Source organism: Chryseobacterium gambrini (assembly GCF_900156825.1).
Classification (GTDB): Bacteria; Bacteroidota; Bacteroidia; order Flavobacteriales; family Weeksellaceae; genus Chryseobacterium; species Chryseobacterium gambrini.
In genome coordinates, this window is the sequence record NZ_FTOV01000001.1 from 1 (window position 1) to 115,343 (window position 115,343).

At 36.3% G+C, this 115,343-nt stretch carries 97 protein-coding genes, 3 tRNA genes, 1 pseudogene and 1 riboswitch (1 of these 102 running past the window's edge); of the genes and pseudogenes, 63 read left to right on the forward strand and 38 right to left on the reverse strand.

The window, feature by feature from the left end; all coding sequences use genetic code 11:
- The 3 genes from BW951_RS00005 to BW951_RS00015 form a co-directional block, all read right to left on the reverse strand.
- Window positions 1-2,300: DUF6443 domain-containing protein (locus tag BW951_RS00005; protein ID WP_228427444.1), on the reverse strand; the 2,300-nt coding region annotated here is incomplete at its 3' end.
- 7 nt (window positions 2,301-2,307) lie between these two features.
- On the reverse strand, window positions 2,308-5,712 hold the full coding sequence (locus tag BW951_RS00010) for an RHS repeat domain-containing protein (RefSeq protein ID WP_076389821.1): 3,405 nt from the start codon (window positions 5,710-5,712) through the stop codon (window positions 2,308-2,310).
- A gap of 5 nt (window positions 5,713-5,717) precedes the next feature.
- On the reverse strand, window positions 5,718-7,409 hold the full coding sequence (locus BW951_RS00015) for a T9SS type A sorting domain-containing protein (protein ID WP_076389823.1): 1,692 nt from the start codon (window positions 7,407-7,409) through the stop codon (window positions 5,718-5,720).
- A 765-nt stretch (window positions 7,410-8,174) separates the two neighbouring features.
- Here BW951_RS00015 and BW951_RS00025 point away from each other — a divergent pair.
- The 9 genes from BW951_RS00025 to BW951_RS00065 all read left to right on the forward strand — a co-directional run bounded on the left by BW951_RS00025 (window position 8,175) and on the right by BW951_RS00065 (window position 21,579).
- A complete protein-coding gene (locus tag BW951_RS00025) occupies window positions 8,175-8,816 on the forward strand; it encodes a DUF6266 family protein (protein ID WP_076390518.1) in 642 nt (213 codons plus the stop codon).
- A gap of 301 nt (window positions 8,817-9,117) precedes the next feature.
- Window positions 9,118-12,177 (forward strand): type I restriction endonuclease, encoded by a 3,060-nt coding sequence (locus tag BW951_RS00030; protein WP_228427446.1) that lies wholly within the window; start codon window positions 9,118-9,120, stop codon window positions 12,175-12,177.
- Between the two features lie 8 nt (window positions 12,178-12,185).
- Window positions 12,186-13,805 (forward strand): HsdM family class I SAM-dependent methyltransferase, encoded by a 1,620-nt coding sequence (locus tag BW951_RS00035; RefSeq protein WP_076389829.1) that lies wholly within the window; start codon window positions 12,186-12,188, stop codon window positions 13,803-13,805.
- A complete protein-coding gene (locus BW951_RS00040) occupies window positions 13,793-15,739 on the forward strand; it encodes a restriction endonuclease subunit S (RefSeq protein ID WP_076389831.1) in 1,947 nt (648 codons plus the stop codon). Before BW951_RS00035 ends, BW951_RS00040 begins: the two co-directional genes overlap by 13 nt.
- 68 nt (window positions 15,740-15,807) lie before the next feature.
- Window positions 15,808-17,817 (forward strand): AAA family ATPase, encoded by a 2,010-nt coding sequence (locus BW951_RS00045; RefSeq protein WP_076389833.1) that lies wholly within the window; start codon window positions 15,808-15,810, stop codon window positions 17,815-17,817.
- Window positions 17,818-17,819: 2 nt separating this feature from the next.
- Window positions 17,820-19,274, forward strand: a complete 1,455-nt coding sequence (locus tag BW951_RS00050; RefSeq protein ID WP_084196317.1) for a 5-methylcytosine restriction system specificity protein McrC — start codon at window positions 17,820-17,822, stop codon at window positions 19,272-19,274.
- Window positions 19,275-19,277: 3 nt separating this feature from the next.
- Window positions 19,278-20,039 (forward strand): LytR/AlgR family response regulator transcription factor, encoded by a 762-nt coding sequence (locus BW951_RS00055; protein ID WP_076389835.1) that lies wholly within the window; start codon window positions 19,278-19,280, stop codon window positions 20,037-20,039.
- A gap of 131 nt (window positions 20,040-20,170) precedes the next feature.
- Window positions 20,171-21,046, forward strand: coding sequence for a viperin family antiviral radical SAM protein (locus BW951_RS00060; protein WP_175608764.1), 876 nt, complete (start codon window positions 20,171-20,173; stop codon window positions 21,044-21,046).
- A gap of 14 nt (window positions 21,047-21,060) precedes the next feature.
- Window positions 21,061-21,579, forward strand: coding sequence for a cytidylate kinase family protein (locus tag BW951_RS00065; protein WP_076390521.1), 519 nt, complete (start codon window positions 21,061-21,063; stop codon window positions 21,577-21,579).
- 85 nt (window positions 21,580-21,664) lie between these two features.
- Here the strand turns inward: BW951_RS00065 and BW951_RS00070 are convergent, their stop codons facing one another.
- Window positions 21,665-22,021, reverse strand: a complete 357-nt coding sequence (locus BW951_RS00070; protein WP_076389837.1) for a hypothetical protein — start codon at window positions 22,019-22,021, stop codon at window positions 21,665-21,667.
- Window positions 22,022-22,192: 171 nt separating this feature from the next.
- Here BW951_RS00070 and BW951_RS00075 point away from each other — a divergent pair, with 171 nt between their 5' ends.
- From BW951_RS00075 to BW951_RS00085, 3 genes are all read left to right on the forward strand, one after another.
- Window positions 22,193-22,399, forward strand: a complete 207-nt coding sequence (locus BW951_RS00075) for a bacteriocin-like protein (protein WP_076389839.1) — start codon at window positions 22,193-22,195, stop codon at window positions 22,397-22,399.
- A 52-nt stretch (window positions 22,400-22,451) separates the two neighbouring features.
- Window positions 22,452-22,709 carry a DUF1294 domain-containing protein gene (locus BW951_RS00080; protein WP_076389841.1) on the forward strand — a complete coding sequence of 86 codons (258 nt, stop codon included), beginning with the start codon at window positions 22,452-22,454 and terminating at the stop codon, window positions 22,707-22,709.
- A 371-nt stretch (window positions 22,710-23,080) separates the two neighbouring features.
- Window positions 23,081-24,607, forward strand: a complete 1,527-nt coding sequence (locus tag BW951_RS00085) for a subtype B tannase (RefSeq protein ID WP_076389843.1) — start codon at window positions 23,081-23,083, stop codon at window positions 24,605-24,607.
- Window positions 24,608-24,814: 207 nt separating this feature from the next.
- Here the strand turns inward: BW951_RS00085 and BW951_RS00090 are convergent, their stop codons facing one another.
- Entirely contained in the window at window positions 24,815-25,165 is a 351-nt protein-coding gene (locus BW951_RS00090) for a winged helix-turn-helix transcriptional regulator (RefSeq protein WP_076389845.1), read from the reverse strand.
- A 161-nt stretch (window positions 25,166-25,326) separates the two neighbouring features.
- On the opposite strand from BW951_RS00090, the gene BW951_RS00095 reads away from it, so the two are divergent.
- From BW951_RS00095 to ychF, 14 genes are all read left to right on the forward strand, one after another.
- Entirely contained in the window at window positions 25,327-25,950 is a 624-nt protein-coding gene (locus BW951_RS00095) for an SRPBCC family protein (protein ID WP_206608143.1), read from the forward strand.
- Between the two features lie 208 nt (window positions 25,951-26,158).
- Entirely contained in the window at window positions 26,159-27,964 is a 1,806-nt protein-coding gene (gene typA / locus BW951_RS00100) for a translational GTPase TypA (RefSeq protein WP_076389847.1), read from the forward strand.
- A gap of 88 nt (window positions 27,965-28,052) precedes the next feature.
- Window positions 28,053-28,238 (forward strand): hypothetical protein, encoded by a 186-nt coding sequence (locus BW951_RS00105; protein WP_076389849.1) that lies wholly within the window; start codon window positions 28,053-28,055, stop codon window positions 28,236-28,238.
- A complete protein-coding gene (locus tag BW951_RS00110) occupies window positions 28,226-28,522 on the forward strand; it encodes a type II toxin-antitoxin system RelE/ParE family toxin (protein WP_076389851.1) in 297 nt (98 codons plus the stop codon). Before BW951_RS00105 ends, BW951_RS00110 begins: the two co-directional genes overlap by 13 nt.
- 510 nt (window positions 28,523-29,032) lie before the next feature.
- Window positions 29,033-30,631, forward strand: a complete 1,599-nt coding sequence (locus BW951_RS00115) for a glycoside hydrolase family 10-like protein (RefSeq protein ID WP_338076368.1) — start codon at window positions 29,033-29,035, stop codon at window positions 30,629-30,631.
- Between the two features lie 1,190 nt (window positions 30,632-31,821).
- Entirely contained in the window at window positions 31,822-32,391 is a 570-nt protein-coding gene (locus BW951_RS00120; protein ID WP_084196320.1) for a helix-turn-helix domain-containing protein, read from the forward strand.
- Between the two features lie 363 nt (window positions 32,392-32,754).
- The gene (locus tag BW951_RS00125; protein ID WP_076389857.1) at window positions 32,755-35,580 is read left to right on the forward strand and encodes a TonB-dependent receptor; all 2,826 of its coding nucleotides are present in this window, start codon (window positions 32,755-32,757) and stop codon (window positions 35,578-35,580) included.
- Window positions 35,581-35,590: 10 nt separating this feature from the next.
- Complete coding sequence (locus BW951_RS00130) at window positions 35,591-36,892, forward strand: DUF5690 family protein (RefSeq protein ID WP_076389859.1); 1,302 nt, start codon at window positions 35,591-35,593, stop codon at window positions 36,890-36,892.
- Window positions 36,893-36,904: 12 nt separating this feature from the next.
- Window positions 36,905-38,059, forward strand: coding sequence for a TIGR03364 family FAD-dependent oxidoreductase (locus tag BW951_RS00135; RefSeq protein WP_076389861.1), 1,155 nt, complete (start codon window positions 36,905-36,907; stop codon window positions 38,057-38,059).
- A gap of 6 nt (window positions 38,060-38,065) precedes the next feature.
- Window positions 38,066-38,737 (forward strand): phosphonatase-like hydrolase, encoded by a 672-nt coding sequence (locus tag BW951_RS00140; protein ID WP_076389863.1) that lies wholly within the window; start codon window positions 38,066-38,068, stop codon window positions 38,735-38,737.
- Window positions 38,738-39,146: 409 nt separating this feature from the next.
- Complete coding sequence (locus tag BW951_RS00145) at window positions 39,147-41,000, forward strand: alkaline phosphatase family protein (protein ID WP_076389865.1); 1,854 nt, start codon at window positions 39,147-39,149, stop codon at window positions 40,998-41,000.
- Window positions 41,001-41,221: 221 nt separating this feature from the next.
- The gene (locus BW951_RS00150; RefSeq protein WP_076389867.1) at window positions 41,222-41,773 is read left to right on the forward strand and encodes a ferritin; all 552 of its coding nucleotides are present in this window, start codon (window positions 41,222-41,224) and stop codon (window positions 41,771-41,773) included.
- 147 nt (window positions 41,774-41,920) lie between these two features.
- Window positions 41,921-42,121 (forward strand): bacteriocin-like protein, encoded by a 201-nt coding sequence (locus BW951_RS00155; RefSeq protein WP_076389869.1) that lies wholly within the window; start codon window positions 41,921-41,923, stop codon window positions 42,119-42,121.
- Between the two features lie 249 nt (window positions 42,122-42,370).
- Entirely contained in the window at window positions 42,371-43,462 is a 1,092-nt protein-coding gene (gene ychF, locus BW951_RS00160) for a redox-regulated ATPase YchF (protein ID WP_076389871.1), read from the forward strand.
- A 78-nt stretch (window positions 43,463-43,540) separates the two neighbouring features.
- On the opposite strand, the gene BW951_RS22480 is transcribed toward ychF, so the two are convergent.
- Window positions 43,541-43,699, reverse strand: coding sequence for a bacteriocin (locus BW951_RS22480; protein ID WP_123956693.1), 159 nt, complete (start codon window positions 43,697-43,699; stop codon window positions 43,541-43,543).
- A gap of 18 nt (window positions 43,700-43,717) precedes the next feature.
- On the reverse strand, window positions 43,718-43,882 hold the full coding sequence (locus tag BW951_RS22485; protein WP_116098569.1) for a grasp-with-spasm system A modified peptide: 165 nt from the start codon (window positions 43,880-43,882) through the stop codon (window positions 43,718-43,720).
- 142 nt (window positions 43,883-44,024) lie between these two features.
- Between BW951_RS22485 and BW951_RS00165 the strand changes: the two genes are divergently transcribed.
- A complete protein-coding gene (locus BW951_RS00165; RefSeq protein ID WP_420866221.1) occupies window positions 44,025-44,963 on the forward strand; it encodes a helix-turn-helix domain-containing protein in 939 nt (312 codons plus the stop codon).
- 90 nt (window positions 44,964-45,053) lie between these two features.
- Window positions 45,054-45,818 (forward strand): SDR family NAD(P)-dependent oxidoreductase, encoded by a 765-nt coding sequence (locus tag BW951_RS00170; RefSeq protein ID WP_076389875.1) that lies wholly within the window; start codon window positions 45,054-45,056, stop codon window positions 45,816-45,818.
- A 320-nt stretch (window positions 45,819-46,138) separates the two neighbouring features.
- Here the strand turns inward: BW951_RS00170 and BW951_RS00175 are convergent, their stop codons facing one another.
- The 4 genes from BW951_RS00175 to BW951_RS00190 all read right to left on the reverse strand — a co-directional run bounded on the left by BW951_RS00175 (window position 46,139) and on the right by BW951_RS00190 (window position 51,277).
- Window positions 46,139-47,287 (reverse strand): methionine aminotransferase, encoded by a 1,149-nt coding sequence (locus tag BW951_RS00175; protein WP_076390523.1) that lies wholly within the window; start codon window positions 47,285-47,287, stop codon window positions 46,139-46,141.
- Window positions 47,288-47,484: 197 nt separating this feature from the next.
- Window positions 47,485-48,753, reverse strand: a complete 1,269-nt coding sequence (locus BW951_RS00180; RefSeq protein WP_076389877.1) for a T9SS type A sorting domain-containing protein — start codon at window positions 48,751-48,753, stop codon at window positions 47,485-47,487.
- A gap of 29 nt (window positions 48,754-48,782) precedes the next feature.
- Complete coding sequence (locus tag BW951_RS00185) at window positions 48,783-50,000, reverse strand: T9SS type A sorting domain-containing protein (protein ID WP_076389879.1); 1,218 nt, start codon at window positions 49,998-50,000, stop codon at window positions 48,783-48,785.
- Between the two features lie 560 nt (window positions 50,001-50,560).
- Window positions 50,561-51,277 carry a LytR/AlgR family response regulator transcription factor gene (locus BW951_RS00190; protein ID WP_076389881.1) on the reverse strand — a complete coding sequence of 239 codons (717 nt, stop codon included), beginning with the start codon at window positions 51,275-51,277 and terminating at the stop codon, window positions 50,561-50,563.
- Between the two features lie 284 nt (window positions 51,278-51,561).
- Between BW951_RS00190 and BW951_RS00200 the strand changes: the two genes are divergently transcribed.
- Genes BW951_RS00200 through BW951_RS00215 form a run of 4 tightly spaced genes read left to right on the forward strand, consistent with a single transcriptional unit; the run spans window position 51,562 to window position 57,236 of the window.
- On the forward strand, window positions 51,562-53,451 hold the full coding sequence (locus BW951_RS00200; protein WP_076389885.1) for a DNA topoisomerase IV subunit B: 1,890 nt from the start codon (window positions 51,562-51,564) through the stop codon (window positions 53,449-53,451).
- Between the two features lie 49 nt (window positions 53,452-53,500).
- Complete coding sequence (locus tag BW951_RS00205) at window positions 53,501-53,977, forward strand: hypothetical protein (protein WP_076389887.1); 477 nt, start codon at window positions 53,501-53,503, stop codon at window positions 53,975-53,977.
- Between the two features lie 11 nt (window positions 53,978-53,988).
- Window positions 53,989-56,571, forward strand: coding sequence for a DNA gyrase/topoisomerase IV subunit A (locus BW951_RS00210; RefSeq protein WP_076389889.1), 2,583 nt, complete (start codon window positions 53,989-53,991; stop codon window positions 56,569-56,571).
- A gap of 11 nt (window positions 56,572-56,582) precedes the next feature.
- On the forward strand, window positions 56,583-57,236 hold the full coding sequence (locus BW951_RS00215; RefSeq protein ID WP_076389891.1) for a rhomboid family intramembrane serine protease: 654 nt from the start codon (window positions 56,583-56,585) through the stop codon (window positions 57,234-57,236).
- Window positions 57,237-57,466: 230 nt separating this feature from the next.
- Here BW951_RS00215 and prmC read toward each other — a convergent pair whose 3' ends face one another.
- Genes prmC through BW951_RS00240 form a run of 5 tightly spaced genes read right to left on the reverse strand, consistent with a single transcriptional unit; the run spans window position 57,467 to window position 61,611 of the window.
- Window positions 57,467-58,318: a peptide chain release factor N(5)-glutamine methyltransferase gene (gene prmC, locus BW951_RS00220; protein ID WP_076389893.1), complete on the reverse strand. Its 852-nt coding sequence runs from the start codon at window positions 58,316-58,318 to the stop codon at window positions 57,467-57,469.
- A gap of 10 nt (window positions 58,319-58,328) precedes the next feature.
- A complete protein-coding gene (locus BW951_RS00225) occupies window positions 58,329-59,471 on the reverse strand; it encodes an aspartyl protease family protein (RefSeq protein ID WP_076389895.1) in 1,143 nt (380 codons plus the stop codon).
- Window positions 59,472-59,482: 11 nt separating this feature from the next.
- The gene (gene yaaA / locus BW951_RS00230; RefSeq protein ID WP_076389897.1) at window positions 59,483-60,241 is read right to left on the reverse strand and encodes a peroxide stress protein YaaA; all 759 of its coding nucleotides are present in this window, start codon (window positions 60,239-60,241) and stop codon (window positions 59,483-59,485) included.
- 4 nt (window positions 60,242-60,245) lie between these two features.
- Complete coding sequence (locus tag BW951_RS00235) at window positions 60,246-60,947, reverse strand: CPBP family intramembrane glutamic endopeptidase (protein ID WP_076389899.1); 702 nt, start codon at window positions 60,945-60,947, stop codon at window positions 60,246-60,248.
- Between the two features lie 52 nt (window positions 60,948-60,999).
- On the reverse strand, window positions 61,000-61,611 hold the full coding sequence (locus BW951_RS00240; protein ID WP_076389901.1) for an L-threonylcarbamoyladenylate synthase: 612 nt from the start codon (window positions 61,609-61,611) through the stop codon (window positions 61,000-61,002).
- A gap of 101 nt (window positions 61,612-61,712) precedes the next feature.
- On the opposite strand from BW951_RS00240, the gene BW951_RS00245 reads away from it, so the two are divergent.
- The 4 genes from BW951_RS00245 (at window position 61,713) to BW951_RS00260 (ending at window position 62,543) form a co-directional block, all read left to right on the forward strand.
- Window positions 61,713-61,785: transfer RNA gene (locus tag BW951_RS00245), tRNA-Met, on the forward strand.
- 38 nt (window positions 61,786-61,823) lie between these two features.
- Window positions 61,824-61,896: transfer RNA gene (locus BW951_RS00250), tRNA-Met, on the forward strand.
- Between the two features lie 39 nt (window positions 61,897-61,935).
- Window positions 61,936-62,008 (forward strand) — tRNA-Met (locus tag BW951_RS00255).
- 124 nt (window positions 62,009-62,132) lie between these two features.
- Complete coding sequence (locus tag BW951_RS00260; RefSeq protein WP_076389903.1) at window positions 62,133-62,543, forward strand: hypothetical protein; 411 nt, start codon at window positions 62,133-62,135, stop codon at window positions 62,541-62,543.
- Between the two features lie 73 nt (window positions 62,544-62,616).
- Here the strand turns inward: BW951_RS00260 and BW951_RS00265 are convergent, their stop codons facing one another.
- Entirely contained in the window at window positions 62,617-62,823 is a 207-nt protein-coding gene (locus tag BW951_RS00265; RefSeq protein ID WP_076389905.1) for a hypervirulence associated TUDOR domain-containing protein, read from the reverse strand.
- 430 nt (window positions 62,824-63,253) lie between these two features.
- The gene (locus BW951_RS00270) at window positions 63,254-63,835 is read right to left on the reverse strand and encodes a hypothetical protein (protein WP_076389907.1); all 582 of its coding nucleotides are present in this window, start codon (window positions 63,833-63,835) and stop codon (window positions 63,254-63,256) included.
- 233 nt (window positions 63,836-64,068) lie between these two features.
- On the opposite strand from BW951_RS00270, the gene BW951_RS00275 reads away from it, so the two are divergent.
- From BW951_RS00275 to BW951_RS00315, 9 genes are all read left to right on the forward strand, one after another.
- Window positions 64,069-65,493 carry a TolC family protein gene (locus BW951_RS00275; RefSeq protein WP_084196322.1) on the forward strand — a complete coding sequence of 475 codons (1,425 nt, stop codon included), beginning with the start codon at window positions 64,069-64,071 and terminating at the stop codon, window positions 65,491-65,493.
- 5 nt (window positions 65,494-65,498) lie between these two features.
- On the forward strand, window positions 65,499-66,497 hold the full coding sequence (locus tag BW951_RS00280; RefSeq protein WP_076389909.1) for an HlyD family secretion protein: 999 nt from the start codon (window positions 65,499-65,501) through the stop codon (window positions 66,495-66,497).
- Between the two features lie 20 nt (window positions 66,498-66,517).
- Window positions 66,518-67,684 (forward strand): ABC transporter permease, encoded by a 1,167-nt coding sequence (locus tag BW951_RS00285; RefSeq protein WP_076389911.1) that lies wholly within the window; start codon window positions 66,518-66,520, stop codon window positions 67,682-67,684.
- On the forward strand, window positions 67,681-68,847 hold the full coding sequence (locus BW951_RS00290; protein ID WP_076389913.1) for an ABC transporter permease: 1,167 nt from the start codon (window positions 67,681-67,683) through the stop codon (window positions 68,845-68,847). Before BW951_RS00285 ends, BW951_RS00290 begins: the two co-directional genes overlap by 4 nt.
- Window positions 68,848-69,095: 248 nt before the next feature.
- A complete protein-coding gene (locus tag BW951_RS00295; protein ID WP_076389915.1) occupies window positions 69,096-69,461 on the forward strand; it encodes a BlaI/MecI/CopY family transcriptional regulator in 366 nt (121 codons plus the stop codon).
- A 2-nt stretch (window positions 69,462-69,463) separates the two neighbouring features.
- Entirely contained in the window at window positions 69,464-71,329 is a 1,866-nt protein-coding gene (locus BW951_RS00300; protein WP_076389917.1) for a M56 family metallopeptidase, read from the forward strand.
- Window positions 71,330-71,399: 70 nt separating this feature from the next.
- Complete coding sequence (locus BW951_RS00305) at window positions 71,400-72,302, forward strand: GLPGLI family protein (RefSeq protein WP_076390525.1); 903 nt, start codon at window positions 71,400-71,402, stop codon at window positions 72,300-72,302.
- Window positions 72,303-72,387: 85 nt separating this feature from the next.
- Window positions 72,388-72,948: a sugar O-acetyltransferase gene (locus BW951_RS00310; protein ID WP_076389919.1), complete on the forward strand. Its 561-nt coding sequence runs from the start codon at window positions 72,388-72,390 to the stop codon at window positions 72,946-72,948.
- A 26-nt stretch (window positions 72,949-72,974) separates the two neighbouring features.
- Window positions 72,975-73,817 (forward strand): GLPGLI family protein, encoded by an 843-nt coding sequence (locus BW951_RS00315; RefSeq protein WP_076389921.1) that lies wholly within the window; start codon window positions 72,975-72,977, stop codon window positions 73,815-73,817.
- 65 nt (window positions 73,818-73,882) lie between these two features.
- Here BW951_RS00315 and fsa read toward each other — a convergent pair whose 3' ends face one another.
- Window positions 73,883-74,536, reverse strand: a complete 654-nt coding sequence (fsa, locus tag BW951_RS00320) for a fructose-6-phosphate aldolase (protein WP_076389923.1) — start codon at window positions 74,534-74,536, stop codon at window positions 73,883-73,885.
- Between the two features lie 42 nt (window positions 74,537-74,578).
- Between fsa and BW951_RS22595 the strand changes: the two genes are divergently transcribed.
- On the forward strand, window positions 74,579-74,734 hold the full coding sequence (locus BW951_RS22595) for a hypothetical protein (protein WP_175608765.1): 156 nt from the start codon (window positions 74,579-74,581) through the stop codon (window positions 74,732-74,734).
- Window positions 74,735-74,768: 34 nt separating this feature from the next.
- Window positions 74,769-75,251, forward strand: a complete 483-nt coding sequence (locus BW951_RS00330; protein WP_076389927.1) for a YdeI/OmpD-associated family protein — start codon at window positions 74,769-74,771, stop codon at window positions 75,249-75,251.
- A 46-nt stretch (window positions 75,252-75,297) separates the two neighbouring features.
- Here the strand turns inward: BW951_RS00330 and BW951_RS00335 are convergent, their stop codons facing one another.
- On the reverse strand, window positions 75,298-75,861 hold the full coding sequence (locus BW951_RS00335; protein WP_076389929.1) for a hypothetical protein: 564 nt from the start codon (window positions 75,859-75,861) through the stop codon (window positions 75,298-75,300).
- Between the two features lie 184 nt (window positions 75,862-76,045).
- Between BW951_RS00335 and pepE the strand changes: the two genes are divergently transcribed.
- From pepE to BW951_RS00350, 3 genes are all read left to right on the forward strand, one after another.
- Window positions 76,046-76,738, forward strand: a complete 693-nt coding sequence (pepE, locus tag BW951_RS00340; RefSeq protein WP_076389931.1) for a dipeptidase PepE — start codon at window positions 76,046-76,048, stop codon at window positions 76,736-76,738.
- A gap of 371 nt (window positions 76,739-77,109) precedes the next feature.
- The gene (gene dacB, locus BW951_RS00345; RefSeq protein WP_076389933.1) at window positions 77,110-78,480 is read left to right on the forward strand and encodes a D-alanyl-D-alanine carboxypeptidase/D-alanyl-D-alanine endopeptidase; all 1,371 of its coding nucleotides are present in this window, start codon (window positions 77,110-77,112) and stop codon (window positions 78,478-78,480) included.
- A gap of 7 nt (window positions 78,481-78,487) precedes the next feature.
- Window positions 78,488-79,642 carry a sensor histidine kinase gene (locus BW951_RS00350; protein ID WP_228427448.1) on the forward strand — a complete coding sequence of 385 codons (1,155 nt, stop codon included), beginning with the start codon at window positions 78,488-78,490 and terminating at the stop codon, window positions 79,640-79,642.
- 452 nt (window positions 79,643-80,094) lie between these two features.
- On the opposite strand, the gene BW951_RS00355 is transcribed toward BW951_RS00350, so the two are convergent.
- The 5 genes from BW951_RS00355 to BW951_RS00375 form a co-directional block, all read right to left on the reverse strand.
- The gene (locus tag BW951_RS00355) at window positions 80,095-81,951 is read right to left on the reverse strand and encodes a M61 family metallopeptidase (RefSeq protein WP_076389937.1); all 1,857 of its coding nucleotides are present in this window, start codon (window positions 81,949-81,951) and stop codon (window positions 80,095-80,097) included.
- A 167-nt stretch (window positions 81,952-82,118) separates the two neighbouring features.
- A complete protein-coding gene (locus tag BW951_RS00360; RefSeq protein WP_076389939.1) occupies window positions 82,119-83,747 on the reverse strand; it encodes a M1 family metallopeptidase in 1,629 nt (542 codons plus the stop codon).
- A gap of 448 nt (window positions 83,748-84,195) precedes the next feature.
- Window positions 84,196-85,023 carry a twin-arginine translocase subunit TatC gene (gene tatC / locus BW951_RS00365; protein ID WP_175608766.1) on the reverse strand — a complete coding sequence of 276 codons (828 nt, stop codon included), beginning with the start codon at window positions 85,021-85,023 and terminating at the stop codon, window positions 84,196-84,198.
- A gap of 76 nt (window positions 85,024-85,099) precedes the next feature.
- Window positions 85,100-85,585 (reverse strand): hypothetical protein, encoded by a 486-nt coding sequence (locus BW951_RS00370; protein ID WP_076389942.1) that lies wholly within the window; start codon window positions 85,583-85,585, stop codon window positions 85,100-85,102.
- Window positions 85,586-85,593: 8 nt separating this feature from the next.
- Window positions 85,594-86,553, reverse strand: a complete 960-nt coding sequence (locus BW951_RS00375; RefSeq protein WP_076389944.1) for a KpsF/GutQ family sugar-phosphate isomerase — start codon at window positions 86,551-86,553, stop codon at window positions 85,594-85,596.
- Window positions 86,554-86,712: 159 nt separating this feature from the next.
- Here BW951_RS00375 and recQ point away from each other — a divergent pair, with 159 nt between their 5' ends.
- From recQ to BW951_RS00410, 7 genes are all read left to right on the forward strand, one after another.
- Window positions 86,713-88,917: a DNA helicase RecQ gene (gene recQ / locus BW951_RS00380; RefSeq protein ID WP_076389946.1), complete on the forward strand. Its 2,205-nt coding sequence runs from the start codon at window positions 86,713-86,715 to the stop codon at window positions 88,915-88,917.
- Window positions 88,918-89,508: 591 nt separating this feature from the next.
- On the forward strand, window positions 89,509-90,588 hold the full coding sequence (locus BW951_RS00385; RefSeq protein WP_076389948.1) for a glycosyltransferase: 1,080 nt from the start codon (window positions 89,509-89,511) through the stop codon (window positions 90,586-90,588).
- Window positions 90,589-90,652: 64 nt separating this feature from the next.
- Window positions 90,653-91,003, forward strand: coding sequence for a hypothetical protein (locus BW951_RS00390; RefSeq protein WP_076389950.1), 351 nt, complete (start codon window positions 90,653-90,655; stop codon window positions 91,001-91,003).
- Window positions 91,004-91,230: 227 nt separating this feature from the next.
- Complete coding sequence (gene lpdA, locus BW951_RS00395) at window positions 91,231-92,634, forward strand: dihydrolipoyl dehydrogenase (protein ID WP_076389952.1); 1,404 nt, start codon at window positions 91,231-91,233, stop codon at window positions 92,632-92,634.
- A gap of 93 nt (window positions 92,635-92,727) precedes the next feature.
- Window positions 92,728-93,594, forward strand: coding sequence for a proline and serine-rich protein 1 family protein (locus BW951_RS00400; RefSeq protein WP_076390527.1), 867 nt, complete (start codon window positions 92,728-92,730; stop codon window positions 93,592-93,594).
- A gap of 80 nt (window positions 93,595-93,674) precedes the next feature.
- On the forward strand, window positions 93,675-94,160 hold the full coding sequence (locus tag BW951_RS00405; RefSeq protein WP_076389954.1) for a hypothetical protein: 486 nt from the start codon (window positions 93,675-93,677) through the stop codon (window positions 94,158-94,160).
- Window positions 94,161-94,207: 47 nt separating this feature from the next.
- Entirely contained in the window at window positions 94,208-95,032 is an 825-nt protein-coding gene (locus BW951_RS00410) for a CvfB family protein (RefSeq protein WP_076389956.1), read from the forward strand.
- 90 nt (window positions 95,033-95,122) lie between these two features.
- Here BW951_RS00410 and BW951_RS00415 read toward each other — a convergent pair whose 3' ends face one another.
- Window positions 95,123-98,359, reverse strand: a complete 3,237-nt coding sequence (locus BW951_RS00415; protein ID WP_084196324.1) for a T9SS type B sorting domain-containing protein — start codon at window positions 98,357-98,359, stop codon at window positions 95,123-95,125.
- A gap of 181 nt (window positions 98,360-98,540) precedes the next feature.
- Between BW951_RS00415 and BW951_RS00420 the strand changes: the two genes are divergently transcribed.
- From BW951_RS00420 to BW951_RS00435, 4 genes are all read left to right on the forward strand, one after another.
- The gene (locus BW951_RS00420) at window positions 98,541-99,134 is read left to right on the forward strand and encodes a TetR/AcrR family transcriptional regulator (RefSeq protein ID WP_076389960.1); all 594 of its coding nucleotides are present in this window, start codon (window positions 98,541-98,543) and stop codon (window positions 99,132-99,134) included.
- An 89-nt stretch (window positions 99,135-99,223) separates the two neighbouring features.
- Window positions 99,224-100,576, forward strand: coding sequence for a TolC family protein (locus tag BW951_RS00425; protein WP_084196325.1), 1,353 nt, complete (start codon window positions 99,224-99,226; stop codon window positions 100,574-100,576).
- A gap of 6 nt (window positions 100,577-100,582) precedes the next feature.
- On the forward strand, window positions 100,583-101,644 hold the full coding sequence (locus BW951_RS00430; protein ID WP_076389962.1) for an efflux RND transporter periplasmic adaptor subunit: 1,062 nt from the start codon (window positions 100,583-100,585) through the stop codon (window positions 101,642-101,644).
- A 7-nt stretch (window positions 101,645-101,651) separates the two neighbouring features.
- Window positions 101,652-104,837 (forward strand): efflux RND transporter permease subunit, encoded by a 3,186-nt coding sequence (locus BW951_RS00435; protein WP_076389964.1) that lies wholly within the window; start codon window positions 101,652-101,654, stop codon window positions 104,835-104,837.
- 453 nt (window positions 104,838-105,290) lie between these two features.
- Here BW951_RS00435 and BW951_RS00440 read toward each other — a convergent pair whose 3' ends face one another.
- The 12 genes and pseudogenes from BW951_RS00440 to BW951_RS00495 all read right to left on the reverse strand — a co-directional run bounded on the left by BW951_RS00440 (window position 105,291) and on the right by BW951_RS00495 (window position 114,762).
- Window positions 105,291-105,737: a KTSC domain-containing protein gene (locus tag BW951_RS00440; protein ID WP_076389966.1), complete on the reverse strand. Its 447-nt coding sequence runs from the start codon at window positions 105,735-105,737 to the stop codon at window positions 105,291-105,293.
- A gap of 77 nt (window positions 105,738-105,814) precedes the next feature.
- Window positions 105,815-106,600: a hypothetical protein gene (locus BW951_RS00445; protein ID WP_076389968.1), complete on the reverse strand. Its 786-nt coding sequence runs from the start codon at window positions 106,598-106,600 to the stop codon at window positions 105,815-105,817.
- A 19-nt stretch (window positions 106,601-106,619) separates the two neighbouring features.
- On the reverse strand, window positions 106,620-106,949 hold the full coding sequence (locus tag BW951_RS00450; protein WP_076389970.1) for a hypothetical protein: 330 nt from the start codon (window positions 106,947-106,949) through the stop codon (window positions 106,620-106,622).
- A 3-nt stretch (window positions 106,950-106,952) separates the two neighbouring features.
- The gene (locus tag BW951_RS00455; RefSeq protein ID WP_076389973.1) at window positions 106,953-107,444 is read right to left on the reverse strand and encodes a hypothetical protein; all 492 of its coding nucleotides are present in this window, start codon (window positions 107,442-107,444) and stop codon (window positions 106,953-106,955) included.
- A 96-nt stretch (window positions 107,445-107,540) separates the two neighbouring features.
- A pseudogene (metE, locus tag BW951_RS00460) lies at window positions 107,541-109,856 on the reverse strand (5-methyltetrahydropteroyltriglutamate--homocysteine S-methyltransferase).
- 386 nt (window positions 109,857-110,242) lie between these two features.
- Window positions 110,243-110,427, reverse strand: a riboswitch (cobalamin riboswitch).
- Between the two features lie 111 nt (window positions 110,428-110,538).
- Window positions 110,539-110,925, reverse strand: coding sequence for a VOC family protein (locus tag BW951_RS00465; protein WP_076389975.1), 387 nt, complete (start codon window positions 110,923-110,925; stop codon window positions 110,539-110,541).
- Window positions 110,926-110,941: 16 nt separating this feature from the next.
- Window positions 110,942-111,706, reverse strand: a complete 765-nt coding sequence (locus BW951_RS00470) for a hypothetical protein (RefSeq protein WP_076389977.1) — start codon at window positions 111,704-111,706, stop codon at window positions 110,942-110,944.
- 13 nt (window positions 111,707-111,719) lie between these two features.
- Window positions 111,720-112,286, reverse strand: coding sequence for a hypothetical protein (locus BW951_RS00475; RefSeq protein WP_076389979.1), 567 nt, complete (start codon window positions 112,284-112,286; stop codon window positions 111,720-111,722).
- 5 nt (window positions 112,287-112,291) lie between these two features.
- Entirely contained in the window at window positions 112,292-112,870 is a 579-nt protein-coding gene (locus tag BW951_RS00480; RefSeq protein ID WP_139326067.1) for a hypothetical protein, read from the reverse strand.
- A gap of 22 nt (window positions 112,871-112,892) precedes the next feature.
- On the reverse strand, window positions 112,893-113,795 hold the full coding sequence (locus BW951_RS00485) for a TIGR01777 family oxidoreductase (protein ID WP_076389983.1): 903 nt from the start codon (window positions 113,793-113,795) through the stop codon (window positions 112,893-112,895).
- 20 nt (window positions 113,796-113,815) lie between these two features.
- Window positions 113,816-114,160, reverse strand: a complete 345-nt coding sequence (locus BW951_RS00490; protein WP_076389985.1) for a hypothetical protein — start codon at window positions 114,158-114,160, stop codon at window positions 113,816-113,818.
- On the reverse strand, window positions 114,157-114,762 hold the full coding sequence (locus BW951_RS00495; RefSeq protein WP_076389987.1) for an HPP family protein: 606 nt from the start codon (window positions 114,760-114,762) through the stop codon (window positions 114,157-114,159). The genes BW951_RS00490 and BW951_RS00495 overlap by 4 nt, the downstream gene beginning before the upstream one ends.
- Before the next feature lie 163 nt (window positions 114,763-114,925).
- On the opposite strand from BW951_RS00495, the gene BW951_RS00500 reads away from it, so the two are divergent.
- Entirely contained in the window at window positions 114,926-115,258 is a 333-nt protein-coding gene (locus tag BW951_RS00500) for a single-stranded DNA-binding protein (RefSeq protein ID WP_076390529.1), read from the forward strand.
- Between the two features lie 17 nt (window positions 115,259-115,275).
- A protein-coding gene (locus BW951_RS00505; RefSeq protein ID WP_076389989.1) for an HRDC domain-containing protein crosses the window boundary here: on the forward strand, window positions 115,276-115,343 show its 5' end (the start). 388 nt of this gene lie beyond the right edge of the window; only the first 68 of its 456 coding nucleotides appear in the window; the start codon lies at window positions 115,276-115,278; the stop codon falls past the right edge of the window.

Genomic DNA, 115,343 nt, shown 5'->3' on the forward strand with positions numbered 1-115,343 from the left:
TGATGGGGAAGGTTTAAATGATTGTATTTGATCACACTGATTCCCTTATCCGGCATACTGATCATGTTTCCGTTCACATCATATCCGATGGTTTGCCCGCCGCCTTCGTATCCTGTTGCATTTTGTGCATAATCATTGATGTTGGTAAGCCTGTTGCCGGTATTGCCGGAAGCATAGATGTATTGCAGATTATCAATCATGGTCGGCGTTGTATTCCCATATTCCAGAACCGAGGTTCTGTACAGACTGGTGATATTTCCGTTCAGATCATACGCTAAAGATTCCGTATTCTCTTTACTGTTCGGGTTTTGGGGATTCTGGTAAAATCCTGCTGTAAGCCTGTTAATTTTATCATAGGCATACCCGTATCTTTTCGGTGTTGTCGATGGATTTGCCCCAATAGATTCTACGGCTCTCCAGTCTACTTCGGCAATATTCCCGTTGTATTTCGGGACAACATTCTTTCCTGAAAACTGAGCTGTATCCGGATTTTCGATCCCCTCGCGACTGGTATATTTTATCTTGTAGGAAAACAGTTTTCCGCCAAGATCCGTTGCCGCCATCTGGTTTTTGTTGATCTCCGTCATCCATCCGCGGATGTTGTAATCGTAATCGATGCTTTGCAGGGGCGCAGAACCCGATGTAGAGCCTACTTTCTTGTTCACAAGCTGGGACAGGTCGTTGTAGGTGTTTTCGGCAAGCAGTTCTTCAGGATTATTGTCTACCTGATGGTAATGTTTTACCAGCCTGTTCTGAGAATCGTACTCAAATCTTTCCTGTACCGTTACCCCGACTTCGCCCTGCTTTCTGAGGTGATAGGTATTGGTTTTTACAGGAACCCCCGCAAAATCAAGTTCAGTTTCGGTGTTGGTGTATCCTCCGAGATGGTTGGTGCTTTTGGTCGCAATGGCTCTTCCCATCGAATCGTAATAGCTATAGGTTTTCGTCCAGTTGTTGTCTTCGATGTTTTTAACGTAGGCAGCGGTTAAAATTCCCATTGTGGAAGCATCTTCACTGCTTCCCAGCGTCTGTTTCATCGTATGCTGCCCCAGAACCGTTGCAGGAACCGCCGGAGCTTCGGGAGGGTAGGTATCGTAATAATTAACCGAAAGCAGGGTCATGCTTCCCGTAGGAAATGCCTGTTTGTCGTAGTACACCTCCAGCCCCTGCAGATTAAAGGAAGTGGAGGATCTTCTTTCCGTATTGTAGGCATTGGCAGTCATGCTGTTCAGGGCATTCTGCATTACCTGTCTCGATGCGGTGTTGGAGAAGAAACCGGTATACGCCACTCTTCCGAACTCATCATATTTGGTAAAAAGCCAGCCTTTGCTTCCGAAGCTGTTGTTTACTGTTCTCAGGATGGCATCCTGCGTGAGCACCACACGGTCCTGTTTGTCGTAGACCATCAGTTCCCATTCTTTTCCGGGCAGTCTTTTTTCAACCAGACGGTCTCTTCCGTCGTACCGGTACTGGTAGCAGAGCTCGTTTAAAATAGCATCCGTAATCAGGTTACTGTTATCTGAAATCTGTTTTACCGCTTTCGGGGAAAGGACGAAAGCCAGCTGGCTGTACTCGTTGTACACGTAATATGTGTCCACATTCTGTGCCCCGTCATTTCTGCGCACTAGAATTGTCTGTCCCTGTCCGTTTTTAAATTCCGTTACAGGATTTCCGTCCTCATCGGTAACGGTGTTTTTGTACAGTGTTGCGGCAGGATAATATCCTGAATTATCTGAAGAAACCGAAAGCGTGGAAACCGTGGTGGAAACATTGTTCACGGTACTGGTGGTTGTACTGGTGACAAATTTCTTCACCTCCGTTCCCAGGTTGGTTTCGTACTTCAGCTTCTGGGTGTGTCCCGAGCTCATCTTCCATGGCTCTCCGGGGCTTGCCTGCTGCAATACCCTGTCCAGCGGGGAGTTTTCCATTTCTTTTTCAGAATATGCATTGGAAACCCCGTAATAGGAGTTGGCAGCGGTTTCATCGGTAATTCCGGTGTGGATGGAGGAGTTCTGGGTGGCGGCAGGCACGGGAAGGATGTTTTTCACCTGTCTTCCGAAGCCGTCATAGGTAACGGGTGTTACCAGGTCTTTTCCGCCGGGTGCCGCTTTTACACTGATGATCTGCTTGGGTCTTCCCAGACCGTCAAAGTAAGTGATGGTCTCGGATTTCCGGCTGCAGTCGTCATTCAGACAGCTCTGGGACTGTATGTAGTTCTCGTTCTGGGACTGTGCGAAGGACATCGCGGCAATGCTCAGCCCCAACAGGGAGAATGCTTTGGTTGTACTGTATTTTCTCATGTTTGTGTTATGGTTTGTAGTTGTACTTGTTTTCAGACACTTTTTTGTTGATATAGCTTCCTGCGCTGTTTTTACTTCTTACTCCTGTTTCTTTCAGCCTGTTTGCCGAATCGTAGGTGTAAGTCTGTCTTACCCCGGACGGAGGCGTGATGCTGGTTACCCCGATCAGCGGATCGTAGGTGTAGGTGGAGATCAGCTTTCCTGAAAGCGCCGACTGTTTTCTGAAGCTGTTCAGGGCATCCAGAAGAAGGCTTTCCTGTGCAGGATCTGCAGCATCGTTATCGGAAGCCGTTACAATCCCTGAAACCGGAACTGTGGAAGTCAGCTGGTCGTAAGTGATTCCCTCCACCTTGGCAATGGGTTGGGTTTTGTTATATCCCCAGACAATGGCTACCGGAATTCCGTCCTTGGTGGTGTACTGAAGGATGTTTCCTCTTTCATCGTATTTGTCGTAGGTAACATCAGTGGATGAAGTACCGCTGAGTTTATCATACGATTTCTGGGACAACGGAAGCACGAGATTTCCTGCCTGAGCTGTAGGAAGGGAAGCCGGGTACACCGTTTCTGTTTTGCCCAGAGTTTTGGTAACACCGCCAACGGTTTGCGTAACGGTGGTTTCCAATGGAATGCCGATCATGTTTTTACTGATCAATAACTGGTTGTTTTTTTCGTGGGCGTACTGGTAATTTGTCTCTGTGATGCTGTTCTCAGGGGTTGTGAGGGTTTGTTTGGTAACCTGGCTGTGCATTGAAGAGTAGTCATAATTTTTTGTGGTAATCAGTTTACGGTAGTTAGGGTTGAGATAATCATCATAGGATGGGTCAGAAAGGGAGGTCTCTAAAGGCATATAATCTATATACTCTACAACCTCCTCTTTGCGAAGCTTAGCATCTATCGTGTAATGATTGTATAAACCCAAATGATAATTAGAAATTCTTTGAACATCTCCATAGCTGCAAAGCGCCAACGTGCTTTCATCATACATTTTAAACACAATGAGATTAGGCTGTGCTTTTAAAATCTGATAGTTATAGGAATAATTGGTTTGTCTGTTTCTGAAAATATTATTGCCTACCTTTACAAAATCTCTGGTTCTCAATACATTACCACTGAACGTCAAACGATTGGATTTTGCACTGAAAAATGTGCTTGTAATAACGTTCTGTATAAAAGCACTATAGTTAAGTCCTGTAGATACACTTGAAGACCAATATCCGGGTCCCGGATCAATTGTTAAAACCTGATTAGGCTCGTTATAATCTTTTCTGAACATTTTTTCGTAACCACCGTTCTCAAAATGGTCTCCGCCCACGCTGGTCGTTACAAACTCATAACGCTCCTGAAGACTGCTGTTGTACATATCACTTGTATTATTTGAGCTATGCAAAGCATACGTTATGGCAGGACCGGCAGCATGATGATCTCCTATAGAAACAGTGCTTATCTGAGGAATTGTTTTTAAAACAGGTAAATTTTGATGATCGTAAATTTCGGCAGGATTATAATATAATCTTTTATAGCTTTTCACCACTCCCTGATCGGTATCTTTTATAGATTTTACTCTTATTCCATAGCCGTCTACAGAATTGTCAGAAAGTTGGGTGTAGCTTAATGCAACGTTGGCCATAACATAACTGTTTACAGATATAGGAGGATTATTGGCTCCTGCCTGTGCAATCAGCTTATAACGTTTATTGGGTAAAAATTGAAATATTTGGGTTTGTATCTGGCTGGTGTATCCTAATATACGGCCGCCGGTTAATAGTGTCTGTCCCGTGTCAAGATCAATTAATTTCCATGAAAACCGTTGGGTATGATTCCCGTTATAATTATCAGAACCCATTGAATAATTAATATTAACTGTTTGAGGCTGATAAATATTTTCTATGATCCACTCACCATATAAACGGTCAGGCTCCATAACATTATTATTGAAGAGCAGATTTACCCCTCCGTTTACCTGCTGCAGATCTCTCATAGGAGGAGCTTCATATTCAATGGTGGTTTTACCTCCTGTAGGATAATTCACTTCAGTTAACAGACCTTTGGAAGCATAGAAAAAATCTGGTGTTCTTTCTCCGAAAGAATTTAAAACAGCAGGGGTATATGCCGGTGAAAGCGGCAGCATATAATTATGAAAAGAAGCAATCAAAGACTGATTCAAGGTTTTGTTATTATAATAGCCATACATATCCTGTTCGTAAGAAATTCTCTTGGGGAGTTCTAAAGGATCATTGTAAGAAAAATTATATTTTTTTTCAAAGACATTATTTTTATACAGCTGAACAGAGGTAAGAAAGAAACGTTGGGATCTGTTATTATTTTTGGCACCGTCAAAAACATAATTAAATAGTATCTTCTCTTTTTCCGTATTATTTTCTTTCAGTTCAATGGACGATAAATATGTTTTGAATTCAGAATTGATCTTCGTATCATAATTGAACTTTATCATCCGATTGCTTTCGGTTGAAGTAATCTGGCTGATTCTTTTTTTGTTTAATACATATAATGTCTGAAAAGATTTTCTTATCTCCGGTGAAAGAACAGAAACAGAAATAGGATTACTGTAAGGTCCAAAAAGATCTCCTCCTGAAAATAAATAGCAGATATCATTTTCGAAAACCGTATGGGTTTCAAAATCGGAGTTTTGATATGTGAAAGAGATTTTTTCATTATTAGGATGGATAATTTCCTTTAAGAAATAAGAAGTATCGGCATAATTGCTTATTCCGCCGGGAGCAGGCATCATCTTAGACCCTGTCATTTCTCTGTAATCCAGTGAACCTCCGAAAATGTATCTTATCCCGTTTGCATCCGTCATTTCAAACCCTGTAAAGCTTCTGTTTCCTAAGTTGGGATCAGCGTTAATTGTTTTAATCTTTACATCAGAATCATTCTTCATAAAGTAAGGGTTAAAGTTTTCGTCCAAATAAAATGATGCAGAAATATTATGTACTTTGACGTTAAAAACATCTCTTTCAGAATCTATTGCCGTAGGCTGATAGCAGACTTTTCTTAAGATATCATCTGCTGCGCAGTCAGAAGCTGCATTCTGAGTAATTTCATTATAATTTTTAGTTAATCTATCAGTGTTTTCATCGGGAAGTCCATTTACGGTGCGGCTTATAATTCCTCCGGCATTTACAATCCACGTCATTCCTGTATCATTGGGAAGATCATCTACCTTAACCCCGGCACCAAAATATTGTAATGATAGAGCTGTTGAAATTTTATTGCCATTTAAGCTGAGCAGCGGAATATTTATATTTAATTTTCCGGTATGCTCATCTTCAGAGACACTTTTTTCTCTTGTAAACTGAAAAGACTGTGGAGAACTTGGAATAAAACTTAACTCCTGTCCTGAAATAAGTATTACAGGACAAAAGACAATTCCTATTAAATATTTCTTCATTTGTATTATTTTTTAATCATTTTGGCATTCGCCGTTTTATTATTGGTTTTCACCACCACCAGATACGCCCCCTGAATCAAAGGCTGGGTATTGATCTTAGTGATCTTTTTTTTTGTTTTTACCGTTTCAAGCTTTCTTCCGCCCATATCATACACTGCAATTTCAGCCTCAAACGCTCCCTCTCTCAAGCCCTCAAACCCAAGCTCCACATACACATAATCCGTTACCGGGTTCGGGTAGATCCTGATATCCTGCTTTTCGATCAGCTGGTCAACCTGTCTGTCGCCCAGCTTCACGATCTTCCAGTTTTCTTTTCCCAGTTCCTCTGCGCTTGTTCCTGCGAGTACAATCGATCCGTCACGGTTCAGCTTAATATCAGATAACCGTTCCTCTTTTTTTCGGGATTCTCCCTTTACGTGCTTTCTCCACTGCTCATTTCCGTTCTGGTCGAGATACAGCATCCAGAAAGTTTCATCATCATTTTCAATTCTGCCTTCCGCCTGCGTATAACCGCCTAAAAGAATCCCTTTGGACTTCCCGCTTCCATCTTCCTGCTTCCCGGCAATCACACTCATCCCCATCAGAACATCCCTATTTTTAAAGCTGTAAGATTTCTGCCAGATTTCTTCGCCTCTTTCATCAATGGAGATTAACCAGAGGTCTGTACCCTCTTCAATACCCACCGATTTATTTCCCGATCTTTCCGATCTGGATTCTCCACCGATCAGATAGCCTGTTGAAGTCAGGGCAAGTGTTCTTACATGATCGTCTCCTTTTCCTCCGAAATTCTTTTCCCATTCTACTTTTCCGTCTTTCGAAAGCTTAACGATCCAGTAATCGCCTTCACCAAAATTGTTGCTTGTTTTTGGTTGATAGTTGATGGTTTTACTACTTCCAGCCTCCGTCTTCCCGCTTCCTGCCAAAGCTGCGCTTCTCGAATAGATCCCTAATAAAGCTCCGCCGTCTTTGGTGGGAATCATCTTTTCCACTTCATCCAGACCTTTCCCGCCTAATACCAATTGGGATAATTCCTTCCCGTTTTTATCCAGTCGTACCACCAGAACATCTTTGGAGCCGTAGCCCTTCATTTTCGGATCCTGAGCCTGTTTACCCTGAGCGGAGTCGAAGGGAAGGGTTGTATTCCCCGCAACAAAAAATCCAAAATCCGTCGTCTGAATCACCGCTCTTGCTTCTTCATCCGAAGTTCCGCCAATTGTTTTCTGCCATAATTCATCGCCAAATTCGTTGATTCTGATCAGCCAAAAATCGCTGCCGCCTTTGGAATCGTCCTTTTTATCTAGCCCTTTTCCTGAATAGCTGGAACCCGCCAGAAGAAACCCGCCTTCCTGCGTGTTAACCGTTGCCGATAAAAAATCGTGGTTTTTCCCTGAGAAATATTTTTCCCAGACCTCTTCGCCCTGCTGGTTGAGCTTAACCAGATGGAAATCGTAACCATTATTCTGCTGCGAGGTGGCAGAAGGCAGACCGTAGGTTGCAGGAGAACTGCTGCCTGTGATCTTTTGGCTGTTAACCCGAATGCTGCTTCCGGTAATTAAATACTGCTGATCGATGGTCGTGGTGACCTGTGAAAGAAAGTCCTGCGTAGAAGACCGGATATCTTTCTGCCAGACCACTTCCTGAGCGGAAACGCCCAGAATGCAGCACAGAGTGAGCATGCTCATGCCGAGTTTTTTCATACTTAGTGTAATTTTAACGTTATTGTAAAGGTGAAGTTAAGAAAGGGAATGCTTAGAAAAATAAGGAAACCCGCATTCTTAAAGAATTGATATTAAATTTGACAGAACCTGTCCGAAATTTATTTGTTTTAATCATGGTTTTTTAGTTTTTTATGAGCTTTTAGCAGCTTGTCTTTATTAATTTTTGTTCAGAATGGTAAAAAGAAAATCTCATCCTTTTTACTTTTCTGCAAAATTACAAAGCATTAACGACAAAACATGTCGTTTTATTTTAAAGGATGCAATTTTTTTCAAAAAGGTTGGAAATCATGGTGAAAAAAATTTTTATGGGTGTGTTTTAATGTGCCTTCGGCTCCGCTCAGCGTACTGCTTGGTGGATTTGGTTGCAATGATCTGTTTAAAATGGAATCTTATTGATGTGCGCTTCGGCTCCGCTCAGCGCACGGTGGCGGGTTTTATTTACAATGATTTGTTTAAAATGGAATGACATGAAGTACGCTGAGCGGAGCCGAAGCGTACAATTAAAGAAATACGGTAATCAAAATTCTCCCGAAATCCTTCGACTGTTGTTCAGTCTTTCTTCGGAAAAAATCCCATTTTTCCGAAGCCGATCCGAAGAAGACCCGAACATGATCCGAAGAAATGGGTTTTCAAACCGGTCAAAACCGGTCAAAAGCAGTCAAAACCGGTCATCTTTTTCACAGGTGTCTGAAATTGGAAAATTCTGTAATACCTTCGTTCTGTTAACCAATAAAAATGCACAAAATGGCACGAATAACAAAAGGAATCCTTGGAGGATTTTCAGGAAAAGTGGGAACAATTGTAGGCGCAAACTGGCGCGGACAGGACATTATCAGAAGCATTCCCAAACCAAGCTCGAAACAGCCCACCGATAAACAGCTTCTTCAGCAGACCAGGTTCAGCATGGTGATCAGCTTTCTGCAGCCGCTTAAAAACATCCAGACGAAGTATTTCGGATCGGGGAGCGGCTCAAAATCAAGGGTGAACATGGCGGTTTCCTACACGATCAGTGAAGCATTACAGATGAATGGTGATGTTCCCGAACTGGTATACAATAAGGTACTGATCACGAAAGGTGATCTGGCAGGTTTCCAGAACGTCACTGCTGCTCCGCAAACCGGAAATACCATTGCCCTGAGCTGGGAGAACAATTCCGCACAGGGAAATGCAGATACCGCCGACAAAGCCAATGCGGTGTGTTATTGCGAAGAACTGGGAACTTTTGAAATTTTCGAATCCGTTGCCGAAAGAGGAGCACTGACTGCTGATGTCACAATGCCTGCTTCCTACACAGGAAAGGAAATTCAGGTCTGGGTGTTTTTCAGGAATGCGAAAGAAACGCTTGCATGTAACAGCGCGTATCTTGGGGCTTATACTTTAGTTTAATCTGAATCTCCATCCGAAAGGGTGGGGATTTTTTGTGGTGGCTTCGGCTCCGCTCAGCCACCGTGTTTTTTTTGATGGTTTTTTTGGGGGGCGGTGTGTTGTTTTTCTGTAGTGGTGGCTGAGCGGAGCCGAAGCCACCGGGTTTTATTATTTTTGCTCTGCAGACTGTGATAACAGAGCGAAGCAAAAGTCATCATAGTATTTATTTTTCCCTTAACAAAGAAATTATTTTAAGTATATTTGAAGAGCAATTGGAAGGAGGTAATATTCAATTTATGAGATTATTTATAAAAAACTAATAATGTTCAACGAAGATTCGAGAGTAAAAATTCCGGCAATTCTGCATTTGTGCAGATTAGGATATACCTATATCCCAAAGAGTTATCAGGAAAGGCTGGAAGACAACAATATATTTCCTGATATCTTTAAACGTTCTGTTTCTAAGATTAATCCTCAAATCTCTGAGGATGAAATTCAGCGTTTATTAACTGAGGTTTGCCTGAAGCTGAATGATGATGATTTGGGAAGAGAATTTTTTCGGACTCTAATCAATAGTTCCGGAACGAAATTAATTGATTTTGAGAATTTTAATAATAATGAGTTCCATGTTACTACAGAACTTACCTGTAAGAAGGGAGATGAGGAATTCCGACCAGACATCACCCTTTTAATCAATGGAATGCCTTTGGTTTTTATTGAGGTGAAAAAGCCGAATAACAGAGAAGGTGTTATTGCAGAACGAAAAAGAATTAATAAAAGGTTTGCATTAAAAGACTTTAAAGCTTTTACCAACATTACACAATTGATGTTGTTTTCCAACAATATGGAGTATGAAGACGGAGTGGTAGAACCGGTAATGGGTGCTTATTACGCCACGCCTTCTAAAGACGGGGTACTATTTAATTATTTCCGTGAAGAAGAGTTGCTGAATTACACGCATCTTCTGAAGCCCGAAAATGAAGAGCTTGAAAATCTGGTATTGAAAGACAATAACATTGCGGCCATTAAATATACCGATGAGTTTAAACTCAATAAAAACTACGAAACACCTACCAACAGAATTATAACTTCTTTGCTTTCCAGAGAGCGGCTGGCTTTCTTTTTACAGTTCGGCATTACCTATGTGGAAAGAACCAACAGAGAAGGAAAAATTGTGATTGAGAAACATATTATGCGTTATCCGCAGTTTTTTGCTTCTAAAGCTATTACTCACAAATTAGATGAAGGAATTAAAAAGGGGATTATCTGGCATACACAAGGAAGCGGAAAAACAGCATTGGCATACTACAATGTAAAATACCTTTCTCATTATTATCAAAAGAAAAATACCATTGCAAAATTCTATTTTATTGTAGATCGAATAGATTTGGCGATACAGGCACAGACCGAATTTCGTTCCAGAGGTTTGTCGGTTAAAATGGTCAGTTCCAGAACAGAATTTATTCAGGATATTAAAAAAGCGAGTGCTATACTCAACAGTTCAGGAGAGCAGGAAATAACGGTCGTAAACATCCAGAAATTTTCGGATGACAGTACGGTTTTAGAATCTTTTGATTATGATTTGAATATCCAGAGAGTTTATTTCATAGACGAAGCGCACAGAAGCTATAATCCTAAAGGGAATTATCTGGTTAATCTTTTGCGTTCGGATCAAGATGCCGTAAAAATAGCTTTAACAGGAACGCCGCTTTTACGGGAAGTTGCCAAAGATTATGATTCTAAAACGCTTTTTGGAGAATATATTCACAAATATTATTATAACCGCTCTATAGCAGATGGTTATACGCTCAGATTGATCAGGGAAGGAATTGCCACCACGTACAAGATGCAGATGCAGGACGTTATGGAGCAGATTAAAATTCTGAAAGGTGAAATTTCTAAAAGTGAGATCTTTGCCCATCCCAAGTTTGCAGAACCTATGCTGGAATATATTCTGAATGATCTAAAAGATTTCAGGAAAAAAGATGAAACCATAGGCGGAATGGTGGTTTGCGACACTTCTGAACAGGCAAAAGAACTCTTTGAACAATTTGAAAAAATCTATGGCAAACAGGAGTTTGATTATACCTTGGTGCGCGAAGAAAGAGCAAAGTACGGTAACAATACGCCATTGAAAGCCAGCCTGATTCTGCACGACGTCAATTCTAAAAAAATTAGAGAAGACGAAATTAAAGCCTTTAAAAATGGTGATATAGATCTCTTATTTGTCTATAATATGTTATTGACAGGTTTTGATGCACCCCGTCTCAAAAAATTGTATCTGGCAAGGGTAGTGAAGAACCACAATCTTCTACAGACATTAACGCGAGTAAACCGCCCCTATAAAAAACACCGTTTCGGTTTTGTAGTAGATTTTGCAGATATTACCAAAGAATTTAAAGAGACCAATGAAAACTATTTTCAGGAGTTGCAGCAGGAGTTGGGCGATGAAATGCAGAATTACAGCAACCTCTTCAAAACCAGAGAAGAAATAGATCAGGATGTTTTAGAAATCAAGGAAAAGCTTTTCCGGTATGATATAAAAAATGCTGAAAACTTTCGTCTGCAAATGGATGACATTAAGGACAGAAATGAATTAACAGAACTCATTAAAGTTTTGCAGAATGCCAGAGAACTTAAAAACATCATCCGTTTACAGGGAGAAGATGAATTGCTGGGTTTACTGGATTTCTATAAACTCAATCTGTTGCTGAAAGAAGTCCAGAGAAGATTAGATACCCTCAATTTGGTGGACAGCATCAACAATGAAAACGATAACACCAACCTTATCAATACAGCGTTAGAAGATATTTTCTTCCGGTTTACCAAAGTTTCGGAGGAAGAAATGATTTTGGCAGACCAGCTCAGAAATCAGCTCAGACAAACCCGGGAAGAGCTTCTGCGCAATATAGATCCGGCAGATCCGGAATTTGTAACTTTAAAAGAGGAACTGGAGCGTATTTTCAAAAATAAAAATCTGGACGAGGTAAGCCAGGAAGATATGCGCGACAATATCCATGTCCTGAGCAGGATTTATGATGAAGTACGGGAACTGAACCGTAAAAATGCCCTTTTCAGAGCCAAATATGAGAATGATGAAAAATATGTGAGAATCCATAAAAGACTGATTGACAATCCTACTATTAATGCTAAAGAAATACAGATTTATGAAGCATTGCTGGGAACTAAAAATGTAATAGACGATATTTGTCTGCACAATGTGGAACTGGTAAAAAATGAAACCTACTTTAATCAGGAAGTGATGAGTATTGTAATACAACAATTCATTGACTCCCAGAAAATGGATCTGGATTTCAACACCACCAGAAATATTAATGACCTTATTGTAAAAGAATACAAAAAACAATATACTTACAGCTAAAGAAAAAAATGACGGAGATACAGTTTATCGCACAGACCAAAACCTTAATAGACGGACTAAAAAGTGTTTGCGCGAACTACGGATTAGGAAATGACGCCAGCGAATTTAATATTATTTCGCAGGTTTTTTTATATAAATACCTTAACGATAAGTTTATACACGAAGCAAAAAAAATAGAGCCGGAATTGTCTCAGGCAGAAGATTTTCAGCCTGCTTATGAAAACCTTTCGGAGGATAAGAAACAATTTCTTCTCGCAAGAATAGGAAATAAGGCAGCGAAGCTAAAGCCGGACCAATTAATTACCTATTTGTTCAACAACTCCAATAAGCCCAATTTTGGGGAAATTATTTTTGATGGTACGCTTAGAAGCATCAGTGCTGAAAATATCGATATTTATTCGGTGAGTTCTGCAACGGGGGTAAAAGACAAAATGTTTGATGACATCAGTTTTTTCATCAGGGATGCTTCTCAGCGTGATGCTTTTTGCCGTGCTTTGCTCAATAAACTGGTGAATGTAAGTTTCGAGAAGATGTTCACCGAGAAATACGATTTCTTTGCCACCATTTTTGAATATCTGATTAAAGACTACAACAGCGACAGCGGCGGTAAATATGCCGAATATTATACCCCGCACGCAGTGGCAAGAATAATGGCGGCGATTTTGGTGAATGAAAACGTAAAAAGTGCCAAAGTATATGATCCGAGTGCAGGTTCGGGAACGCTATTGATGAATATTGCACACGCCATTGGCGAAAAAAACTGCACCATTTATTCTGAAGATATTTCTCAGAAGTCAGCCAATATGCTGAGACTGAATCTTATTCTGAATAACCTGCAGCATTCTATCCCCAATATTATTAAGGGAAACACCATTTTGCAGCCGGCGCATCTCGACAGAAAGTTCGATTATATTGTTTCTAATCCGCCGTTTAAATTGGATTTTTCCGATTATCAGGCAGACCTTACCAAAGACAGTTTTAAAGAACGGTTTTTTGCAGGTGTTCCCAATATCCCGAAAACCAAAAAAGAATCGATGGCGATTTACCTGTTGTTTATCCAGCATATTATGTACAGTCTGGATACCAAAGGTAAAGCGGCAATTGTGGTTCCTACAGGTTTTATCACCGCGCAAAGCGGAATTGAAAGAAAAATAAGAGAAGCACTGATAGAGCGCAATTGGCTGCGAGGCGTGGTAAGTATGCCGAGCAATATTTTTGCAAGTACGGGAACCAATGTTTCTATTGTATTTATAGACAAGGAAGCAGACAGCGAAAAGATCGTTTTGGTAGATGCTTCTAAACTGGGACAAACCATTAAAGAGGGCAAAAACCAAAAAACGGTTCTTGAACCAAAAGAAGAACAACGCATTATTGATGCCATGAACCAAAAGAATGCAGAAGACGATTTTTCTGTAGTGGTAACCAAAGAAGAGGTAATGGCTAAAAATTACAGCTTTTCTGCGGGGCAATATTTTGAGGTAAAGATAGAATATGTAGAAATTACCGCAGAAGAATTTGCAAAGAAAATGCAAGCCTATGAAAGTAATTTGAGCCAGTTATTTGCCGAAGGAAATGATTTGGATAAAAAGATTTTGGAGAATTTAAAAGGATTGAAATGGGTAAAGTGATTTTGAATGATATAATTGAAGTTATTAGTGGTGGCACTCCTCAAACTTCTATTACAGAATATTGGGAAAATGGTACTATTGGTTGGTTATCTATTAATGATTTCAATAATGATAATAGGAGAGTTTTTACCTCAGAAAAAAAGATTACAGAGAAAGGGTTAAAAAATAGTAGTACCAAACTTCTACAAGTTAATGATATTATAATTTCTGCAAGAGGTACAGTAGGTAAATTAGCTCAAATTGGTTGTCCGATGGCTTTTAATCAGTCTTGCTTCGGTTTAAGAGGTAAAAAAAATATTGTTGATAATACCTATTTATATTATTCTTTAAAAAATTATGTTTCTAATATTCAAAAAAAAGGACAAGGTTCTGTTTTTAATACTATAAATCTTGATTCCTTCAAGATTATGGAAATTGAGATTGAAGAATATTTACCCACCCAACAAAAAATAGCCTCTGTATTATCTGCATTAGACGATAAAATAGAACTCAACAACCGCATCAATGCAGAATTAGAAGTGATGGCAAAAACGCTGTATGATTATTGGTTTGTACAGTTTGATTTTCCTTATTCCCCTCCCTCGGAGGGGTGGCAAAATTCAAAGAATTTTGACGGGGTGGTCGGCTACAAATCTTCCGGCGGAAAAATGGTGTACAACGAAACGCTGAAAAGAGAAATTCCTGAAGGGTGGGAGGTTACCGTTTTTAATGATTGGATAAAAAATACAAAAGCTGGAGATTGGGGAAAAGAATCAATTGAAGGAAATTATACAGAAAGAGTTTATTGTATAAGAGGTGCAGATATTAATGGAATTAATGGAAAAGGAGAAGTAAAAGCACCTGAAAGATTTATTTTAAAAAATAATTCTTCAAAAAAATTAGTACCCAATGATTTTGTAGTAGAAATTTCGGGTGGAAGTCCTGTTCAATCTACAGGTAGAATCGCATTGATAACTGAAAGTACTTTAGAAAGATTTGATACAGATATTATTTGTTCTAATTTCTGTAAAGCAGTTTCTATAAAAGATGAAAAGTATATTTACAACTTCAAACAAGAATGGCAACGCTTGTATGATGCAGGTGTCTTCTTTGGCTTTGAAGGAAAAACAAGTGGCATAAAGAATTTTCTTTTTGATTCTTTTATGAATTCATATTCTATTGTACTCCCACAAAAAGAGATTGTTGAAAAATACTATGAATTTGCAAAAATAATTGATAAAAAAATACAATCAAACCTCAAACAAAACCAAGCACTCTCTGCATTGCGAGACTGGCTATTGCCAATGCTGATGAATGGGCAGGTGAAAGTGGGGGAAACTTTTGTTGAAAAAAGAAAAGCATCTACTTTGCAAATTGAGAATTTTAACAAAATCAAAATTCTTTATGCAACCATTTGGGCAAATAATATGATAGGTGCAAAACAAGGAGAAATGGCAACAGCCAAAGATGTTTATCTTTTAGACAGAATTTATGGAGTGGAAACAGGTTTTCATTTTGCTCAACATAATTGGGGCTCATTTGACCCTAAAGAAAAACAACTCTTAAATACAAAACAATATTTTCATAAACCTAGTTTCCCTAACAGCAATGCATATTATTTAGATGTTAAAGATAATGGTAAATTATTAGCATCAATCCCTGAACCTTTGAAAATTCAAATTACAAAAGGGTTAAACGAAATGAATTCCGCTTTCTTTTCAAAATATAGAGGAAAAGAAAAGGCAGAAAAGAAAGAACTTTTTGCAACGGTATTAAAATGTATTGAAGACAGACAATCTCTGGAACTGTCAATCATTCGGGATGAAATGAGTAACTGGAAGATAAAACAAGATGGCAAAACTTTAACAAAAGCAGAAAAATTCACAGAAGAGGATACAGAAACTGCATTACAAGTCATCAATGAAAATAAATGGTATAAAAATGTTTTATTGTAAATTAATGACAATAATTACCTAATGTATTTTAATTTCCTTGATAGATGTTAATAACTAAAAACTAAACTATGGAATTTATAAAAAATGAGGATTTAAAATTAATAATTTCTTGCGCTGGAGAAGAAGTAAATAATATAGACTTTGACAAACTAAAAAACGTATATAGTAAACTAAAGCATATATGTGACCTTCTCACAAAAAAAGGATTTAAATACGAAATTAGACAAGATCCAAGAAAACAAGCTGGACCAGGTAAGTTTGTTTTTCAAGATTACCAATGGGCAAAAGTTTATCCATCTGAATTTTATAATATGGCAAGTGATAAGTTTGCATATATTATTGGTTTTTCAGATACGGTTCATTTTCATTTAATGGGTATAAAAGATTTTCAATATCAAAAAGCCTCAACCGAAGCCAGTAAAAAATGTTGGACTGAAGTAGATTTTGAAAATAAAAATTATGAGTTTGTTGTTGACGAATTTTTAAAATTTGATAGAAAGTTTAAAAATCTTTTTATTGAAACTGGGTTTAAACTTGGTATTTCTGATTTCAAAAAACATTTTGAAAAAATAAATATTGATAAAAATAAAAAGCTTTTAGAATATAAAAAACAAATCATCTTACAAGGACCTCCGGGAACTGGTAAAACCAGAGAAGCAAAGTTGATTGCAAAAGAGTTGATTGGTAATAATTTTAAAATTTCAGAAAAGAATATATTTTCTTTTTTTACAATTAATCAAGAAATATTAGCAAGAAAAGAATCAACAAAATATATTATAAAAGAAATCAATCAAGATTCAATTTTACTATCTACAAATGGTGAAGATAGATCTCCTACTAGGAAACAAATATACGATTCATATATTGGGAAATTATGGGAGAAAAGTAGTGAAGAAAGAAAAAGTAATACTTTATCTTACGCTGACGCCTTAGCAAAGAACTTATTCAACAGATTTAATGATTTAAAGAATAACGATCAAATTAAGCTGATACAATTTCACCCAAGCTATACTTACGAAGATTTTGTAAGAGGAATTGTAGCAGAGTCAAAAGGTGAAAAAATTGAATATAAGAATGTGAATAAGACGTTGGGTGAGTTTGCAGAACTGGCTTTGAAAAACTATCAGAAATCAACTAAATCAGATAGTCTATTATCTAAGAATGAATGGGTAAATGAACAGTTTGATAATTTTGTAGAAACGGTACAATCTAAAATTGATGATACTGGCGAATATAGATTAACGGATAAAGTTAAATTAGTTGATATTGATGAATCTGCTTTTTACTATACAGGTGATTCTTGGTTTGATTCTGCGAAACATAGAATGAAATTCAGTGATATTAAGGAAGCTTTTTTAAGTGATCCGGCAGACAAAAAAGCATTTAAAACATTAGCTAATATCTCTGGTTCAGCAAAACAGCATTATGGCTATTATTACAAAGTATTTTCAGACTTTAAGAATTCTATTACAACAAAATTTAAAGAAGTTGATACAGTTGTAAGAGAACCTGAAAATTTTGTATTAATAATAGACGAAATCAACCGAGCCAATCTTTCCTCAGTTTTAGGTGAACTGATTTACGCTTTAGAATATCGTGGAGAAGAAGTTGAAAGTATGTATTCGGTTGATGATTCTTTGCTGAAAAATAAATTAATTCTTCCGCCAAACTTATACATTATCGGAACCATGAACACCGCAGATCGGAGTGTAGGACATATCGATTACGCCATCAGAAGAAGGTTTGCATTTGTAGAGGTGTTACCGAAAGATTTAACTACTGAAATGAAAGATGGTGAGTTTTACACAGATTTGTTTTCAGCAGTTAAAGCTTTATTTACAAAAGATGAATACCAGACAAAATCTGACTTCGTCTCTCAGGAATTTGAACCTAAAGATGTTGCTCTAGGACACTCTTATTTTATTGATAAAACTAAAGATGGCGGAGATATTAAAACACGGTGGAATTACGAAATCAAACCAATTCTTTTAGAGTATGTAAGAGATGGGGTTTTAAAAGAAACTGCTTCAAAACAAGTTATTTCTATTGAAACTAAATTTGATTTGAAGATTCAATAATTATGGGCATTATCTTAAAAGAACATACTTCTCATAAATTAACAATTACAGAAAAAAAATCTCTTTTTGATTTAGAGCGAAAAAAATATTTATTTTCTCTTCCAAATTATACTGTTGAGATATTACCACGGACTTTTAAAGAAGAGCGTGGAAAAAAATATTTATGTTTTAAAAAGCATCACATTTCTGAAAAAGAAATCACCCTTTATTCGGATTATTTTGTTGGCGTAGATTGGCTTACAAAAGATAAAAGTCGATATATTCAGGTAGAACCTAAATTGAATGACAAGGTTATAAAATCTTTTGAAAAAGTTTCTGATTTTAATGATGAAAATATTTCTGAACAGGAAATACAACTGCTGAATGAAAAAGCTAAGAAAGATATTGAAACTTCTAGTAAAGAATATGAAGTTGATGTAATTGGAATGCTAATTCAGATTATGTCTCGCTCAGAAGTGTCAAAACATGCAAATAATTTACTACTCATTGATTGGAAGGATAAAGAAATTGAAATTACACAGAAACAAGATTTATTAACTCCATTTTTAGTGGTTAAGTTCCTAAATTTATTAAGGGATATTGTAAGAAAAGGGCTGAAAAAATCATACTATAAAGAACAGAAAAACCTAAGCAACAGGGTAAAAGGTAAAATTTTAGTAGGCCAACAGATTAAACAGAATATTTTTAAGAACAGACTCACCCATACAGTATGTGAATATCAGATTTTTGGAGAAGATTTTTTAGAAAACCGCTTTTTAAATAAAGTATTTATTTTCTGTACGAATTATGTAGAAAACAATCATATGTATTTTAAAGAAAACAATGATATATCCTGGTTAATCAATTATATCCGTCCTTCATTTGAACATATTGGATCAGAGATCAGCATACAGGAAATTAAAAATTACAGGCACAATCCTTTTTTTAAAGAATATAAAGAAGCCATTAATATCGGACAGCAGATTTTAAAAAGATTTTCTTATAATATGACCAAAACTACGGAAGAGAAAATCTCTACGCCGCCATTCTGGATTGATATGCCGAAAATGTTCGAACTGTATGTGTATGCACAGTTACTGAAAGATAATCCGGACCTTAATGCAGACAACTTTAATTATCAGTTCTCCACCAATGGAAATGCCTTAGACTTTTTAATTTGCAGTGATGGAAAAAAAATTGTTGTTGATGCTAAGTACAAATTAAAATATAATTATGGTCAAATTCACGAAGATATAAGACAAGTTGCGGGATACGCAAGGTTAAATAAAGTGAGAAATCAATATCCTCAGATAAATGAAGAAATAGAATGTTTGATCATTTATCCCAAACCTATTGATTCAGATGATTATAAAAATAATTTTAAGTTGGAAAATATTATAAATACATACAATCCGATAGATGCGTATCATAATGTTTTCAAAATTGGGATATCTCTACCGCTTTTAAAAACTGTTTAATCTATGTTCCCAACCTACCACATCGCCATCCTTGAAGACAACCCCAAACAACTGGAAAAACTGGAGCTGTATCTTCAGCATATTCCCAATGTTCAGATTGTTTTAAAAAGCAGCAGTTCAGATCATTTCTTTGAGGAACTGAAAACGGTAAAACCGGATATTTTGCTGGCGGATCTGGATCTGGGCAGCGACAGCATGACGGGAATGGAAGTGGCGCAGGAAATCGGGATTCCCGTTTTCTTTGCAAGTTTCAATACCAGAGAATACATCAAAGATATTGAGAATCTGAAGCGCGATTCCGGGATTTGTGTAGATCATATTACCAAGCCTTTTACGGAAGAAAAATTTGTTAAAAGTTTTAAAAGGTTCTTACAGGAAATGTATTTGTTTTCTAGTCTTCAGTACGTTTATCTGGATTTTAATAAAACAAAAAGAAACAGGATTCTGATTGATGATATCGTCTATTTAAGCGCAGATAAGTCTTCCGGCTCCGAATCCAACAACAAGCAGATTCATTTCATTAACCGGAAAACGGAGAATCTTATTGATTTTTCCTTTTCGAAAATGGAAGATAAAGGACTGATGAAAAGTCAGTTTATAACGATTCATAAATCTTTCAGAGTCAATAAGAAATACATTCAGTGTTATCATAAAAAAGATGAACACGTAGAAATCATTGTATTTGATGAAAAAAACAAGACAAAATGTCATTATCTGCCTGTGTCAGAAAATTATCAGAATGACATAAAAAAACTTTTGGGCTAACGGCTCTTATTCCTCAAAAAAAAGCTTTTGTTCCTGCGTTTCCGGTTATGTTTTCCGGAAACGCATTTTTTTGTTTTCCGGATGTTTTTTTGTTGGTACTCCTGTACAATAAACAATTATTAAAACAAACAATGGAAACATCTTTTGAAGGAATAATTCCTTCCGTTAATTATCATCTCTGGGAACCCTGTAATATGAAATGCAGGTTCTGCTTTGCAACATTTCAGGAGGCTAAAAAAATACTTCCTAAAGGACATTTGCCTAAAGAACAATCTCTGGAACTGATAAAGCAGATTGCCGGAATGGGCTTTAAAAAAATAACCTTTGCAGGAGGGGAGCCTACAATATGTCCATGGATTTCAGATCTTATTGCCGCTGCAAAAGAATCAGGAATGACTACAATGCTGGTGACCAACGGAACCAAGCTGAATGAAACGTTTTTTAAGAAAAACCAGAAGAATCTGGACTGGATCATCCTAAGTATTGACAGTCTGAATGATACGACCAATATTAAGTCGGGAAGAGCTTTTAAAGGAAAAGAGCCGTTAACTGCGGAAGCCTATAAATTGCTTATAGATGAAATTAAGAGGTATGGTTTTCAATTAAAAATCAACACAGTTGTCCATCACCTGAATTACAATGAATCTTTAATGGATCTGATTCTTTATGCTCAGCCAAAACGCTGGAAGGTATTTCAGGTTCTGCCGATGAAAGGGGAGAATGATGAACACATTGAAGAATTTATTATCAGTCAACAACAGTTCGATCATTTTATAGCGAACCATCAATTTTTGAAAGATCATGAAATATTGGTTTCTGAAGATAATTCTGAAATGAAAGACAGCTATGTAATGATAGATCCTGCTGGAAGGTTTTTTACCAATAAAGAAGGCTTTCAGGAATACAGCAGACCAATATTGGAAGCAGGGGCTAAAAAAGCTTATGATGAGATGGATTACAGCTATAGAAACTTTTTAGACAGAGGGGGTTTATATCAATGGGATTAATATTTAAAAATTATATGAAAACAAAAATTACATTATCCGGTGAAGTGGCTTCCGGGAAAAGTACAGTAGGAAAATTACTGGCAGAACAATTAGGGTATCAGTTTATTTCTTTAGGAAATTTAATCCGGAAGAGAGCAGAAAATGAAGGAATAAGTATTGTTGAATTTCAGCGAAGATGTACTGAAAATCCGGAAACAGATAAAGAAATTGACAGGGAATTTGCTGATGAATGCAATAAAAAAGAACATTTAATTATTGATTATCGTTTAGGATTTAAATTTATAAGCAATGCCTTTCATGTATTTCTTAAAATCTCTGAGGAAGATGCGTCAGAAAGACTCAGAAAATCTGAAAGAGGTGATGAATCTTCAAAAACGATTCCTGAAAGAAACAATGCCTTTAAGAAACAATTTAAAAATGCGTATGATATAGATTATACTTTAGAATCACACTATGATCTGGTCGTGAATATCAACAACCAAATAACGCCTCAGGAAATTGTAGATATTATTTTGTCTGAGATCAAAAGTTAATTGCTGAGTAATTAATAACGCTGTCCCAAAAGTCAGATTGACTTTTGGGACAGCAGCTTTTATACTTTCATTGTAAAAATGATCCTCAATTCAACACCTCCGATCCAAAAATCCTCACACAGTACTCACTCCCCAGAAATCTCGGATCACCATATTTCTCAGACCAGAAACCATCCAGAACATCTTTACTGATACAGCGGTAAACCGCTACACCCTTGTAAATTTTGAGATCTTCCCCTTTGTAGCGGAAGTTGATCACCAGAATTCCGTCTTTATAAAAACCGGTGCCTTGCTGCATATGATCCCCAATCATCCACTCAGCAATGATGCGTTGGTTTTCGTCGAGGGATAAGGTGAGAATCCCATAATAAGAAACTTCCGCAAACTCTTCCTGATTACTTCCCTGAATAGAATAACTTCCTGCTAAATCCTGTACTGTCATTTAATTTAATTAATCATACAAATGTAAATTAATATGAGATTTTACAGAGGATTCTTTATAATTATTTAGAATAAATCTGCTAAGGATATTTTTTATTCAATAAGTGTTGAAATATTTTGCAGATCTAATGTTTTTTTATATTTTTATCTCTCAAACTATAAAAAATATATCATGAAAAATCTAAAAAAGGTTTCTAGAAATGCGATGAAATCTATTCAGGGAGGTATCATTAAAGGTATGGTAAGATGTAAAGATCCAAATACATGCGTTGTTCAATGGGGATGGGGTGGAGGATCATCAAGTAACTGCGGTACTTTTGATATTATTTGTGGAGAAGCTCCTCCGCAGGATCCTTGCGAATATACTTTATGTGTATAAAAAATATTTAAAGGAGTGTTTATTAACACTCTTTTTTATTTTAGATTTGCCAATGTTTTATTTTTTAACAGCCATCAATCTTTTTACCTTTATTATTTATGGAGCCGACAAGAGAAAAGCAGAAAAGCACCGGCGGAGAATTTCTGAAAATACGCTTTTGGCGGTTTCTTTTTTGGGTGGAACTATCGGAGCTTTACTGGCAATGATCTTCTTCAGACATAAAATTTCCAAGACTTCCTTTTTATTAAAATTTGGACTCATTGTTTTATTACAGGCTGTTTTCATTTACCTTTTTGAAAATACTTTCTAAAATGGAAAAACTATACAGATTTTATGACTAATATATTAATCCCTAATAAATATTTTGTGATCATATTATACGTGTAAAGTAGACAGTTCACTTTTTAGTCCGAATCCTTTTTTTGATAAGTAAATTTTAAAAGTTCATATATTCACCCCACAAATAAATCATTTCACAACATTTTTCTTATTTAAATTACAGAAACAATATTTTTGCTCAATAGATATGGAAAAAAAGAATAAAAGAAGAATATTTATTTTAGGAGCAGATTGATTTCTGTTACAATATTTAAATTTCGATGTTCATTCCATTTCAGAAGAACTTTTGCAATAAAATTACTAATAAAGAAATAACATTAGCTTAAGATAATATCATATCATATGAAAAATACGATAGTTGGTCTTTTCTGTTTTATATCGCTATTCTCTTGCGCACAAGAAAGGAAAGCCGGTTCGGGCTTAAATTTTAACCCCGACAAATACGAGATTCAAATTCTTACTTACAATGGTAAAGAAATCCGCGTAAGAGCTTTTGAGAAAATTGTTTATGTGGAAAAACCTGTAGACACAACCTATCAGGTTCTTAATTTTTATGTTCCTGAAGAATATTACAGAAATAAAAGTATTAATGGATACAATGCCCAAAATGCCCCTATATTTTTCCCTAACCAAGTAGGTGGTTATATGCCTGCTGAACCCGGATCTACAAAGTTAAACAATTTTAGACCTCCGATTAATGGCGGTGTGGTAAAAGATAATAACCAACAAAGACCACAAGGCGGGTTGGAAGACAAAAAAGAAAATACCATCTTAAAGGCCTTGTCTCATGGTTATGTAGTAGCTTCTGCGGGAGCAAGAGGGCGCACGAATAAAAATAAAGATGGCAAATACTATGGGAAAGCACCTGCCGGGCTGGTCGATTTAAAGGCTGCCATTCGTTATCTTAAACTAAACGACCGCGAAATGCCGGGCAATGCCGACAAAATTATTTCCAATGGAACCAGTGCTGGTGGTGCCATGTCAGCTTTATTGGGAGCTACCGGAGATAACCCTGATTATTTGCCTTATCTGAAAGAAATAGGAGCAGCAGAGACCAGCGATGCTATTTATGCCTCCTCTGATTACTGCCCAATTACCAATTTGGATCACGCAGACGCTGCTTATGAATGGCAGTTTTTCGGGGTAAATGATTACAAAAAAGGAGGGCTCTTTGGACCTCAAGCCGATACAGCTACAGAAACTTTAAATGAAAGGCAACAGAAAGTCTCATTGGAGTTAAAAAACACATTTCCTGCCTATATCAATTCTCTAAAACTTAAAGATGAAAAGGGAAACCTCCTCACATTAGATAATAGTGGAAATGGTTCTTTCAAAGAGTTTTTGAAGGCAAAAGTAATTGTATCAGCCAATGTCGCATTAAAGGCAGGAACTGATCTTTCCGAAAGACCCTTTCTTATCATAAAAAACGGAATAGTAACAGACATTAATTGGGATGAGTATATACGCTATATGCAAAGACAAAAAACACCACCTGCTTTTGATGCGCTGGATTTATCAGCAGCAGAAAATACAGAGTTTGGAACAGAAAGTTTTGATGCAAAACATTTTACTGAATATAGCTTAAAAAATACTACAGTAAGTAATGCAGTGATAGCGGATAAACAAATTGTAAAAATGATGAATCCTATGAATTATATCGGAGATGCTCATACAAAAACAGCAAAATATTGGAGAATTCGTCACGGTTCAAAAGATAAAGATACTGGTTTGGCGATTTCTGCTATTTTAGCTGTGAGACTTGCAAACCAATGCTATCATGTAGATTATGCATTGCCTTGGGACAAACATCATAGTGGAGATTACGATTTGGACGAGCTTTTCCATTGGATAGATCAGATTTCCAAATAAAAAATAGGTAGAATTTTAAGCTCTTTTGATTATGAGTAGCAATTCGTTTATTTCTTCGGAAAGTATTATTAAAGATATTTATTTTCCGAAGATTTTTTTATTAAATTCTAAAAAGTACTCATTTATTTCACTAACTTTCAAATACTGCGAAACGAAAACCCGCAAATTATTTCTTCATTTTTTTTCCAAGTATTTAGCGATAACGAATCATCTATGATTTGTTTTCTTTTCGGCTACATAATGTCCCCATTTATTAATAACATCCAAAGCAGGAATAAACGTTCTGCCAAATTGAGTCAGACTGTAGAATACTTTTACTGGAGCTTTATCTCCATCTACAGTTCTGGATATTAAACCGTCTGATTCTAAATTTTTTAACTGTAAACTGAGTGTCATCTCTGTAATTACTTCAATTTCTTTTCTCAGTTCATTAAAACGTTTATCTCCGTCTTTAAGATGATATAAGATAACAGCTTTCCATTTTCCACCGACTAAATCCATTGCGAGACTTATTGTACAAGGATAATATTTTCCTTCAACTTCTATGTTTTTTCCCATTGTTTTTACATATCAATTTTGATAGTTCTTGCAAAAATAAATAACTATTAATAATTTTGCAACTATAATTACTTTAGTTATTTATTAAACAGATGTAATATCAATTTAAAGAGATTCTTTTTATATTAAAAGATATTTATAATCGTAAAATTTTTAAATTTTTGCAGGCAGGAATATTTTTCAATACTAATTTTTCCTGTAACGTATTTATATTAAAAACAACTCTAAGAATGCTTACTCAATATAAATCATGTAAAATGAAACAAAATGCTATAATATGGCCGGAAAAATATACTCCGGGCACAACAGACAATTACTGTTCAAATGAGGTGATCGTAAAAGATATAACCGCCTCTGAGGTTTGGCCTTACCTTACCAATCCGTTTACTTGGCCAACCTATTACTCCAATTCTTCAGATATTGAATTTTTAAAAGCTGGCGATAATGAATTGTATCATGATGTACGATTCCGATTCAAGACTTTTGGTTTTCCGATAGAGGCTCAAGTTACCGAGTTTGTGCCTCCTTCAGAAAATGAACCTGCAAGACTTGCTTGGCATGGTTGGGCAGAAGGTGATGAAGAGGCTCGGTTGGACGTAATCCACGCATGGCTTATAGAAGATCTACCGGGTAACAGAGTACGTATTCTCACCCAAGAGAGTCAAATTGGCAAACCTGCGCAGCAATTGGCTAAACAAAAACCTAACCCAATGATAAATGGTCATCAGGAATGGCTTGAAGGCTTGATAGACGCTATCATTAAATCAAACGATACACGACTTTAGTGTAAATATTTAAATCCTCTATGCTTACAGAATTTCTTTGAGCAAATATATTTGTGCACAACCACAAAACTTGACATAATATTTCTAATTATGAGGATTTTTTTAGATGCTAATATTTAAATTCCTCATTATGAATTTGTTAATTAACAAAAGTTATTGATGCATATTTCATTAAAAATCACTATTTTTGCACCCGTAAAAATCTTATATGCAAAACATTAGAAATATTGCGATTATCGCACACGTTGACCACGGTAAGACTACTCTGGTCGACAAGATCATCCACGCTACCAACATTTTCAGAGAAAATCAGGAGAGTGGGGAGTTAATTATGGATAACAACGATCTTGAAAGAGAAAGAGGGATCACCATCTTATCCAAGAATATTTCTGTTACTTATAAAGACACGAAAATTAACGTAATTGATACACCGGGTCACGCCGATTTCGGAGGAGAGGTAGAAAGAGTACTGAAAATGGCAGACGGGGTAATTTTGTTGGTGGATGCGTTCGAAGGACCGATGCCACAGACAAGATTCGTACTTCAGAAAGCTTTGGAGCTTGGTTTAAGACCTTTGGTGGTAATCAATAAAGTAGATAAGCCAAACTGCCGTCCGGATGAGGTTCACGATCAGGTATTCGATCTTTTCTTCAATCTGGATGCTACTGAAGAGCAATTGGATTTCCCAACGTTCTACGGTTCTTCTAAACAGGGATGGTTCAACACTTCATTAGAGCAGACGGAAGATATTTTACCATTACTGGATGGTATTTTACAGTATGTTCCTGCACCGAAAGTTACAGAAGGTAACCTTCAGATGCAGATCACTTCTCTGGATTATTCTTCTTTCTTAGGAAGAATCGCAATCGGAAAAGTAACGAGAGGAGAAATTAAAGAATCTCAGTGGATCGGTCTTGCACAGGCAGACGGAAAAGTAGCTAAAGGAAAAGTAAAAGAACTATACGTTTTCGAAGGTTTAGGAAAGAAAAAAGTAACTGAAGTTCAGGCAGGAGATATCTGTGCTGTGGTAGGTTTCGACGCTTTCCAGATCGGAGATTCTTTCGTAGATCTTGAAAATCCTGAACCATTGGAAAGAACGGCAATTGACGAGCCTACGCTGAACATGACGTTCTCCATCAACAATTCACCTTTCTTCGGGAAAGACGGTAAATATGTAACGTCTAACCACTTAAAAGAAAGATTAACCAAAGAATTAGAGAAAAACTTAGCATTAAGAGTTCAGCAGACCGATGATGCCAACACGTTCTTAGTATTCGGTAGAGGTATTCTTCACTTGTCAGTTCTTATTGAAACCATGAGAAGAGAAGGATATGAAATGACGATCGGTCAGCCACAGGTAATCCTTAAAGAAGTAGACGGTGTAAACTGTGAGCCTTACGAATCTTTGGTAGTAGACGTTCCTGAAGAATATGCTTCAAGAGTAATCGACCTTGCTACCCAGAGAAAAGGAGACCTTCACATCATGGAAACCAAAGGGGAGATGCAGCATATGGAATTCGAAATTCCTTCAAGAGGTTTGATCGGATTGCGTTCTCAGATGTTAACAGCGACGGCGGGAGAAGCGATCATGGCACACCGTTTCACAGAATACAAGCCTTTCAAAGGCGCTATTCCGGGAAGAAACAACGGGGTGTTGATCAGCAAAACGCAAGGTCCGGCAACAGAATATTCCATCAACAAACTACAGGACAGAGGCAAGTTCTTCGTAGATCCGGGAGAGGAAATCTACGCAGGAATGATCATCGGTGAACAGAACAAACCGGGTGACCTTGTGGTAAACATCGTGGAAGCAAAGCAGTTAAACAACATGAGAGCAGCAGGTAAAGATAAAGATACAGGAGTTGCTCCGAAAATCTTATTCTCTCTTGAAGAATGTATGGAATATATTCAGGGTGATGAAGCCATTGAAGTAACGCCAAACTTCATCCGTATGAGAAAAAAATTACTTTCTGAAGAAGACAGAAAAAAAGTGGAAAGAGCAGCTAAAGCTTAATTCAGTTTTTATAATAACAAAGCTCCGATTTTTCGGGGCTTTTTTTGTTTTAAATTTACTAATTTAGCATAAGCAAAATAGTAAGAACATGACAATTACTAAAGAAAAACTCCATAGACAGATTGATGAATTTCCGGATGAGATCAGTATTGATGAAGTAATAGAAAGATTAATTATGATCGAAAAACTGGAGATCAGAAAAAAAGAATCTGAAGATAATGAAACCATTAGTGAGGATGAGCTTAAAAATGAAATAGACAAATGGTTCAGATAAAATGGCTGAAATCTGCAAAAAATGATTTGAAAGAAATTTATGACTTCGTTAGTTTAGATTCTAAAAGATATGCGAAGTTTCAAATTGAAAAAATTCAGAATAAAACAGAAATTTTAAAGACAGGAAATATTGTCGGGAAAAAAGTTTCCGAGTTGGATGATGAAAACATCAGAGAAATCTTCGAAGGAAACTACAGAATCATTTATCGTATAGTTTCTCCGGAGGAAATTCACATTATCCTGATTCATCACGGTGCAAGAAATTTGCACAATAGAGCAAAGTGATTTAAAAGAATAAGTATATCTTACATTTTCTATTTTACAATAACATTCAATAGGGGCGGACTTTAGTCCGCTTTCAGCATTATTCCTCTAGACTGGCTTTGGTCAAAATTAATATAAAACTTGCCTAAACTTTTTTACCGCAAAAGATGCAAAAGATTGTAACACTTTAATTGTTTAAATTTAATAATTAAATGGGAAAAAGAGTACATAAGTTAAAAAAATCAAAGATTTTCTCTCTTTGCAGACTTTTGAAATACCTTAAATAAATCCAATAAAGTCTTTTGTCTCTTTTGCGGTAAAATTTAAAATGAGTTTAAACAAACTTACAAAATAAGGAAGTCTTTTAAAGCTTACTTGAGTGAAACGCCTTAGCGGACTTAAAAACAGTTAGTAATCAAAAAAACTTTGTGTTAAAGCATCTATAATTTAAATCAAAGTTCAAATAATTCATTTTATTATCGTAATTTAAAATCAACAAAATAAATTAATGTAGTTTTGCAGACTATGAGAATGAATACCCTAAAAATGATCGTTTTATCGGGATTTTTTACATCATTTGTTGCCTGTTCTACACAGAACAACGCAGTGAAAGCTTCCACTCCCGTAAGAAATTCCGTTAAACCAAATATACCAAAACCGCCGCTTCCCATTACCAGTACAGATTCTTCGGCAGTACCGCCGAATGACGGCACCTTCCGAACCAATCTTCCGGAAATCAAAAGAGAGTTCCGCGGAGCATGGATTGCAAGCGTTGCCAATATCAACTGGCCTTCAAGAAACAACCTGTCGGTCGATCAGCAGAAAGCCGAAGCCATTTCCATGCTTGATATGCTGAAAGACAACAATTTTAACGCTGTTATTTTTCAGGTAAGACCTTCCGCAGATGCTTTGTATACCAGTAATCTGGAACCATGGTCGTATTTCCTGACCGGACAGACCGGAGCTGCTCCTTATCCGAATTATGATCCTTTACAGTTCTGGATCGAAGAATCCCACAAAAGAGGACTGGAACTCCATGTGTGGCTGAATCCGTACCGCGCGCATCATTCGAACGGAGGCTCACCCAACAGTTTATCTATGGTGAATAAGCTTTCCGACATCGTCATCCGCCTGAAAAACGGAATGTACTGGTTTGATCCCGCTGATCCCAAAACGCAGGGACACGTTTCGAATGTGGTAAAAGATATTGTAACAAGATATGATATTGATGCCGTACATTTTGATGACTATTTTTACCCTTACGCAACCTATAATAAAGGAGCCGATTTTCCGGACAATAAAACCTGGAATGCGTACGTAAGCAGCGGAGGAACCTTAACAAGAGCCGACTGGAGAAGAGATAATGTGAATAAATTTGTTGAAAGAATTTACAAAGAAATCCACGCAGAAAAGAACTATGTGCGATTCGGGATCAGTCCGTTCGGAATCTGGAAACCCGGTTATCCGGAAGGAGTCACAGGTTCTTCTCAGTATGATGAGCTGTATGCAGATGCTAAATTATGGTTAAATAAAGGCTGGGTAGATTATTTCTCGCCACAGCTGTACTGGCCGATAGAATCCAAAGGACAGCCTTTTGAGGGCTTATTGAACTGGTGGAAATCTGAAAACACCATGAACCGACATCTTTGGCCGGGCTTGAATACGGTGGAAATTAAAACTTCAGACCGACCGACAGAAATTAAAAATCAGATCGAAATATCACGTCAGGTGTTAGGGAAAGATGCAGGGGAAATCCACTGGAGTATTGCCGGTTTAACCAAAAATGCCAATATGCTTCCGACCCTGAAAAACGGGCCGTACAAAGAAAAAGCGTTGGTTCCGAAATCACCGTGGATAAAAGCCGTCCCTCTGCAGACCCCGACTTTGTTCATCAATGATAACGGAAATTCTGCGCAGATAAGCTGGAGCATAAAGAATATAAAAGATGTTTTTCAATGGGTGCTTTTTACCCAGTACAACGGAGTCTGGGAAACCGAAATCCTTACACTGGATCAGCTTTCCAGAGAAATTCCTAAAAATAAAGACGGAAAAGTACTGAATGCAGTTGCCATCAAAGCAATTGACCGATTGGGAAATGAAAGCGATTATATCGCGAAGAAAATAAAGTAATTTTAATAAATACAGATAAATAAACTCAGCAGTCTTAAACAGGCTGCTGGGTTTTTTATTTTAACCACAAAAGGCGCAAAAGATTTTAATGCATTTTTAAAAGTTAACAAGCGTAAGAATAAAGAACACAACAGTTTTTAAAAATCTTTGATTTTTATACTTTTGAGGACTTTAATTATTTTGAAACTGAACTTTATCATTATCTTTTGCGCCTTTTGTGGCTAAATTTCCCTGTCATTCAGAATGAAATTTTGCGAAGCATTATGCAATGAGGAATCTCTTAAAATGCAGTTCTTTTAGATTTTCCGGTTCCACTTTGTTTCGTTCAAAATGACAGCGTGCAGATTTAATGGGACATACTTTTTTAACCACATAGGTCACATAAGATTTTAAATAATCGGCGTATTGTATGCAAGAACACATTAGTTTATGAAAATCTTTGATTTTCTTCTTATGTGATCTTTTAAAATATTTAATTAAACTAACTTATGTGACTAATGTGTTATATTTTAAAACAGTAAATCTGTCATTCAGAATGAAATTTTGCGCAGCATTATGCAATGAAGAATCTCTTGAAATACAGTTCTTTTAGATTTTCCGGTTCCACTTCGTTTCGCTCAAAATGACAGTTGAGGATTGAATGTAAGATTTTTTTAAACACATAAGTCACATAAGATTTTAAATAATCGGCATATTGTATGCAAGAACACATTAGTTTGTGAAAATCTTTGATTTTCTTCTTTAAATATCTAATTAAACTAAACTTATGTGACTAATGTGTTATATTTTAATTTTTCGGCTCCACTTCGTTTCGCTCAAAATGACAGTGTTGCAGATTGAATGGAACATACTTTTTTAACCACATCAGTCACATAAGATTTTAAATCATCACCGCATTGTATGAAAGAACATATCAGTTTTTTGAAAAGCAAAGATTTTGATCTTATTTTTAAAGAAGTTAATGTAGTGATTATAAATCTCTGCTTAGCAAAAGCTTTGTGAGCCTAAGAACAATGAATAATTGAAAAGTCATTCATCAATTTTGGGTTAAAATTCAGCATTATGATGAATAAAAGATTATAATATAAAATTAAAGATCTCCAAATTCGAAATAGTATAAAAGAAATATCATTTAATATAGTAAATTTGCTTCTGTATATAATAACCGGATCTGGGCTAACTGTAATGATATGAATGATTTTTTAATAGGCATTGGAAAGAGACTAAAAGATATCAGGAAAAAAAATAATTTAACCATTAACGAATTAGCTTTCAGAGCCAATGTAAGCAATGGGCTTGTTTCCAGAATAGAAAACGGAAGAACGATTCCTTCGCTTCCTGTGCTGTTGGATTTAATCCAGTCTCTGGAAATTGATGCGAGTTACTTTTTTGAAGGGGTTGAGAAAAAATCAAACGCAAAATTCATTTACCTGCCCAAAGAAAACCAGCAGCTTATTGAAAAAGAAGTGGAAGCCGAAGGGTTTAAATACATGCATATCTTCAGCAAAAGTCTTCATTCTTTAGGTTTTGAAGCTGTTTTACTCACCCTTGAACCCAATGCCAAAAGAGAAAAAGTAATAACTGATGCATGGGAATTCAAGTATATTCTGAAAGGAGAAGTAAAATATCTGATCGATAATGAAGAAGTGATATTAAAAGAAGGAGATTCCCTTTATTTTAACGGAAAATTCCCGCACGTTCCGGTGAGCATCAGTAATGAAAGCTGCATTATGCTGGTTTTGTATTTTTACTCAGGATAAATTTTACATCTCTTTTTTAATTGTTTATTTACAAATATTCAATTATTATTTTTCATAAAAGTTTACAAATACGCAACTTTCTGTTTTTTATCAAACCTTCTGATTTAACTTTAAATTAATCTTTGGGCGTTTGTTTTTTTGAAAATTTTATTAAACAAATACGCATTGTATATGGTGTTCCGTCTTCTGAAATACTGATTAACACTCATGTTTTTCCATTATGAAAGAAGAATACGGTACTTTCTGCAGGTAAAGCTGAGGTAACAATTCTGCTTCATTTATTAAACATTACTTAATATAAAATAATTACATATATTAAAATTATTGACTTGTTTTGCGATATAAATTTAATATATGTAAACAATGGAGCCGATAATAAAAAAATCTCTATTCCCTCTTTTTTCCTGTTGCAGTATCTTTATCTCTGCCCAGCAACAGATCGTTACAGGAATTGTTTCAGACCATAATCAGCCGCTTCCGGGAGCTGCCGTAAAGGTTGCCGGAACCTCCAGAATCATCATGACCGATTTGGAAGGAAAGTTTTCCGTCAATGATCTGAAACCGGGACATTATGACCTACAGATCTCTTATATTGGTTTTGAAAATCAGAATATTACAATAGATCTGAAGTCTCAGCAGACCATGGATCTGGGAATGATCTCCATGCTTCAGAAACAAAAAAACATTGACGAAGTCATCGTTACGGGATCTCTGAAAAACAGTGAAGCAAGAGCTTTAAATCTTCAGAAAAACGCAATCAATATATCCAACGTTATTGCCTCCGACGGAATCGGAAAATTACCGGACCGAAATGCTGCGGAAACCGTTCAGCGTGTGCAGGGAGTTTCCATAGAAATAGATCAGGGAGAAGGGAGATTTGTTTCTCTGAGGGGATTGCCACCATTCTGGGCATCAACAACCATCAACGGAAACAGGCTTCCCACAGCGGAAGAGGAAACTACATCCAGAGCAACCGCTTTCGATTTTTTTCCGACGGAACTTATCTCTTATGTTCATGTAAATAAATCTTTCACTCCCGATATGGAAGCCGACGGAATCGGAGGCGGCGTGAATTTCATTACGAAAACACCGCCCATGAAAACCGAGTTCAAAGCAACACTGGGAAGCGGTTACAATGCTAAATCTGATAAAGGAGTCTACAACATCGGACTGCTTTACGGCGGAAGAACAAAGGATAAAAAATTCGGGTATTTATTCAATTTTGCACACTTCATCCGAAACTGGTCTACCGATAATTTTGAAGCGAGAAGAAGCGGGGATGAAGGTGTTTTCAGGTTAGAGCTTCGCGATTACAACGGGGTTAGAAAAACGACAGGAATCAACACGGCTTTTGAATATGTGCTGTCTCCAAAAACCACATTTTATCTCAAAGGAATGTATGGAACGCTGTCTGATGATGAAACGCACTACAAACACAGAATCCGTTTTGATAAATTCAGTTCCGCCAACAACACCGCAAGAGTGGAATTGCAGAACATCCATAACCGTCTGATTACAGAATTAACCTCGGTTTCTTTAGGTGCAGTTCATCAGTTAAACAAAGGAAAAATCGACTGGGATCTATCATATTATGACAATAAATTCAGATACGGAAATATTCCTGATAAACAGAACAATTCCTATTATGTTATTAAGTACACTCAATCCGGAGTGGGAATCGATCCGACTTATATTGCCAATCACGGAATAGGTCCGAGGGCTTACTGGAAAGCTGATGGCGGAAAATTGGACTATAAAGATCCGGACGCGTTATTTGGATTCTACAGCGATCGCAATTTTAAAATGGACGCTTCCAGAATGAGATTTACCGATCTGGAATTTTACAAAGTCTTTGTTGAGGAAAAGGATAAAATGGTGGCTGCTTTTAACCATGAGATCAACGCTTCAGATCGTTTAACCTTAAAATACGGTTTCAAATACAGGGATAAAGAACGGAATGCCAGATTCTCCGATATTTTCTACAACTGGAACAACGGAACGGCACCGCTTTTATCAGATTTTGGACAATATATTACGAGTCAGGCGAATGGAACTCAGTATTTAAGCGAAATGAACACCCACATCGGGAATACGTTCGGTCCTGTTCTGTCGACATCGGGAATGGATCAGTTCTGGTTTCAGAATCAGGGAAATTTAAAGATCAATACAGCCGATTCGGAAGCTCTGGAATACAATAAAGCACTCGGAAGAAATTTCGATGTCTTTGAAAAACACGCCGATGCTTACGGAATGGGAACGTATAAAGTGAATGATAAGATCACCATTTTAGGAGGGATCAGATTATCAAATACCAATACGCAAGTAAAAGGATATAATGTAATCAATAATACCCTGATTCCTGTTGAAAACACAAAAAAATATCTTGCCGTTTTGCCGATGCTGCATGTTAAATACACTGTAAATGATAAAATAAATCTGCGTTTTGCCGCTACGAGAACATTTTCCAGACCCAATTTCGGAGATTTAACTCCGGGAGGAACATACAGCGAAGCAGACAACGAATTCAAAGGCGGAAACCCGAATCTGAACCCGACCTATTCTTTAAATTTTGATCTGATGGGAGAGTACTACTTTTCAAACGTAGGAATTCTGAGCGGGGGAGTATTCTATAAATCCATTACAGACCCGATTTTTCAGGATTCTTTCATCGGAAACTACAACGGAATAAACGGCGTACAGTTCACCGCACCGAATAACGGAAAAGCAGCTTCACTAAGCGGAATCGAAATGGGCATCAACAGAAGATTCGATTTTTTACCCGGTTTCCTGCAATATTTCGGAACACAGCTTAACGCCACTTTCATGGATTCTGAAATGGTAAAACCAGGCGGAAGAAAAGTAAAACTACCTTATCAGGCAAAAGAATTATACAATGTTCAGTTGTTTTTCGAGAAAAAAGGATTCAACGCAAGACTGGCGTACAATTACAAAGGCAAATATGCTGTGGAATATGCGGAAGATGATATCAATGATTCCTACTACGGCAAATACAGCAGTCTGGATTTCGGAGGTTCCTATCAGTTCACCAAACATCTCCTGTTATATGCAGACGTGAACAACATTCTGAATAAACCGCTGATCTACCATTTCGGAAAAGACGAAACCCGTCCCGAACAGGTTGAATATTACGGGGTAAGATGCAATTTGGGAATAAAGCTTAATTTCTAACCGGATCACCATGGTAAAAGCGGTCAATAAAAAAACAGCAGTAACCCTGAAAGCGGCTTTCGCGGCATTTGGAGTGTACTTTTGTATGTATGGTTTCCGGAAACCCTTTACAGTCGCCTCCTTCGAAGAACTTTCTTATTTCGGGATCGATTATAAAGTTTTGATAATCATTGCGCAGGTTATGGGATATTTTATCTCAAAATTTCTTGGAATTAAGTTTATTTCAGAACTAAAGCCGGAAAAAAGGATCTTCTATTTATTCATCTTTATTGCAGTTGCAGAAATTGCTTTGCTGGGTTTTGCCGTCATTCCCGCTCCGTACAATATTCTTTGTATGTTCATTAACGGGATTCCGCTCGGGATGATCTGGGGAATCGTGTTTTCTTATATTGAAGGAAGAAAGACAACGGAAATCATCGGTTTGTTTTTGTGTTCGAGCTTTGTGGTTTCTTCAGGATTTACAAAATCCGCAGGAAAGTTTTTAATGGATACTTTCCATATTTCAGAATTCTGGATGCCTTTTTCTGCAGGATTGTTATTCTTCATTCCGTTGCTCATATTCGGACTGATGCTGGAAAAACTTCCGCAACCTACGGAAGAAGACATTCTGTTAAAAAACAAAAGAGAGCCGCTTAATAAAGCAGAAAGAAAAAAAATCATTCAGCAGTTTCTGGTTCCGATGGTCTGCATTACATTGTTGTACGTAAGTCTTACGGTTTTAAGGGACTTCAGAGATAATTTCAACCGCGAGATCTGGGATAATCTGCACATCAGATTCAGCAGTTCTGTCTTTACCTTAACGGAAATTCCGATTGCTGTTATGGTGCTTCTAATCTTAGGTTTTATGGTAAAGATCAAAAACAACAGAAAAGCTTTTGCCTGGTATCATTATCTTCTTTTTGGAGGGATTTTAATCGTAGGTTTTTCAACTTTTTTATTTGAAATCAAAGTTATATCGCCTTTTTTATGGATGGTTCTTTCAGGTTTCGGAATGTACCTCTGTTATATCCCGTTCAACGGAATGTATTTCGACAGGATGATTGCTGCTTTCAATATCAGAGGAAATGTAGGATTTCTGATCTATCTCGTAGATTCTTTCGGGTATCTGGGAAGCGTTCTGATTCTGCTTTACAAAAATTTCGGCTCACCGCAGACTTCATGGCTGAATTTTTATATCCGGTTAAACTACATCATCGTAGCCATTGTGCTGGTTTCTTCCTTCATTGCATTGGTCGGATTCAGAAGAAAATCAGGGAAAAATGAAATCAATAACCAACCGTACATCAATTTCGATCCTTCGAAAAGTATATAAATTATAGTAAAAATGACAACAAAATTTGATTTAATCGTTGTAGGAGGAGGCATTTTAGGAACCTTTCATGCCTATCATGCGCTGAAAAAAGGACTTAAAGTCGCTTTAATAGAGAAAAATTCGGTTCCTCAAGGAGCAACAGTAAGAAATTTCGGGCAGGTCGTACCTTCCGGAATGGATCTCAAATGGCAGAACTTCGGAAGAGAAAGTTTAGCCATGTATAACGAACTTCAGCTTCAGGCTGATTTAACGGTACGAAAAAACGGTTCGGTCTATATCGCATCCAATGACGAAGAGCTTCAGCTAATTAACGAGCTGCATGAAATCAATAAAAATAATGATTATGAATCTGTTCTTCTTTCAAAAAGCGAATGCATCAGCAAATTTGATGGTCTTCGTTCAGATTACTGCAAAGGCGGATTGTTTTTCCCTCAGGAATTATCGGTAGATTCTGCTGAAATGATTGTAAAATTTCACCGGTTCCTACAGGAAAAACTGGATCTTAAAATTTTCTATAACACAACCATTGTTGAAACCCATGAAAATGACGGAGAATGTATTGCCATCACCGCAGCCGGAACAGCACTGATGGCTTCAAAAATAGTCATCTGCGGAGGACATGAATTTAAAACGTTATATCCCGAAGTTTTTAACGAAAGTGATCTCGAAGTAAGCAAACTGCAGATGCTTCAGACAAAACCACAGGGAATTTATGCGCTTCAGGGAAATATTCTCACCGGACTTTCCATCAGAAGGTATGAATCCTTTGAAGAATGTCCGTCTTTCAAAAAAATCAAATCAATGGAAGACCCGAATTCCTTTGAGAAAAAATACGGAGTCCATATTTTATTCAAACAGGCTTTGGACGGTTCGGTTATTTTAGGAGATTCCCATGAATATGCAGATGCTAAAAATGCAGATGATTTAGGATTTGAACTGAATATGGAAATAGATGAATTTATGATTAATGAAGCAAAGAAAATCATAGATCTTCCGACCTATGAAATCCAGAGAAGATGGTTTGGAGTGTATTCCCAGTGCAAAACAAAAGATATTTTCGAGCACAGTCCGTCTCCCAACATTCATATTGTAACGGGAATCGGAGGAAAGGGAATGACGGGAAGCGGAGGCTTTTCAAAATTTAATATAGATAAAATTTACGCATAAAATTAAATGAAGAACATAGAATTACTGGTTCTGGATATGGCTGGAACCACCATTGATGAAGATAACGTGGTATATAAAACGTTAATGAAAGCAGTGAATGATTACGGATACAACGTTTCTCTGGAAAAAGTGTTATTAAGCTGCGCCGGAATGGAAAAACTGGAAGCAATCAGCAGTCTGTTAAAAGAAATAGGCGGAAATGAAGAAGACGCGGCTGCCATTTTTGAAAACTTTTCGGATCAGTTAAAAGCAGCCTATCAGAATTTAGAGGTAAAACCCATTAACGGCGTTGAAAATTTCCTCATCAAGATGAGATCTCAGGATAAAAAGATTGTTTTAAATACTGGCTATACTTCCGAAATTGCCCAACAGCTTTTGGAAAAACTAGGCTGGAAAAAAAATGCCCACTTTGATGCTTTAATTACAGCCGACGATGTTTCGGAAAGCCGGCCGAGCCCGGAAATGATTCTTCTGGCTATGAAAAAATTTAATATTCATGAACCTGAAAAAGTTTTAAAAGCAGGAGATTCTGTCATTGATATCGAAGAAGGCAAAAATGCAGGCTGCGGAGTTACGGTAGCTGTTCTTTCCGGAGCACAGAGCAAGGCTGAACTGGAAAAATCCAATCCCGATTATATTTTTAACACAATTTCTGAGGCTGAACGATTTTTTTACTAAAAACTTGTTTTAACTGAATGGATATAACCATCGCAAAGGCGCAAATTATTCATCAAATACGGTTTTGTCTTAAGGCGCAAAGATTTTATCTACGATAAAATTAAGCATATTCCCTATTGAAAATCTTTGATTTTCTTGCGCCTTAAAGATTTGAGACGAATAAAAATCTTGCATCTTTGCGTTTTCCAACAAGAATATTTTATTTTAAAAAAGTTTAAACAAACTCTAATTCTTTCAAATTACGCTTATCCCAATTCAGCCTCTTTTTTAATTTCTGAAATCCAGGAAATCAACTTTGTCAAAGTTTAAAACTTTGACAAAGTTCCCAAAGTTCCAAACGTCCCTTTTTTAAATTACTCAATCAACCTAAAGTTTGTAAAATCTTAAAATTCAAAACCCACTTATTATTATGAAAACAAAACTATTTTCAATGGCAGTCGTAATGAGCTGTTTTCTCGGAGCTCAGACAAAGAAAGTTCTTTTCATCGGGATCGACGGTTGTCGGGCGGATGTTATGATGTCTTCCGGTACGCCGAACATTCATGCACTGGCAGATCAGTCAATTTATTCTTTAGACGGACTCTGTGCTGCAATTACTTTGAGCGGAAACGGCTGGAGCACGATGCTTACAGGAGTCTGGCATACGAAACACAATGTGCAGGATAATAATTTTACCAGTCCTAATTATGCAAATTACCCTGACTTTTTAACGAGAGCAGAAGCGTATAATCCCAATTTAAGAACCATTTCTCTGGCTCATTGGGCTCCGGTTAACAATACCATTATTCAAAATGCCGATGTAAAGACAAATTTCACAACGGATCTTGCGGTGAAAAATGCGGCTGTAAATGCACTGCAAAATGATAATCCGGACATTTTATTTATTGATTTTGATGATGTGGATCACGCCGGACATTCTTATGGTTTTTCGTCTTCTGTACCGCAGTATGTTTCTGCCATACAAACCATCGACACGTACATCGGAGAAATTGTAAACGCCATGAAAAACAGATCAACGTACAGTAATGAAGACTGGCTTGTTGTTTTAACCACGGATCACGGCGCGGTAGATAACGGGCATGGAGGCGGAAATCTTTCGGAAAGGAATATTTTTACCATTTATTCTAATCCTAATTTTACTCCTCAGCAAATCAGCAGAACCATTTCAGAGTCTTCTAAAACGTTCAATCAGCTCAATCTTCCGGCAGGAACGTATGCAAAACCTGCGAATCAGACTCCATTTGATTTTGGGGCAACTCAGGATTTTACAGTTGAATTCTGGGTGAAACCCAATGTTGCGTACACCAGTGATCCTGTAATGATCAGTAATAAAAACTGGGCAAACGGAAAAAATAAAGGTTTTGTAATTTCAGGATATTCCGGACAGACTTTTAAAATGAATATCGGCGACGGAATCAACAGGATTGATCTTGTGGGTGGGAAAATGGAACTCAATACATGGAAGCACATTGCTGTAAGTTTCGACAGAGACGGACTTGTAACAATGTATGAAGATGGTGTTCCCGTAACTTTTGCAAAAATGAACACCATTGGAAATATTGATTCGGGACTTCCGTTTACGATCAATCAGGACGGGACGAACACCTACAGTCCAACGCTTGCAGCTTCTTATAGAGACATCAGAGTGTGGAAATCTGCGCTTCCGAACGAGGTTATCGTGAATTGGGCAAATCAGGATATTACGGCTTCGCATCCTTATTATTCTCAATTGGTTGCCAACTGGAAATGTGATGAGGTTTCGGGAAATACACTGACAGATTCTGGTTCAAATGCAAACACCGTTACGATTACCGGATCTCCCGCCAGAAATCTGAACACGGTTACTAATTTTAAAATTTATAATTATTTATCGACAACCCGGGAAACAGATCATTTGCCGACTGTATTGAACTGGCTTTGTATTCCCGTTCAGCCATCTTGGGGAATTGATGGGGTCAACAGAATTCCGCTATGTGCCAACGGAAGCTTATCTGCTGAAGAAAAGGAGATTACAACGAATGATTTTATGATTTATCCCAATCCTTCGAATCAGGAGGTAAATATAAAATTAAAATCAAAGGAAAAGGAAATGAAGATTGAAATTATTGATGCGAAAGGATCATTGGTTTTATCAAAAAATGTCAATTTTTACAACAATGATTACCATGAAAAATTAAATGTCGGTCATTTTCCGGCTGGGATTTATTTCATAAAAATAACAGGAAAAGGAAAGTCGCTTACCAAAACATTGATAAAACAATAGTACAGAGATAATTTTTACTTAAGAAGGCTTCCGTTTTTATACCGGAAGTTTTCTTTTGATCTGAAAATTTCATCTTCATATTTTAGAATAACTATAAATTATCAGCTTAAAATAATGTAATTCAGGAGCTTGTAAATGTATTTAAAGGTTTTGGCTAAAAATAAAAACTTCTCGGAACCATTTTTGTATCCATAGATTTATAATCACAAAAAATATCTATTATGAATACCAAAAGACTTTCCGATTCCATTGAAAAAGCATTAAGCGACCAGATGAACAAAGAAATTCACGCTTCACATACCTTTTTATCATACGGAATCTGGGCAGACGACAAAGGATATCAGGGAATTGCCAATTTCCTGTACAGGCACGCTCAGGAAGAAAGAAATCACTCCATCAAATTCATGGAATATGTATTAAACAGAGGTGGAAAGCCGAAAGTAGATGCAATTCCTGCTCCTCCGGCAGATCCGGAATCGCTTACCGATTGTTTTGAAGGGGTGTTCAAACATGAAGTAGATAACACCACTGCCATTTATAAAATCGTAGATATGGCTCTTGAAGAAAAAGACTGGGCAACATGGAACTTTATGCAGTGGTTTGTACAAGAGCAGATTGAAGAGGAAACACTGGCACAGAATCTAATCGACAAACTGAAAATTGCAGGAGGAGACAGAGCTACCGATGAATCTTTATTTACTTTAGATAAAACCTTACAGGAAACTCCGGGAGATGTTCCTTTGGCGCAGGAAGCGACGGGAGATAATCCTTAACAACCTTTTTGAAATTAAATTATTGAAATCCGTCATATTGGTGACGGATTTTTAGTATAGTTTTATTTCTATAGTCAATTTTTAAGTAAATAATTCATTATGTAGAGAATATTATTATATTTGTCTGAATTACAAATAAAAATTACTATGAAAAATTTGAAAAAAATTTCAAGAGAACAGTTAAAACAAGTAAAAGGAGCTGGACCTAATGTTCCTGCCTGTCCTAGAGGATATTTATGGAGATGCGAAGCGATTGGAGTTTGCGATGAAGTATTCGATCAGTGGGATTGTCTTTGCGGATGTTATCCTGTAGATCCTATTCATCCAACACTTCCTTTCCCAAGATAATTGAAACATATCTTTAACAAAATATCCCCGAAGCTTCATGTTTCGGGGATATTTTATTTCAGGAAAGGAAAATAGCTTAGAATTTAAAATAGACAGGGTGGAGGAATTATGCTTTAAAATCACTATCTTTGCACGCTGAAAGTTCAGATCGGAAATAACCTCCGATTTGAACAGTAAACCTTAACCTTAGAATTTTACAATATGAAACCGAAAGGTTCATAGCATTATAAATAAAATAAAAATTTCGTTATGAAATGTGGAATCGTAGGCTTACCGAATGTAGGTAAATCAACTCTTTTTAACTGTCTGAGCAATGCAAAAGCACAGTCGGCAAACTATCCTTTCTGTACCATCGAACCGAATTTGGGGACTGTTTCAGTACCGGATCACAGATTGTTTGAGCTGGAAAAATTGGTAAAACCTGAGAGAGTTTTGCCTGCGGTTGTAGAGATCGTAGATATTGCAGGACTTGTAAAAGGAGCAAGTAAAGGAGAAGGTCTAGGAAACCAGTTCCTTGCCAATATCCGTGAGTGTGAAGCAATTATCCACGTTTTAAGATGTTTTGATAACGGAAATATTGTTCACGTAGAAGGTTCTGTAGATCCGTTAAGAGATAAAGAAATCATTGATATCGAACTTCAGTTGAAAGATCTGGAAACGGTAGGAAAAGCAGTTGAGAAGGCTAAAAAGTTCATCAAATCCGGTAAAAAAGAAGATGTTCTGGCTTATGAAACACTTCAGAGTCTTCAGAAATTTTTAGAAGACGGTAAAAATGCAAGAGAATTTGCAACAGACGATCTTACGAAATCAATTATAGGAGATGTTCAGCTGTTAACCAATAAGCCGGTTCTTTACGTTTGTAACGTGGACGAAAATTCAATAAAGCATGGTAACGAATGGATTGGTAAAATTGAAGAAATGGCTAAAAATGAAGGCGCAGAAGTAGTTGTTTTAGCGGCTCAGATTGAAGCAGATATCAATGAACTGGAAACTTACGAAGAAAGAGAAATTTTCCTTGAAGAACTAGGTCTTACGGAGCCGGGAGTAAACCGACTGATCAGAAAAGCTTATGATCTATTGAAATTACAGACTTATTTCACAGCAGGAGTAAAAGAAGTTAGAGCTTGGACAATCGGAAAAGGATGGACTGCTCCGCAGGCTGCAGGTGTAATTCATACCGACTTTGAAAAAGGGTTCATCCGTGCAGAAGTAATCAAGTATGATGATTACGTAAACTACGGTTCTGAAGTAAAAGTAAAAGAAGCCGGAAAACTTTCTGTAGAAGGAAAAGAGTACATCGTAAAAGACGGTGATATCATGCACTTCAGATTCAACGTATAAGAATAAAGTATTAAAGTTAGTTATATTGAAAAACGCTCCGGAGCATTGCTTCGAAGCGTTTTTATTTATTTTAATAGCTTATAAATCAATGAGTTGACATTTTAATTCTACACAGCCAATACCATATTTAAGACATTCTTTGGTAAAAGGATCTGTGCATATTTCTTTTCCGCCAGTAATAGATTTTAACTGTTTTTTATTCAGTTTCTTTCCGTTTTGTAACTTTTGATTTTTCATAATGATGATTTTAAAGGATTAAGGAAGTTCGAAACATTCAGGTTCTGCACAACGTCTGCCATAAGCTTTACAAAGTCCTGTTTCCGGATCAACACATTGCTGTAGTCCGCCTTTGATGGATCTTAGCTGCTTATTATTAAGCTTTTTTCCATTTGATAGATTTTGATTTTTCATATAAGACATAATTTTAATTTGGTAATTACTAATTTATAAAATATTTCAATATAAATCACTTTGGTTTGATAAATTTATAAAATTATTGTTGTGAATTTCAGAAAGAATATTCCGTACATTTGAATTTTACAAATTCTTAGGTATGGAAAAAATGCAGCATACTTCTTACACTTCGCTGGATGATTTTTACAGAGAAATGACCGCGAAACTCGGAACAGATCTCGAAACCATTTTTCCGAAAGGGCTTCATAAAGAAATTGGTCATTTCAATGTTTTTGATATCGCCAAAATGATTGAAAAAATCAAAACAACCTCCGAAATGCCTTATAACAGAAGAAAATATTACAAGATAAGCTTAATAAGAGGCAGAAACAGAGCGGAATATGCAGATAAAATTATTCAGATAAAAGGGAATGCACTTTTATTTGCGACTCCTAAAGTTCCTTATCACTGGATTCCCGAAGATCCTTTCCAGTCGGGGAGTTTCTGCGTTTTTACGGAAGATTTTTTTATTAAGGATAAATCACACAATACGCTTGAAGATTTACCGATCTTTCAGCCGGGAAATGTTCCTCTTTTTGAAATTGAGGATGATTTGGCAGACGAAATTGAACTCCTGTTTGATAAGATGAAAAAAGAAATTAATTCCGATTATATTTTTAAGTATGATCTTATCCGAAATTATGTTCTGGAGCTTATTCATTATGGACAAAAGTTGCAGCCGGCTTCAAAATTATCAACGTCAAATGATGCTTCACTGCGTGTTGTTTCGCTGTTTATCGAACTGTTGGAAAGGCAGTTTCCCATAGAATCGTCGGATCAGAGACTGCAGCTGAAAACGGCAAAAGATTATGCAGACCGATTGGCGGTTCACGTAAATTATTTAAATAAAAAACTGAAAGAAAGTACAGGAAAAACCACTACGGAAATTATTGCAGAAAGGGTTATTCAGGAAGCAAAAATACTTCTGAAACAGACAAAATGGAACGTTTCCGAGATTTCATATGCTTTGGGATTTGAAGAGATTGCACACTTCTCTAACTTTTTCAAAAAGAAAACATCTCTCGCTCCTTTGGAATTCCGGTCATGATTTGAATTTTGCAAATTTAAGTTTGAATAAAGCAAACGCCTGAACCGTAAATTATCTGAACTTTGTCTCATTAAAATAAATCATTAAATAATGGAAACAAGAAGAAAAATTGCCCTAATTACGGGTGGAAGCAGAGGATTAGGAAGAAATTCTGCTATTAAAATTGCCCAGAAAGGTCTTGATGTGATTTTAACTTACAGAACCAATAAGGAAGAAGCGGATAGGGTAGTAGAAGAAATTCAGTCTTTAGGACAAAAAGCAATTGCTTATCAACTGGATACAAAAGAGGTGAAAAGTTTTGATGCTTTTGTAAAAACGGTCGGAGATCATCTTGAAGAAAATACAGGCAGCCGAAATATCGATTATCTCATCAACAATGCAGGAACAGCTTTATATTGCCCGATTCCGGAGGTTACTGAAGAGCAGTTGGACGATATGGTGAATATTCATTTCAAGGGAGTATTTTTTCTGACTCAGAAATTTTTGCCTTTTATGAACGAAGGTGGTGGAATCATCAACGTTTCTTCAGGTTTGGCAAGGTTTGCATTACCCGGATCTTCCGTTTATGGCTCTATGAAGGCAGCGATTGATATGCTGACAAAATATCAGGCAAAAGAATTGGGTGCAAGAAAAATTAAATCTAATGTTGTGGCTCCCGGTGCTATTGAAACAGATTTCGGCGGAGGAAGAACAAGAGATGATAAAAATATCAATACTATGGTTGCCAATAATACCGCTTTAGGAAGAGCAGGAGTTCCCGACGATATCGGTGGAATAGTGGCTTTCCTGTGTACCGAAGAGGCAAGATGGATCAACGGACAGAGAATTGAAGCTTCCGGAGGTATGTTTTTGTAGTGTTTAAACTTTTTAAAGCAAAAGATACAAAAGATTGTAACACCTTGGTTTTTTAAGTTTACTACTTAAATGGAAAAAAGGAGCACATAAGTTTAAAAAAATCAAAGATTTTTTCTCTTTGCAGACTTTGAAATACTTTAAATAAATGCATTAAAGTCTTTTGCATCTTTTGCGGTTAAATTTAAAATGAGTTTAAACTTTATGATAAATTGCGTATAATCTTTTTGTAATGTTTAAATTAAAAACTGGTGACAGAAATTATCAATGTCACCAGTTTTTTTATTTTTTTGAAATCTTTATAGTTTGCTAAATCAACGAAATTACAGTTTAGACAAATTCTCCAAAGCTCTTTCCAAAGTTTCCTGCTTCTTCGCAAAACATAGACGGATTACATTTTCATTCAGCTTATTTTTATAAAAAGAAGAAAAAGGAACACTTGCCACCTTATGATTAATCGTGAGTTCGTGCGCGAAATCAAGATCATTTTTGTCAGAAATGTTATCATATTTTAAAGCCTGAAAATACGTTCCTTCGCAATCCAGTAATTCAAAAGAAGTATTGGCTAAACCCTGTCTTAAAAAATCTCTTTTTTCCTGAAAGAATTGATTCAGCTGATTATAATGATCCGGATTTTTCATATATTCCGCCAAAGCAAGCTGCATCGGTGTATTCACGGAGAAAACATTAAACTGGTGTATTTTTCTGAATTCATCCGTCAGATATTTCGGAGCCGCACAATAGCCTATTTTCCACCCGGTCACATGAAACAGTTTTCCGAATGAAGCCACTAAAAGGCTTCTGTTTTTCAGTTCGGGATATTTGCAGATGCTTAAATGCTGTTTTCCGTCAAAAACAATATTTTCATACACTTCATCACTTAAAATCAGTATAGAAGTTCCTTCCACAATTTTAATTAATTCCTGAATGTCATGTTCCTTTAAAATCTTTCCGGAAGGATTGTTCGGGTTATTCAGGATGATCATTTTGGTTTTTTCCGAAACTAAACTTTTTACCACATTCCAGTCGATTTCATAATCGGGAGCTTTCATTTCGAAACGCTTTACGATTCCCCCGAAAAGTTCTACCGTAGGTTCATAACAGTCGTAAGCCGGTTCAAAAATAATGACCTCATCTTCTTTCTTTACAAAAGTCGCAATTGCAGTGAAAATAGCCTGAGTTCCGCCTGCGGTAACGGTAATTTCAGAATCCGGATGATATACTGCCTGATGAGAATTTTCTATTTTTCCGGCAATTTCTTCCTTCAAACCAATCATTCCGCCCATCGGTGCATACTGATTAAAGCCTTTTTTAATGAAATGATTCACATGATCCAGCAATTCGGAGTCCGGCATAAAATCGGGAAAACCCTGCGATAGATTGATGGCTTCATTTTCATTGGCAAGCTGCGTCATCTGGCTGAAAATCGTAGTTCCTACATTGGAAAGTTTGGATAAAGGAAGTTGTATCATTAAGGATTGTTTTTTTTCTTGTATCGAATTTAATTTATTTTTTACAATCAAGAGAGATTTATTGGCTTAAATTAACCACAAAACGCAAAAAGATATTTTATTGGAGCAGGAATTAAATACTTAAAATGTTTTTAAAGAAATACTTCAAAAGAAAAACCACCCGATTTCGGATGGCTTTTTTAAAGATATGAATTGCACTACCTCGTTATGAGCAGTTTCTGCGAAGCCGTTTTAGAAGGCGATTTTATCTCAACAATATAAGTTCCGGGAAGAAGTTGATCCGTATGGAGTCTTATGGATTGTTTCCCGCTGTTCAGCGTTTCAGATTTTTCGGCAGCTATTTTACCTAAAGAACTGATGATTCTTACAGTAATCAATTCTCTTTTTTCAAGGTTCATATTTACGTCTACATAATCTTTTGCAGGATTTGGAGTGAGTTTTGGCGTGTCAGAAGAAAGAGTATTGTCGATTGCCGTATTTGCATTTTTTTGCACTATTGCGGTACTGATATCAAATCCGCCATCCATTACCGTTACCAGCGTAAGCTTTTCATCATCATTTAAATTAACATTAATAGGAACGGATGAAGAAAAATTGCTGAAAGAAACACCTTTTTCCTGTGCGGTAGCATATTCTTTAATCTGGTTGCTGATAAATCCGTTTTTAAAAATTCCGTCGTAAGTAAGTCCGTTTTTAGAAATATGCACGGTTGCGGTATACACCACATCAGGATAAGTTCCGTTCTGTACAGCCTGCTCATTCGCAAGCGCTTCGTCATCCGAAATATTAACGTTTTCTTTAATAACAACTATTTTTACGTTAGAATAAAAATCCGCAGAAGGAGTGATGTTGATTCTTCCGTTCATTTTAGTAACAACCAGTTGATTATTATCGTTCACCGTAACATCACCGGTAATTTCTCCAAAAGAAGTTCCGTTATCTACCAGTTTAGAGAACTTCTTTTCATCTAAGGTATAGCTTCCTGTAAGTCCTGCAGAACCTCTGCCGGAAGAAGTCTGTGTAAGATAAATTCCGCTGGTAAGATGTTCGGCTTTTGCATAACTGTTGTACGCATACGGACCTGTGAAAGAAAGAGTACAGACATTATAAACCTGATCGTAAACCGTTCCGCTTTTGCTGCACATGGCTGTCTGAGGACGGGAACATCCTTTGCTTTCATTAGAACAGGTGGAAGACCATAAACCCACATTTCCATATCCTACAAATTGACCGATACAGTTGTATCCCGTTACATATTTTTTGTAAGAAAGGACAGAGGTCTGAGCCTGAGCGACAAATTTTCTGTGAAAAAATCCGCCGCACCATTTTCTGGTAATCGTAGAAGCATGCGCAGAAACTCCAGCATGTGAGATTAAACCAATGAAAAGGGCTAAAATTAATTTTTGTGATTTTATGATTTGAAAGCTTTTTTGAAGCAGTCCTTCGGTTTTTAGTATTGTTTTCATGATTTTTTATTTTGTGTTTGTTGATCGGTTTATTTCGAAATCAGAAGTTTTTGCGAAGATTTACTGTTCTCAGATTGTATCTCAACAATATAAGTTCCCTGAATCAGTTTTTCAGTATTAATCTTGATGCTTTGCCTTCCGCTTTCTACCGTTTCGGAAGTGTTAATCAGAATCTTTCCGGAAGTATCCATAATTTTAACAGTTACATTTCCTCTTTTGGAAAGATTGGTCTGTACATCAACATAATTTTTTGCGGGATTGGGAACAAGATTGTAATCCGGTTGACTGGCTGTTCCGGACTCTGCTCTTGCTGCATCTGCAACATCTTTCAGCGGAGATTTCAGATTAGCTGAATTTTTGGCATTTCCTCCTTCCGCAGGTTTCGGAACGCAGATCGAAATGCACGTTTTACACTTAGGCAGGTCTCCTTCAAACTGAGTCACACAAACGGTGTAGCTTCCCGGCAGATTATAAGTATGGGATGTTAAAACATTTCCAGAGGTTCCGTCGCCCCAGTCTACTTTATATAAGCTTGGAGAATTGGTACTTTCAAGAAATACCTGAGCCGTAGTGTAATTTCCTGATGTGCTTGTCGTAGTCTGGATTTTAAAGTTGGAATTGCATTCATTGCATCCTTCACAAGGTTTTACACAGATATTGTCGAAATACATTACTTCCTGTTGTGTAGACGTAATATCTGGAGTAATGGAAAGAACCTGAGAATTCATGATGATATTGTCGAAAATTGCCGCATTCACAGGGCTCATCGTCCATGCTCCGTCGGAATTGCTCGGAAGAACACCGCCGCTGGAAAGCTGAATAGGCGCTTTTATACGAACCCATCCGCTTCCGGGAGTTACCGTTACACTTGCAACAAATGTAGCGCTGTTGGTACCGTCGGAAAGCGTGATGTACGGATGATAGGGCAATCCGTAGCCACTGTCGTTATCCAGATAAAAATCAAAATAAAGACACTGTCCTAAAAAATAGTTTCCCAGCTTTTGGTAATCTTTCCAGTTCTGATACCATGATCCTCCCGACTTGTCTTTTATAACAAGAAACTGCGATCCGTCCAGAGGATTCGGAGAACTTACGCCCACGCTTACATTTCCGTTGGGCGCGGCAGCCGGAGCCCAGTTCCCGTAAGGATTTACAGGATCATTAAAGTCTGAACAGGGAGGATTTTGTGCCAAAAGCATTATGTTTCCCAAAAGAAAACAGAAGATTAGAAAATACATTCTTACCATGATGCGAAATTGATTTTATACATCAAAAACCAACAAAAACTTTAAGAATTAATACTTATTGAATACATTTTGGTTTTCACCTTTTTAGCTGTTTAAATTTTCTTGTAGTTAAGACTTTAAAAGTATCACATAAAATAATCTCACACTAAAGTGACTAAGCAAATGTGAACGGATTTTGAGTAAGTGTAGTCTTTTCGTAAATAAATGTATTTACTGCGCAAAAAGTTGCGATGATTTTATGCTTAAATAACTGAATGTTATTGTTTTAATTTTAGTAAAGGAAGAATTTCCTGTTATGTAAGAATCACGGTTTTATGTAAAAATATTCATTCTTACATTAACGCGTTTTCGATAAAGAGAATATAAATTAATAGATAATCAATATTTTGTTTCTGTTAATTGCGTCAGGCTTAAGTTGGGTGTAAAGATTCCAAATCAAAATTGACTCTAACCAAAATTTATATAAGTTTTGGCTAAAGCCAATTGTTTTCTTAATCATTAAAATAGGCTAAATTCCTACTGATATTTTTGTATTGTTTTTACATCGAACTCACGTTACATTAAGCCATTTTATGAAGGAATTCGTTTTTCTTACGGATGGAGACATCCAGAACAGAATTATCCGCCATTACCACCTGTCCGCCTTTTCCTCTAATATATTCTTTCAGATGTTCGAGATTGATGAGATGCTTATGGTGAATTCTAAAAAAATTATACTCTGAAAGGTTCTTCTCAAAATCGCACAGTGTTTTGGAAACCATTACTTTGCTTTTGTCGGAAAGGTAAATAAAAGTATAATTGGAATCGGCTTCACAACGAATGATTTCGTCAACATTCACCCGCTTAAAACCTTGGAGGGTAGGAAGATTGATCTTGTTTTGAAAACCGGAAAAAGGGGAGATTCTGTTTTTTCTGAATTTTTCAAGTGCTTTATTAACGGTGAGCACGAAATCCAGATTTTTTAAAGGTTTGAAGATGTAATGGATAAATCCTCTTTTTATTGCCTGAATAGCAGATTTTTCTGATTCTGTGATAAGAATGATGGAGAAATCATTTTCTTGAAGTTTTTCCAGCATTTCCAGATCATTTTCGTCAAAATAATGAATATCAACGAGTAAAATATTCGTGGAATTTTTGCTGAAGTAATCTGAATCGAAAAGAATACACTTCGTCTGAAGGTCAATTTCGAATTCAGGAAATTCCTTTTTCAGTAATCGGGAAATGTATTTGCCTTCATCTATGTCATCAATGATACAGGCATTCAATTTATTTTTCATGTGAGTTTGGTTTTTGGTTTCAGTTTTAGTGGTAATTACAGAAAGACAGCCATAAGATAATATTTATTGATGTTGTTAAGATTATTAAATTCAAACATAATCAGCTTTAATTTTAACGAAAAAAATAAAATAAAGCAGGTTTTTCACTTGATATTGAATAATGTAAATATAGAATTTCATTATTAATAATGCAATACCTATGAGAATATTTACAAAAAAATGAATCAAAATATTCGGATAATTTTCTTCAATTTCGTACTTTTGTATGTTTGCTGAAATTATATATGTCACAAGAAATAAATCCGATCTATTCCGAAGATAATATCAGAACCCTCGATTGGCAGGAGCATATCCGCCTGCGTCCCGGAATGTATATCGGGAAGCTGGGAGACGGTTCTTCCGCCGATGATGGTATCTACATTTTACTGAAAGAAATTCTGGACAACTCCATCGATGAGTTCAGGATGAAAGCCGGTAAAAGAATTGAAATAAAATTAGACGACGGTAAAGTTACAATCCGGGATTTCGGGCGTGGAATTCCGTTGGGAAAAGTAGTGGATGCGGTTTCTAAAATGAATACCGGAGGGAAATACGACAGTAAAGCCTTTAAAAAATCCGTAGGTCTTAACGGGGTGGGTACAAAGGCAGTTAACGCCCTTTCCGATTATTTCCGTGTCCGTTCTTTCAGAGACGGAAGGATGAAAGTTGCAGAATTTTCAAGAGGACTTATCACCGAAAACTTCGAGGAAAAAGATACATCAGACAGAAACGGAACGGAAATCTCCTTCATTCCGGACGCCGATATTTTCCTTCATTTTAAATTCAGAAAAGAGTATATCGAAAGAATGCTCCGCAATTATGCCTATCTTAATCCCGGATTAAAAATTCTTTTCAACGGAGAAACATTCTTCTCAGAAAACGGTTTGAAAGATTTGCTGGACGAGGAGCTGGAAAACGAAACACTTTACCCGATTGTTCATCTGAAAGATAATGATATTGAAGTTGCGATTACGCATACCGATAAATCGCAGACAGAAACGTACTTTTCATTCGTTAACGGACAGAACACAACACAGGGAGGAACGCATTTAAACGCTTTCCGTGAAGCTTACGTGAAAACAATCCGTGAGTTTTTCAATAAAAACTTTGATGCATCCGATGTGAGAAAATCTATTGTGGCAGCAGTTTCCATCAATGTAGAAGAGCCGGTTTTCGAATCTCAGACCAAAACAAAGTTAGGATCCAATGACATCGGACCGAACGGACCAACCGTAAGAACCTTCATCATTGACTTCCTGAAAAGTAAATTAGATAATTTTTTACATAAAAACCCTGAAGTTGCCGAAGCGATCCAACGAAAGATTTTAATCTCGGAAAGAGAAAGAAAAGAGCTTTCCGGAATTCAGAAATTAGCGAGAGAAAGAGCCAAAAAAGTTTCTCTGCACAACAAAAAGCTTCGCGACTGCAGACAGCACTACAACGATCAGAAAAATGAAAGAAAAGGGGAAACCCAGATCTTTATTACGGAAGGAGATTCTGCATCCGGATCCATTACAAAATCCAGAGATGTGGAAACTCAGGCGGTATTTTCTCTGAAAGGAAAGCCGTTAAATTGCTATGGTTTAACCAAGAAAGTAGTGTATGAAAACGAAGAGTTCAACCTTCTTCAGGCAGCTTTGAACATTGAGGAAAGTCTTGAGGATCTTCGATACAATCAGGTAATTATTGCCACCGATGCCGATGTCGACGGAATGCACATTCGTCTGCTGATGATCACGTTTTTCCTTCAGTTCTTCCCGGATCTGATTAAAAACGGACATCTTTACATTCTTCAGACACCGCTATTCAGGGTGAGAAACAAAAAAGAGACAAGATATTGCTATACAGAGCAGGAAAGAGTAAAAGCGCTGAATGAATTGGGAAAAAATCCTGAGATCACACGATTTAAGGGATTGGGAGAGATTTCTCCCGATGAATTCAAGCACTTTATCGGGAAAGACATCCGTCTGGAACCTGTTGTGGTAGGAAAAGATCAGACCATCGATCAGCTTTTGGAATTTTATATGGGAAAAAATACACCAGACAGACAGGTTTTTATTCTTGAAAATTTAGTGGTGGAAGATCCGGATATAGACAAAAAAGAAATATTGAGTGAGATCATAGATGAAAATTAATTAAAATTCTTATTTTAGAAAAACACAAAAACTCACAAACACATTTAATATGAGACTTAGTAACCGTAACAAAACTTCGGTCTACAGCTTCATAACTACCTTGCTGGCTATGCTGTTGGTCGGAGGTGTCGGAGCTTATATTCTGGAGGAATACAAATTTAAAATCCTTGGATGGGAAGGCGTACTGCTGATTATTGTTCCCGTATTTTTAATTGTATTTTTCTATCTTAACGGAAGGCAGATTTTTGAATATGACAGTGACGGAGAAGCGCTTCATTTCAGAAACCGGAATATCATTCCTTTTCTGCATAAGCCGCTAAGTGATGAATTCCCGAAGTATAAACTGCAGAAATTTGAGATTATTGATCTTTTCTTTATGAAAAGGCTTTACGTTACCATCTCAAGCAAAAACAGCGGTTCCACTACTTTAAGATATGAAATTTCATATCTTACCAAAAGAGAAATTAGTGATTTAAAAGTTTCCTTAAATAAGGTCGTTAAGGCCAATAAAGAGAAAAAGAGTTAATAAATTAAAGAATGACAGAAGAATACTCGCATGAAGGCGAAAGCTTAAAAAAAGTTTCAGGACTGTATAAAGACTGGTTCTTGGATTATGCTTCTTATGTAATTTTAGACAGGGCAATTCCATCGGTTTATGACGGATTTAAGCCTGTTCAGCGAAGGATCATGCATTCCATGCGGGAGCTGGAAGACGGACGTTACAATAAAGTTGCCAATATTGTTGGAAACACCATGAAATATCACCCTCATGGTGATGCTTCCATTACGGATGCGATGGTGGGAATCGGCCAGAAAGAACTTTTGATCGATACACAGGGAAACTGGGGAAACATCTACACCGGAGACTCTGCAGCGGCAGCAAGATATATCGAAGCCCGATTAACGCCTTTTGCACTCGAAGTGGTTTTCAATCCGAAAACAACGGAATGGGCAAAATCGTATGACGGCAGAAATAACGAGCCGATTGATCTTCCTGTAAAATTTCCACTGCTTTTAGCGCAGGGCGTTGAAGGGATCGGAGTCGGACTTTCAACCAAAATTCTTCCGCATAATTTTAACGAACTCATCAATGCTTCCGTAGCATATCTGAAAGGCAAAAAGTTTGAGCTTTTCCCCGATTTTATGACCGCGGGTTATCTCGATGTTTCCGAGTACAACGACGGACACAGAGGCGGAAAAGTAAGAGCCAGAGCTAAAATTTCCCCTTACGATAAGCATACCCTTATTATTACGGAGCTTCCGTACTCAAAAACAACAAGCGATCTGATTGATTCTATCATTAAAGCCAATGAAAAAGGAAAGATCAAGATCAAGAAAATTGAAGACAATACTTCCGATAAAGTTGAAATCCTGATCCATCTTCATAATGATGTTTCGCCGGATAAAACAATTGATGCTTTATACGCTTTCACCGATTGTCAGGTCACCATTTCTCCGAATGCCTGTGTAATTGTCGGCGATAAGCCGATGTTCATGAATGTTTCTGACATCCTGAAAATGAACACCGATCATACTGTTTCTTTGCTTAAAAAAGAACTGGAGATCGAGCTTCATGAGCTTCAGGAAAGCTGGCATTTTTCTTCACTGGAAAGAATTTTCATCGAAAACAGAATTTACCACGATATTGAAGAGGTAAAAACATGGGAAGATGTTCTGAAAACCATTGATGCAGGACTGAAACCTCATACCGGACATCTTTTAAGAGCCGTAACGGAAGAAGATATTTTAAAACTGACAGAAATCAGAATCAAGAGAATCTCAAGGTTCGATTTAGATAAATTTAAAGAAAATATTGCTGCGCTGGAAGGTAAGATTGAGCAGGTGAAACATCATCTTGCGAATCTTATTCAGTACGCGATAGATTATTATCTGAACATTCAGAAAAAATACGGTAAAGACAGACAGCGAAAAACCGAACTTCGAATTTTTGACACGATCGATGCAACAAAAGTTGCGGTTGCCAATGAAAAGTTCTATGCCAATTTCGAGGAAGGCTTTATCGGAACGTCTCTGAAAAAAGACCAGTATCTGTTCGACTGTTCAGATATCGACGACATCATTACCTTCCGAAAAGACGGAAGCATGAAAGTGGTAAAAGTGGAGGCAAAAACATTTATCGGAAAAGATATTCTCCATGTTGCCATCTGGAAGAAAAACGATAAAAGGACAGTCTACAATATGATCTACCGCGAAGGAAGAGAAGGACCTTACTATATGAAGCGTTTTTCCGTAACTGGTGTTACCCGAAATACGGATTATCCTTTAGCTTCGGATAAAAAAGGGTCGGAAGTGCTTTATTTTTCGGCAAATCCAAACGGAGAAGCAGAAACAGTGACGGTTCTTCTGAAACCCAATCCAAGGATCAGAAAAAATAAAATGGACATCGATTTCTCAGAACTGGCGATTAAAGGTCGTGATTCCAAAGGAAATCTGGTGACAAAATACTCCGTGAAGAAAGTGGATCTGAAGGAAGAAGGCGTTTCTACATTAGCACCGCGAAGAATCTGGTTTGATGATACGGTGAGAAGACTGAATGCAGACGGAAGAGGAACTTTACTGGGAAGCTTCAAAGGGGATGATAAAATTTTAACCATCAACACCAACGGAGAAGCAAAATTAGTTTCCTTTGATCTGGGAAACCGCTTCGATGACGAATATCTGGTGCTGGAAAAATGGCGTCCGAATCAGCCGGTAACCTGCATCTATTACGATGGTGAAAAAGATATTTATTTCATCAAACGGTTTTTATTTGAAAACACGCCGAATGTGCAGACTTTTATGCCTTCGGAACATTCGAAATCGTTCATTGAAAATGTAATTGTTGCCAACGGAGCCACTGCCGAAATTATTTTCGCAAAAGACAAAGGCAAAGAACGAGAGCCGGAAGAAGTGAATATCGATGAATTTATTGCCGTGAAGGGAATTAAAGCCATCGGAAACCAGTTTACCAAATTCAAGGTAAAATCCATCAATATCAACATTCCTGAACCTGTGGAAGAAGAGCCGGAAGTGTATGAAGATCCGGAGTCTATGGCGGGATTTGATGAAGACGGAACCATTGGAAACCTGTTTCAGAATGACGATAATACAGAACATTAAATGTTGAAAAAATGAATATTTTAATAGCAATCATCATCATAACCGCTGTTATCAGTTTTGCAGCTCCCATGGGAAGTGCCAACTTTGAGAAATATAAATTCAGTGTAGGCGCCATATTAAACAGGAAAGAATACATCCGTCTGCTTTCCTCAGGATTTCTGCATGCCGATATTATGCATCTGGTGTTTAATATGCTTACCCTGTATTTTTTCGGTCCTGTTGTTATTCAGGGATTTGGAAATTTAGGTTTTCTGATCATTTATTTCGGATCAATTTTACTTGGAAATATGTTTTCGCTATTTGTTTATCAAAGACAGCCTTGGTATTCAGCCATTGGCGCTAGTGGAGGAGTTTCGGGAATTTTGTTCGCCTCTATTGCCTTGATTCCGCATCTAGAAATCTATATGTTTTTTATTCCCATCGGAATTCCGGGATATATATTTGGTCTTGTGTATTTCAGCTATTCTGTTTATATGATGCTGAATCCGAATCACAACGATAATATCGGTCATGCCGCGCATTTAGGAGGCGCGTTTTTCGGACTTATTTATGCCGTTGTCAATCAGCCACAGGCGGCGATTGAAAATTCAATGTATCTCGGAATTATGTCGCTTCCTTTAATTTACCTGGGATATGAGATTTTTGTAAAGAAAAGAATAGGATAAGGATTTCTTACAGATAAATTTAAAAGCAATGGATCGTGTGTTTCATTGCTTTTTTATTGAACTTCAAGACAGATAAAAATTTTTAATTTTTTAATTAGCTAAACTACTTTTATATCCTGAGAATTGATTGTGATAGACTGAATTATGATAATAAAAGAATCAAAATCCACCTTAAAAGATTCATAATGAGCTAAAAAGCTTCAATTTCTAATGTTTTTGAGTGGAATTTTTTACTTCCTCCCAAAAACAAATCGATCATTTTCCGATAAATCTTTAATCAATGCTGCTTCTTCAAAATCAGTACAATATAAATCCAGTGTTTCTGAACCTAATTTCTGATTGATTTCCAAAAATAAAAGTCCGTTTTTATTCAGGTATTTTTTAGAATCTTCGGCAATTTTTCGGTAAAAAATCAATGCATCGGAAGTAGGAGAGAAGAGTGCCATGGTCGGTTCAAAACCTTTTACGGAATGTTCTATTTCCTGTTCTTCATCTTTTCCGATATAAGGCGGATTTGAAATAATGACATCAAAGTTTTCTTTTAAATCAAAATTCAGATAATCTGCATGAATGAAATTGATAGTAAGCTGATGAAATGCTGCATTTTTTCTGGCAACTTCCAGTGCTTTTTCAGAAAAATCGATAGAACTAACTTCCGCCTGCGGGAAATGTTTTTTTAAAACCAACGGAATGATTCCGCTTCCTGTTCCGATATCCAGAATTTTTAAACATTGAATATAAGACGTTGAACTTTTGATCTTTTTTATCGCAAATTCCAGAAGCTCTTCCGTTTCAGGACGGGGAATCAGCACATTTTCATTGACGAAAAATGTCATTCCGTAGAAATCTGTTTCGCCTAAAATATGTTGATAAGGTTTTGAAGTTTTTAGCTCATAAATAACTTCAAGAAGCCTTTTTTCATCATCTTTTAATAGTTCCTGATCCGCAGATCTTCGCTGCTGAAATGTATCAAACCCAACAATTTTTTCGATGAATACTGAGCTTAGAAATGCAGATTCCGAGTCTGTATATAAAGTGGAAAGTTCTGTTTTGAAGTAATTTTTTAGTTCTGAAATGGTCATTTTTAGACAATTATTTTAAATGGCTGCTGCTTTTAATCTCAATTTTTTCGCCGTTATCTTTTTCCAGAATATAATCTTCTTTGCTGAAATATGCCCATTGCAACAGCTCGCATTCCGTAAATTCTGATGCATTTTTACCATTGATCGATTTGATGTGATCTCCGATCTGTACGTTTTTTGCCGTAGAATTTTCGTTCATATTTTTTGAAATTACGGTGAGATTGCCGTCAATGAAAAAAGCTTTGGCATCCATTTGTTTTTTAGGAAGTAATGGTTTTCCGGACTGTTTTAAGTAGAAAGCATTTTCGTTAAAATTCATGATTAAAACATCTGAATACTGGCTGAAAAAATTAATACCAATTTTGGATTCCTTTGTTTTATTAATGGTTACCGGCAATTGACGGATTACAGTCTGATCCAGTTTTATTTCATCAACAAAAAAGGTGCTGTAAGATTCGGGATTTCCCAAACCGCTCAGTCCCATATTCGTAGAAATGAATTCATCGGCTTGATTTTTAGACTTTTTTTCATCAAAAATAGTATTCATGATGTCCGTATCTTTAGAATTAATTTCCATTACACCTGAAAATCCGGTATCTAACAGACAGTTTTTAAAGGTTTTGTTCTGAATGGTAAAATCAATTAAAGGTCTGTTGCTGTTATAGTAAACCGTCCATTTATGATAAGAGCGATCCGTTGGAAATGGTTTTTCTGAAATGTAAATCAGTTTTTTCGTAAAATCTATTTTCCAGTTGAATTTTTTAATGAAATCCTGTCCCAAAAGTAGCAGATTGGTGCAATACAAAAAAGGCATATCAAATGTAACGCCCTTTAGATTTTTTACTTCAAAATTTCCTATGGAAAGCGATTCTATTTTTATGCTTTTAATCTTTATCTTTTTGTTGCTGGAATCGTTGATGGTTTTATTGGAATCCAGAATTTCTACACCGGCAGTTTTATTATTGATAGAATTGCTTACGGAAACAGCGGCTCCCGTATCGAGCGCAAATTCTATCGTTTTTCCATTCACTTTTCCCGAAAATGTAAGCAGTTGCTTTTCCAGAGAAAAAGGGATAGAATCGATCTCTTTTTTTTGAGAATAACAAAAGGTAATGGTAAAGAAAAGCATTAAAAGCAAATAATTTTTTTTCATCATTTCAGTGTTTATCGTACAAAAACCAGTTTATTTTCAGTGGATTTTTCTTCATTAATGAGATAGCCTTCGTAGTTGAAAGCCTTCACATCATCCAAAGTCTGTGCATTGGTCTGTGCGCAAAATCTTGCGACTAAACCTCTTGCATGTTTTGTATAAACCACAATGGTTTTCAGTTTCCCCTCTTTCAGTTCATAAAAATCGAAATCAATAATTGGGTGATTCAGCTTTTTACGGTCAACCGCTTTAAAATATTCATTGCTTGCAAGATTCAGGAGGATTTCATTCTTTTTCATTTCAGAATTCAATTGTTCCGTTATCTTTTCTCTCCAGAATTCGTAAAGATTTTTATATTCGTCAAATTCAAAAGGTCTTCCCATTTCCAGCCTGTAAAGCATCACTTTATCCGAAGGTTTAAGCAATCCGTATAGTCCGGAAAGGATTCTCTGGTTTTTCTGAAGATAATCTACTGCATCTTTGTCTAATGTTTTGGCATCCAATCCTCTGTAAACCTCTCCTGTAAAGGCAAATAGAGCAGGGGCGGATTCTTTTGCAGAAGGTTTTGCTTTCCATTTTTGGTTTCTTTCCCAGTTTTCGTCCGCTAATTTGGCGGAAATTTCCATCAGCTCAGAAAGATATTTCGGAGATTTCTGTTTTAAATAAGAGTGTATAAATTCTGACTGTTCAATGAATTTAGGCGTTGTGGTTTTCAACAGGTCGGTTGAATTTTCCACATTCATTAATTTGGCAGGGGATGTAACTATTTTCATAATGTTAAAAGGCAGATAAATGTTTGAAATTGATAAGATTCATGATCATCAGTGAGACAAAATCGTACATAAAATGACACATGATTATAATCTTAATGTTAGAATATTTTTTATAAAACAAAGCAAAAACAACTCCAATGAAGAAAGGAATGATCACCTGACTTATCGTTCCATACGTCATGTGAAGAATTCCGAATAGAAAAGCGGAAACTGCAATGCCTGCGTATTGATTTTTATAAATTTTTTCAATTCTTGGCTGCATATAACCGCGCATCAGAAGTTCTTCCACCACTCCCGCTGTTAAGCAGGTAAAAATAATCAATGGATAATTGTTTTTAAAAATGAATGAAAGCTGTGCGATTTTATTACTCGTATTTTCGTGGGTGATGATTTTGATGAAAAGATTTAAAAAAGCTCCACCAACGGCACAAATTAAATAAAGACGGAGTATTTTTTTCAGATAAAATGAGAAAGAATAGTTTTGGTCTTTCCACAGCAGAAAAGATTGTTTTTCGATAAGGAAACTGTATAGAAAAGTAATTGCCAAAACCATCCAGAGCACCATTCTGGAATATAAAAATGCAGTTGCAGTAAAGGTTTTTTCTCCCGTCATCATCGTAATAAAAGGAAAAATATACAGCATTACTGCGGCGAGCAAAACAAATGTAAGAAGAATTCCTAAGGAATATTTTCCGTTCAGACTCATACTAAAAACCTTCAGTCATCATTTTAAATAAAAAGACAAAGCTTTTTTATAATTAAATATTTCCTTTTCCCTGACGGATAATTTCAGGTTCTCCCGAAGTAAGGTCTACAATTGTGGAAGCCATATTATCTCCATAACCGGAATCAATTACGATATCAACCAGATGATCGTATTTTTCGGCAATCAGTTCAGGATCGGTAGAATATTCAATGATTTCATCATCATCTTTTATGGAAGTGGAAGCTATGGGATGTCCCAGTTTTTCAACAATTAATTGTGGAATCGGATGATCGGGAACACGGATTCCGATTGTTTTGTGTCCTTTGTAAGCCAGCGGCAGACTTTTATTGGCATCCAGAATGAAGGTAAAAGGTCCCGGAAGATGGCTTTTCAGAAATCTGAAGATAGAAGTGTCAATTGGTCTTGTAAAATCCGAAAGATGGCTTAAATCATTACAGATAATAGAGAATTTTGACTTTTCGAGCTTTATTTTTTTGATCTGGGCAAGCTTTTCCATCGCTTTAATATCAAAAATATTACAGCCTAAAGCATAGACGGTATCGGAAGGATAGATAATTAATCCACCATTGTTTAAGGTTTTAATTACCTCATTGATAAGGTTTTCCTGAGGGTTGTCCGGATAAATTTTCAATATTTTTGCCATACCTCAAAGATACGAATATTAAAATAGTTTTCATGAAAGTCCTTTATTTAAAAGAAAAATTAGGAGTTTTAAAAATAATTCGTATATTTGCAGTCCAATATCGCGGGATGGAGCAGTAGGTAGCTCGTCGGGCTCATAACCCGAAGGTCATCGGTTCGAGTCCGGTTCCCGCTACTAAGACAGTGTTTTCGGTAAACACTCTAAAAATACACCGCGGGATGGAGCAGTAGGTAGCTCGTCGGGCTCATAACCCGAAGGTCATCGGTTCGAGTCCGGTTCCCGCTACTAAGTAAACGTTTGTCGGTAACGTTTTTAAAAATATACCGCGGGATGGAGCAGTAGGTAGCTCGTCGGGCTCATAACCCGAAGGTCATCGGTTCGAGTCCGGTTCCCGCTACTATTGTAAAGAGTATTGCAATTTTTTGTGATACTCTTTTTTATTTCTTTAAACCGTGAATTAGTAAATGCCGGTATGGCTTAATTTATGCAGGTATCATGATACACCATTAAATCATAATATCATGTATAAAAAAATTCTCGCAGGTTTGGGCGGAGCAATCGCGCTGAACCTTCTGCACGAAACCATCAGGAAAAACTTCGACAATGTCCCCGAAATCAATAAAGTGGGAGAGGAAGCTTTAAATAAAGCTTTGGCGAAAGCTGATGCCGAAATTACAGATCACGATAAACTGTATGCCGCAACCTTAGCCGGAGATATTATTGGCAACGGAATGTATTATGCAACTACTGCCACTACAGGTTTTAATATCTCTTCCGGATTGGCGATGGGAATCGGAGCCATTACACTTCCTCAAAAGATAGGTCTGGATGAAAATCCTGTTGCCGAAAGTACCCAAAAGAAAGTAATGACGGTGGCTTATTATCTTTTCGGAGCTATTGTTACTAAATTTATTTACGATAAAATCAAATAATCTACTATAAAAATTTTAAGGCGGTTTCAAAGTTAAGGCAATGCTGAATTATACTTTTGAAACCGCTTATTTTTTACATTTTTTTCAGGGAAGAAGCTTTATGAACGGCTGATTTTCCTGTTTTTTCGCTCATGACTTCGTATTGTGGTTCATCCTCTGTCGCTCTTCTCTGCCTATCCATAAATACAAAGTCTTTTTTATGAATTTTTGTAATCTTTCCGTGAGTTTCTCCGTTGCTGGAATTCCATCTCACCATATCTCCTTTTTTTAATGTGCTCATTTTTGTTTGGATTTGGTTGTGATGTACAATTCACTTATTATGCCATATTTTAAAGTTTATAAGAGAAAGATTTGGCTGCGCTTATTTAAATCAGATAAGTCACATAAGTTTTGTGAGTTATTTAAAAATAAAGATCACTTAAGAGAAAATCAAAGATTTTCATAAACTAATGTGTTCTTCTACGCTATATCCAGATCAATAAATTCTCATGTGACTTATGTGTTAAATTGAAATATCTCAAATTTTAAAATGAATAAAAAATTAATATGTTCCCCTATGCTTCATGCCGATCAAATGGAAGTTCATGTGATTTATGTGTTTAAATTAAAATTTACCTCCGAAAATAAAACTTTGAATTGTAAATTCATCATTAAATAAAAAATCCCGCTTAAAAAAGCAGGATTCCGTATCATTTAATTAAAAAAATAAATTATTGTGCTAACTGATTGAAAGGTGTAAGTGCATTATCATCAGCCATTGTCTGCCCGATAAAATCTTTCTTCTGATTTCCTTTCATTCTGTTGGCTGCATCATTTCCGTTAAAGAAAGACTCGCTTAGTTTTGTGGTGATTTCAGAAGGGTTAAACTCAAATTTTGTATCGCCGTCCACTCCAAGATATCCGTTCTTTCTTGTAAGATTCGTGATGTAGTTGTTATAGTTGATCAGAGTACCTCTGAACATATTATTGTGATATTCCATGCACTTCTTCGCTTTTTTGGAAGAATTGTTCAGGATGCAGTTGTTCATATTTCCTCTGTACAGTCTCCATTCAAGCTCTACTTTTCCGTATTCTTTTGCCAGAGCGGTTTTGCCGTTAGAAAGAATATTCGGATTGCTTTCTTTTTCACTGATCTCTTTTAGATGCTTGATCACTAATGGAACGGTATTTTCGATTTTAGTTTTAGCTTCACCTACCGCACTGAAATCTGCTGCAGGAGAACCTTTCTTTTGAGCGGTAGTAATGTTAAAAATAAGTAATAATAGTACAATTAATAAATTATATCTTTTCATGAGAAATTTTTAAAGCACTAAAATAAATATAATTTCCCGGTTTAGACAAATACATTTTAAATTTATTTAATAAAAATTAACAATTTTATAACGTAAGTGGTTCATTATTGTTAAAATGATGTTTTAAAACTTTTTATGAAAGTCATTTTTTATAATCATTCCCAAAAATTCTTATATATTTTTAATATCTTTAAGGTACACAACACACGATACTAAAATCACATTTTAAGGCTATGAATCATAAGATTGTTGCTTTTACTCTATTACTTACCACGAAGTTATTTTGTCAGCAGCTTACCTTACAGCAATGTATAGAAAAAGGAAAGCAGAATAATGTTGCTGTAAAACTGGCGGAACAGTCTTTGGAAACAAGGCAGAAAATAGCACAGTCCAGCAAAAACAATATTCTTCCCAAAGTCGATTTTCTTGGTGGATATAACTACATCGGAGAACCCATCAGAGTAAATCTTCAGCAGGTAAAAGACGGAATTGTGGAAGGTTCAGCCAGTCAGAGTGCCTATTCTGCCAATGCAGCTTATCAGCAGATCACAGGAAACCCGCTTCCGCAGCAGGTTCAGAATGTTATTTATCAGACTTCAAAAGATATCATCAGCGCGGTGTATCCCAATTACAATCCTGCCATTGCCAAACAGAGTTATTTTCTTGCCGGAATACTTGTAAGACAGCCGATTTATCTCGGAGGAAAGCTGAATGCTTCGAGAGAACTTTCGAAACAGCAGGTGGAAAGCGGGAAAGCCAATCTGGAATCTATTCAGAATCTAAATTCATATAATATTTCGCTAAACTATATTCAGATCATGTACCTCAATTCCATGATCAAAAAGCAGGAGAAAATGGCAGAAGCTCTGGAAAGCAATGAAAAGTATGCGCAAAATCTTCTGAAAGCAGAGATCATTCCGCCTTATCTTAAAAACTGGTCAGATATTGCCAAAATTCAGGGCGAAACTACTCTTAAAAATTTACGGCTTGAAAAGGAAAATACGTTACTGACTTTAAAAGATCTGATGGGAATTCCTCTTGATGAATCTTTGGAAATTAACGAAGAATTAAATGAAAATATTGAAGTCACCAGTTTTGGTTCCTCAGATAAAAATACCGATCTGAAATTATTACAGAGTAAGAAAAAAGAAGCACAAACCACGAACGATATTACAAAATCTCTGTCTAAACCCAATATTTTTGCCATTGGAAATTACCAGTTTTTCAGAAATGATCTTCCTTTAATCACGCCGCCGTGGTTAGTGGGCGTAGAAGTTCAGTGGACTCTTTTTGATCCTGAAAGGAGATCCAGAAATCAGGCTTCTGAATCTTTGGTGAAAGAGGCAGATCTGTTAATCGATCAGAAACAGAAATCGGTGGATCTTGCCGTCAGAATTTCTGAAAATAAACTCATCAGTTTTAAAGAGCAGAAAGAAACCTTGGATCTTGCGAGAAAACAGTCGTACACTACCACAGAAATGGTAAGAAAAAGAATGGAAAACAGCCTTTCTTCTGTAAAAGATGTAAACGATGCACTACAGCTTCAGTACGAGGCAGAGAAATTGTATTACACATCTTTGGTGGCTTATCAGACGGTGGTGGCAACCTATTTTTATATTACAGGAAACGTCGAAAATATTACCAATTACATTCCTTAAACAAGATGAAAAATTTTATAAAAAATTACTGGGCAGTATGTATTCCAATTGTTGTATTAGTCATCGCGCTGATTTATCTTCTTCAGAACAAATCTTCCGACAGCAGCAGCAAAGATGCGGTTATAGGAATGGTAGACGCTGAATTTGTGGACGTTTCGGCTTCACTTCCGGGTAGAGTTTTGGAGCTTTTGGTAAAGGAAGGCGATGATGTAAAGGAAGGACAGATTATTGCACAGATGAAAACCTCCGAGATCGAAAGCATACAGTCTCAGGTTTCAGAAGCGGTGAAAATTGCACAGAATCAACTGGATAAAGTAAATCGCGGAGTAGAACCGGAAGTATTGAAATCAGCCGAGAATTTACAGCAGATTGCACAACAGCAGATGGATCTGATGTCTAAAACGTACAGCCGTTTTCAGAATTTATATGCTGAAGGAGTAGTTTCCGGACAGGAACGCGACGTTATTTATTTCAAATACAAAGCAGCCCAGAAAGAACTGGAAACCGCCAATCTTAATGTTCAGCTTTTGAAAAGAGGAAACAATGAAGAGCTTAAAAACTCGGCACAGTCGGTTTTAAATCAGGCAAAAAGTGCGGATGAACTTACGCAGGAAATAAAAGACAATGCTTCTATAAAAGCACCTGCTTCCGGAATAATTTCTACGGTTATTGCCAAAAAAGGAGAAATGGTAAATGCAGGTTATCCGATGATGACGATTCAGAAAGATCAGTCTTTTTTTGTCAAATTTAATCTCCGTCAGAATCAGATGACGAAAATAAATAAAGGAAGTCTGGTGATCATGAAAATTCCCGGCTGTACGCCTGAAAAAGTTCAGGGAAGGGTGGCAGAACTGGCTCCGGCTTTAGGCTACGCAGACTGGGTTCCGGAAAAGCAGAACGGAGAATTTGAACTCAGAACGTTTCAGATCAAAGTAAGACCGGAAAACGCAGGTTCGATCAAAGGACTTCGTTCAGGAATGACGGCTCAGCTTATTTTTCAATAATTTAATTCACAAGAAGAACCTTGAAAACAATCAGCCAGATTATCATTCGGGAGTGGAAACGGATTTTTTCGATTCCGAATTTCTATGTGGTTTTACTGGTCATTCCGCCCATAATATTTCTTTTTTACGGATTAATTTACCAAAAGCAGTTTGCAAAAGAACTTCCGATGGCAGTTTGGGATGAAGATCAGTCTTCTGTTTCCAGACAGCTTACGGATATGATGGATCACAGCGATCTGATTCATATTACAGAAAAGGTTTCCAGCAATGCAGAAATAGAAAAATTAATGAAAGAAGGAAAGATTTTCGGAGCCGTACATTTTCCTAAAAATCTGGAGTCGGATGTTAAAAAAAATCATCAGTCGAACATTACTTTGTATACCAACGGAGCATATTTGGTTCCTGCAAAAATGATTTATAAAGGAGCGGCAGAAGTCATTATAAAAGGCGGTCTTGCCGTAGTTCTCCAGAAAGCAGAAAAGCAGGGAATGCCTGCTGGACAGGCAACAGCTTTGGTTCAGCCGATAAAACTGAATACCACAACACTTTATAATCCGGATTTTAATTATCAGATGTATTTAACGCCCGGACTGATTACGGTCGGTCTTCAAATGGCTTTGGTCGTAGCTTCTGTTTTAATTTTAAATCTTGAATTTAAACGGAATACGATTGATGAACTGTTGAAAATTTCCGCTTCTTCCTCACAGATCGTAGTCGGAAAAACACTTGCTCATCTTTGCATTTCATGGATTCTTTTTGTATTGGTCGCTTACATTGTATTTCCAGTTTTTGAACTGGGAAAACCGCAGACCGATTTCAATTTTTTCCTGATCTATACTTTAATGTCTTTAGCCTGCATCGGCATCGGAATGATGCTTTCCGCAATATCCAATAATCTGCTATTTGTAACCGATGTGGCTCTGTTTTTTACTTCTCCGGCTTTTGTGTTCAGCGGTTTTACATTTCCGCGCTGGGCGATGCCTTGGTACGATCAGTTTTATGCAGATATTATGCCTTATACGCACTTTCTGGATGGTTTTATTAAGCTTTATTTCATGGAGCTTCCTTTATCATATGCCATGCCTGAGATTTTTAAACTGCTGATTTTTACCGGAGTGACCTTTCCTTTAAACATTGTGTTTTTTCAGAGAAAAATTAATAACTATCTTAAAGAAAAGAGCGTATGAAGGAGATCATTGAAATATTTAAAAGAGAGCTTCGGAATGTTTCGAAAGATTCGAGTCTGTTTCTGATTTTGCTTCTCGCTCCGATTCTGTACGCGTTTATGTACGGAAGTATTTATTTAAACAAAGGTGAAGAAAAGGTAAAACTGGCGTTAATTGATGATGACGGAACCTCCATTTCCAGAACATTGACGCAGCAGTTTAATTCCACTTCCATGATTGAAATCGTTCCGGCTTCAAATATTGCCGAAGGACAGGAAAAAATGTATCGGGGTGAAGTTCAGGGGTATTTTTATATTCAGTCAGGATTCGAGAGAAATATTTTATCACAGAAACAGGCAAATGTGAATATGGTTCTCAATGCTTCCCGTTTTTTACCTTCCAGCGATTTACTCAGCACTGCTACAAAAGTATGTTTAACGGTTGGAGCAGGAGTGAGGAAAACGTACTTTAACAAAAAGGGAATGGGAGAAGACGAATCGATGAAAATGACCAATCCCATCAATATGGATTACCGTCCGCTTTACAACGCAAGTATGACGTATGGAGGATTCCTGTTGCCCGGTTTATTGGCGATTATTCTTCAGCAGACACTTCTGATTGGCGTTGCGGCCGCTTTTACTTCAGAAAGAGAAGAAAATAAACTGCTGAATCTTTATGAAATTTCAAAACAGAGCATTTCTAAAATGATTTTTGGGAAAAGCATTCTTTACTTTTTTGCTTTTATGATTTTCGGATTATTTTTCGCTGTAGTGAATTTCTCTGTTTTCGGAGTTGAAATTCGCGGAAAAGCTATTGATCTTGCGGTAATTTTTGCGTTATTTATTTCTACAATTATCGTTTTCGGAATGCTGATCGGTAGTTTTTTTAAGACGAAACTGTTTGCATTTCAGGTTCTTGTATTTTCCTCTTATCCGATATTTCTGATTACGGGATATTCAATGCCGTATCAGGCGCTGCCGAAATTTGTTCAGTTTTTGTCTGATGCTTTGCCCACGTCGCCGTTTTTAAAGACCTTTATTTCTATTGTACAATCCGGAGGTTCGCTTTCAGATAATCTTCCGTCGGTCATTCATCTTATTATTTTGTGGATCATTTTTGAAGGTCTTCTGATTCTGAGAATAAAATATCTGGTCAGTTCATCAATAACAGAAAATAAAAATTAGGAGTAATCTTTTTGGAGATCAACGGATTTTTAAAACCAGGCAAATAATTCTTCCAAAAATTTCTTTAACAAATTTTAATAAAATTTATTTAATTGATTATCAAATACTTATTTGTTTTAATCTTTTATCACTAAAAAAATAGTTGTTTGGATGAATTTTATTTCTACATTTGTATAACTAATTTCTTAGTGATATAAAATTTTCGTGAATATTTTTATGTCACGTTTAATGATAAAAATGAAAAGGATATGAAAATTCAGACTTTAACAAAAGCAGAAGAACAGGTGATGCAGTATTTATGGAAACTGGAAAAAGGATTTCTGAAAGACGTTCTTGATCTTTTCCCTGAACCGAAGCCTCACACCAATACCGTTTCTACCATTTTAAAAGTGCTGAAAGAAAAAGAATTTGTAGACTATAATGTATACGGAAGACAGCATGAGTATTTTCCGTTGGTTTCCAAGGAGCAGTATTCCGGAAAAACCATTAAAAGTCTGGTGAAAAATTATTTCAAAGGATCTTACAAAAGTGCCGTTTCTTTTCTGGTCGAAAAAAATGAAATGACAGTGGAAGATCTTGAGATGCTGTTAAACGAACTTAAAAAGAAAAACTAACCATGGAAACTGTACTTCTCTATTTCGGAAAAGTTATTTTATGTTCCGGTGTAACGTTTCTGTATTATCAGTTGTCTTTAAAAGACAAGACGTTTCATCACTACAACAGATTTTATCTTTTGTCTGCGATGCTCATTTCTTTATTGCTTCCTTTAATAAAGGTCGAAGACTTTACCATTGAAGTAAGCAATGACTTGTATAAGTTGATAGATCAGGTACAGAATTTTAATACAATTAAAAACTCAAACAATGATTACATTTATTTTAGAATTATTTTTTCGGCTTTGGGACTTGTTTCTTTCTATTTTTTAGGAAGATTCGTCTACGGGATTTTCAGAATCCAAAAGCTTAAAAGTCAGTTTCAGAAAGAAAGTTTCGACGGGATCAATTTTTACCATACAAACTTATCCGAAGCTCCTTTTTCTTACTTTAAAAATCTTTTCTGGAAGAATTCCATCACACTGAATTCTGATCTCGGGAAACAGATTTTGAAGCACGAAATGGTACATATTGAACAGAAACACTCCTTCGATAAAATTTTTATTGAGATTATTACCTCTGTTTTCTGGTTCAATCCTTTTTTTCATCTTATCAAAAAAGAAATTAGTTTAATTCACGAATATCTGGCTGATAAAAAAGCCGTAAAACAATCGGACACCAAAGCATTTGCGCAGATGCTTTTAGCAAGCCACTTTTCCGGAAACCAGTTGCCTGCAACCAGTCCGTTTCTTAGTTCAAATCTAAAAAAACGATTAAAAATGTTACAAAAACCTAAAACCAAATTCGGATATGCGCGTAGAATTTTTGCATTGCCGGTAGTATTTTCTGTTGCGTTTGCCTATTTAGTAAATGCCAAAAACCAAGAAATTAAAGCAACAAATATAGAAATTGAGAAAGCGGTTTCTCAGATTAAAAAAGGAGATAAAATTGTTATTAAAAAAGATACCATTACTCCAGATTCAAAAGATCGAATTGTCGTAAGTCCAAAGGTGTATAAAAAATCGGAAGACGACAAAAAAATAGCAGATTTAAGCAAAAAGATTCAGGAAAAAAGCCAGAATCTGAAAAGTTTAAAACCTGAAAGTGACGAGTACAACAAAAATCTCGAAGAAATCGGAAAACTATCCGGAGAAATCGGAAAAATTGCAAGTTCAAAAGATTTTCTGAAATCGGCAATGGTGATCCGAATGGACGGAAAAGATGTTAATATCAACGATTATTTTAAATCCAAAGAATGGAAAGATCAAATGAAAGAGCTGGAAGAACTTAATATTGAAATTCCTGATATTCCAGAAATGAATTTTGAATTTTCCGATGCTCCTCCAAGTCCTCCTAATGCGCCAAAAGCGCCAAACGCTCCAAAAGTAAAAGTATACTCTTTCCGTGATTCCAGAGATATGAAATGGTCGCCGGAATTTGAAAACAGCTTCAGTTTTTCCGAACCAAAAGTAAAAGAATCTGCGGCAATGGCTAAAAAAAGAGCGAAACTTGAGAAAGAAAGAGCCAAACTGGAAGAAAAAAGAGCCAAATTAGAGGGAGAAAGAGCTAAACTGGAAGCAGAACGAAGAGCATTGGACGGAAACAGAAAAGTGTACATTTATGGCAATACTTTCAGAGGTTTCCCGGATGAAAAAGTGTTCAGAATTCATGCAGACAATATTAAAATCGATAATAAAAATCAATCTGTTGTTGCTTCGGGCATCAAAAATCTAAACGGAGCGGGAGATATGAAGATCTATATTAACGGAAAAGAATCTACCAATGAAGAAATGCAGGCTCTGGATTCGAAAACCATTAAAAGAATGGATGTAAACAAAAGAAATGTAGACGGAAAGATGCAGGGCGAAATCCGAATTCAGACTAAATAATCAAGTTTTTTAAACTCTGCTGATTATTTCAAAGCTAAATAACAGCAGAGTCTTTTTTAAAATGCAGCTTATGAAATATAAATTACTCCTCTTTTTATTGGCAGGAATTCTTGCCAATGCACAGATCAACCGTTTTTTCTATGATTACAAATTCATTCCCGATTCCAATAATAAGGAAGACGTGAAAAGCGAAATGATGTACCTTGATATTGATAAAAATGGTTCGAATTATTACAGCAGAACAAAATTTGTCGCCGATTCCACTTCCAGAGCAGAACTGGAGAAGCAGATCAAATCATTTTCCGGAAATATCAGTGTTAGCAGAAGAGAAAATCCGGGACAGGTTTCATTCAAAGTAACCAAAAGTTATCCCGATTTTAAAACATATCTTTTCAGAAGTGTTTCTTCGGATCAGTATAAAATCAGAGAAGATCAGAAACCGGAATGGAAAATTTTATCTGACAAGCAGAAAATCGGGGAATACAATACACAGAAAGCAACCACAAGCTTTGGCGGCAGAGAATGGATTGCGTGGTTTTCTACAGATATTCCTTTTCAGGACGGACCTTATAAATTCTATGGTTTACCGGGGCTGATTGTTAAAATTGAAGATACTACAGGTTCCCACATCATGACTTTGGTTGGAAATAAAAAAGTTGCCCAAGCTGCTGCTTCAGAAAAAGAACCGGAACTTCCGCAAAACATCAGGGTTTTCGGAATGGGCGGAAAAGAGCTTGAAGTAACGGAAGATCAGTTCAGAAAAGCGTGGAAAGATTATGTAAATGATCCTGCTAAAAACATGAGGGAAATGATGATGAGGAATACCGATAATTCTAAGATGACTTTTAAAGTGAAAACTTCAGACGGAAAAGAAATCTCAGATCCTAATCAGGTTTTCAGGGAAATGGAAAAGAGAACAAAAGAATCTCTGGCAAAAAATAACAATCCTATTGAGCCGGATCTGGTAAAATAATAGGTTAAATATTTCTTAAAACAGGGCAAAAGTAATTTCTGCCCTGTTTTGTTTTTATTATCTTTAGAACTGCAAATCATAAAATATGACGGAAAAGGAAAAATGTGCAAAAGGACTTTTGTATAATGCCAATTACGATCAGGAACTTATTGAAGAAAGAATTAAAGTGAAAGATCTTTGTCAGGAATATAACCTCCTGAAAAATTCTGATGCTGAAGGAAGAGCGGCACTGCTTAGAAAGATTTTAGGCAAAACAAAACAGAATATCTGCATAGAACCCAGTTTCTGGTGCGATTACGGATACAATATTGAAGTGGGAGAGAATTTCTATTCAAATCATAATCTGGTAATTCTGGATTGTGCGAAAGTAACTTTCGGAGATCATGTTTTTATCGGTCCCAACTGTAGTTTTTACACCGCAAATCATCCCATAGATTTTAAACAAAGAAACGAAGGTCTGGAATCTGCTCATCCCATTACAGTAGGAGATAACGTTTGGTTCGGAGGAAATGTAGTGGTTCTTCCCGGAATTTCTATCGGAAATAACTCTGTGATCGGAGCGGGAAGTGTCGTAACCAAAGATATTCCGGACAATGTGGTTGCAGTGGGAAATCCTTGTAAAGTGGTGAAGAATATAATGAATTAAAAATTTAAACTAAATAAAAAATATTAATGAAGAAGATCATTATTGCGTTTGCGTTGCTATTGGGAATGCTGTTTAATGCTCAGAATAAACGTTTTGTTTATGAGTACAGATTTGTTTCAGATTCTACAAAAAAAGATGTAGCGATCACAGAATCGATATACCTTGATGTTTCTAAAAAAGGTTCGAAATTTTATAGCAGAGACAAATATATTTCAGATTCGTTGATCGAGGCTCAGTCGAAACATCAGAACGGAGATTTTTCTAAAATTAAGTTCGGAATGGTTCCTTACGTTGTTCAAAAATCTTATCCCGACTATAAGATTTTGTTTTTCAATCGTCTGGATATGGATGAGTACAAAGTTTCTGATGACAGGAAAATGGAATGGAAAATTTTACCTGAAAAAGAAAAAGTGGGTGAATTTAATGCACAAAAGGCAACAACGGATTTCGCCGGAAGAAAATGGACGGCTTGGTTTGTTGCCGATATTCCTATTCAGGACGGGCCGTATAAATTTCATGGATTACCGGGATTAATTGTAAAGCTGGAAGATCAAACGAACTCTCATTCTTATGTTTTAAAGGAAATTATAGATTTAAAAGATCGGGAATGGAAAAGTCAGGAAGAAAATCACAGATTCGGAGCATTGGTTCCTTTAAATCAGGAAAAATATAAAAAACAGTTTCTTGATTACCGGATCAATCCGACAAAAGGAATACGGCAGATGCTTTCCAGCGGAACCAAAATCATGATGACCGACGAAAAAGGAAATAAGCTGGATGTGGAAGACATGATTCGTCAGCGTGAAAGAAAAGTGAAAGAAGACAATGCAAAAGACAATAATCTTCTGGAACTGGATTTACTGAAATAATAATTACGGCGCGGAAACGAAGTTTCCGCGCCGTAATTTATTCTAAAATATAAAAAGATATATTGTTAAGATAATTTCTGAGAATCTGCAACAAACTGCGCCAATCCGCTGTCTGTTAAAGGATGTTTCAGTAAACTCAAGATCGGAGGAAGCGGTGAAGTAATCACATCTGCTCCAATTTTAGCACAGTCGATAATGTGCATCGAATGACGGATAGAAGCTGCTAAAATTTCAGTTTCATACATATAATTATCAAAAATCAATCTGATTTCCTGAATTAAATTCAATCCGTCAGTTGAAATATCATCCAGTCTTCCCAGGAAAGGAGAAACATAAGTTGCACCTGCTTTTGCAGCCAAAAGAGCCTGTCCCGGAGAGAAAATCAGCGTACAGTTCGTTTTGATTCCTTTATCTGAAAAATATTTTAACGCTTTAATTCCGTCTTTGATCATCGGAATTTTCACCACGATATTCGGGTGGATTGCTGCCAATTCGTCCCCTTCTTTAATCATTTCTTCATACGTTGTAGAAAGAACTTCCGCAGAAATATCTCCGTCTACAATTTCGCAGATGGCTTTGTAATGATTTTTAATTGCTTCAGCTCCCTGAATTCCTTCTTTTGCCATTAAAGATGGGTTGGTTGTTACCCCATCAAGAATTCCAAGATCTTTCGCTTCTTTTATTTGCTCTAAATTAGCAGTGTCAATAAAAAATTTCATTTGTTTTACAGATTTATTTTGTACAAAGATAATCATTCCTTTTTGAGTGGAAAATTAATTAAAGATGAGATTCCGCATTCAGGAAGAGTTTCTGTTAAAACAAAAGTGAATAGTAGAGAATTACAATTCCCATCCTTCGGAGGGGTGGCAAAAAATCAAAGAATTTTTGACGGGGTGGTTAAAGATTTACAGTTTTAAAATAATCACTAATTTAGTTAGCAATAAAGTAGTAATGAAAAACCATTTCACCGCGAAACTTGAAATTATCGGGATTAATCCGTTTGTTTTTCTTCCTGAAGAAATTCTTGCCGCCGTATTTGAAAGCTCTGGCAAAAATAAAAGTCCGATTCCCGTAAAAGGAACAGTGAACGGCAAAGAATTTAAGCAGAATTTAATGAAATATAAGGGAGAATGGCGTTTGTATATTAATGTAACCATGCTAAAAGATTCACCAAAAAGAATTGGCGAAACACTTGATATTTTTATTGAATATGATGACTCCGAGAGAAAAATTTCTATGCATTCTGACTTGGAGAAAGCCATCAACGAAAATCCAATTGCCTTAAGAAACTTTGAAAAATTAAGCTCTTCAAGAAAATCAGAACTGATAAAATATATCAATCATCTGAAAACTGAAAAAAGCATCCAGAGAAATATTCAGAAAATCATTCAGCATCTGAAAGGAGAAACAGACTTTTTCGGCAGGAAAATTTAATAAAAAGAAAAAAGATCCGAAGACAATTTCTTCGGATCTTTCACAACTATGAATTTAAAGCTTTGCTTAACTTTACAGCATCCTGATTGGTAGGATCGTACTGTAAGGACTTAGCAATATGCTCCTTTGCTTTATCAGGATTGCTCTGCTGTTCGGAGAACGCTACGTAAAAATATGCGTATGCCAGATTTTTCTTATTCTGTTCCACCTCTTCAGGCTTTACCGTTGCAATATACTTTTCATAAGCCAGTTTTGCATTGGCATCGTCTTTCGCAGACTGATAGGCATAAGCCTGACTATAATAAGATGGCGCCCAATCCGGTACTAAAGCCGAAATCTTTTTCCATGTATCAATTGCGTTTGTCCAGTCTGAAGCATCCTGATACGCTCCGGCTAATTTTGCCAAAGCTTCGGTATCTTTCGGGTTGGCTTCGATCTGTTTTTTTAGACCGTCAATCGTTGGATTTCCTGTCGACTGAGCGGTTGTTGTGGTTGTTTTTGCAGCAGCTGTACTGTCTGTCTGTGTCGTCTGCGCATTTACAAAACTTGCGGTTCCTATAAACATCAAACCTAAAAACAGGTTTTGAATATTACTTTTAATCATTTTCATAATCTTACATTTTTCAAGTTGATAACTAAAGTTCAATTATAATTCCATAAACGATTAAATTTTAGAACCTTTAAACTTTTTTGGAAAATATTAACGGGATTCTATGTTTTTTTATCATTATTTTTGATTCGCTGCAGATTCGGTTATCTTTGTAAAACAACGATCATAAGACAAATTATCCGTTATGAATATCATTTTGGCATCAACTTCCACACTCTTTGGTGGAGCATATCTGGAATATCTGAGAGAAGAATTAATCAAATTATATGATGGAATCGACGAAATCATTTTCGTGCCTTTCGCCAGACCGGGCGGAATTTCTCATGACGATTATACAGCAAAAGCACGTTCTTTTTTTGAAACCATCCATATTAAAGTGAAAGGTCTTCATGAATTTGAGGATAAAATACAAGCCATAAACAGTGCAAAAGCATTTTTTACAGGGGGTGGAAATACTTTTTTACTGGTAAAAACTTTACATGAAGAAGGCTTGATGAATGTTTTAAAGCAAAATGTTGAAGGCGGAAAGCCTTATCTGGGATGCAGTGCAGGAAGCAATATCGGCGGACAGAATATGAAAACAACGAACGATATGCCGATTGTATATCCTCCAAGTTTTGATTGTATGGGACTGGTTCCGTTCAATATCAATCCGCATTATCTCGATCCGAATCCTGAACTTAAACATAATGGTGAAACCAGAGAAACCAGAATCAAAGAATTTTTAACGCAGAATGATCTAAAAGTTGTCGGACTTCGTGAAGGAAACTGGATCAGAAGAATGGGCGATAAAATTACCGTTGAAGGAACCGAACTCACGAGAATCTTCGAAAAAGGAAAGGAACCTTATGAAATCGAATCCGGAACTGAACTGTAAATTTTATTTTAATTATATTTGAATTGAAGAATTTGATTTGTAATCATATGTAAATAAAATCAGATGCTTCGCAGGTTCAGCATGATATTTCTAATACTAACTGTTTTATTTCAACAGTTTATTTGTAGCAGTGTCATGCTGAGCTTGTCGAAGCACATCAATAAAGCGATCAAAAGAATAAAAATCAAAGATTTTTAAAAACTACGGTGAGCTTTTTCCATTTATAATGATCAGCTTTAAATAAAAGTTTAGTTCATCTTTTGTGACTTTTGCGGTTAAATAAAAGTTTAGACAGACTTAAAAATATGCTGAAAAAATAAAGCAGATGCTTCATTTCTAAAAAGACAATAAAAAGTTTATAAAAAAACGCAATGAAAAAGACATTGGCTGTTCTTACATTATCCACGCAGATTATTTTTGCCCAAAATATTACTCAGAAACTGGATGAAGCAACCAAAAATCTGATGAATTCTTCAGGGGCAATTTCGTCTAACTTATCATTTTATGTTTCCGATGAAAATGGAAATTTCATTTACGAATATCAGGGAAATAAAGGACTTTCCACAGCTTCTACGCAGAAAATATTTACTGCCGGAGCAGCTTTGGAGATTTTAGGAAAGAACTACACCTACAAGACTACTTCATCATATTCGGGAAATATTTCTGGTGGAAACCTGAACGGAAATCTTTTCATCAGCTCAACCGGAGATCCCACATTGGGAAGCTGGAGATATGAAGCCTATAAACCCGAAAATTTTAAGCAGAAATTAATCGATGCCATAAAAAAATCCGGGATTAAAAAAATTTCAGGAGATCTTGTGATCGACGATTCTTATTTTGATCATCAGACGATTCCGGGAGGATGGCCATGGAATGATCTTGGAAATTACTATGGAGCCGGAGTTTGGGGGATCAACTGGCGCGAAAATCAGTTCGATATCAATATCAACGGAAATGAATTCAAAAGCTTCTCTTATCCGCTTGAAGGAGTTAACTGGCTGAATGATCTTAAAGTGGGCGGAAGTTCAGATCAGAGTCTGATTTTTACGGCGCCGCATTCTGACGTTGCGCTGATTAACGGAACTTTACCCGCCAAAACGGTTACGGTTTCCGGTTCGGTTCCCAATCCGCCTTTGCAGCTTGGAGCGGAAGTGAAACAATGGCTGAAAGATTCGGGAATTGATTTTTCGGGGAAAGTGGTTACCAATTCCCAACTGGAAATTGAAGGAAAAAAAGCATTGCAGACTCCGAAAAATAATATTATTCTTACCTACGAATCGCCGACTTTGGATAAAATTATTTACTGGTTTCTGAGAAAAAGCATCAATTTTTACGGTGAAACTTTAATAAAAACGTTAGGAAAAGAGAAAAAAGGCGATCCAAGTTTTAAAAGCGGAGTAGCTTATTTAAAAGAATTCTGGAAATCAAAGGGAATCAACCCGAATATGATTAATTTTGCCGACGGAAGCGGACTTTCTCCGCAAAATTATGTTGCTGCGAAAGCAGAAGTTCAGGCTTTGCTGTACGCCAGAAAACAGCCTTGGTTTGAATCTTATTATGATGGTTTTCCAACACATGATAACGGCATGAAAATGAAAAGCGGAACGATGAGCGATACCAAATCTTATGCAGGATATCACACCTCAAAAGACGGAAAAAAATATGTTTTCTCCATTATCATCAACAATTATGAAGGAAGCGGAAGCACAGAACTGCAGAAAATCCTGAATGTTTTAAAATAAATTTGCCTTGAAGAAATCCATATTTGCAAGACTTAACAACTGGATTATTTTTACGCTGATGACAATTGTTGTCTTAACGATTGTTATTGCTTCTACGATCCTTTTTAATTTCCTCCGAAAAGAAGAAGTAAAACGGGTAGATATTTTAGTCACTGCGCTGAAATTTCAGCAGGAAGTAAAAGTTCCGAGTCTGGAAATTCAGGCATTGCTGCTGCAGATTTACAGTTCGAATACCACAATTCCGGTGATTATTCTCGATAAGAACGGACAGATTATCGAGCATAAAAATATTCCGCAGGATATTGAAAATAATTCTGCTGAAATTGTTGACTTGGCTAACAAAATGGCTAAAAATTATCCTCCGATCGAAATAAAAGTTCCCAATGCAAACAATCAGTTTGTATACTATGATAATTCCGAACTGCTGAATAATCTTCGGTATTCTCCCTATATTTTAGGGTTTTTCATTCTGTGTTATTTTCTTTTTTCATTCTGGTTTTTACGGACGATTAAAAAAACGGACGAAGGCTATCTTTGGGCAGGTCTTGCTAAAGAAACTGCACACCAGATCGGAACTCCATTATCTTCGATGATCGGCTGGATGGAAATTATGAAACTGGATACTCCGGATTCCGAAGGCGTTCATGAAATTGAAAAAGATATTGAGAGATTAAGAACGATTTCCGAGAGGTTTTCGAAGATTGGTTCTGTTCCGGAACTGAATGATAGGGATTTCAACGCGACCATTCAGGAAAATTACGATTATCTGAAAACAAGAATTTCAAGAAAGATCAATTTCGGACTTCACCTTCCCAATTACACGATTTTGGTTCCCCATAATAAAATCCTGATGAGCTGGGTGATTGAAAATCTGGTTAAAAATGCAGTGGATGCGATGAAAGGAGAGGGCTCTATTTCTATGTCGGTTTTAGAAAGAAATAAAAATATTGTTGTTGAAGTTCAGGATACGGGAAGCGGAATGACGAAACAACAGGCAAGAAATGCTTTCAAACCGGGTTATTCAACCAAGAAACGAGGTTGGGGATTGGGATTGTCTCTGGCAAAAAGAGTGATTCAGGAATATCACAACGGAGATATTAAAATTTCTCAGACGGAAATAGGAAAGGGAACGACTTTTAGGATTACGATTAAAAAAGGGTAAATTGTTTCAGGAATGTGCTGTGTAAAGTTTGTCATTCCGGAGGAATCTAAGCTGCGAAATTTATATTTTGATTTTTATTAACTGACAATTTTTCATTGAATATTTATAAGGAGTGACCTGAATTTTAGCCCTGATTGAAGCTTTGTCTGAGCTCATTTTGTGTATTTGGGGTTTGCGGCGGCGAAGCCGCCGCAAACCCCAAATACACAAAATAGCGAGTGCGGAAAGCAGGAAAAAGCTCCTGAAAATTAGCCATTATTTACAGCATTTACAAAGACTTCGACAAGCTCAGTCTGACAAAATTTCAAAATAGCAGTTGGATTTAGCAATGTCATGCTGAACTTGCAGAAACATCCGTTTGCTCAAAAACTCTTGCTGCCCACATTGACAGTAAAAAAGCGGAGAAAATTCCCCGCTTGATTACTAAGTCCTAATTTTAATCTTAGCTGCATTTATTTTTTTCCGGTTAACCACTGATCCTGTAATTTTTGTTCAGCGGCTGTTGGATTAGATTTGAACTGAAGCGTTTCGATCGTCATTTTATCCAGAATTGCTTTCCCTTTAAGATCGATTTTCTCTGTTTTGTCACCATTCTTTCTTAAAACGGTTACCGTTACATTTTGTCCTTCCTTTACAGATTTCGCATATTCTACAAACGACTGGATATTCTGAACATTGATGGTTTTTCCGTTCAGAGCAACGATTTTATCAGTGATTTTAAATCCGATGCTTTTTGAGAAAGGAGACAGGGCAGAACTTTCGTCGAATACAAAAGCATTGTCTTTATCATCAAAACCGGTCTGTTGAGGATCTTTAATGAACCAGAAGATTGGCGGAGTTTCCTGTTTTTTTGCTTCTACACCTACAAGACTCAGATATTGTGCATAAGGAGTCGGCTGATCTCCTGAAATGTATTTGTTATAGAAATCTTTTACCTGAGGATACCCTGTAACTGTTACCAGTTCGTCAATCAGTTTATCGTCTTTAAACGGTTTGTTTTCCCCAAATCGCTGAGACAGTTTTCTGATCATGTCACGATAGCCCATTTCTCCGTTGGACAGCTTTCTCAATTCGATATCCAGACACATCGCAAGAAGCGCACCTTTTTCGTAAACGTTTCTGTATTGGTCTTTGTATTCGTCTTTAAGAACATTTTTACTCATTACCGTAAAAGGCATCGTATCGTTATAGTTCTTGGAGTTGGCGATTTTTTCGCTCATTCTCTGAAGGAATTCATCTTTTGTGATCAGACCTTCCTGAATCTGGAATAAATTCGCAAAATACTCTGTTCCGCCTTCATACATCCACAAATGCTGAGACATTTTTGGATCTGCATAATCGAAATAGTGAATTTCTTCCGAATGCGTTTTCAGAGGATTTACCGTATGGAAAAACTCGTGAGAAACAACGTCTGTAATGGTTTTGTCAATGGCATCTTTTGGCATCATTTCAGGCAGGACAACACTTGTGGATTCGTGGTGTTCCAAAGCTCCGAAACCTTTGATATGCGGTTCTTCCATTCCCGAAAGATAAAGCATGATCGCATATTTTTTGTTGGTGTTCATGTCACCTAAGAATTTCTTCTGGGCAATCACCGTTTTCTCAAGATTTTCTTTGAAATCAGCGGCTTTGTATTTTCCTGTCGGAGAATAAACGCCCAATACAAGATCCATTCCTCCCGCATTAAACGTCACATAATCCGGTTTTGTGTACATTAACGGAGAATCGGTCACTTTTGCATAATTCGCTAAAGTATAGGTGTCTGTAGATTCAGATTTATCCTGATCTACCAAAGCGGTTGTTCCGTAGAAATCTGTCGGTTTCTGGATAACCAACTGATAAGGAACATCCTGCATATTATCGATGTAACCTATAAAACCGTGGGTATTGATCAGATAAACTTTTCCGGTTTCAATATCTGTTCCCGAAGGTGAAAATACCGCTTTGTGTTTGGAATCGTCCATTTCTTCATCGAAACTGTCATTCACAAGATAAGTTACTTTGCTTAAATTCTGAGCATTTTTCAGAGCGTAAGTGTTGTCATTTACTTTTGTGAAAGCAATCTCTTTTCCTTTGTTATCTAAAAATTTAATTCCTTCCACGAATCTTCCGTAATCGTCTACAGAATAAGTTCCCGGAACGGTTTTAGGAAAATGAAACTTCACGTCACCGGATTTCATTTTTGGGAATTCCATCGTTACGGCAACCTTATCGTCTTTTACATTTACCAGATCTATCGTAGTTTTTATAGACTGTGCATTTACAAAAAACGCAGCCAGTAATCCTAAACTTAGTGCTATTTTTTTCATTGAGTTCAAATTATATTCAAGTAGTTGATGAAAAACTGAATTTGTTACTTTAAAAGTTTTAAATTTTTGTTAAAATTTACAGAGAGTAATTAATTTAATACTGATTCCTGAATAAATGAAACAAAAAAGCAAAACCGAAAAATGATTTTGCCTGTATTATTAAGATTTTACTGTACCTTTTTATAATCAATGTAATAATTCTCGTTAAACTGTACAGGAGTTCCTTTTTTTAGCTTTACAGTCTGCCATTGCTCGGTTGGATTTATGGTTATTCCGTCAACAATGATTGGGAGCTTTAGATTCTTGATGATATTGGTGTAGCGGAATTTAAGTTCTTCGCCTTTCTGAGAATATTCCAGTGTCGGAATTTTTGTGGTTCTCAGATATTGATTGAAAACACTTGAAAAATCGATTCCGGATTTCTTTGAAATATAATTTTCGATCTGTTCGGTGGTAACCGTCTGATGATAAAAATCTTTATTGATTCCTCTTAAAATTTCTCTGAATTTCGCATCGTTATTGATGACCTGACGGATCGTGTGAAGCATACTTGCGCCTTTCGGATACATATCGCCGCTTCCTTCATTTCTTACGCCGTATTTCCCGATGATCGGAACATCATTCTGAATACCATTGCGGATTCCCTGTGCATAAATATCCGCAGATTTTTTGTCCATATATTTTTCGGTGAACAAGACTTCGGAGTACATCGTGAAACCTTCGTGTACCCACATATCTGCCTGATCTTTTGCTGTGATATTATTCGCAAACCACTCGTGTCCGCTTTCATGAACGATAATGTAATCCCAGTTTAATCCAACTCCCGTTCCGGAAAGATCCTGCCCCAGATAACCGTTTTGGTAAGCATTTCCGTACGCAACGTTACTTTGGTGCTCCATTCCCAAATAAGGGGAATCTACAAGCTTGTAAGAATCTTCATAGAAAGGATAGGGTCCAAACCAGTACTCAAAGGCTGAAAGCATGGGTTTTACCTGCTGAAACTGTTTTTTTGCTTTGTCTAAATTATAATCAATTACCCAGTAATCCAAATCCAGTTTCCCTTTTTCTCCGTTAAAAGTATCTTTGAAGTTCACATATTTTCCAATATTCGGAATGATAGAGTAGGCGTTAATCGGATTTTTAACTTCCCATGTGTAAGCCATTTTATCACCTTCTGCTTTTTTGCTTATTAATCTTCCGTTTCCAACCCCCACTAAATCTTTGGGAGTAATGATTTTCATCACAACGCCATTGTCGGGTTCATCATCCCAGATATCTTTGGTAGGAAGCCAGATAGAAGCTCCGATTCCTTCGTCGGCAACGCTCATCCACGGATTTCCGTTTTCATCTTTGGTGAAAACCCAGCCTCCGTCCCAAGGTGCCCGTTTTGCAATGGTTGGATTTCCGGAATAGGTGACGTCAATTGTATATTTTTCTCCTTTTTTAAAGCTTTTATTGGTTTTGATCCAGATAAAATCGCCGTCCTGTTTATATTCTGCAACCGGAAAACTGGCTTCCAATTTATCGGCTTTCATTGGCTGCTGCAGATCAATCTGAAACGTAGGATTGGTAACGTCTTTAATGATCTCAAAACTGATCTTGTTGTTTCCCTTAATACTTTTCTGAGTAAAATCAGGCTCTACGGTAAGGTCATATTTTTTGACGTCCCAAAAGTTTCGGAATTGTGTATTGGAACCTTTTAAGGTATCCTGTTTCGTGAAAACCTTATCTTTCTCGAAAAACTGTCCGAAAGAAAGACTTGCCGCAAACAAAAGCGTATATGAAAGTTTTTTCATCTGAATTAAATTATAATCGCTAAAATAGAAATTTAATAGACGTAAAATTCAGCTTATCTAAATTATTACGATCTTTTTAATTAGACGAAAGAAGTAAAAGTTTGTTACATTTTTTGTCGTTATCATTTCGTAATCAATGGTTTCCAAGTAAAATTCCCCTCCTCTGGAGGGGTGTCAAAAATTCTGAAGAATTTTTGACGGGGTGGTTAAAAAACACAATCCGCAAAAGACTTACTATCAATATTTTCAGAAACAATTCTTTTCCAGACAAAAACCCCAGCCGCGATTGCAGCAATTGTCTGAGCTCATTTTCAAGGTTCAGGTTTTGCGGCGGCAAAGCCGCAAAACCTGAACCTTGAAAATAGCGAGTGCGGAAAGCGCGATAAAGCTCCTGAAAAAGAAAAATCCCGCAGAAAATCTACGGGACTATATTTTAAATGAATAAAAATTATTTCTGAACTGTAGGTAAATTTCCAGCCGCTTTCTGAACTTTCTTATACGTATACGAACACATGATGATACTGAATTCGTACAGTAAAAGCAGTGGAAATGCTGCCATCAACATACTTAAAACGTCTGCCGGAGTGATAATTGCTGCAACTACCATGATTAAAACAATCGCATGACGACGGTATGTTTTCATAAAGGTTGGTGTAAGAATTCCGATGGTGGTAAGGAAATAAATAAGAACCGGAAAAAGGAAAATTACGCCCATTCCTAAAACAACCTGTAAAAACAGAGTCGTATAATCGCTTAAATCATAAAGCGGAATAATAATATCGGAGATTTTGAAAATAACCCCAAAATTAACGGCAAAAGGAAGAATTAAATAATATCCGCATAAAACGCCCGTCATGAATAAAATCCAAACCGAATTGATGATAAAGATTGAATTTTTTCTTTCATTCGGATGTAAAGCGGGGCTGATGAATCTCCAAAGTTCCCATACAATATAAGGAAAAGCCAAAACAATTCCTCCAAAAATGGAAACTGCCATCATCACATTAAACTGCTGGTAAAGCTTGCTTGCACGAACCGGAAAATCTTTCGGAAGGTGAATGCTGTCTTCGCCCAAAATCATTTTGGAAAAATGATTCACAATCTCAAAGGTGGCAAAATCATTTCGGGTAGGACCAAAGAAAACGTGATCCATAATCCAGTTGATATTGAAACCGATAATAACTGCAGCAATTATAATAGCGAGAATTGAACGGATGAGATGACCTCTTAGTTCACCAATATGTCCCCAAAAAGACATGTCTTTAGCATCACTCACAGGATAATATTTTTTTAAGATTTCAAATTTAGGAAAAAAGTTTCAGTAAAAGGAAGTTTAATATCAATACTGTGGACTAATTCTCTATTTTCATATCGTTGAGCAGATTTTTAGCAATTTTGCCGATTTCTTTCCATCGCTCATCCAGATTAAGGTCTACTTTTTCGAAAAACCATTCGTCCTCAGTAATTTTTGATACAGCCTCTTTAAATTGTAAAAGTTTAGGAATGGTTGCCACACCGATCAGGTTGTTTCTCAGCATAGTTTTGAAAATTTCTTCGGTAAAGACAAATTCTATATTTTCTTCAAGTCTTCTGAATGGAAAATCTTCCGAGGCATTAGTTCTGAATTTTTCGGCATCATAAGTACACAGGACTAAAACTTTTACCAATATATCATAATAGTCATTACTGTTTTCATCAAATGTATGTTCCGTGAAATAATTTATCTTTTGCTCTTTCTTTCTTGATACAGTATAAGTTCTGGGCTGGTCTGCGTGGTAATAGATATAATTTCTCAGGATATAAAATAAAAGACCTGCCAAAAGAAGTAAAAAATACATAAAAGAGATTAATTAATTCCTTCATCCAGCAATTTATGCAGATCGATAATTCCGAAATATTTTCCGTTTTCCGTTACCACAAGCTGTCCGATATTATTGTCCTTTAATATTTTCATGGCTTCTTTAGCCAAAGCGTTTCTCTCGATGGTCTTCGGATGCGCAGACATGATGTCTTTTGCCAGAACTTTCGCAATATCATCACCTTTTAAGAGCATTCTTCTCAAATCACCATCGGTAATGACTCCGATAATTTCGTCATTATTCGTTACAACTGTGATTCCGTGTCGGGAACCGCTGATTGAGATGATGACATCTTTTACCGTATCATTTTCTGTAACCTGAGGTTTTTGGGATGAAAGGAAATCATCTACTTTGGAAATTAAATTTTTACCCAGACTTCCTCCCGGATGAAATTTGGCAAAATCATTCGCCTTAAAATCATTCATTTCCATTAAAGCAATCGCCAAAGCATCTCCCAAAGCCATTTGCAGAGTGGTTGAACTGGTAGGCGCAAGTTTATTCGGACATGCTTCCTTTTCTACATACGTATCTAAAATAATTTCGGAAAATTCAGCAAGTTTACTGGATTTATTTCCCGTCATTCCTATTAATGCAGAAGAATAGTCTTTCAGGAAAGGAACCAGATTCACAATCTCCGGTGAATTTCCGGAATTTGAAATACACAACACAACATCCTGCTTCTGGATAACGCCCAAATCTCCGTGGATGGCTTCCGAAGCGTGTAAAAACTGAGAAGGGGTTCCTGTGGAATTCAGGGTGGCAACAATCTTATTTCCAACGTGCGCCGATTTGCCGATTCCCACCACGATAAGTTTTCCCTTGGCAGAATGAATAATTTCTACGGCTTTCGCAAAATCTTCATTGAGTCTGGATTTAAGTTTTTCTAATTCTGAAATTTCTATTTCTAACGTACTTTTTGCGATTGAAATAATGTTGGCTCTTTCCATTTTTACTTTTACAGGCTATACGAAAAATCTCTTAAAAAACGTTATATTTTTAAAAGGATATTTAATATAAATTTTATTTTTTATAAATTCGTTCGCTTTTATTTTAAGCGAAAAATTCATATCTTTGGGTTAGATGCAAATTTAGCAATAGAAAATTAGATGAGCGCAAAAAAAGCCAATTTATCAGGCGAATTGAAAAAATATTTCGGGTTTTCTACTTTTAAGGGACAGCAGGAGCAGATTATAGAAAACCTTTTGAACGGGAAGGATATATTTGTTCTGATGCCTACAGGAGGAGGAAAATCCTTATGTTATCAGCTTCCGGCTCTTATTTCGGAAGGTACGGCAATTGTGGTTTCTCCGCTTATAGCGTTGATGAAAAACCAGGTAGATGCCGTGAACGGGCTTTCATCTGACGATGGAGTAGCACACGTTTTAAATTCATCATTAAACAAAACGCAGACCAAACAGGTTTTCGACGATATTAAAAGTGGTAAAACCAAACTTTTATATGTTGCCCCAGAATCACTAATTAAGGAAGACTATCTGGATTTTCTGAAAGATGTGAAAATTTCCTTCTTTGCCATTGATGAAGCACACTGTATTTCAGAGTGGGGACACGATTTCAGACCGGAATACCGAAACCTGAAATCCATTATCGATAAAATTGCCGATGTTCCGGTAATTGCACTTACCGCAACAGCTACACCAAAAGTTCAGGATGATATCCAGAAAACGTTGGGAATGACGAATGCTTTGGTTTTTAAAGAAAGCTTCAACAGACCGAATCTCTACTATGAAGTACAGCCTAAGGTAAATGTAGACAAGGAAATCGTAAAGTTCATCAGTCAGAATAAAGGGAAATCCGGAATTGTTTACTGTCTGAGCCGAAGAAAAGTTGAAGAATTTGCACAGCTTCTGCAGGTAAATGGCGTAAATGCACTGCCTTATCATGCAGGTCTCGACCAGAAAATAAGGGTAGCCAATCAGGATAAATTTCTGATGGAGGAAGTGGATGTAATTGTGGCAACCATTGCCTTCGGAATGGGAATCGATAAGCCGGATGTACGTTTTGTAATACATTACGATTTCCCGAAATCTCTGGAAAGCTATTATCAGGAAACCGGTCGTGCAGGAAGAGATGGTGGAGAAGGTCATTGTCTCGCGTTCTACGATCCTAAAGATATTGAAAAACTGGAGAAATTCCTTGCTCAGAAGCCTGTTTCCGAAAGAGAAATCGGATTGCAGCTTCTAAATGAAGTGGTAGGCTACGCCGAAACTTCGATGAGCAGAAGACAGTATATTCTGTATTATTTCGGGGAAAATTTTGATCCAATCAATGGTGACGGAGCAAAAATGTGCGACAATTCATCGAATCCGCCCAAATTAAAAGATGCAACAGACGATCTGAGAAAAGTTCTTGAGCTGATTAACGATACAGGAGAAAAATTCAAAGCCAAGGATCTGATCTCGGTCATCGCAGGAAAAGAAACTGCAGTTACCAAGTCTTACAAACTGGAGCAGACTTCTTATTTCGGTTTTGGAAAAGAAGAAAAAGACAACCACTGGAAAACAATTTTAAGACAGGCAACGGTTCAGAATTTTTTACAGAAAGATATTGAAACTTACGGCGTTTTAAAAATTGCTGAAAAGGGAAGACTTGTTCTTGATGGCAAACTGGAACATTCTTTCTTAATTGCAGAAGACCGTGAGTTTGATTTAACACAGACAAAAGCAGAAAGCGATCAGGTTCAGATGCAGTCCGGAGGCGGTCTGGATCAGAATTTATTCAATCAGCTTAAAGAACTAAGAAAAAAGGTTGCCAAAAAACACGGAATTCCTCCTTACACGGTGTTCATGGACCCGAGTTTGGAAGATATGACGGTTCAGTATCCTATTACGGTGGAAGAAATCACTAAAATCTATGGAGTCGGAGAAGGAAAAGCCAAGAAATACGGTAAAGAATTCGCAGATTTTATCAGTAAATATGTAGAAGACAACAATATCGAGCGAACTCAGGATATGGTTCTGAAACAGGTGGCAAACAAATCCAGTCACAAAGTTTTTATCATTCAGAGTACCGATAAAAAGATCGATCTTGAAGACATTGCAAGAGCCAAAAATCTTTCGATGGACGAATTGCTGAAGGAAATGGAACGTATTGTTTATCAGGGAACCAAACTGAATATCGATTATTATATTGAAGATAATTTTGATGAAGATATTGTTGACGGTTTCATGGAATTCATGAATGAGTCTGAAAGCGACAGCATGAAAGTTCTTTTAGATGAATTCGGAGACGAACTTTCGGATGAAGAGGTGAGAATGTTGAGAATAAAATTCATCAGCGATGTTGCCAACTAAATGAAAGATGTATTAAAATATCTTTTGTATATTATAATTTTCTTGATAGGATGCTATTTCCTTTTACTTCTTTTTGGGGTATTTATAGACTGGTTTCTTCAGGGAAAAAAATAAAAAAGAAGCTCTTCCCACGAGGAGTTTCTTTTTTATTTTAAGAAAAAGTACTCATTTAAGTGGTATTCGTAAAGTTTGTCATTCCGTAGGAATCTCAACATAAAATTTTCTAGTACTACATTTAGATTCCTACGGAATGACAAACTGAACAAATGAAAAAATTAAATAGAGTTTAATTTCATACTGAAATTATTAATCAGAATGTTTAAACTTAATAGCTATAATCGTCGCAAAGACGCAAAATATTCATTAAATACGGCCTTGTCTTAAGGCGCAAAGATATTTTATCTACGATAAAATTAGGCATCAATTCTTATTGGAAATCTTTGATTTTCTTACGCCTTAAAAGTTTAAGACTAATAAAGATCTTGCGTCTTTGCGTTTTCCAATAAGTATATTTTTATTTATAAAAAAGATTAAATAAACTCTATAGGTTTGGTTTGAAGGTTAAGAAAACTTTTTACTAATTTTACAGTGATGAAAAAGATTTCTGTCATATTTATTCTGCCGGATCTGGAAACCGGAGGCGCGGAAAGAATTGTTACCACCATTGCAAATCATCTCTCACGGGATCGTTTTGAGCCTAAGATATTGCTTTTGCGCAAACAGGGAGGTTATCTCAGTATTTTGAAAGATGACGTTGAAATCATTGATGTGAATACGGAAAGAATCAGACATTCCTTAAAACCTATTCTCAGGGAAATTTACCGCAGAAAGCCGGATATTGTATTTTCCGGATTTGGAGAAGTAAACGCTTATCTGTCTTTATTCATCAAAGTTTTTCCCAAGACAAAATTTATTGCAAGGGAAACCAATGTTGTTTCTCAGCACGTTACCAGAAAGGAAATTAAATTTTTCTACAATTTCTATAACAATTACGATACAATCATTGCGCAAAGTGATGATATGAAGCATGATCTGATGCTTAATTTTAAGATTAAGCCTTCGAAAATTGTTAAAATAAACAATCCTGTAGATTTTGATTTTATTGATGAAAAAATTAAAATTTCCCATAAACCGGAAAGTTTTAAATACTGCTATAAAAATGTTGTAGCGATCGGAAATTTATCGGCAAGAAAAGGTTTTGATAATTTACTGAAAGTTTTCTCCAGACTTAAAAACGAAAATATTCTGCTTCATATTTTAGGAGACGGTCAAGATCGTGAGATTTTGCACCAAATGAAAGATTTTTTAGGTCTGAAAAATGTGATCTTTCACGGAAGACAGGAAAATCCTTATCAGTTTTTAAAATATGCAGACTTGTTTATCCTTTCATCAAGATATGAAGGTTTTCCGAATGTTTTGCTTGAAGCCGGAGCTTGCGGAACGTATTCTTTAGCCAATAATTGTCCCGGAGGAATTACCGAAATCATTCAGGACGACACCAATGGAGAAATTGCGAATATTGAAAATTATGAAGATTTTTCGCAGAAGATTATGAGGATTCTACATGAAGATCATGAAAATGAAGCCATTAAAAATTCGATAAAATCCAGATTTTCCAAGAATATTATCTTAAATCAGTACGAAAAAGTTTTGCTGGATCTTATGAAATAACTGTCTTGAGTATTCAGTTAATATTTTTTAATTTTGGACTTTTAATTTCAGAAAACAATTACTAATGATTAAAATCCAGAAACTGGGATGTGCCTGCGAAAAACCGACTTCCACTTACACAGAATTCAGAACGTCAGAATTGGGAATCGATAAAACGAATGGAAAATTTGCCGAAGTAAGCATTCAGCAGTGTAAACTTTGCCAGAGAATCTGGATCCGTTATTTTGTGGAATATGAAAGTTTTTCCAAATCCGGAAGATGGTACAAGGGAATTGTTTCTAAAAAAGACCGTCCTCAAATTACCCCCGAAAATGCTGTAGAATATTTGGAAAGCCTTGATTGGTACGTTTACGGAGGCTCGTATTTTGAAAGCACAGGAGAATTTGGACAGGGGAAACTGAGGTTGGATTTGTAACAGGTTGGAAGTATGAAGCCGGGAGCTGGAAGATCATACTATTGGAAAAGTTTAGTTTAATGAATAAAAGATTAAATTTAAAAGATATTTGCAATTCTTTAAACTTCCATCTTCCATCCTCAATCATCCCTCTCAAAAATTTGACAAATCTCACTTTCTCACGTGGTAATAAATCGTTAAATTTGTAAGCATAAGAAAGTTAATAATAAACAAATTCATAAAATAACATGAGTCAATTTGATGTTACCGTAATCGGTTCCGGTCCTGGTGGTTATGTTGCTGCAATCCGTGCTGCACAATTAGGTTTCACAACAGCAATTATTGAAAAATATCCAACTTTGGGAGGAACTTGTCTTAACGTGGGATGTATTCCGTCAAAAGCGCTTTTAGACAGCTCTGAGCATTTTGAGAACGCAAAACACAATTTTGCAGGTCACGGAATCATTATCAACGAGCCTCAAGCCGACATTGCAAGAATGATCGAGCGTAAAAATGAGGTAATTAAACAAAATACAGACGGAATCAGCTATCTGATGAACAAAAACAAAATCACTGTTTTTGAAGGAGTGGGAAGCTTTGAATCCGCTACTCAGATCAAAGTAACAAAAAACGACGGTTCTACAGAAACCATCGAATCCAAATATACCATCATTGCAACAGGTTCTAAACCGTCTTCTTTACCTTTCATCACGTTAGATAAAGAAAGAGTGATTACTTCTACAGAAGCTTTAAATCTTAAAGAAATTCCGAAACATTTAGTCGTAATCGGAGGTGGAGTAATCGGTCTTGAATTAGGTTCCGTTTACCTAAGATTAGGAGCTCAGGTTACTGTGGTTGAGTTTATGGATAAAATTATCCCGACAATGGACGGAGCATTAAGTAAAGAATTAACGAAAGTTCTTAAAAAGCAGGGAATGAAATTCATGCTTTCTACAGCCGTATCAGCCGTGGAAAGAAACGGAGATACAGTAAAAATTACAGCGAAAGACAAAAAAGGAGAGGAAGTAACAGTAGAAGGAGATTACTGTCTGGTTTCTGTAGGAAGAAAACCTTACACAGACGGTCTTGGATTGGAAAAAGCAGGGGTTGAGCTTGACGAAAGAGGAAGAGTAAAAGTAAATGACCATTTACAGACCAACGTTGCCAACATTTATGCAATCGGAGACGTAGTAAAAGGAGCAATGCTGGCTCACAAAGCAGAAGAGGAAGGTGTTTTTGTTGCTGAAACGTTAGCAGGACAGAAGCCTCACATCAATTATAATTTAATTCCGGGAGTGGTTTACACTTGGCCGGAAGTTGCAGGAGTTGGAAAAACTGAAGAGCAGTTGAAACAGGAAGGAGTAGCTTATAAAGTAGGTTCTTTCCCGATGAGAGCTTTGGGAAGAAGCCGTGCAAGTGGTGATGTAGATGGTTTGGTAAAAATTATTGCTGACGAAAAAACAGACGAAGTTCTTGGAATGCACATTGTGGGAGCAAGAGCAGCAGATTTAATTGCTGAAGGAGTTATCGCTATGGAATTCCGTGCAAGTGCAGAAGACATCGCAAGAAGTTCTCACGCGCACCCTACGTATGCTGAAGCAATTAAAGAAGCAGCTTTGGATGCTACGGCAAAAAGACCAATTCATATGTAATTGATAAACAGTCATATAAATAATAAAGAGAAATCAGATACTGGTTTCTCTTTTTTTGGCATGAAAGTGGAGTTGGAGATTAAAAAAAGTGTTATGAAAAATATATTTATGAGTGTTTTGTTTCTTGTAGGAAGTTTTTCTTTCGCCCAGGAAGCAGGAAAAGCAGGCGAGCTTTTAAAAAACGAGGCTTCAAAAACAGAAATGGAATCTCCAAAAGCAAAAAGAGCGGAGAACAGAAACAGCAATAATTCCGGATTCAGAAATCAGAATGGAAATAATAACGGATTCAGAGGTAAAAATCCCAATTATCAATGGAATCAGCAGTATGGATATTCAGAAGTTTTTCTGAGAATTCCAGAGCAGGGAATGTTCAGTGTTGAACTGGGAGATCAGTTTATTTCCAATAATTCCGGAAGATTCAGATTTTTTGATCTTCCGTCGGGAAGAATTCCTGTTTCAATTTATGAAAACGGTTATTTATTATATAGAACCACTTTGAATGTAAGAAACAACAGCAGATTGGTTCTTGATTTCTTTACCAATGAAGGATTATTTTTATTAGATTCATATCCTGTTCAGAACCAGTCTTACGGATTTAATGACTGGAATGATGTCTGGAACAATCCTTACGGAAATTCGGGAGAATGGAATGATAACGTAAATTATCCTAATGTGATGGATAATCAGACGTTTCAGGGATTTATGGCGATGATGAAGGAAAAGGCTTGGTTTGACGATAAAAAAATGATGTTCATTAGTCAGCAAGGAAAACATGCCCTGTTTACTTCGAATCAGATCCTTATTTTGGTAAAAGATTTAAGTTTTGACAAAAATAAAATTTCTCTTGCAAAGTCTATGTTTTCAAAATGTGTAGATAAGCATAAATATTTTCTGGTTTACGATGCCTTCGATTTTGAAAGCAGCAAACGGGAATTGATGGAATTTGTACAAAATTCATGATAAAAAAACTTTTGAAAAATATTTACAAAAAAATAAAATAAAAGAGAGATATTTTTCTCTCTTTTTTAGATTTAAAAAATATGAGATCATTTTTGTTAAGCTTTTCTATTTTTATTTCGGGTTACACTTTTAGTCAGAATATCAAGTCAATCAGTAAAACGGTTTCGGAAATCAATAGTATTAAAAACTATCAGACCAAAACTGTTCCCTATTCTTATTTCTTAGGAAAAAACCAGATTTCAGATAACGGAATTGAACTGAAAGGATTTTATAAAGATGGAAAACTTAAAAAAATAGAACATTTTGTAGGTCTTTCGGCATGGAATATCAGTACACAATATTTTTTCTCAGAAAATGATAAACTTATCTTTGTTTTGGCAAAAAAATATCAGATCATTGATGAGAATGGATATATAAAAAATCCTAAATTACTTTCAGAATCAAGATATTATTATACTGATGAAAAACTTGTAAAAGTAACAGGTATTGCTCAAAATCCCGATGTAGAAAACAGTTATTTGAAAGAGTCCAAAACCCTGAGAAGAGATTTGGAAGAATATAAATAGGTTAAAGATTTGATTTTCCTTACCTTTGCAGACTAATTTTATCATACATGCAATTCGGAAAAACTCAGACTTTAAAAATTTCAGATAAAAATAATTCGGGATGGATCTTAACAGACGAATCCGGAGAAAAGGCTTTTCTTCCTAAAATTTTCATTCAGGATGATAAGGAAATTGATGACGAAATTGAAGTTTTTGTATATCAGGATGACGGAAAATTAAAGGCAACAACAGAAATTCCTTTGGCAGAAGTAGGAGAGTTTGCCGTAATGAGCTGTATACAAAGTCTTCCAAGCGGAGCTTTTATGGATTGGGGAATCATCAAAGATTTGTTTATTCCTTACAAGCAGCAGAAATCTAAGATCATTGAAGGCAAAAGATATCTTGTCTATATTTATGTGGATGAAGATCTGGAACTGATTACCGGAACCACGAAATTCAAAAGAAATCCTCAATATCAGGATCTGCCTTTTCAGAAAGGCGATAAAGTGGATCTTATTATGATGAATGAAAGTGAGTTGGGCTGGAATGTAGTCATCAACAAAAAATATATCGGACTCATTTACAATTCGGATGTATTCAAAAAGCTGTATCCGTTGTCTGAAGAATCCGGTTATATCAAAGAGATCCGCGAAGACGGAAAAATTGATGTTTCCCTACAGCCACAAGGTTTTGAAAATATTGATGAATTTAAAAAGAAAATTTTAGACAGACTTGAAGAAAACTACGGTTTGCTTCATCTTTCAGACAAATCAACTCCCGAAGAAATTAAAGACGAAGTTCAGATGAGCAAAAAGAACTTTAAAAAAGCCATCGGAGGATTGTATAAAGATAAAATTATTGATATTCTAGACGACAAAATTCGATTATTGTAATTGTTTTTGACTCATCAAAAAGTTGTAAAGACAATCAATAAACCTTTAAAAATAAAAAAAACGAGCGGAAAATTTTCCGCTCGTTTTTGTTTAGTCTCTGTTCTTAATCAGAAGCCAGCCTGTATATACTCTGCCGTCTGAAACTTTTATCGTATACCAGTAGTTTCCTGTCGGGACAGGATTTCCGTTGAGTTTTCCGTCCCATTGCAGAGGTTTTTTAGAAATAATCTCCTTGAAAACAGGAAGACCTCTTCTGTCGTAAACGCTCACTTCAGTTCCCGGATAATTTTCCAGTCCTGCAATTTTCCATTGGTCATTATATCCGTCTGCATTGGGAGTGAATGCATTTGGGATATTGAATATCGAAAAAGGTTTCTGACCAATGATACAGCCTCCTTTTGTTCTTACATAAACAATATATTCTCCAATATTTAAGTTCGTGAAAATGTTAGAATCCTGCCATGTGAAGTTATCTAAAGAATATTCAAAGCTGCCTGTCGCAGAAAGGATTACCGTTGCGGAATTGTTGCTGATATTTACTGAGGTAATTTCCGGCAAAACCGTATAGCTTACCTGAATGTTATCCGTACTCTGACAGCCAAAACTATTGGTTACTGTTACAGAATAATTTCCCGGAGTTGAAACGGTGATTGTCTGAGTCGTTGCTCCGTTGCTCCATAGATAAGATGAAAATCCGCTTCCTGCATCCAGAGTAACTGTTTTTCCCTTACAGAAATCAATTCTTTCAGGAAGGTTGAATATAGGTTTAGGGTTCAGAGCTATATTTAATCGTACAATCTTAAAACATCCGTCCGGTGTGGAAACCTTTACATGGATAACGGTCGCTCCTAAATTTAAAGAGTACGCAGAAGGATTGGTAATTACGTTCCCAAAATCATCCGTATAAGTAAATGTATATCCTGAAGGATTGGCAATAATATTACTTTGATACGACGTTAAATTCACAATCATAGAGTTTCCTGTCGTACTGTTACAGAACGTCGCCGAATAATCATTGGCAGGAACATTATTCGTTGAAAGTGTTACCGTAATTGCCAGTTTTTCAGATTCACAGTTGTTCAGCGTCTGTGTTATGTAGTAAACTGTTCCGTTCACCAGAGGAGTTGTAAGCGGTAAGATATTTCCTGCGGCATCATAAAACTTAAGGGAAGTTCCGGTTACAGCTAAACTTGCCAAAGTAGGATTTGCCGAAGCACAAAAATCCTGAACAGCGTTTCCTGTAGGTTTTGGAGTTTCATTCACGGTAACCTGAACAGCGATTTTATCACTTTCGCATCCGTTAATCGTTTGAGAAGCATAATAGGTCTGTCCGTTTACCAGCGCCGTTGTTGAAGGTAAAACATTTCCGGCTGCATCGTACCATTTGATATTCTGTCCTGTAATCTGAATATTGGTAACAGTTGGATTGGTGCTTTTACAGAAGATTTGCTGAAGATTGGTTGTTACTGGTAATGCCGTTGCTGTTACCGTTACATTTTGGTTTTGTGCCAAAACATTTCCGTTTCCGTCATTATAAGTCCAGTGGATCACATAAGTTCCCGGAACAGAATAGGAAAGAGGATCGGTAGTGGTTGCCGTAATGATTCCGGCACAATTATCTGTTGCTTTTGGAAAATTCGAAATCGTCGTATGGCAGTCTCCTATGATATTGGGAAGATTTGTTACATTAGGAACTGGCGGAGTAATATCACCAACAATTACATGCACAGAAAAACTTCCGTCGCATCCATTAGTAGATCCTGTAACCTGACAAGTATATATTCCAGAGTTTGCTGTTGTTGAATTGAGAATTGTAGGATTTTGCTGATTTGAAGTAAATCCATTTGGCCCAGTCCAGTTATAGGTTGTTCCGCCAGTTGCATTCAACTGAATATTTGCACCTAAACAAATGTTCATACTTGAATTTTGAGGTAAATTATTACATCTTTCTAGTTTTAACAAGTAACCATCATCATTAGTTGTTGATGTGTTTATTGTATTTAAAAAATACTCATTGGCAGAAGGATCAAAATCACAGTTCCAGTGAAAAGTTCCGACATAATAATAACTGTCATTAAGATTTACTGTTTGATAAACTCTTGCATACGCATTTGGTTTATAGGCATTAGTAGATCCTATTCTGAAAGACGTTTTATATTCTCTATTAGGGTTAAAAGTTATCGAACAGCCTTCTGAATATCCGCTTCCAAATACAATATTATTTACTCCCAAGTCAGGATTGGCATCGAAAGTTTTATCAAAATATCCATTAACATGCAGGTTATTATAATCATCACAACTTAAACCCTCTATAGATAAAGGAAAATGCTGTCCGTTATTTAAATATTTTTTTACATCAAGTAAATTATTGTTAGTATCGAACCACAATAAATAAAGGCTGATATAAGTATTGGAAGGCAATAAATATTGATTACTTGAAGGATCTACGTCAATAGGTAAAAACTGAGCCATCCATTGACCTGAAACAATAAGTTTATCATTTTTATCAACAAGAATATCAGAATAACTTTGGTCTTCTTGAATTCCAGACCAAAGCAAAGTCCCGTTAGTGTTGTATCGCTGCAATGTATACCGAGACTGACCATATATGTTATTCATCACAAAATAGACATCATTATTAGAATTTAAAACCAATTTATTTTCGATTCCGTTGGTAACTTTTTTTAGCCATTGAACCTGTAAAGAAGAATTAAATTTAATAATGTACGAAGCCGCCGTAGAGTTTGTATCATTAAAAGCTGTATTTGCAGCTTGTTGAAATACAAGATCATAAAAAGTAAAAGTACTTAGATATACATTTCCGTTGTTATCAACATCTAATGAATTTGGATTTGAGTTTGTTACCTGCGTTTCATTAATAAGGTTTCCATTAAGGTCTAAAGTGGTAATTGTAGCATAGCCATTAATATAATTTCCTTGATAAACAGATTTATTGGTGAGTGCATACACTTTTCCGTTTTTAACCTTCAAATCGTACTCAATATCATTATGTACATTACTTATTTTGTAACTCCACAGATAATTACCATTACTATCCAGTTTGATGACAAAGGTTGTTCCTGATCCTCCTGAACTTATATAATTTGTTGGAATTAAAAGATTTACACCTGGTCCCGGATCTATATCAATTCCACTGAAACTAAGGGTCTTACCTAAAAGATACATATTTCCATTATCATCTTTTTGAACTTTTGAAATATGATCAGCATAGTCTGTATAGCTTCTGAATTGTTTTACCCAGGAAAAGTTCTGAGAAAACAAAAATCCACAGCAGAAAACTGTGCATAGAAACAATATTTTTCGCATTGGTTACTAATTTTTCGGCAAATATATTAAAATCCGCTATTTCAAAAAGATTAATAAAACGCAATCTCACAATAAGATTTAAAATATGATGCAAATCATACAAATTTGTTTAATAAATTTGTTTAACAATTTTGTCAAAAATAAATTTTCATATAAATTTGCACAAATTTGTTTAACAAAAATGTCAAATCAAGCAAAAAAAGACCAAACACAGGAATTAATTAAGGAAACAGCAAAGAATTTATTCTTTGTGAAAGGTAAGTTTGACACTACTACTCAGGAAATTGCAGATGAAGCCGGTGTCAACAGAACGCTTATCAATTATTATTTCCGCTCACGGGACAACCTCATCCAGATCATTTTTGATGAAGCCCAGAAAGTGGAAAAAGAAAAATCTGAGATTATTATGACCTCCGATCTTCCTCTTAAAGAAAAGATCAGCCAGTTTATCGAAGGAAGCTTATCCACAAGTCTTCAGTATCCTTATCTGGAAACCTATATCGTTTCACAGATCAATAAAGGGAACTGCCACAAAAAAGATATTGAAGAAGATGAATTGAAAAGGCTTTTTAAGGATATTGAAACAGAAATGGAATTGGGGAATATAGAAAGGATGAAACCCATTCAGTTTCTTCTGAATATGATTTCCCTGCTGGTTTTCCCGAGTGCGGTAAGACCTTTATTAATGGAAAATCTTATGATCAGTGAGGAAGAATTCGACAAGATTATTTCGGAAAGAAAAGAGATCATTTTAAATATGCTATTTAAAAACTAAAACGGTAAAGTATTTTAAGAAATGATTCGTCATTTGAAATAAAATCACTTAACAGAATAATTACATTAAAAAAATAAACGAAGTATAATATTATGAAAAAACGTGTAACTGCAAACAAGCTAAAAGTAGGAATAGCGGCTGCATTTATGATGTTCGGTTTTTCATCGGTGTCTGCACAACAGCAGGTTTCCTTGCAGGAAGCAATTAAGCAGGCACTTCAGAATAAAGCGGAAGCCAAAAGGGCAGCTTTACAGATCAAAAAAGCCGAATATAAAATTGATGAGGCAAAAGCAGGAGCTTTACCACAGATTGCAGCAACAGCAGGTTTAACCTACAATCCGATCATTCAGGAATCTCTTCTTGAGTTTGGAGGCGAAAAAATCAGAGCCCAGTTTGGACAGCCGTGGAACTCTACAGCTTCTGTACAGCTTCAACAGGCGATTTTCGATCAGAGAGTTTTCACCGGACTGAAGGCGGCAAAATCTACAAGAGAATTTTATGTGCTTAATGCCCAGCTTACCAACGAACAGATCATCGAAAATGTAGCATCCGCTTACTATCAGGTTTTTGTTCAGGAAGAAAATCTTAAAACCGTAGAGGCAAGCTACTCCAATACGGAAAGAGTAAGAAACGTTATTAAAAGCCTGGTGGATAACGGTCTGGCAAAATCTATTGATCTCGACAGAACCAACGTTCAGCTTACCAATATCGGATCAAACAAACAGACGTTAATCAACTCTGTTCAGTTGGCTAAAAACGCACTGAAGTTTTACATGGGAATTCCGATTGAGTCTGATATCGAGCTGGAAGAAAAAACCATTGAACCAAAACCGGAACTGGTAGCAGGAAATTTAAACCTTGATAACCGTACCGAAATTAAAGTTTTAAACAAAAACAGAGAGCTTTTGGTATTCAATAAAAAAGCTACGGAAGCCTATCTGTATCCTACGGTAAACCTGGTTGCCAATTACGGTTGGGGTGCAAATGGAGCAAAATTTCCTTTAACCAACGGACTTAAGAACGGCGTTCTCTGGAGCGATTATTCTGCAATCGGATTAAATGTTAATATTCCGATTTTTACCGGAGGAGCTACAAAAGCGAAGATCAATCAGGCAGAAATTGATATTCAGGATCTGGATCTGAACATTCAGAATACGCAGTTAAGCCTAAATTTAGATTATAAAAATGCCATTACCAACATAGAAAATGCTTTAATTAATATTGAAAGTATGAAAGACAACGTAGGATTGGCAGAAAGAGTTCAGAAAAATACACAATCCAACTACCAGTATGGTTTAGCAACACTTACAGAAGTTCTGGATGCTGAAAATGCATTAACGCAGGCAAAACAGAACTACGCCAATGCTTTGCTGGATTATAAACAGGCTGAAATCAAGTTAATTAAAGCAAAAGGAGAATTAAATACACTACAAAACCCGTAATAAACTATGAAAAAAACTTTAATATATATCATCGTAGCAGCTGTCCTGGTTGGTTTGGCGGCTTACAAGATTGCCGGAAATAAAGAAAAGCAGACGCAGGAAGTAAAAGAAGTTGCAAAACAGGTAGATAAGATCAACGTTAACGTTGTAACGGTTTCCCGACAAAATATCGATACAGATTACAGTGCAAACGGAACATTTATTCCAAAACAGGAAATGAACCAGTCTTCTGAAATTTCAGGACGTGTGGTAAGCGTTTTGGTAAAAGAAGGTTCCAGAGTGGGAGCAGGACAGGTATTGGCAACCATTAAAAGAGATGCCATTGAAGTAGATGTTACACAGGCTCAGAATAATTTGCAGAATGCTATTGCAGACAACCAGCGTTACGAAAATGCCTTCAAAACAGGAGGAGTTACCAAACAGCAGCTTGATAATTCAAGATTACAGCTTAAAAACGCTCAGGCTGCGCTAAGAGCTCAGGGTGTGAAAGTAAACGATACAAGCATCCGTGCAGGAATCAGTGGAACCATTAATAAAAAAATGGTAGAGCCGGGAATGGTGGTTGCTCCGGGAACAGGACTTTTCGAAATCGTAAATATTAACAGCTTAAAACTTTCGGTTTTGGTTGATGAAAGCCAGATTGGGAAAATTCAGTTAGGACAGGAAGTTCCGATTAAAGTAAACGTTTTACCGGAAGATTCATTCGTGGGAAGAATTACATTTATCGCTCCTAAAAGTGATGCTTCTTTAAATTTCCCGGTTGAAATTGAAGTTCAGAACAGAGGAAACCTGAAAGCGGGTATGTATGCGACAGCAACCTTTAAAACAAACAACGGTGCAGAAACGCAGAATATGTTAACCGTTCCTGCAGAAGCCTTTGTAAACGGGGTAAGCTCCGGACAATTATTTGTTGTGCAGAACGGAGTGGCTAAACTCATCAAAGTAACCGTTGGAAAAGTATATGGCGATAAAGTTCAGGTTTTAAGCGGACTTAATGGCGGAGAACAGGTGGTTACAAGCGGACAGATCAATCTGGATAACGGATCTAAAGTAAATATCATAAAGTAGAAGGTTTATGAAGTTAGCAGAAATATCGATTAAAAGACCATCGTTGGTAATCGTATTGTTTACGATTCTTACGTTGGGAGGTATCCTGAGTTACACACTCATGGGATACGAATTGATTCCGAAGTTTGAAACCAATATGGTAACCATTTCTACGGTGTATCCGGGAGCTTCACCCGCAGAGGTGGAAACATCCGTTACCCGAAAAATTGAAGATGCCGTTGGTTCTTTGGAAAATGTGAAGAAAGTGGAATCTTCTTCCTATGAAAGTTTATCCGTAATTATGGTTCAGCTGAATGACGGAGCCGATGTGGATTATGCTCTTAATGATGCCCAGAGAAAGGTAAACGCCATTCTGGCAGACCTTCCGGATGACGTAGATGCACCGTCTCTTAATAAATTCTCTCTGGATGATTTACCGATCATCACGATGAGTATTTCATCAGACAAATTAAACAATAAGGATCTTTACGACCTTTTAGATAAAAAAATTGAGCCGATTTTCTCCCGTGTAAACGGTGTTGCTCAGGTTGACCTTGTAGGTGGACAGGAAAGAGAAATTCAGGTGAATCTTGACGAGAAAAAACTGCAGGGTTACGGACTTTCCATCGGAGATGTTCAGCAGGCAATTCTTTCTTCAAACTTAGATTTCCCGACAGGTAGTCTGAAAACCAGAACCTCAAAATCTACCATCAGATTATCCGGGAAGTATAAATCTGTAGCAGAAATGAACAATCTTGTGGTCTCCAATAAAAACGGAGCACAGGTTCGTTTGTCTGATATTGCTACGGTTTTCGATTCTCAGAAAGATGTGGAGAAAGTAGCGAGATTCAATCAGTTTCCTACCATCTTAATGCAGGTTAAAAAACAATCTGATGCCAATGCGGTTGCAGTATCTGAAAGTGTTCAGAAAACCATTGAAACCGTTCAGGAAGCGTACAAAGTTCAGGGTATAAAAGTAAAAGTGGTAAACGATACTACCGACTTTACCCTTGAATCTGCGAACCACGTAATTTTCGATTTATTCTTAGCGATTATTCTGGTGGCAATTGTAATGTTATTATTCCTTCACAGCATCAGAAATGCTTTCATCGTAATGGTTTCCATTCCGGCTTCATTGGTGGCAACGTTCATCGGAATGAACTTAATGGGATATACGCTGAACTTAATGAGTTTACTGGGGCTTTCTCTGGTGGTAGGTATTCTTGTGGATGACGCGATCGTTGTACTGGAAAATATTTACCGTCACATGGAGATGGGAAAAAGCAAAATCAGGGCAGCTTACGACGGAGCTTCGGAGATCGGATTTACCGTTGCAGCGATTACTTTGGTAATTGTGGTGGTATTCTTACCAATTGCCATGAGCTCAGGTTTGGTAGCCAATATTCTGGCTCAGTTCTGTGTCACGGTAGTTATTGCGACATTGCTTTCATTATTGGCTTCATTTACCATTATTCCATGGTTGTCTTCAAGATTTGGTAAGCTTGAGCATTTAAAAGGAAAAAACTGGTTCGAAAAATTCATCCTTTGGTTTGAAGGCTTAATCGAGAAATTCACCCACTGGATCACAGGAATTCTGGAATGGTGTTTAAAAACGACATTAAGAAGAATTTCTACGGTAGTGATTACATTTATCGTTCTGATTTCTTCTTTCATGTTGGTGGCATTCGGATTCATCGGAGGAGAATTCTTCCCGCCGATCGATAGAGGACAGTTCCTTGTTCAGATGGAATTACCGAAAGATGCAACCGTTGAAAAAACCAATCAACTGACTTTAGATGTTGAGCGATTTTTAAGAAATGACAAAGATGTTGTAGATTTAATTACAACAGTAGGACAGCAGTCAACCGGTTTTGGAGGAGCTCAGGCGACAACCTATCAGTCGGAAGTTCAGGTAAACCTAACGGATAAATCTGAGCGTTCTGAAAGCACCAACATTAAAGCTGCGAAAATAAAAAGAGCTTTAGAAGAGAAATTTACAGGAGTAGAGTTCAAAACTGCCCCAATCGGAATCATGGGTGCTGAAAATGCGCCGATTGAAATGGTGGTAACCGCTCCGGATAATGCAACAGCCGTAAAAGAAGCAACAAGAATCTTAGAATTGTTGAAAAAAGTTCCGGGAGCAGTAGATGCAGAATTATCTACAGACTCAGGAAATCCTGAAGTTCAGGTAAATATAGACCGAGATAAAATGGCTTCTTTAGGCTTGAATCTTTCAAGTGTAGGACAGACGATGCAGACTGCATTCAACGGAAATACAGACGGAAAATTCAGAGCAGGAGAATATGAATATGACATCAATATCCGTTTCGGAGATGCGAACAGACAGTCTATTGATGATGTTAAAAACTTAATGTTTACAAATCCTCAGGGACAGCAGGTACGTCTTAGTCAGTTTGCTGAGGTTAAAATGGGATCTGGACCGAGTTTGCTTGAGCGTAGAGATAAATCACCTTCTGTAAAAGTAAGAGCTAAAGCAGTAGGTAGACCTGTAGGAGACGTTGCCAACGAATGGGCAAAACAGTTCATGGACAGCAAGAGCAAACCTGTAGGAGTAGATTACATCTGGAGTGGAGATATGGAAAACCAGCAGGAAGGTTTCGGTACGTTGGGAATCGCTTTATTGGCGGCTATTGTATTGGTTTACCTTGTAATGGTTTCATTGTATGATAGTTTTGTGTATCCTTTCGTGGTATTATTCTCAATCCCTCTGGCGATGATCGGGGTAATGGTAATTCTTGCCTTAACAGCAAATTCACTGAATATCTTTACGATGTTGGGGATGATCATGTTGATTGGTCTTGTTGCGAAGAACGCAATTTTGATCGTCGACTTTACCAATGCCAGAAAAGAAGCCGGAGCCAATACACACGACGCTCTGGTACAGGCGAATCATGCACGTCTTCGTCCGATCCTTATGACAACGATTGCGATGATCTTCGGGATGTTGCCGATCGCATTGGCAACCGGAGCAGGAGCGGAGATGAACAAAGGTTTGGCTTGGGTAGTTATCGGTGGTTTAACATCGTCTCTATTCCTTACCTTAATTATTGTACCGGTAGTTTACTCTTTATTTGATTCAATTCTGAGAAGAATGGGCAAACATAAAAAAGTAGATTATGAAGCTGAAATGAAAGCCGATTATGAGCACAGAGAACTAAGTGAAGATGGTTTTACTCCAAAACATTTAGATTAATATAACAACCTTTAATTAACCTAACCAAAAACCGTATCAGCAATGATGCGGTTTTTTTATGTCATTGCGACCAGACTGAAGACCTGCGAACGTAGTTCTGAAGCGACGACACGATCTTAAAAAAGAAAAGAAATATGATTGCTCATTTGATGAGTAAAACGCCTTTACGATCGAAAAGTATGTTCAATAATTTAAAAAAGACTTGCGACCCTTTTGCGTTAAAATTAAAATTTAATTGATTATCTGTTATCAATCATAATGCTTGATTTTAAAGCTATGCACGCAAAGACTTTTTATAAACAAACTGTTTTTAAGGTTCACAGAGGCGTTAAAACTTAACAGAGATCGCAGAGGTTTTTATTCTGACAAATTACGGACAATCAAAAAAATTTAATCAAATAAAAAAAGCTTCCAAAATTAATTGAAAGCTCTTATTTATTTGTAAATATGGGATTATTCCGCCATTGCCTCACCGGCTTTTCTGTACACAAAACTTCCGTAAATATGTCTTCTTGCAAAACGGCTCGGAGAATCGGAATTCACCATTTTGATGTAGGTGTTTTTCGGAACTCCAAGATATTCGTACATATTTCCGTTCAGGTGCTGTACTTTTAGAACCGATTTTTCCAGATAAAAATCCTTAATATTAGATTTCGTAATGGTTTCGGTATATTCTTCTTTATATTTTTCCTGCGTTTCCGGATTGATGCTTACCAGAAAATGATAGGCTTCAATTACAGACTTGCTTTTTTCTTCCGCTTCCTGCTTTCCTGCTTCATCATTGATGAATTTATCTGGATGAGTATCTTTCATCGTATTCCTGTAGATGGTTTTTAATTCCTTCAGTGTTACATTTTTATCAACTTCCAGAAGCTTTCTGTATTCGCCTAATTTTTTCATAATGGATGATCCTTATTTCGGGGTGCAAAATTAAGGAATTTTATTGGAACTTTTGTAAGTTGTTCAGAATTAAATTATTATTCTTTTTCATAAATAACGGCAATGAATTTTGCAGGAATCCATTCTCCTTTTTTGCTGTTCTTGTCTTTTAAATCTTTGAATAGAGTATAAGGACCATTAATTGTCATTGTATATTGGTCCCTATTTTTTAAATTAAATTCATTTGCTATGTAGGAAATGCTAAATTTTTTGCCATTCACAATTTTTTCAATTTGCGGTCTTAAATAGTCATCAATTGCTTTTGGGTGCAGAAATTTTTCATTTTTAGGAAATTGTAATTCAAAAGATCCCTCATAAATAAACGTTGGTTTACTTACATACAAAGTTTTTTCTTGCTTTAAAATTTCTGAATTAAATTGATTGAATTGTTGCTCATCTTTAAATTCCTTTTCATACCATTTATAAGTTAAAGGATATTTTTTTGCTAGTTTTTCTAAAATAGAAACATCAAACTTATAGCTTTCACCATTTGTATGTGCATGATGAAGAGCAGGACTAATGGAAACTCTCCTAACCTCCTTATTTGCTTTATTTAAAATAATACTAAAAGTATTTTGCTCCCATTCATTTTTAGTATTGTCACCATATTCAACAGATTCGATTAGGGAATCAACTATTTTTTTATCTGTAATTAAAAAATTATACTTTTCATAAGTTTTATTTTTATCCCACTTAGGATACATTCCAATTATTTTAACAGAATCTGTAGTTGTTAATTTATCAGATTTTAAAAGTTTATTTTGGCTATAAATATTTTGATTTATTGCTAAAATAACTAACAGAATAATTTTTTTCATTTTCATTAATTAAAACTTTTCAAAATTATTTATTTTCATGAAAATATTCATAGGCTAATCCTTCTAAATCTCCATTTTCAGAAATTAAATTATCATTTTCATCAAATATTTTAAAACTTTGCTGTGAATCTCCAATACTTGCGGAACCATCTAAACCTAGTAAGATGGTGTAAAAAGTATTTGTCAAAAGATCAGAAATTATATCCTTCAATTTTTCAGTTTGAGTTTCATTTAAATTTAATTCTTCAAATTTTAATGAAACAAGAGTTCTATATTCTGCTTGATTATCAAAACATGAATTAAGAATATTTTGTTTTTCTTGGTAGAAGTTTTTTACGAATTCTTTGGTGGTCATTTACTATTTATTTTCTAAAGTTTGTATTCTCTTTTCAGAATTCTTAACATTTAACTGCTCTGTTTTTATAAGAGTTTTCAGAATTTTTAATTGCTTGTTGTTCTCAGATAGTTCTTTTTTTAAGTTTTCGATTTCGGATGAATTTGAATCTTTAAAAAGCTGAATTGCACTTATAATTAAAGCTATGATAGAAATGATTATAGTAATTAAATTCCATTTTTTAGATTCCCATAAAATTTTTCTTTGATAGATAGAGTGATCTCCAGATTTTATAGCTTCTAACCCAAATTTTGTTATATCGTAATAACCTTCTCCTTTGCGAATAAAATAGTCATATCTTAAACCTAAATTAATTGTATTTTCAATGACCTTTATATCATCAATATTTTCAGGGTTGATAGCTAATTCTTTATAATAATCCCGAACATAAAAAGTCGTTTTTCCATCTAGTAATTTAAATAACTTATTAAGTTTTTGTTCGTGTTCATTTGTCATAGTAAAAATTTACAATACTAAAATAAATAATATTCTTCTAAATGTTATATTCTTTATAAAAAACAGGAGCCCTGAAGCTCCTGAAAATATCAATATCTAATGAGTTTGTACAGCAAATAATTTACTTACCTCTTTAGAAGCCTCTACCATTGCAATCAACGCTTTTTCCGTTTCATCCCAATGGCGGGTTTTCAAACCACAGTCGGGATTTACCCAAAGTTGCTGTGCTGGAATAACTGCTTGTGCTTTTTTCAGCAATTCTACCATTTCATCTTTCGATGGAACTCTCGGCGAATGAATATCATAAACTCCCGGTCCTATTTCGTTCGGATATTTGAAATCAGCAAAAGCATTCAGCAGCTCCATCTGGCTTCTGGAACATTCAATCGTAATAACATCTGCGTCCATATCGGCAATATTCTGAATAATATCATTAAATTCCGAATAGCACATATGCGTATGAATCTGCGTCGCATCTTCCACACCGCTCGCTGAAATTCTGAAAGCTTCCACTGCCCATTGAAGATAATGCTGCCAGTCAGATTTTCTTAATGGAAGACCTTCACGAATTGCAGGTTCATCAATCTGGATAATTCTGATTCCTGCTTTTTCCAAATCATTCACTTCGTCGCGAATAGCCAGTGCAATTTGTTTGCACGTTAAAGATCGCGGCTGATCATCACGCACAAAAGACCATTGAAGAATAGTTACTGGTCCCGTTAACATTCCTTTCACCCATTTTTTCGTTAAAGATTGCGCATATTCAGACCAGTAAACCGTCATCGGATTCGGTCTGTACACATCTCCGAAAATAACAGGAGGTTTCACACAACGGCTTCCGTAGCTTTGAACCCAGCCGTTTTGCGTAAACACAAATCCTGATAATTGTTCTCCGAAATATTCTACCATATCATTTCTTTCAAACTCTCCGTGAACCAGAACATCAATTCCTATTTCCTCCTGCCAACGGATCGTTCTTTCAGTTTCTTTTTTCAGCAGATCATCTTATTGTTTGGCATTCAGTTCACCCTTTTTAAATTTTGCCCTCCAGTTTCTAACTTCTTTCGTCTGTGGAAATGAGCCAATTGTAGTTGTAGGGAATAAAGGAAGGTTGAGAATATCCTGTTGAGAAACTTTTCGGATGCTGAAAGGTTTGTTTCTTTTAGCATCTTCCTCGGTAATTACATCTACACGATCCTTCACTTCGCTGTTATGAATTAGAGGTGATGTTTTGCGGCTTTCAATGGCTTTTTTATTTTCAGCTAAAAGCAGGAGTGTGGAATAATCCGGATTTTCTGCGGCTAATTTTTTCAGGGTAACCGTTTCAGAGACTTTCTGTTTAGCAAAAGCCATCCATTGTTTAATTTCGGAGGATAAAACACTTTCGTTGTTCTCCAGATCAAGATCAGAAGGGCTGTGAAGCAATGAGCAGGATGGAGCAATTAAAATTCTCTCCGAACCTATTTTACCTGCTGCCTGTCTAATGAGGCGTAGAGATTTTTCGAAATCATTTTTCCATATATTTCTTCCGTCAATTACGCCTAATGAAAGATGCAATGTTTCCGGAATTACTTTTAAAACTTCCTCCAACTGTTCCGGACAACGAACCAGATCGAGATGCAGCACATTTACAGGAAGAGAAACAGCCAGAGAAAGATTATCTCTTAAACATTCAAAATAAGTAGCTACAATGATTTTCAGATGAGGAAACTGTTTTCTTATTTCGGTATAAATCAGACTGTAAGTTTCTTTTGATTTTTCATCCAGATCTAATGCTAAAAATGGTTCATCAAACTGGATGTATTCTGCTCCGTGAGTTTCAAGCTCTTTAAGAATCTGAATATAAACAGGAAGAATTTTCTGAGCCAGCTCCAGCTTATTGAAACCTTCCTCCTTTTCTTTCCCAAGCAGAATATAGGTTAACAAACCTATGATCACCGGTTTTACATTTATTCCCACCTGCTTAGCATCCAAAAATTCGTTGATGATTTTACGGGAGAACAGCTTAAATTCCTGATTTTTATGGAATTCCGGAACAATGAAATGATAATTGGTATCAAACCATTTTGTCATTTCCATTGCAGTAATGTCCAGACCTTCTTTCTGAAAGCCTCTTGCCATGACAAAATAGAGATCCGTTTCAGATTTTTTAAGAGCAATCTCTTCATAACGTTCAGGAATAGCGCCTAAAGTTAACGTCATATCCAAAACCTGATCGTAAAAAGAGAAATCATTACACGGAATAAGATCAATTCCTGCTTCCTGCTGAAGCTTCCAATTGTTTTGTCGGGTATTTTTCCCGACGTCCAGTAATTCGTCTAAAGTGATTTTGCCCGACCAATACTGCTCGCAGGCTTTTTTGAGTTCTCGGTTGCTACCAATACGCGGATAGCCAAGAATGTGCGTTTGCATTTTCTTTAAAACTTTTAAATTAAACAATAATTAATGTGTATAAAAGTTCTTCTGATGCTTCGCAATGCTTTTGCAGAAGGAAATAGAATGGAGAGGTAAAGATACAGTAAGGACGCAATTTTCCCTTTACATAAGAGAATGCTCTGAAATTTTATCGTTTTGCACAAAGCTTTTTTCTCAGCAATAAGATGAAAAATTTTTTAACCGTATCTTCTGAAACAGATGCAAAAAACAACTGCTGTATTGATGGTTAGCGAATATTTTTTAATTCTTAAAGTAAGAAATTAATATTAAAAACTTTGCAATTAAAATCAAATTAAAATTTAGATTGCTACGTTCAAAAAAGTATCATCTGTCTGACCAAAAAAACTCCAAACCGCGAGAGCATTGTCAATTCGGAACAGGCAGGTCTCCTGACTTGTAACAGCTTTTATCATCCTTCCCGTTTGCACAGTGGATATACGTGGATAAAAACCTTTAGAGTATTACTTACAGTTGCGCGACAGCTCGTGATTTTCACACGATTCCCTATTAATCTACTTTACGTAAAACCTTTTCCGTTTGATGAAGTATGTAAAAGAACTGTTTTGTAAACAAATGTAGGAATTATTTGTTTATTTTTTAAGTAATTCAGAAAATTATTCTGAATGAACAGTTATTTGGATTTTTTCGAGAATGTATTTTACAATAAGCTGTAGTTGCTTATCTCAATCAGATTTAAATCCGGATCTCTGAAATAAACCGATTGTATTTTTCCCAAAGCTCCGGTTCTTTCAACAATTCCTTCGATGATCTCAATATTCTTTTCCTTTAGCTCCTGTAAAACTTCGTGAATGTCGGTTTCGGAAATAAAACAGAGATCCGCAGAGCCACAAGTCGGATGTTCAGCTTTCGGTTCAAATTCTTTTCCTTTCTGATGAAGATTGATTTTCTGATTTCCAAAAGTCAGTGCTTTTCTGTTTTCTCCAAAAACAACGACTTCAAACCCAAGAATAGAGGTGTAAAAATCTACCGTTTTTTCAATGTCTGCAACTGTTAAAACGAGGTGATCTATATTTTTTATTTTCATGTTTGATTTTCAATTATTAAAGACTATTAAAAGGAATTATTTTTTCTTCAGTTAATTTTTTCTTCAGTCGATCAGCATACTGGTGAGCGAAAGTTTCTTTTTCAACTTTAGATAAAGCTGAGTAGTAATCATCGCGAATTTCTTTTGCCTCATAATCTTCATCACTTTCAAAAGGTCTTTCCACAACTTCTAAGTAATGAACATAATGCCCGAATTCATGCAGTAAAGTTCTGTACAATTGGGTATTTCTTGAAGGCTCTAAATTTAACTGAGAAATAAAACGTCTCTTATTTTGTGTAAAAATATGTCCGTCTCCTTTTAATCTTTCAAATTCTTTCTGATCTTCGATGCTTTGTTTTTTAGACCATATTAACTTTTTGTTTAAATCTATTGAGTCTAAAATTATCGCCGGAAAATATTCGTTTTCGTACTCAAAGCTGTAAACAAGTCTTCCCCAAACCGGCGATATTATTTCCTCCTTTCTTTTCGGTTGGCGTAAAACAATAAACTTTAAATCTCCGTAATCTTCTTTAGGAATATTTTCGATTATCTTTTCAAGATCAGAAACAGAACAGGAGTGATAACAGTTTTCGCGAAGCTCTTCTATGATAAATAAAAATTCGTGTCCATTTATTATTTTAGATTCTTTTTCATGCTTACCAATTCTTTCGTAAAAAGACTTTAATGTTCCGTTAGGTGTTGAAATTTTCAATTTATTATTTTGACTGAAACCTTGATTTTCGATTCCTATATTTCTGTTTCTTCTGGTCGCATTGTACATTTTCAGAGCGTAATTATTTTTCGAGATAATTTACATCAAACCATCCTTTATTAAACGTTACTTTTATCGTGTCATTATTCTGAAGATCAAAAATAGATTTTAAACCTTTTGAAACTCTATAGTGGTTAATTTTTTGAAGATCCTCTTTATCATGAATAGAATTTTCATTATTCAGCCAAAAAACTTTCTTTTCTTTATCATGAATTACTTCGTAAGTTTTATTGATTTCCGTATTCTTCGTTTTTGAATTGATTAAAAGCAAAGCATTATCCACCAAAGAATGGAGTCCGAAATAAAATCCGCTTCCGAATATCATTAAACCCAATAAAATTAAAGGCACAGCCGAAAGCGTAATGCTTTTCCTTGAAATGAAAATAATGATTCCGGAAAGAATAGTAAAAATAAAAACCGTGTATTTCCATGAAAACTCTTTGAAATTTTTTATATCGTCGTTTAAATACAGATCTTTTACAAAGGGTTTGAGAAAAAAATCCTGTAACAAAAGAATGATAATAAAAATAATTACCAGAAAATATTTTCTGAAGAATCCTTTTGCATTGATATTATGGTTATTAGTCATCCTTCTTACTCCGTTCTCTGGAAAATATGCGTCAGTTTAGAATTTTTAATAAAATCCTGAATGGGTGTATCTTTTGTAGCATTTTTATCCGTTAATTCAAAATAATAGATCATCAGATTCGGAAACTTCGGATCTTTACAGACCACTTTAAAACGCTTAACCTTTTCATCGGTACTTAAAAAACTCAGTTCAGAACCAGCACTCAGTTTAATATTATTGACTTCAAAAGAATCTTTCCAGTTTTTCTGAAGTTTTGCAAATCTTTTCTGCGTTCTGTCGCTGTCTTCGTTTTCAAATTTATCCACCTGAAATTCTGTTAAAAGCTGAGGATAAACCAATCCTTCTTTAAGCATCGTTTCAGTAATTTTATCAGATTGATCAAAGAAAATCGTTTTATCGTCGAATTTTGCTGTATTGTCCTGCAAAACAATGGTTCCGACAAATTTTCTGTAATTTTTTTTCTTGTAATCGTTTTTAAAATGTTCGGTTACCGCTTTGTCTTTCGGTCCTGCCTTTTCAGTTTTCTGCCCCAAAACATTCATGGACAGCAGCAAAGAAAGACTTAATGAGAATATAGTTTTCATAATTTTTTTACTTCTGATATTTCTATTGTAATAGGTTTTTTAAAGCATCTTTCAGATCCGGAAATTCAAACTGAAAACCTGCTTTCTGAATTTTTTCCGATGAAGCTCTCGAACCTTCCAGCAAAGCCTCAGAAAGTTCTCCGAACATCAGTTTTAAAACAAAAGCGGGAACATTGGGCATAAATAAAGGCTTGTGAAGAACTTCCGCCATTTTTTTTGTCAGATTTTCATTCGTTGTATGTTGCGGCGAATTCGCATTGAATGCTCCATCCAGTTCAGCATTTTTTAAAGCAAATTCGTAAATCGAACAAATATCATTAATATGAATCCACGGCATATATTGTTTTCCCGTTCCGATTGGCGAGCCGATGCCCATTTTTATAGGCGGAAGCATTTTTTTTAAAGCGCCGTCTTTTTCCGAGAGCACCACTGCAGTACGGACTTTAACCACTCTTTCAGCAACATTTTGTTTCTTAAAATAATCCGCAGCTTTTTCCCACAGAACTACCACTTCACTTAAAAAGTCATTTCCCGGACCATCATTTTCAGTAAAAATTTTTTCCGTTGTTTTGGTTCCGTAATAATTGATTCCGGAAGCAGAAATGAAGGATTTTAATCTGATATTATTTTTTTGCAGAGTTTTTAAAAGCAAACCTGCAGAATCTATACGACTGGAAATCAGCTCTTTTTTTCTTTCATCGGTCCATCGCTTTTCCGAAATATTGGCTCCCGCAAGATGAATAATGTGTGAAACATTATCGAAAGCTGTTTCGTCGATTATTCCTTTTCTGATGTCCCATTCAAACTCGTTGCTGTTCTGTTTTTTTCGCGTAAGAAAACGTACAGTATAGTCTTTTTCAAGTTTTTTAGATAATTCTTTGGCAACCAATCCGTTTGCACCTGTAATAAGAACAGTTTCTTTCATGTTAAAAATCTTTGTTGTTTCTAAGCCTGATTTTTTACGATCAGAACAAAATCATCCTCCAGAAGTTTATAGCCGTAATCGTAAATAAATTTATATTCAGATCCGTTTTTATAAACTTTCAGATTCGTTATATAATCGAAATCAAAACCTAAGCCATCAAGCTTGGATTTGGCAACTTTTGTTTTTCCGTCGGTATTTACTTCCGTCAGAATTCTGTAGTTTTTGCGGAGTTTGTTGTTAATGTTCCGCATCAGATTGCTGGAATCCTTGTTCTGTTTGTTATTGTAGGCGTTTCGGCAGGCATCATTACAGAATTTTTTGTCGGATCTGCCGATAATTTTTTCGCCGCATTCGAGACAATTCATACTTTTTTCATTTTGTGTGGATGTTTGTGTTTTTTCTTCAGTAAGTATTTAAACCGGTTATGATTCGGATAACTTCTGTTCGAGGTGATATTATTGAAAATTAAAGCAATAATTAATAGAATAATGCATCCTGAAAGAACAGGAGAAAGAACATACCAATATCCCAGTTCCGGAATTTTCCCAGTCGAACTTACCGCAATCAGTGCAGTTGCTCCGCCGGGCGGATGCAGCGTTTTAGTGTACTGCATCAAAACGATAGAAAAAGCAACAGCCAGAGGTGCAGAAAGCCAGATAATATCCGGAACGATTTTATAGACTGTAACTCCCACTAAAGCTGACAGAACGTGTCCTCCTATTAAATTTCTCGGTTGCGCAAGAGGACTTTGAATGGCTCCGTAAATTAAAACGCTTGAAGCTCCGAAAGAACCGATTAAAAAGATATTTTCTGTAGCAGACAAAGTGTGTGACTGGATGAAAGCAATCATTCCTATTCCGAAAAATGCTCCCAGAAACGACCAGAAATGCTCTTTATAATCTACAAGTGTCTCTTTGTATATTACATATTTTGAAACCCGAAATGTTCTTTTTATTGTCTTCTTCATAGCATTTCAAAGATACAAAATTATCCGTTTGCAAACGATTACAAACGAATTTAAATAGTTTTCTACCGACTCCGGTTCTGAAATTCAGCAACCTTTGCCACAGAGATTTGAGAAAAAGATAACGTCTCTTATCTGAATGTTAAATATAAAAAAAAATAAAGTTATGTCACTAAGAAACAAAGTTACCCTAATCGGATTTACAGGAAAAGAAGTAGAGATCATCAGCTTCGAAAACGGAAATGTAAAAGCAGCTGTTTCTCTTGCAACATCAGATCATTACACCAACGCAAAAGGTGAAAAAGTAGAAGAAACACAATGGCACAATCTGGTAGCTTTCGGAAAAACGGCTGAAATATTCCAGAAATACGTTCCGAAAGGAAAAGAAATTGCGGTGGAAGGAAAGCTTACTTACAGATCGTATGATGATAAAGATGGTGTAAAAAGATACATTACAGAAATTCGTGTAGATGAAATTCTTTTGTTGGGAGGAAAATAATCTAAAAATCACAAGCCATGAAAATAAAAGTTTTTAAAATAGGACTGGATGACAGACATCTTGAAAAAGATCAAAAAACACTGGA

Coding starts and splice junctions, on each gene's coding strand:
- BW951_RS00410 (WP_076389956.1), top strand. CDS start 94,208: ATGCAATTCGGAAAAACTCAGACTTTAAAAATTTCAGATAAAAATAAT.
- BW951_RS00240 (WP_076389901.1), bottom strand. CDS start 61,611: ATGGCAAAAATATTGAAAATTTATCCGGACAACCCTCAGGAAAACCTT.
- BW951_RS00235 (WP_076389899.1), bottom strand. CDS start 60,947: ATGAGTCTGAACGGAAAATATTCCTTAGGAATTCTTCTTACATTTGTT.
- BW951_RS00170 (WP_076389875.1), top strand. CDS start 45,054: ATGGAAACAAGAAGAAAAATTGCCCTAATTACGGGTGGAAGCAGAGGA.
- BW951_RS00035 (WP_076389829.1), top strand. CDS start 12,186: ATGACGGAGATACAGTTTATCGCACAGACCAAAACCTTAATAGACGGA.
- pepE (WP_076389931.1), top strand. CDS start 76,046: ATGAATATCATTTTGGCATCAACTTCCACACTCTTTGGTGGAGCATAT.
- BW951_RS00225 (WP_076389895.1), bottom strand. CDS start 59,471: ATGAAAAAAAATTATTTGCTTTTAATGCTTTTCTTTACCATTACCTTT.
- BW951_RS00400 (WP_076390527.1), top strand. CDS start 92,728: ATGAAAAATATATTTATGAGTGTTTTGTTTCTTGTAGGAAGTTTTTCT.
- BW951_RS00055 (WP_076389835.1), top strand. CDS start 19,278: ATGTTCCCAACCTACCACATCGCCATCCTTGAAGACAACCCCAAACAA.
- BW951_RS00090 (WP_076389845.1), bottom strand. CDS start 25,165: ATGGGAAAAAACATAGAAGTTGAAGGAAAATATTATCCTTGTACAATA.
- BW951_RS00455 (WP_076389973.1), bottom strand. CDS start 107,444: ATGACAAATGAACACGAACAAAAACTTAATAAGTTATTTAAATTACTA.
- BW951_RS00360 (WP_076389939.1), bottom strand. CDS start 83,747: ATGAAAAAACTTTCATATACGCTTTTGTTTGCGGCAAGTCTTTCTTTC.
- BW951_RS00210 (WP_076389889.1), top strand. CDS start 53,989: ATGACAGAAGAATACTCGCATGAAGGCGAAAGCTTAAAAAAAGTTTCA.
- BW951_RS00420 (WP_076389960.1), top strand. CDS start 98,541: ATGTCAAATCAAGCAAAAAAAGACCAAACACAGGAATTAATTAAGGAA.
- BW951_RS00445 (WP_076389968.1), bottom strand. CDS start 106,600: ATGAAAATGAAAAAAATTATTCTGTTAGTTATTTTAGCAATAAATCAA.
- BW951_RS00490 (WP_076389985.1), bottom strand. CDS start 114,160: ATGAATTGTCTCGAATGCGGCGAAAAAATTATCGGCAGATCCGACAAA.
- fsa (WP_076389923.1), bottom strand. CDS start 74,536: ATGAAATTTTTTATTGACACTGCTAATTTAGAGCAAATAAAAGAAGCG.
- BW951_RS00435 (WP_076389964.1), top strand. CDS start 101,652: ATGAAGTTAGCAGAAATATCGATTAAAAGACCATCGTTGGTAATCGTA.
- BW951_RS00485 (WP_076389983.1), bottom strand. CDS start 113,795: ATGAAAGAAACTGTTCTTATTACAGGTGCAAACGGATTGGTTGCCAAA.
- BW951_RS00190 (WP_076389881.1), bottom strand. CDS start 51,277: ATGAAAAATAAATTGAATGCCTGTATCATTGATGACATAGATGAAGGC.
- BW951_RS00085 (WP_076389843.1), top strand. CDS start 23,081: ATGAAAAATACGATAGTTGGTCTTTTCTGTTTTATATCGCTATTCTCT.
- BW951_RS00120 (WP_084196320.1), top strand. CDS start 31,822: ATGAATGATTTTTTAATAGGCATTGGAAAGAGACTAAAAGATATCAGG.
- BW951_RS00295 (WP_076389915.1), top strand. CDS start 69,096: ATGAAAATTCAGACTTTAACAAAAGCAGAAGAACAGGTGATGCAGTAT.
- lpdA (WP_076389952.1), top strand. CDS start 91,231: ATGAGTCAATTTGATGTTACCGTAATCGGTTCCGGTCCTGGTGGTTAT.
- BW951_RS00430 (WP_076389962.1), top strand. CDS start 100,583: ATGAAAAAAACTTTAATATATATCATCGTAGCAGCTGTCCTGGTTGGT.
- BW951_RS00145 (WP_076389865.1), top strand. CDS start 39,147: ATGAAAACAAAACTATTTTCAATGGCAGTCGTAATGAGCTGTTTTCTC.
- BW951_RS00075 (WP_076389839.1), top strand. CDS start 22,193: ATGAAAAATCTAAAAAAGGTTTCTAGAAATGCGATGAAATCTATTCAG.
- BW951_RS00010 (WP_076389821.1), bottom strand. CDS start 5,712: ATGAAGAAATATTTAATAGGAATTGTCTTTTGTCCTGTAATACTTATT.
- BW951_RS00180 (WP_076389877.1), bottom strand. CDS start 48,753: ATGAAAACAATACTAAAAACCGAAGGACTGCTTCAAAAAAGCTTTCAA.
- BW951_RS00070 (WP_076389837.1), bottom strand. CDS start 22,021: ATGACAGTACAGGATTTAGCAGGAAGTTATTCTATTCAGGGAAGTAAT.
- BW951_RS00200 (WP_076389885.1), top strand. CDS start 51,562: ATGTCACAAGAAATAAATCCGATCTATTCCGAAGATAATATCAGAACC.
- BW951_RS00135 (WP_076389861.1), top strand. CDS start 36,905: ATGACAACAAAATTTGATTTAATCGTTGTAGGAGGAGGCATTTTAGGA.
- BW951_RS00115 (WP_338076368.1), top strand. CDS start 29,033: ATGAATACCCTAAAAATGATCGTTTTATCGGGATTTTTTACATCATTT.
- BW951_RS00215 (WP_076389891.1), top strand. CDS start 56,583: ATGAATATTTTAATAGCAATCATCATCATAACCGCTGTTATCAGTTTT.
- BW951_RS00290 (WP_076389913.1), top strand. CDS start 67,681: ATGAAGGAGATCATTGAAATATTTAAAAGAGAGCTTCGGAATGTTTCG.
- BW951_RS00165 (WP_420866221.1), top strand. CDS start 44,025: ATGCAGCATACTTCTTACACTTCGCTGGATGATTTTTACAGAGAAATG.
- BW951_RS00140 (WP_076389863.1), top strand. CDS start 38,066: ATGAAGAACATAGAATTACTGGTTCTGGATATGGCTGGAACCACCATT.
- BW951_RS00015 (WP_076389823.1), bottom strand. CDS start 7,409: ATGAAAAAACTCGGCATGAGCATGCTCACTCTGTGCTGCATTCTGGGC.
- BW951_RS00110 (WP_076389851.1), top strand. CDS start 28,226: ATGGTTCAGATAAAATGGCTGAAATCTGCAAAAAATGATTTGAAAGAA.
- BW951_RS00025 (WP_076390518.1), top strand. CDS start 8,175: ATGGCACGAATAACAAAAGGAATCCTTGGAGGATTTTCAGGAAAAGTG.
- BW951_RS00040 (WP_076389831.1), top strand. CDS start 13,793: ATGGGTAAAGTGATTTTGAATGATATAATTGAAGTTATTAGTGGTGGC.
- BW951_RS00315 (WP_076389921.1), top strand. CDS start 72,975: ATGAAGAAGATCATTATTGCGTTTGCGTTGCTATTGGGAATGCTGTTT.
- BW951_RS22480 (WP_123956693.1), bottom strand. CDS start 43,699: ATGAAAAATCAAAAGTTACAAAACGGAAAGAAACTGAATAAAAAACAG.
- BW951_RS00080 (WP_076389841.1), top strand. CDS start 22,452: ATGTTTTATTTTTTAACAGCCATCAATCTTTTTACCTTTATTATTTAT.
- BW951_RS00300 (WP_076389917.1), top strand. CDS start 69,464: ATGGAAACTGTACTTCTCTATTTCGGAAAAGTTATTTTATGTTCCGGT.
- BW951_RS00270 (WP_076389907.1), bottom strand. CDS start 63,835: ATGAAAAGATATAATTTATTAATTGTACTATTATTACTTATTTTTAAC.
- BW951_RS00480 (WP_139326067.1), bottom strand. CDS start 112,870: ATGAAAACTATATTCTCATTAAGTCTTTCTTTGCTGCTGTCCATGAAT.
- BW951_RS00185 (WP_076389879.1), bottom strand. CDS start 50,000: ATGGTAAGAATGTATTTTCTAATCTTCTGTTTTCTTTTGGGAAACATA.
- recQ (WP_076389946.1), top strand. CDS start 86,713: ATGAGCGCAAAAAAAGCCAATTTATCAGGCGAATTGAAAAAATATTTC.
- BW951_RS00330 (WP_076389927.1), top strand. CDS start 74,769: ATGAAAAACCATTTCACCGCGAAACTTGAAATTATCGGGATTAATCCG.
- yaaA (WP_076389897.1), bottom strand. CDS start 60,241: ATGAAAATAGTTACATCCCCTGCCAAATTAATGAATGTGGAAAATTCA.
- BW951_RS00030 (WP_228427446.1), top strand. CDS start 9,118: ATGTTCAACGAAGATTCGAGAGTAAAAATTCCGGCAATTCTGCATTTG.
- BW951_RS00175 (WP_076390523.1), bottom strand. CDS start 47,287: ATGATACAACTTCCTTTATCCAAACTTTCCAATGTAGGAACTACGATT.
- BW951_RS00405 (WP_076389954.1), top strand. CDS start 93,675: ATGAGATCATTTTTGTTAAGCTTTTCTATTTTTATTTCGGGTTACACT.
- BW951_RS00305 (WP_076390525.1), top strand. CDS start 71,400: ATGAAATATAAATTACTCCTCTTTTTATTGGCAGGAATTCTTGCCAAT.
- BW951_RS00335 (WP_076389929.1), bottom strand. CDS start 75,861: ATGAAAATGATTAAAAGTAATATTCAAAACCTGTTTTTAGGTTTGATG.
- BW951_RS00470 (WP_076389977.1), bottom strand. CDS start 111,706: ATGTACAATGCGACCAGAAGAAACAGAAATATAGGAATCGAAAATCAA.
- BW951_RS00370 (WP_076389942.1), bottom strand. CDS start 85,585: ATGTATTTTTTACTTCTTTTGGCAGGTCTTTTATTTTATATCCTGAGA.
- BW951_RS00375 (WP_076389944.1), bottom strand. CDS start 86,553: ATGGAAAGAGCCAACATTATTTCAATCGCAAAAAGTACGTTAGAAATA.
- BW951_RS00385 (WP_076389948.1), top strand. CDS start 89,509: ATGAAAAAGATTTCTGTCATATTTATTCTGCCGGATCTGGAAACCGGA.
- prmC (WP_076389893.1), bottom strand. CDS start 58,318: ATGACCATTTCAGAACTAAAAAATTACTTCAAAACAGAACTTTCCACT.
- BW951_RS00125 (WP_076389857.1), top strand. CDS start 32,755: ATGGAGCCGATAATAAAAAAATCTCTATTCCCTCTTTTTTCCTGTTGC.
- BW951_RS00465 (WP_076389975.1), bottom strand. CDS start 110,925: ATGAAAATAAAAAATATAGATCACCTCGTTTTAACAGTTGCAGACATT.
- typA (WP_076389847.1), top strand. CDS start 26,159: ATGCAAAACATTAGAAATATTGCGATTATCGCACACGTTGACCACGGT.
- BW951_RS00275 (WP_084196322.1), top strand. CDS start 64,069: ATGAATCATAAGATTGTTGCTTTTACTCTATTACTTACCACGAAGTTA.
- BW951_RS00050 (WP_084196317.1), top strand. CDS start 17,820: ATGGGCATTATCTTAAAAGAACATACTTCTCATAAATTAACAATTACA.
- BW951_RS00475 (WP_076389979.1), bottom strand. CDS start 112,286: ATGACTAATAACCATAATATCAATGCAAAAGGATTCTTCAGAAAATAT.
- BW951_RS00105 (WP_076389849.1), top strand. CDS start 28,053: ATGACAATTACTAAAGAAAAACTCCATAGACAGATTGATGAATTTCCG.
- BW951_RS00265 (WP_076389905.1), bottom strand. CDS start 62,823: ATGAGCACATTAAAAAAAGGAGATATGGTGAGATGGAATTCCAGCAAC.
- ychF (WP_076389871.1), top strand. CDS start 42,371: ATGAAATGTGGAATCGTAGGCTTACCGAATGTAGGTAAATCAACTCTT.
- BW951_RS00065 (WP_076390521.1), top strand. CDS start 21,061: ATGAAAACAAAAATTACATTATCCGGTGAAGTGGCTTCCGGGAAAAGT.
- BW951_RS00500 (WP_076390529.1), top strand. CDS start 114,926: ATGTCACTAAGAAACAAAGTTACCCTAATCGGATTTACAGGAAAAGAA.
- BW951_RS00280 (WP_076389909.1), top strand. CDS start 65,499: ATGAAAAATTTTATAAAAAATTACTGGGCAGTATGTATTCCAATTGTT.
- BW951_RS00060 (WP_175608764.1), top strand. CDS start 20,171: ATGGAAACATCTTTTGAAGGAATAATTCCTTCCGTTAATTATCATCTC.
- dacB (WP_076389933.1), top strand. CDS start 77,110: ATGAAAAAGACATTGGCTGTTCTTACATTATCCACGCAGATTATTTTT.
- BW951_RS00045 (WP_076389833.1), top strand. CDS start 15,808: ATGGAATTTATAAAAAATGAGGATTTAAAATTAATAATTTCTTGCGCT.
- BW951_RS00130 (WP_076389859.1), top strand. CDS start 35,591: ATGGTAAAAGCGGTCAATAAAAAAACAGCAGTAACCCTGAAAGCGGCT.
- BW951_RS00205 (WP_076389887.1), top strand. CDS start 53,501: ATGAGACTTAGTAACCGTAACAAAACTTCGGTCTACAGCTTCATAACT.
- BW951_RS00440 (WP_076389966.1), bottom strand. CDS start 105,737: ATGAAAAAATTAGGCGAATACAGAAAGCTTCTGGAAGTTGATAAAAAT.
- BW951_RS00495 (WP_076389987.1), bottom strand. CDS start 114,762: ATGAAGAAGACAATAAAAAGAACATTTCGGGTTTCAAAATATGTAATA.
- BW951_RS00155 (WP_076389869.1), top strand. CDS start 41,921: ATGAAAAATTTGAAAAAAATTTCAAGAGAACAGTTAAAACAAGTAAAA.
- BW951_RS00450 (WP_076389970.1), bottom strand. CDS start 106,949: ATGACCACCAAAGAATTCGTAAAAAACTTCTACCAAGAAAAACAAAAT.
- BW951_RS00310 (WP_076389919.1), top strand. CDS start 72,388: ATGACGGAAAAGGAAAAATGTGCAAAAGGACTTTTGTATAATGCCAAT.
- BW951_RS00150 (WP_076389867.1), top strand. CDS start 41,222: ATGAATACCAAAAGACTTTCCGATTCCATTGAAAAAGCATTAAGCGAC.
- BW951_RS22485 (WP_116098569.1), bottom strand. CDS start 43,882: ATGTCTTATATGAAAAATCAAAATCTATCAAATGGAAAAAAGCTTAAT.
- BW951_RS00415 (WP_084196324.1), bottom strand. CDS start 98,359: ATGCGAAAAATATTGTTTCTATGCACAGTTTTCTGCTGTGGATTTTTG.
- BW951_RS00390 (WP_076389950.1), top strand. CDS start 90,653: ATGATTAAAATCCAGAAACTGGGATGTGCCTGCGAAAAACCGACTTCC.
- BW951_RS00355 (WP_076389937.1), bottom strand. CDS start 81,951: ATGAAAAAAATAGCACTAAGTTTAGGATTACTGGCTGCGTTTTTTGTA.
- BW951_RS00260 (WP_076389903.1), top strand. CDS start 62,133: ATGTATAAAAAAATTCTCGCAGGTTTGGGCGGAGCAATCGCGCTGAAC.